The organism is Kushneria indalinina DSM 14324 (assembly GCF_003385845.1).
GTDB classification, from domain to species: Bacteria; Pseudomonadota; Gammaproteobacteria; order Pseudomonadales; family Halomonadaceae; genus Kushneria; species Kushneria indalinina.
This window is the reverse complement of sequence record NZ_QRDJ01000009.1, coordinates 171,399-285,279: the sequence shown is the minus strand read 5'-3', so window position 1 is coordinate 285,279 and position 113,881 is coordinate 171,399. Positions and strand designations below refer to the sequence as shown.

Sequence of the window (113,881 nt, the reverse complement as noted above, 5' to 3'; positions counted from 1 at the left end):
GAACATGTTCGTTAATGTGGATACCGTGCACGACAGTCCCGACTTTCCCGAGCAGGTTGATGTCGTGGTCATCGGCGGCGGCATCGTGGGCACCACCACGGCCTACGAGCTGGCCTGTCGGGGCGTGTCGGTGGCGCTGCTGGAGAAGGGGCTGATCGGCTGTGAGCAGTCGAGTCGCAACTGGGGCTGGGTGCGCCAGCAAAACCGCGACATGTTCGAGCTGCCGCTGGCGATGCACAGCCTGAACCGCTGGGAGGCGATGTCCGGCGAGATCGGGCGCGACGTGGGCTTTCGCCGCAGCGGCATCGTCTACACCACCGACAACCCCGAAAGCCTGGCCAAATGGGAGGCCTGGGGCGAGAAGGCGCGCGAGCACGGTTTTGTCAGTCAACAACTCACGGCCGAACAGGCCCATGAAAAGGCGCCCGGCACCACATCGAAATGGCTCGGCGGCGTCTTTTCTCCCACCGACGGCCACGCCGAGCCCGCCATGGCCTGTCCGGCGATTGCTTTTGGCGCCCGCGAACGCGGGGCGTATGTCCATCAAAACTGCGCCGTACGCGGGCTGGAGCTTACCGGTGGGCGCGTGGGCGGTGTGTGGACCGAGCGCGGTCTGATTCGCGCCTCAAGCGTGGTCTGTGCCGGCGGCGCCTGGAGTTCGCGCTTTTGTCGCCGCCACGGGGTCGAGCTGCCGGCGGCCAATATCATGGGCACCACGCTTCAGACCACGCCGGGTGATCAGGTCACGCCGGGCTGTCTGACCACGCCGAAAATTGCCCTGCGACGGCGCCTCGACGGGGGCTACACGCTGGCCATGCCCGGGTTTGGCCGGGTCGAGATCAGCCCGCAGGGGCTTCGCTACGCCACGAAATTCTATGGCGCCTATCGCAGCAAGCTGGCCAAGAAGCTGCAGGTGCGCATCGGGCGATCGTTTTTTCGCGGCCCCGAAGCCGCCGGCAGCTGGGAATTCGACCAGGTCTCGCCGTTTGAACAAACGCGCGTGCTGGACCCCGTGCCCGACATGGCGCAGGCGCGCGCCGCGCTGGCCGGGCTGCACGCGGAGTATCCTGCCCTCAAGGGGGTGCATATTGCCCGCGTCTGGGGCGGCATGATCGATACCACCCCGGACATGGTGCCGGTCATCTCGCCGGTCGAGGCCATCCCGGGCTTTATCGTCGCCTCGGGCTTTAGCGGCCACGGCTTCGGCATCGGCCCCGGCGGCGGGCAGCTGGCAGCGGATCTGGTCACCGGCGCCACACCCGTGGTCGACCCGACCCCCTATCATCTTGACCGGTTTGCCCGGGGCAGTCGCATCCGCCAGCCCGAGATGATGTAACCCCGTCTGCCGCAGGCTGTGCTGTGCAACCACGCAAAAAGGAGGTTTTGTACCGACAGCCCCCGGGCTTTCAGCGTCCTGCGATGGTCAGGGAGTGCTGTAATGGAGTCATGGCCCCCGGCGGGAGGCCAACGTCCACAACAATCATCGCCGTTACGGCACGACAACACAGGACGACACACCATGAGCGACATCATGCGCCCGAAGTACATTACCTTTGACTGCTACGGCACGCTGACCAACTTTCAGATGGCCACCATGACCCGGGAGATCTTTGCCGACCGCCTCCCGCAGGCCGATCAGATGGACGCCTTCGTCAAATCCTTCGGGGCTTACCGCTTTGATGAAGTGCTCGGCCCCTGGAAGCCCTATTCGCAAGTCATCTGCACGGCGCTTGAGCGCACCTGCAAGCGCTGGGGCGTCGACTACCGCGACAATGAAGGCATGCGCTACTTCGAGGCGGTACCGACCTGGGGACCCCACCCGGACGTGATCGAGGGGCTTTCAAAAATCGCCGATAAAATCCCGCTGGTGATCTACTCCAACGCCGATGACAGCCAGATCATGGACAACGTCAAAAAGCTGGAAGTGCCGTTTCACAAGGTCTTCACGGCAGAAATGTTCCAGGTCTACAAGCCGCGTCTGGCCGCCTTTGAAGCCATGATCGATACCCTGGACTGTCAGCCCGATGAGCTGTTGCACGTGTCGTCGAGCTTTCGCTACGACCTGATGTCGGCGCACTTCATGGGCATTAAAAACAAGGCGTTCGTGGCGCGCAATCATGAAGGCTTCTGTGAGGGTTACGGGGCCACCGAGATTGCCGATATTCGCGGCCTGCCGGCGCTTGTCGGCCTCTGAGCTGGTCGGTCTGTGAATCGTCACTGCGACCCCTTTTGGGAGAGCGTTCATGAAGTTCGAGTCCTACTGGCTGGATACGGCCCCGGCGTTTACCGGTGCCAGGTCCCATCCCCCCGAGGGCCACTATGATGTGGCCGTGGTCGGCGGCGGCCTGACCGGGCTGTCGGCGGCGCGCACCCTGGCCCGCGGCGGCGCCCGCGTGGCGCTTGTAGAGGCCGGCCGCGTGATCGGCGAGGCCTCCGGGCGCAACGGCGGGCAGTGCAACACCGGCGTGGCCCAGGATTACGTCGGCATGGTCGACCAGCTCGGCCGCGACCAGGCGATACTGCATTACCGCAGTTACAGCGAGGCGGTGGCCTCGATCGAGCAGGTGATCGAGGAGGAGGGGATCGAGTGTGATTACCTGCGCCGCGGCAAGCTCAAGCTGGCTGCCAAGCCCGAGCACTATGACAAGCTGGGGCGCACCTGCGAGGCGATTCGCCGCGATGTCGACCCGGATGTGGCGCTGCTCTCAAAGGAAGAGGCGCGCCGTGAGGTCGATTCGCCGGCCTTTTACGGCGGGCTCTGGCAGAAAAACGGCGGCCAGATGCACATGGGCCGCTTTGGTACCGGGCTTGCCGAGGCCGCCGTGCGTCACGGCGCCCATCTTTTTGAACACACCCCCATGACCGGCGTTGAGCGTGAAGGCGAGCGCTATCGCCTGACCACCCCGCATGGCGATTTTTACGCCAACAACGTACTGCTGGCGACCGGTGCCTCTCAGGTCGGTCCGCTGAACTGGTTTCGTCGTCGGCTGGCGCCGGTGGGCAGTTTCATCGTGGTCACCGAGCCGTTGTCCAGCGAGCAGTGCGCGCAGCTCATTCCCAACCGTCGCGCCTGCGTGACCAGCCGCATCATCGGCCACTACTTCCGCCTGACCCCGGATGACCGCCTGCTGTTTGGCGGGCGCGCCCGCTTTGCCATGTCCGGCGGCAAATCCGATGCCAAAAGCGGCGAGATTCTGCGCCGCGGCCTTCGTGACACCTTTCCGCAGCTGGCCGAGACGCCGCTGTCACACTGCTGGGGCGGGCTGGTGGACATGAGTCGCGACCGCCTGCCCCACGCCGGACGCCATGAGGGCATGTACTACGTAATGGGCTTTAGCGGCCATGGCGTGCAGATGTCGGTGCACATGGGTCGGATGCTGGCCGAGATGATGCTGGGCCAGCGCAAGGACTATCCGTGGCAAGGCGACAACTGGCCGGCCATCCCCGGCAACTTCGGCAAGCCCTGGTTTTTACCCCTGGTGGGCGGCTGGTACCGCCTGCAGGACCGGCTGCACTAGCCGGCCAATAACAAGAACAGAAACGCGACAGCCCGAGGCTGTCAGTGATGCAGCGCTGTATCCGAATGCAATAACAATTTCAGGCAGAAGGAGAAGGCTCATGACACACAATAAACGCGGTGATGACACGCTGGTCTCCCCGGAGCAGAGTCTGCAGGTCTATCGCGCCATGCAGGCCGGGCTGTCACGCCGTCAGGCACTGAAAATGCTCGGCGTGGCCGGGATTGCGGCCGCCGGCAGTGGCATGCTGCCCGGTATGTCGATGGGCTGGGCCGCAGATGCCGACGGGCAGGGTACTCCGAAACGAGGCGGTCGCATTCGCGTGGCAGCTCATTCGTCCTCATCCGCTGAATCGCTGGACCCGGCCAAGGGCTCCACAGCGATTGACTATGTGCGCGCCTACACCTTTTACAGCGGCCTGACCCAGTTCAACGAACAGCTCGAGCCGCAGCCGGCGCTGGCCGAGACATTCGAGAGCAGTGATAACGGCGGCCACTGGGTGTTTACCCTCCGACAGGGGGTGACATTCCACGATGGCAAGGCGCTCACGCCTCAGGACGTCATCTATTCGATCATGCGTCACAAGGACCCGGCTGTCGGATCCAAGGTGCTGTCGATGGTCGATCAGATCGACAGCGTCACCGCACTCGACGACCGACGCGTCGAGTTCAATCTCTCCGCACCCAATATCGAACTGCCCGCGATTCTTGCCGTCATGCACCTGGTGATCGTGCCCGATGGCACCACCGACTTTTCAAAGGGCATCGGTACCGGGCCGTTCACATGCGAGGAGTTCAGCCCCGGCGTGCGCTCGGTGGCGGTGCGTAACGAGAACTACTGGCGCGAGGGTTACCCCTATCTCGATGCCATCGAGACCGTGGGCATCAGCGACGAGTCGGCGCGCGTCAACGCGCTGCTCTCCGGCGATGTCCACATGATCAACAACCTTTCCGGGCGCAACGCCGATCGGGTCAAGCAGACCGAGGGCAGCCGGGTCAAGGCCACCAATTCGGGCAACTACACCGACCTGGTCATGCGCGTCGACCAGCAGCCCGGCAGCCGCCCCGAGTTCGTCGAGGCGATGAAATATCTCTTTGATCGCGAGCAGATCAAGCGGGTGGCCCTGCGCGGCTATGGTCAGATAGCCAACGACCAGCCGATCGCGCCGTCCTCGCCCTACTATTTCGACGGTCTGCCTCAGCGTGAATACGACCCCGAGCGGGCCGCGGCGCTGTTGAAAAAGGCCGGTGTGGCCGGTGCCCGCGTTCCGGTCGTGGTATCGCCGGCAGCCAACTACTCCGAGGAGATGGGGCAGCTGTTGCAGCAGTCGGCCGCTCAGGCCGGGCTCAATATCAATCTCAATCGGGTGCCGGGCGATGGCTACTGGTCCAACCACTGGATGAAGCACCCGCTGGGCTTTGGCAACGTTAATCCGCGACCCACCGCCAACATTCTTCTGTCGCAGTTTTTTGCCTCCAGTGCGCCCTGGAACGAGTCGGGCTGGAAAAACGAGCAGTTCGATCAACTTCTGGTGGCCTCGCGAAGCGAGGCCGATGATGCCGCCCGCCGGCAGATGTATGCCGACATGCAGACGTTGATTCACAACGAAAGCGGCATCGGCATCCCGGTTTTTTTGAGCGATGTCGAAGGCTATGACGCCCGCATCGGCGGCATGGACCGCACTGTGCCGCTGGGCAGTTTCATGGGCTACATGTTCGCCGAATACATCTGGTGGAATGCGTAACGGGCGTGTCACCCCTTCCTGTCACTGATGCCGGCCGCGGCGCGCAGGGTTGCCGAAAGGGCGCCTGCGTGCCGGTCGGCCCCCACCCCGGAGGCAAGAGATGCGCAACGCCATGCCCAAACTGGTGCTGGGACGTCTGTCCTCAAGTCTTTTGACGCTGTTTCTGGTGTCGCTGGTCATTTTTGCCATTACCTCCCTGCTGCCGGGTGACACCGCCCAGCAGATTCTGGGTCAGTTCGCCACGCCCGAGCAGGTCGCGGCCCTGCGAGAGGAGCTCGGGCTCAATCAATCGCCGCTGGTGCGCTACTGGCACTGGCTGACCGGCTTTGCCACCGGTGATCTGGGCATGTCGGCCAGCAACGGCATGCCGGTGGCGCAGTTGATGAATGATCGTCTGCCCAACTCGCTGCTGCTGGCGGCCATTACCACGGCCATTTCGGTGCCCATTGCCCTGACCATGGGGCTGGTGGCCGCCATGCGCCGCGGCGGCAACATCGACCGGGCGCTGAACGTGGTCACGCTGTCGATGGTGGCGGTGCCGGAGTTTCTGGTCGCAACGCTTGCGGTGCTGATCTTTGCCGTGCACCTGGGCTGGCTGCCGGCGCTGTCCTACGTCTCGACCGTCGAGAGCGTTGGCGATTTCGTGCGGATCTATGCCATGCCGGTGCTGACGCTGTGCTGCGTGCTGATCGCCCAGATGGCGCGCATGACCCGGGCGGCGCTGATCGACCAGCTCGACAGCGCCTATATCGAAATGGCCCGACTCAAGGGGGTCCCGCCGGTGCGGCGAGTGCTGCGTCACGCCCTGCCCAACGCGGTCGGCCCGATCGCCAACGCCGTGGCGCTGAGCCTGTCCTATCTGCTGGGCGGGGTCATCATCGTCGAGACGATTTTCAACTATCCGGGTATCGCCAGTCTGATGGTGGATGCCGTGTCCAACCGGGATCTCGCCCTGGTTCAGGCCTGCGCCATGCTCTTTTGCGGCGCCTACCTGATTCTGGTGATGGTGGCCGACTTGTGCGCGATCCTCTCCAACCCGAGGCTGCGAAACCGATGAGTGAGACCCATGCCATGCCACATCGTCGTCAAGGCGCGTCACAGCGCCGAGCATCCGCCCGGCGCATGGTCGACGGCAGCCGCCTGCCGATCTCCGCACCGGCCCGCCGCAACAAACCGCGCCTGAAACTGCTGCGCTGGATCGGGCTGACCCTGTTTGGTTTCTGGGTGCTGGTGGCGCTGTTTGGCCCCTTGCTGGCGCCCTATCCGATGGGGGCCTTCGTTGCCGATGAGATCTATGGCGGCATGAGTGCGGCCCACTGGCTGGGCACCGACTACATGGGCCGCGACATGCTCAGCCGCATGCTGACCGGGGCGCGCTATACGGTGGGACTGGCCGTTGTGGCAGCGCTTCTCTCGACGCTGGTGGGCGCGGGGTTCGGCATGCTGACCGTGCTGCTGCCGCGCTGGCTGGAAGAGGGCGTGCGCCGCATCTTCGATACCCTGATCTCCATTCCCAGCAAGATGATGGCACTGGTCATGGTGTCGGCCTTTGGCACCTCCATCCCGCTTCTGATCCTGGCCGCGGTACTGAGCTATGCCCCCGGCGCGTTTCGCATCTCGCACAGTCTGGCGACCAATCTGGCCACGCTTGAGTACGTGCAGGTGGCGAAAACCCGCGGGGAAGGGCGTTTCTACATCGCCGCCGTCGAGATCATGCCCAACATGATCCAGTCGGTGCTCACCGACATGGGCATGCGCTTTGTCTTTATCGTGCTGCTGCTCAGCGGCATGAGCTTTCTGGGGCTCGGGGTTCAGCCGCCGGCGGCGGATCTGGGCTCGCTGGTACGTGAAAACATCGGCGGGCTGAGCCAGGGGGCGCTGGCGGTGATCGCTCCGGCACTGGCCATCGGCACGCTGACCATCGGCGCCAACCTGCTGATCGACAGCCTTTCCAAAAGCCGCGACACGCAAAAGGAGTGACCATATGCTGGGTGAATCACTCACGGTGCGCGATCTCAGGATCTGCGCCACCCCGCCGGGCGGTGAGGAACGCATCATCGTCAACGACATCGGCTTTGAACTGGCGCCGGGAGAAGTGCTGGCGCTGATCGGCGAGTCGGGCTCGGGCAAGACCACGATTGCCCTGGCCATGCTCGGCTATGCCCGCAGCGGCTGTCGCATTGCCGGCGGCAGCGTGCAGCTTGGCGACACCGATATCCTGTCGCTCAACGCCACCCAGACCCGCGCTCTGCGCGGCCACCGGGTGGCCTATGTGGCCCAGAGTGCCGCGGCGGCGTTCAACCCCTCACGGACCTTGATGGATCAGGTCATCGAAGGCGCGCTGATCCATGACGTCATGAGCCGCCAGGAGGCCCGACAAAAGGCCGTGTCGCTGTTTCATGACCTGGCCCTGCCCGACCCGGAGCACATCGGCGAGCGCTACCCGCACCAGATCTCCGGCGGCCAGCTCCAGCGCGTGATGGCGGCGATGGCGCTGATCACCGATCCGGCGCTGGTCATTCTTGATGAGCCGACCACGGCACTCGATGTCACCACCCAGATCGAGGTGCTGCGCGCCTTCAAGCAGGTCATGCGCGAGCGCGGCACCACCGCCATCTATGTGTCGCATGATCTGGCCGTGGTCGCGCAGATGGCCGATCAGGTGCTGGTACTGCAAAACGGCGAAACCCAGGAGCACAACACCACCGCCCGAATTCTCGAACAGCCGGCGCATGAGTATACCCGCAGCCTTTTGGCCGCGGCCCGCCCGCAGGATCACCTCTCACCCGTTGAAGGCCGCCACGGGGGCGAGCTTCTCGATATCCACGACCTGCAGGTCGGCTACGGTTCGCGCGATGGTCAGGGCCGGCCCGAGAACGTGGTGCTCGAACACATCAATCTGCATCTGGTGCGCGGTCAGGCACTGGGGGTGATCGGCGAGTCGGGGTCGGGCAAGTCGACGCTGGCCCGCGCGGTGGCCGGGCTGGTGGCGCCGTCCCACGGGGCGGTGCAGTTCGACCGGCGCGAGCTCTCCACCACGCTGCGCGGGCGCACGCCGGATCAGTTTCGCCGCATCCAGATGGTCTTTCAAAGCGCCGACAATGCGCTCAATCCCGCCCACAGCGTGCAGCGCCTGCTCAACCGGCCGCTGGAGACCTACTTCAGCCTCAGCCGTCGCGAGCGCCGGGCCCGCGTCGAAGAGCTGATGGATCTGGTGAAGCTGCCGCGCGACCTGCTGGATCGAAAACCCGGCGAGCTTTCCGGCGGTCAGAAACAGCGCGTCAATCTGGCCCGGGCACTGGCGGCCAAACCGGATCTGATTTTGTGCGACGAGGTGACCTCGGCGCTCGATACGGTGGTCGGCGCCGCCATTCTGGAGCTGCTGGTCGAACTGCGCCGTGAGCTGGGCGTGGCCTATCTGTTTATCAGCCACGACATCTCCACCGTGCGCTCGCTGTGCGACGACGTGATGGTGCTCTATCAGGGCGAGTGCGTGGAGAGCGGGCCGTGCCAGCAGGTGCTGGAGACGCCGCGCCATGACTACACGCGCCGGCTGATCGGCTCGGTACCGGAGCTGCGTCAGGGCTGGCTTGAAAGCCGCCCGACGCGCAACGAAACGGCCGCCCCCGTGACATGAGTGATGACAACAACGCAGGAGAAAACAACATGAGCACACCGGCGCTGAACGACTCCGCGCTCTGGCAGGATGCCGGCTTTATCAACGGTCAGTGGTGTCAGGGCGATGATGGCAAAACCCTCGGTGTCATCGACCCGGCCAGCGGCGAGACACTGGCCGCGGTACCCGCCATGGGCGCTGATGAAACCCGGCGTGCCATTGAGGCCGCCGATGCCGCCTGGCCCGAATGGCGCGCCCGACCGGCGGCCGAGCGGGCCGAACTCTTGATGCGCTGGCACGATCTGATGCTCGATAACCTCGAAGATCTGGCGCTGATCATGACCCGTGAGCAGGGCAAGCCACTGGCGGAGTCCCGCGGCGAGATTCGCTACGGGGCCAGCTTTGTGAAGTGGTTTGCCGAAGAAGCCCGCCGCGCCTACGGCGAGACCATCCCGGCGCCGACGGCGGATCGGCGCATTCTGGTACTCAAGCAGCCGGTGGGCGTGTGCGGAGCGATCACGCCGTGGAACTTCCCCAACGCCATGATCACGCGCAAGTGCGCCCCGGCGCTGGCCGCGGGCTGTCCGATCGTGATCAAGCCCTCGGAGCTCACGCCGCTGTCGGCGCTGGCGCTGGCGGTGCTGGCCGAGCGCGCCGGATTCCCGCCCGGGGTGATCAACATCGTGACCGGGCTGCCCGAGGCCATCGGCGGCGAGCTGACCGCCAACCCGACGGTGCGCAAGCTCTCCTTTACCGGTTCGACCCGGGTCGGGCGGCTTTTGATGCGTCAGTGCAGCGAAGAGATCAAGCGTCTGAGCCTGGAGCTTGGCGGCAATGCGCCCCTGATCGTCTTTGATGATGCCGATCTCGAGCTGGCGGTGGCCGGCGCCATGGCGAGCAAGTTTCGCAATGCCGGTCAGACCTGCGTATGCGCCAACCGCATTCTGGTACAGGCCGGCATTCACGACCGCTTTGTCGCGCGTCTTGAAGAGGCGATGGGCGCGCTCAAGTGCGGCAACGGCTTGGATGAGGGCGTGACCATCGGGGCGTTGATCAACGATCAGGCCGTCGAGAAGGTCGCCGACCATATCGATGACGCGCTGGGTCACGGTGCGACCCTGGTATGCGGCGGCGTGCCGGAGGGTGGTCATCGACAGGTGGTGCCGACCCTTTTGACCGGCGTGACCGAGGCCATGCGCATTACCCGCGAGGAAACCTTCGGGCCGGTGGCGCCGATCATGCGCTTTGACAGCGAAGACGAGGCGCTGCGCATCGCCAACGCCACGCCGTTCGGGCTGGCGGCCTATTTCTTTACCGAAAGCATGCGCCGTGCCTGGCGGGTGGGGGAGGCGCTGGAGTTCGGCATGGTCGGGCTCAACACCGGCGCGATCTCGATGGAGGTCGCCCCCTTTGGCGGCGTCAAACAGTCGGGTCTGGGGCGCGAGGGCGCCCGCCAGGGGCTTGACGAGTACTTCGAGGAGAAAGCCTTCCACATGGGCGGGCTGGTGTAACGCTATCGATCGGCCCGGTGCCTGCCGGGCCGGTCGCGGCCTCAGTAGCCGCGCTGTCGATCCACGCGTCCGAGCATCATTTCACCACGCTGATGACGCCGCAGATTGTCCAGAAGCACCGGGAAGGCGGTCTCGGGCTGGGTCATGGCGCCGACATGGGGCGTCATGAGAATGCACGGGTTCTGCCAGAAGGGATGATCTTCTGCCGGTGGCTCCTCGCGCAGTACATCCAGCACTGCGCCGGAGAGCTGCCCTGTCGCCAGTGCTGCCGTCAGGTCGGCCTCCACCAGATGATCGCCGCGGCCCATGTTGATCAGCGCCGCACCCGGCGGCAGATGCTCAAACAATGTTTGAGCGAGCATGCCGCGGGTCTCATCGGTCAGTGGCAGCACACAGATCAGAATGTCGCATTCTCCCAGAAACGCTTTCAGTTGCTCGGCGCCGGCATAAGTGGTGATTCCGGGGAGTTCGCGCGATGTGCGCGACCAGCCGCTGACCTGAAAGCCGTATTCCTTCAGATGTTGCGCGATCGCGCCGCCGAGCTGGCCCAGCCCCAGAATGCCGAGGCGCCGTTCGCCGGCGGGCGTGATCATGTGGGCCTGCCACTGATGCTGGCGCTGCTGACGTACGTAGTCGGCCATGTGGCGATGCAGCCACAGCGTGGCAAAGGTGGCGTACTCGATCATGCCCTGTTCGATGGCGGGGTCGAGCATGCGCACCACGGGCAGTGCTTCGGGCAGTATTGATGTGTCGAACTGATCGATACCGGCGGAGGTGGCAAAGAGCACCTCGAGGTTGGGCAGCAGGGCGGCAATATCCTCCGGCGGCTGCCAGGCCAGCAGGTGGCGGATCTCATCGGGGTTGCCGATATTGGGCCACTGGCGAAACTCGATATCCGGGGCGTGCTCGGCAAACAGCGCCTGCCAGCGCCGGCCGCGCTCGGGGTCGGATTTATACAGCAGTGCCATGACAGGATGCCTCGCAGTCGTCATTGGTGGGGTCCCTATCGTGCCCCGGATCGCGGCGCACGCGATATCGTTGTGGCGCTATCGGCGGCGTAAATGGTGCGAATTGCGGGGGATTGAGCGCAGATTGCGCTGTCACTAAAGCTGCCAGTGGATCATGCCGTGCAGCCCATCGGATTCGGCGCGATCGGCGGCGACAGGGCGAAATACGCGCGTCACCTGAGGTTGCAGGCGGCGTAGGCTGGAGGGCATGACAGAGAGGCCCGCCCATGACGGGCACGCGACCGACCAGGTGAAGAGGAGCATCAAGGGATGCAGCTGACCGATTACCCGAGACTGTGCATTGCCGCACACGGCGTGTTGATGGACCGCGACAGCAGGATTGTCGAGGGGCTGTCGCCACTGCTGGCACAGATGCGCGAGCCGCCCGCGCCGGAGACGGTGCTGACCGAGTATTTTCACGCCCTGCATGCGCTGACCGATGCCGACATGAACACGGTGTCGGCCCACTGCATTGCCTACTGTGCGCTGGCCGATCGATGGGAGGTCGAGGGGGACTGGCAGGCCGGTATCGCCTTTGCCGGGACGGTGGATGCCGGCACGCTGTATGAAGATGCCCCGGGGGCGATTCATTATCTGCGCAAGTTCTATCGGCTCACCGTGGTGAGCTCGCTCAATGAGCGTGAGTTTGCCGCCCTGGACGCGCGCATCGGACTGGCCACTCATGAGCAACAGGCCTGCGGCAGTTTTGTGGCATCCAGGGCGGCCATTCATGACATCGCCAGGGATCCGGAAGTGCTCTTGCTGAGCGCCGGATCACCTCCGGTGTCGTGTCGTGCGGGTTATTGTCGCATCGTGCGCTCGATGCCTGCGCGCTCGCCTCTGAAAACGGAGACAGCGTGGCAGTTTGCGTCGTTGAGCGATTTCATTGGCGCCCACCAGCTTGCCCTGCGTCGTGAAATCCTTTAGACAGGTGAAGCGACACCCCCGCACTCTGGCAGCAGCAGGCGGGCCCGAATGCACAACAAAAAGGGCGCTTCATGGTGGGTTCCGTTCGACTCGATCGCATCGATATCAATATCCTGGTGCAGCTGCAAAACGATGGTCGCATGACCAACGTGCACCTGGCCGACGCCGTCGGCCTCTCTCCCAGCCCCTGCCTGCAGCGGGTCAAGCGTCTGGAGGCCGCCGGCTATATCACCTCGTTTCAGGCGCGCCTTGATCTGGCCAGAATGATGGAGAGCGTGACCGTCTTTACCGAGGTGACGCTGTCGGATCACCGACGTGAGGATTTTCTGCGCTTTGAGCAGAGCGTTCGCGAGATTGATGAGCTGATGGAGTGTCATCTGATCAGCGGTGGCTATGACTATCTGCTGCGCTTTATCGCGCGCAGTATTACCCACTATCAAAGCGTGATGGAGGCGCTGATCGAGCGCGAGATCGGCATTGAAAAGTACTTCAGTTACATCGTAATCAAGTCTCCCATCGTCAAGGAGCAGCTGCCGCTGCGCACGCTGCTGGGGGACGCCGCGGGCAATTCCTGAGGCCGATCATGCCGTCATTAAAAACAGGCAGACACAAAAAACCCCGGTGGCCTGCCACCGGGGTTTTGATGACGCCGAGGCGTCCTGGATAACGCAAAAACAGGATCAGCGCTTTTTGGGGTCCAGCGTGTCGTCATGATGGGCCGGGTCATCACGATGCGTGCCGTCGGTATCGTCGATATCGACTTCGTGATGGCGGACTTCGTCGCTGACGTGCTCGGTGTGCTCACCGACGTCCTTGCGAACGGCCACTTCCTCGCGCACGTGCGCTTCCTTGCTGACCACGGCTTCTTCATCGGTCTCGGTCATTTCGACCGACTTGTCGGTGAAGTCGGCATCGCTGACCGGACGGTCACCGGTGACCGGGCGGCGCTCGACGGAGACCGATTCATCACGCAGGTGTACATCTTCCTCGACCGGCGTGCTGACCACGTGACGACGTACGCGGGTGGTGCCACGCTCGACGTCACGCTTGCCGACCCGGAGCTCTTCTTCCGACAGCGGCAGTGTCTCTTCCTGATCGGTATGAGCAGTGTCGCGTTCGGCAACGCCGGTATCCGCGCCGCCGGGGGCTACGCCAGGAGCAGTGCCTGCACCCATGGCGCCGGCCGTACCTGCACCCATGGCGCCGGCCGTACCTGCACCCATGGCGCCGGCAGTGCCCGGCGTATTGTCGGGGCGATGGCCACTTTGTTCGTCGATGTCGACCGGGTCGTGGCGTTCCAGAATCTCTTCGATGCGATCGATGTCGGCGATCGGTGCGCGTACGGCGATGACGGTCGCCCCCTGTTCAACGTTGCGGTCGTAATCGCTGGTGTCTTCGTCACTCTTGCCGAACAGGCGCTGCCAGAAGCTCGGCTTTTCCTTTTCTTCATGATGCTCGTGGGACACTTCACCCTGCTGAGCATGACGATTGATGGTCTCTTCGGGAATGCCGGAATCACGCAGGTCCTGCATGGCTTCATCGGCGCGTGCTTCGGTGTCGTATACGGCAACAACGAGTTGTTCATCCATGAAATACACTCCTTTATCGTGCTTGAATCGGCCTGGGCCGGTGAAACCTACTCGGTAACGTCGTCGTCCTGACGGGTTACCACGGCGCGCTGCTCGCGCAGCGTCACCTCTTCATGCCAGGGCGTCTGATCATGAACGCGGCGCACGTGCACTTCTTCCTTCAGTCGCAGGCGCCGCTCCACCACCAGGACTTCCTCGACGACAGGAATAATGGTGGTGTCACCCTCCTGGCGCGTGTCGGGCATCTCATCGACATACTCATTGATCTCGACGTGGTCGACCTCGACACGCGCCTGCGAGAGCATCTCATCGATGCTTTCCGTGCGCTCATGCGTCTCGGTACTGACCCTGACCCTGCCGGTGGTGACCTCACGACGAGAGACATCGAGCGTTTCCTCAAGCAGGGGAAGGATCTTCTCCTTGTCGGAGGGCGCTGAATCTTTCGTCATGTGCTTTAGCTCCCGCAGGGTTCATGAAATGACAGCCACCTGTTAAGACCCGAATGATGCAGGACAAGGCAGGGACACTCTTTACTCTGGCAGGTTGGGGGCCGTTAGCGAATCCTTTCGTGTTATCTTTGGTGTGAATAAGATACATCACAGCATTTATTATGCTTTTACGACCATATGGCGTCGTTTTTGGCACTTTTCTTGTTTTGAGGTTAACGCCCGTCCATAAAAAAGGGGCGCCGCAGCGCCCCTTGAAGCCGTGAAGACCGCATTGATCACTCCGGGGTGATCTGCGCCATCACATGCCCTGCCTCGAGCGTTTCCCCCGTCTCGGCCCGAAGCGCCACCGTACCCGCAGTCTCGGCCGTGATCTGCGTTTCCATCTTCATCGCCTCCATGATGGCGATGACATCGCCCTCGTTGACCCGGGCGCCGTCCTCGACCTGCCAGGCCAGCAGCGTGCCGCTGATGGGGGCGGTGACGCTGCCCGCGTTTGCGTCAGTGGGCTCTTCAACAGCGGCGGTGGCGCCGTTCGGGGCCAGCTGCTGCAGCAGGGCCGTGGGCAGACCGACACGGTGGCGCTTGCCGTCGATGTCGATCATGGCGTGCAGCATGCCGGGCTCGGTACTCGGGCGTTGACGTGCGCCCCATTCAAGCGCATCGGCATCAAAGACGGTCTCGATCCAGCGGGTATGCACATCAAACCTTGCCTCACCGGTGAAGTCCGGGTGCGCCATGACCGCGCGGTGAAAGGGCAAAACGGAGGCCACGCCGTCAATCTCGAAGTGCTCAAGGGCCCGGCACGCCCGGGCAATGGCCTGGGCGCGCGTGGCCCCGGTGACGATCAGCTTGGCCATTAATGAGTCGAAATGGCCGGAGACGCGCCCGCCGCTTTCCACGCCGGTGTCCAGGCGCACGCCGGCGCCGGTGGGCGGTCTGAACGCCTCGACCGGGCCCGGCGTGGGGAGAAAGCCCTTGGCAGCGTCTTCGGCGTTGATGCGAAATTCGAAGCTGTGGCCGCGGGGCGCCGGCGTCTTCGTAAAGGAGAGCGGCTGGCCTTCAGCGATGCGCAGCTGCTCGATGACCAGATCCACCCCGGCCGTCTCCTCGGTGACCGGGTGTTCGACCTGCAGTCGCGTGTTGACCTCCAGAAACGAAAGGGTGTCGTCGCGCCCGAGCAGAAACTCGACCGTACCGGCGCTGACATAGCCGGCCCGGGTGCCGATATCGTGGGCGGCCTGATGGATTCTCTGGCGCTGTTCGTCGCTTAAAAACGGGGCCGGGGCCTCCTCGACGAGCTTCTGGTTGCGTCGCTGCAGCGAGCAGTCCCGGGTGCCGACCACCACCACGTTACCGTGATGATCGCCCATGATCTGGGCTTCGATATGGCGCGGCTGGTCGAGATACTGCTCGACAAAGCACTCGCCGCGGCCGAAGGCGGCCTCGGCCTCGCGCACCGCGGCGTGGTAGCTCTCGGTGACCTCATCCATGCGCCAGGCCACCCGCAGCCCGCGTCCACCGCCGCCAAACGCTGCCTTGATGGCGATCGGCAATCCCACTTCCTCGGCAAAGGCCACGACCTCCTCGGCGGTGGTGACCGGGTCTTCGGTGCCGCGGGCCAGTGGGGCGCCCACTTCGAGTGCCAGTCGCCGCGCCTGAACCTTGTCACCCAGCACGTCGATGGTGTCCGGACTCGGGCCGATCCAGGTCAGGCCCGCCTGTTGCACGGCGCGGGCGAAATCGGCGCGCTCGGAGAGAAAGCCGTAGCCCGGGTGAATGGCATCGGCGCCGGCGCGACGGGCAACGTCCAGAATCCTGTCGATCGACAGGTAGCTCTCCGCCGGGCGCTCGCCGCCCAGCGCGAAGGCCTCATCGGCCAGCTGGACATGCAGGGCGTCGAGATCGCCCTCGGCGTAGACCGCCACCGAGGTGACGCCGTAATCGCGACAGGCATGAATGATGCGCACCGCGATCTCGCCGCGGTTGGCGATCAGCACCTTTTTCAGCGGGTGCGGGGCGTTGGGAGCGTCGGGTGCGTTCATGACGTGACCTCGGTCAGGCTGTCGTCACCGGCAAGCGGTGCGAAACGGGTAATCGGATTGAAGCGAACGGTGGCGCCGGGCGGAATCTGTCCGGCCAGGTCCAGATGGTGATCGGCCACGCAGGCGATCACCGGGTAGCCCCCGGTCAGCGGATGATCGGCCAGAAACAGCACCGGCTGGCCGTTGGCCGGCACCTGCAGGGCGCCGGTGACCGTGCCTTCGCTGGGCAGCTCGCCGTGGTGTGCTCTGGCAAGCGAGTGCTCACCTTCCAGTCGAATGCCGACCCGGTCGGAGCGCGGCGTCACCTGCCAGTTTTGATCACACAAAAGGGTCAGCGCCTCGTCGGTGAACCAGTCACTGCGCGGGCCCATGACGATATCGAGCGTGACGCACTCGCCGGCGCGGGGCAGATCGAATTCGCCGGACTCACTGAGCGACAGCGCCGTGACCGCCAGTCCGGCCGGGCTCAGGGTGTCGCCGGGCTGTAACGGCGCCGGGCCGAGTTTTGCCAGCGTGTCGGTGGCGCAGCTGCCCAATACGGGTGTGACATCAAAGCCGCCGCGCAGGGCCAGATAGCCGCGCACGCCCGCCGTGGTGGTCCCCAGACGCAGCGTGTCGCCTTTGGCCAGCTCGATGGGCCACCAGAGCGCGGCGTCGCGGCGCGCGCCCTCGGCAGTGGTGATCGATACGTCGGCCTCGGCGCCGGTCACGGCCACAATGGCGGGCCGGTGGCAGACCAGCGACAGCCCGCCCTGGGCGATCTCGATGGCGGCAGCATCGGACGGGTTGCCCACGATTCGGTTGGCACTTCTCAGCGCGCCCTTGTCCATCGCGCCGGCGCCGGAGACGCCCTGGCCGGTCTGGCCGTCGCGACCGAGATCCTGAAAGAGACTCTGAAGACCGGGCTGACGAATTTCCAGACAGGGTGTGGCATCAGCCGCTGCGGGTCGGGTGGTATCGATGGGCACACTGGCGCTAACGCGCTCTGGTGAAGCGTCGCTGGCAGTAAAGCGTACCCGCATGCCGGGCTGGAGCAGTGCGGCCGGCTCGCGATGGATGTCCCACATCTCGAGCGGCGTGGTGCCGATCAGCTGCCAGCCGCCGGGGCTGTCGGTGGGGTAGATGCCGCTGAAGGTACCGGCCAGTGCCACGGAACCGGCCGGAATGCGGGTGCGCGGCGAGGTGCGCCGGGGCACGTCAAAACCCGCCCCGCCGGCCAGATAGGCAAATCCCGGCGCAAAGCCGCAAAAGGCGACCTGATACTCGTGTTTGCTGTGGCGGCGGATGACCTCATCGGTGCTCATGTCGAGATGTCGGGCCACCTCGTCGAGGTCCTCGCCGTTGTAGCACACGGGAATCTCGATCAGCTCGCCGAGCTGGTGGCCGCCGCCGCTGACCGGGCGGGCCCTGAGCGCCCGGGAAAGCTGCGCGGCGCTGATGCGGGCGGGGATGAAATGGACCAGCAGGGTGCGCGCCGCCGGGATGATGGTGGTGACGCCGTCGATCGGCTCGCGCTGGAGCTGATCGAAAAGCCCCAGCGCCTGCGACAGATCCTCGAGCTCGACCAGCAGGGTGCTCAGGTTGACGGGAAGTACTCTCACGGGAACTCCTTACCGCGTGGCAGGGCATTCATGGCAGCGCTCATGACGGCGTGCCTGCAAAGGCCTTGAGCGTCACGCCGCTCCGGGTCAGGCGAGCACGCACGGCCTCGGCCAGCGCCACGGCACCGGGGCTGTCGCCGTGGACGCAGATGGAGTCGGCATGGAGGGCGATATCATGACCGTCGATGCACTCGATTACCCCTTCATGCACCAGACGATCCATCCGCTCGGCGCACCGGTCGGCGTCATGGAGCACTGCGCCTGCTTCCCGGCGAGACACCAGGCTGCCATCGGCGTTGTAGGCACGATCAGCGAACGCCTCGGCAGCGGTATTCAGACCGGCCTCGCGTGCCCATCCCACCAGCGGGGTGCCTGCCAGCGTCATCAGCAACAGTGAGGCATCCACGTCCCGGATTGCCTCGATCACGGCCTCGGCCTGGCGCCGGTCATGGGCGATGGTGTTGTAGAGCGCGCCGTGCGGCTTGACGTAGCGCACCTGCGTGCCGGCGGCGCGGGCCAGGCCCTGGAGCGCGCCGATCTGGTAGATGACATCGGCGTACAGCTCATCACTGGCGATATCCATGTAGCGTCGACCAAAGCCCACCAGATCCGGATAGCTGACATGGGCACCCACGGTAACGCCGTGTTCGGCGGCGGCCTGCAGCGTGCGCGATATGCCGGCCGGGTCCCCGGCGTGAAAGCCGCAGGCGACGTTGGCGCTGGTGACGATGCCGAGCATGGTGGCGTCATCGCCCATGCGCCACTGACCGAAGCTTTCACCCAGATCGCTGTTTAAATCGATAGAAGACATGCAGGGCTCCCGGTTCAGGCAGAGGGTGTCAGAAAGGCAAAAATCGGACCGATGGCGTTATAGCCCATATACCAGGTCAGCGCGCAGACCACTGCGCCCGAGATCAATAGCCAGCGCGGATAGCGATGCCCGTTCATCAGATCGGCTCGCCGCCAGGCGACATAAATGAACAGCGTCAGCCCCACCGGCAGGATCAGCCCGTTGAAGCCGCCCACGAACACCAAAAGCGCCGCCGGCGGGGTACCGATCGACAGGAAGGCGATCAGCGAGAGGGCGATGAATACCAGCGTGGCGCGGTTACGTACGCCCTCGCTGATGCCGGGGCGAAACGCGCTTAAAAAGGTCATGGAGGTGTAGGCCGCACCAATGATGCTGGTAATGCCGGCGGCCCAGAGAATCAGGCCAAAGGCGCGCAGGCCCAGTTCGCCGGCGGCGGCCTGAAAGGCCTGGGCGGCCGGGTTGGCGCTCTGACTGGAAGTGTCGATGACCACGCCGCTGGCGACCACGCCCAGAATGGCCAGAAACAGGATATAGCGCATCAGCCCGGTCACCAGAATGCCGCGCAGGGCAGCCTTCGAGACGGTATCAACGTTCTCGACGCCACCCAGGCCGCGGTCCAGCAGGCGGTGGGCGCCGGCGTAGGTGATATAGCCGCCGACGGTGCCGCCGACGATGGTGGTGATGGTGGCAAAGTTGATGGTGTCGGGCATGACGGTCTGGCGCAGCGCTTCGCCCACGGGCGGGTTGGAAGCGATGGCCACAAATACGGTCATCGCCATCATCAAAACGCCCAGTACGATGATGATGCGGTCGATGGCCACGCCGGCCCGCTTTGACAAAAAGATGCCGGCGGCAATGACGGCGCTGACCAGCCCGCCCCAGGTGGTGTCCAGCCCCATCAGCGCGTTGAGCCCCAGGCCGGCGCCGGCGATGTTGCCGACGTTGAAGGTCAGTCCGCCAATGATGATCAAAACGGCCAGCAGATAACCGCTGCCGGGCAGCGCAGCGTTGGCCACCTCGGGTGCACGCATGCCGGTGACGGTCACCACCCGCCAGATGTTGAGCTGCACCACCAGATCGATGAGGATCGAGGCCAGAATGCCAAAGGCAAAGGCGGCACCCATGGTGGCGGTAAAGGTGGCCGTCTGGGTGATGAAGCCGGGGCCCACGGCCGAGGTGGCCATTAAAAAGACGGCACCGATCAGTGAGGCGCGTCGGGAGCGGGTGAACCCGACGTCAGGGGTAGCAGCTGCCATGTCATGGGCTCCGAGCAGGGAAGGGGGACAGGCACTACCAGCAATTGGCGTGCCACAATCGGTAGAGTGGCCGGTTTTTGTAGGTTTTATCGGCTTTGATTGTTCAACAATACTCGTGACGCTGGCGGGGGGATATTCGACTTGTGTTCCATTCTGGCGCACCAGGATCTCCTTTCGCCCGCTTTTGGTGCAATCGCGGTGCTTGTCGGCACAGGCCCTTATCGGGAACACTGTGGACTGTGTAAACGTCACGACCACAATGGCGCTTTAATGAAAAAGCAGGCTCTGGAAGACAGGAGCAGATCGCTGGGTGAGACCGTCACGTCCGGCATTCGACGGCTGCTGGTAGAGGGGGCGTTCGCCCCGGGGCAGCAGCTGTCGGAAATGGCGCTGTGTGAGCGGCTGGGGGTGTCACGCAATACGCTCAGGGAGGCCTTTCGCACGCTCGCCCATGAAGGGCTTGTCACGCATCAGCCCCATCGCGGCGTGTTCGTGACCCGCCCCGGTCCCGGCTCCATCGTCGAGATCTACCGGTTGCGGCGCTTTATCGAGTGTCGCGCGTTGAGTGAGGCCTGGCCCAGCCACCCGGCGGTGAAAGAGATGCGCGCGGCGGTCGAAAACGCCCGTGAGCGCCGTGAGCAGAAGGACTGGCTGGCGGTCGGCACGGCCAACATGGCCTTTCACGGTGCTATCGTGGCACTGGCGGACAGCCCGCGCCTTGACGCCTTCTTTAGCCAGATTCTGGCCGAACTGCGTCTCGCCTTCGGGTTGATGGCTGACAAGGAGTGGCTGCACGGGCCGTATGTCGAGATGAACCAGCAGGTACTGGACACCTTTGAAGGCGGCGATACCAAAGCGGCCGTGGCACTTCTGGAGCAGTACCTGGCGCAGTCCGAGCGGGTTGTGCTGGCGGCCTGGGAGCGTCAGGTGGCGTCCGGAGGATGAGAGGCCGGCGCTGAGGGCTGCCCTGTACCTGACAACACTACCAGAGCGGGGGAAATGGCATGGGTATCGTCGTATCGGGACTTTTCTTTTGACGCCGGAAGTCGATAATCACGCCATCACGTCCATTGAGAAAACGACATGAATCAGCCCCACGTTCACGGCCCGAACTGCCAGCACGACCACGATCATGAACACGTCCATGGCCCGAACTGCAGCCATGGTGTTCAAAAGCCCGCCCGCAATGCCATGAAGGATGTCGGACGCAATGACCCGTGTCCCTGTGGTAGCCAGAAGAAGTTCAAGAAGTGCCACGGCGGCTAGGCACTGTCTCGTGTCTGCCCGGCGACTTTTTAGACCGGAACCCGGTCAGAAAGCATCCACACCACTCATGAAAAAACCGGCGCCCAGGGGCGCCGGTTTCTTTTATGGCCGGGAATCAGTCAGGGATAGCCCCGAATGATTCAACCGATCAGAGCTTGCCGCTGAGGACTTCTTCCGCGGTGACCTGACGGTTTTCGACCGAGCTGGTCCACTGGCCCCAGCCTTCGGCACTGACGTTGTCGCCATTGTTGCCCAGGTTCTCGAGACGCTTCTTGTCGTCGTCGGTGAGGACCTGTTTGGCCAGCGGCTGGAGATGCTTCACATCCTGGAGGCTCATGCCGAGCTTGTCGGCCACGCGGTTGCCGTAGTCGTCATGGACCATCCAGAAGTGCCACAGCATGCGCGCCTGCACGTCGCGCTCGCAAAGACCCAGCAGCTCGACCATGTTGCCGGTCAGGTCATCGCGCTCCCAGTCCTGCATGGTGTTGTAGCGACCGCGTGCCTGCACGTAGTCGTTGCGACGCTCGATGACGCTGCGCGTCAACGCCCCGCGGACTTCCGGCGGATGGTTGGGCTCGTCGCGATCGGACTCCTGCAGGCCGTTGTGGATCGACGGCTCGAAGTTGATGTGCGGGTTCTGACCCTGAGCCACACCCTGCTCGTAGGCCATCTGACCGTCGCGCTGGTTGGTGGCAACACGCGCGTTCTTCGGCTGGTTGACCGGCAGCTGCAGGTAGTTGGGCCCGATGCGATAGCGCTGGGTATCGGAGTAGGAGAACGTACGACCGACCAGCATCTTGTCGTCGGAGAAATCCAGACCGTCGACCAGCACGCCGGTACCCATGGCGATCTGATCGTTTTCGGCAAAGAAGTTCTCGACGTTGCGGTTGAGCGTCATGACGCCGATCCTGCGCAGCGGGAACTGATCTTCCGGCCAGATCTTGGTGTCGTCCAGCGGGTCCCAGTCGAGCTCGGGATGATCGTGGTCTTCCATGATCTGAACGAAGACGTCCCACTTCGGGTAGTCGCCGCGCTCGATGGCCTCATACAGATCCTTCGATGCCGAGCCCAGATCCTGACCCTGCACCTTCGCGGCTTCAGCCGCGGTCAGGCTGGCCACGCCGCACTGCGGGTGGAAGTGGTACTTGACCAGGCAGGTCTCGCCCCGGGCGTTGACCATCTTGTAGGTGTTGACCCCGAAGCCTTCCTGATGACGATAGGAGGCCGGAATACCGCGCGGGCTGAACAGGTGCGTCAGCATGTGCATCGCTTCAGGCGTCTGGCTCATGAAGTCGAAGATGCGGTTGGGCTCCTGACGAAAGGTCACCGGGTCGGGCTTGAGCGAGTGGATCACGTCCGGGAACTTGATCGCATCACGGATAAAGAACACCGGCAGGTTGTTGCCGACCAGGTCCCAGTTGCCGTCTTCGGTATAGAACTTCACGGCAAAGCCACGCGGGTCGCGAGCGGCTTCCGAGGAGTCACGGCCACCGATGACGGTGGAAAAGCGCAGCGCCAGATCGGTTTTCTTGCCGGCATCCTGAAAGAGTTTCGCGCGGGTGTACTTTGATGCTGGCTCATCACCGATCATGCCGGTGGCTTCGAACTCACCGTAAGCGAGAAAGCCACGGGCGTGTACGACACGCTCGGGGATACGCTCACGGTCAAAATGGCTGATCTTTTCCAGAAACTGATAGTTTTCAAGCGTCGCCGGTCCGCGGCTGCCGACCGTGCGCTGGGACTGATTGTTGGTGACAGGATGACCCTGTCGATTGGTCAGTTCGTTATCTCTATCTGACATGCCTTTCTCCTCTTTTTGACATCCTGTCCGGGTCGTATCAGGCGCCGGCCACGAGCGGCCCCGGATGCGAAAGGTACCACGGTATCCTCATGGTTTAGTCCTATCGCAGAGTAGAGATCAAAACTATGACAGGTCATATGCCGTTCATGGAAAAGCAACGGTCGCCCCGCGACATTGGTGTTTCACGTGAAACATCTACGGCAGCGACAGGCCAGCACCGTAATGATGCTGAAAGTCGCAGGTCATGACACACCTTCAGGCATGAACGGCACAGGTTCGCCTGCCGAGACCGGCCTGGTGTTTCGTGAAACGGCTCCGGATTATGCCCACGACTGGCACAACGCGCCGCAACGCCAGTACATCCTGATGCTGGACGGTAGCGTGGACGTCACCGTGAGCAGTGGTGAAACAAGGCGCCTGAGCACCGGCGATATCCTGCTGTGCGAGGACACCACCGGGCGCGGCCATGTGAGCCGCGCCGTAAATGGCCAGCCGCGTCGCTCGGTGTTTGTTACGCTCGAATAGTGTGTCCGGCGTTTTACGCCCCGACCTGGAGCGTCAGCACCAGCTGGGTCAGGGCGTGAATGACCAGTCCGATCAGCCCGCCGACCAGCGTGCCGTTGATGCGGATGAATTGCAGGTCGTTGCCGACGTTCTTCTCGATCTGGGCGACGATCTCGTCACTGTCCAGGCTGTCCAGGTAGCGCTGGATATAGGCATCGACGCGCGGGCCGTTGCGTTCGACCAGCGCGGGCAGCAGCGTCACGGCCTGGTCGTTGAGCCACTCGCGTGCCGGGGCGTCCTGTTCGAGCGTGCGGGCGTAATACTCGATGAAATGCTCAATCCAGGCCCGTGACTGCGAATCACTGGCTTCCAGGTCGTGCGCCAGCCAGTCCATGAGTTCTTCCCAGACGCCGGTGACATAGTCGCTGAGACGATCATTATCGAGCAGGTCGTCGCGCAACCGGTCAAGCCGCTGTGAAAAGGTCGGGTCATGGCGAACGCGCTTGATGAAGTCGGCGAACTGTCGATCCAGATGGTGACGCAGCGGGTGGTCGGGGTCCTCGCTGACCTCACTGATCAATCGCGAAGTCTGCTCGACAACGCGCTCGTTGATCATCCAGCCGGCCAGACGGTGCATGCTGATCTCGCGCCCCATTACCCGCGGGTTGAAGAGCTTGAAGACGGTGCCGGTAATGAAATACTTGACCCGTTCCTGATTGTCTTCGACCTCCAGCCAGCGCGAAAGCCGGGCCAGTGCATCATCCAGCACCACCTGATGGCGCCCTTCGGCGGCCAGCACGTTCAGGGCGCTGCCCATCAGCCGGGCCGTATTGATGCGGCCCAGATGGTGGCGCAAAGTGCGGGTGAGAAAATCCCGCGCCGCACTCTGGCGCACCGCCGACAGCGATGTGCTCATGGCCTGGGTCAGTCGCTCGGCGACCATGGCGCGCCGCTCGGGGCGTGACAGCCAGCTCACCAGCGCGCCGGCCACGTCAAAGCGCCGGACGCTGTCGCGCACGTAGGCTTCAGACAGAAAGTTCTCGCGGATAAACCCCGACAGGCTCCTGCCCAGCCGAGCCCGGTTACGTGGAATGATCGCCGTATGGGGGATTTTCAGCCCCAGTGGATGGCGAAAGAGCGCGGTCACGGCGAACCAGTCGGCGATGCCGCCGATCATGGCCGCCTCGGCAAAGGCCGAAACGTACTCAAGCGCCGGGAAGCGGGCCTGATACCAGGCGCTGACGACGTACAACATCAGTGCGCCGATCAAACAGAGCGTGGCGATGCGGCGTCGGTTGTGGTGTGGCAGGGTCAATCGAGGGTGCTCCCTTGTGAAATGGCCTGTCGAGAGCTTAGCGCAGCGCACGCCTGTGCGTGCATCCCCCACCCATTGGTCCAGGGCGGTTGTCCCGTCTGTTTGATCCGGTCACACTTCCGGTGATCACACAACGCCTCCGGAAACAGGATGATCCCGTCGGGCTGCTGCCGGGCGCCCGGCGTTCGGAGGCGATGAATACTCTGCGCCCCTACGTTTTCAGACGACGATAGAAGAGACGGCATGACCGACATACCGGATAACCGCACAACGACCTCCTCCCCGGAAGAACCGACCCTGAATTTTCGCCTTGGCGCGCTGGGCGCTGCCATACCGCTGATCTTTTTTGTCGGCTGGGCGATTATCACCAGCGTGCTGGGGCTCTCCTCCGAAATCGGCCTGGTCATGGGCTGTCTGTTTGGTTTGACGCTGGGCCTTTTGTTTTGCAAGAGCCGCTGGGAGGCGTATGCCCAGGGGCTTTTCAGCGGCATGGCCCAGCCCATCGGGGTGGTCGCCGTGGTGGCCTGGTTCTATGCCGGCATGCTCGCCCAGGTGCTGCAGACCGGCGGTCTGGTGGAAGGTCTGGTCTGGCTGGGCGGCATTTCGGGAGCCAGTGGCGGCGCCTTTGTGGGAATCACCTTCGTGCTGGCCGCGGTGTTTTCTACCGCCGTGGGGACCGGCTATGGCACCACGGTGGCCTTTAGTACGCTGATGTACCCCGCCGGCGTGGCGCTGGGCTGTGATCCGGTGGTGCTGTTCGGCGCCATTCTGGCCGGTGCCATCTTTGGCGATAACCTCGCCCCGGTATCGGACACCACCATTGTTTCCGCCACCACCCAGGACGCGGATGTGCCGGGCGTGGTGAAAAGCCGCTTCAAGTACTCGATCATGGCGGCCGTGCCCTCACTGGTGCTGTTTGTGCTGCTGGGCAACGCCAGCAGTGACGCGACCGGCAACCAGGACGCGCTGAACGCGATGATGGAACAGACCGACCCGACCGGCCTGTTGATGCTGATTCCCTTTGCACTGGTGCTGGTGCTGGCCCTGCGCGGTCATCACCTGATCACCTCATTAACCTGGGGGATCGTGGCGGCATCCATCATGATCGTGGCGGCAGGTCTGGCCGCCCCGGGCGAGATCATGGCCTTTGATCCGGACAGCGACACCGTGGTGACCGGGGCGCTGGTGGATGGCGTCAGCGGCTACGTCAACATGGCGATTTTGATTCTTCTCATCGTTGCCACGGCGCATCTGCTCAGGCTCGGCGGCACCATGAGCGCTGTCACGAAAGCCCTGATGCGCTGGATCGGAGACTCCGTGCGCCGCGCGGAGCTTGCCATCTGGGGGATCGTGGCGCTTTTGAACTCGGCGATCACCATCAATACGGCGGCCGAGATTGCCGCAGCGCCTTTCGTGCGTGAGCTGGGCGAGAAGTACCGCATTCATCGCTATCGTCGGGCCAACATGCTCGATGCCGTGACCTCGGCGCTGGGCTATATCTTCCCGTGGGGCGCGCCGGTGCTGCTGGGCTGGGGCACGATCACGGCGATGCAGGGCCAGTATGAATGGCTGCCGGTCGTGGCACCCACCGAGGTCTTCCCGTTTGTCTTCCACGGCTGGTTTTTGCTGGTGATCATGCTGTTTGCTGCCGCCACCGGCTGGGGGCTGCGTTTTGAGACCGCCGAGGAGCTTGCACGGGCCAGAAGGACCCGGTAACGACACGGGGGAATCACGATAACGCTGGCAATCGGGGCGCAAATCCCCTATGTTGGCGCTCCTCTTCGCACGGGCAGGCCGTTGGCCTGCCTCCGTCATTTGAAATTCCCCCTGCGCTGTCACGGCGCTGTCGCTCTCGCGAAGAAGACGCCAGTATCCGATAGCGCCATGAGACAACCTGTCGATGTCATTTTCCCAACTTGGGCTGTCGCCCGAGCTTTTGCGTGCTCTTGAAGATGCTGGCTACCAGACACCTTCTCCCATTCAGTCCAAGGCCATTCCGGCGTGTCTGGAGGGTCGCGATGTGCTGGCGGCGGCCCAGACCGGTACCGGCAAGACCGCAGGCTTTACCCTGCCGATTCTGGAGCGATTGTCGCGCGAGCCTCAGGGCCACAAGCGCCCGGTGCGCGCCCTGATCCTGACCCCGACCCGCGAGCTGGCCGCCCAGATCGGGGAGTCGGTCGAGAAGTACGGCGTCCACCTCAACCCGCGTCTGAAAAGCGATGTGGTCTACGGCGGCGTCAAGGTCAATCCGCAGATCACGCGACTGCGTGACGGGGTGGATATTCTCGTCGCCTGCCCGGGCCGCCTGCTGGATCTGGTCGGTCAAAAGGCCGTACGTCTGGATCAGGTCGAGACCCTGGTGCTGGATGAAGCCGACCGCATGCTGGACATGGGCTTTATTCACGACATCAAGAAAATCCTGCGTCTGATGCCCAGACAGCGTCAGAACCTGCTGTTCTCCGCGACCTTTTCAAAAGAGATTCGCGAGCTGGCCGGGACGCTTTTGAACAACCCGGTCAGCATCGACGTGGCACCGCGCAATACGGCGGCCGAGAGCGTCGATCAGTCGGTCTACATGGTTGAAAAGCCTCAGCGCATGGCGCTTTTGACCCATCTGATCACCCATCATCAGTGGTCCCAGGCGCTGGTCTTTACGGCTACCAAGCACATGGCCAACCGGGTGACCCAGCACCTGCAAAAGGCCGGCATCACGGCGGCGGCCATTCATGGCAACAAGAGCCAGAACGCTCGTACCGCAGCGCTGTCCGGCTTCAAAAACGGGGAAGTACAGGTGATGGTGGCCACCGATGTGGCCGCGCGCGGCATCGACATCTCCGAGCTGCCCAATGTGGTCAACTTCGAGCTGCCCAAGACGCCGTCCGACTATGTCCACCGCATCGGTCGTACCGGCCGTGCCGGCGCCAGCGGGCAGGCGGTGTCGCTGGTCATGCCCGATGAGCGCGGTCAGCTCAAGCAGATCGAGAAGCTGATCGGTCGCACCATTCCGCAGGCCAGTGCCGAGGGCTTTGACTTTACGCGTGCGGTGCCGGAAACGCCGGATGAGCGGGAGCAGCGCCCGGGCGGCGGTCAGCGTCGTCAGGGCAGCGGCCAGGCGCGCAACAACGGCGGTGGCGCGCGCAACGGCGGCGGTAACGGTCGCAGTGGATCAAACAATCGCTCGCGCAGCGGTGGCAGTACCGGCAGCACTGGTAGCAACGAGCAGGCACGCCCGGCGCGTCGCCGTCGTCGCAGCAGCGGTGCCGGCTCGGCGGACAACAGCGGCAACCGCTGATCGTCCGTCATACCGCGTTCGCGATGTAAAAGACCGTCTGCTCCGGCAGGCGGTTTTTTTATGCCCACGCAGCGGTGGACGCTCCTGGTCGGCAGTGGCATTGTCGCTGACCTTCATTGAGCGACCAATAAAAGAGGCGTGAGCATGCGTGCAGAGCGGCATTCGGGAATGCTGACCCATGAGCAGCAGGCGCGGCGGGCAGCGCTGGGCAGTTTTGTCGGAGCAGTGGTCGACTGGTACGACTTTCTGCTCTACGGGATCGTGGCGGCGCTGGTCTTCAATTCGCAGTTTTTTCCCAACGTCAGCCCGGCCGCCGGCACGCTGGCGGCGCTGGCCACCTTCGGGGTGGGGTTTCTGTTTCGCCCGCTCGGCGGCATCGTGTTCGGTCATTTCGGCGATCGGCTGGGGCGCAAGCGCATGCTGGTGCTCACCGTGATGCTGATGGGGGTCTCCACGGCACTGATCGGGCTGCTGCCGACCTATGCCAGCATTGGCGTCTGGGCGCCGATACTGCTGGTCATCCTGCGCGCGCTGCAGGGCTTTGCCGTGGGCGGCGAGTGGGGCGGTGCCGCGTTGATGGCCGTCGAGAGTGCTCCACGCCACCGGCGAGCGTTTTACAGCAGTGGCGTGCAGGTGGGCTACGGTGTCGGGCTGATTCTGGCCACCGGCAGCGTGTCGCTTCTAAGCCACTATCTGGACGATGCTGCCTTTCAGAGCTGGGGCTGGCGGTTGCCGTTCGTGTTCTCGATCCTGCTGGTGGCGATTGCCTTCTGGGTGCGCGCGGGGCTTGAGGAGTCGCCCGAGTTCAAGGAGGCCGTCGAGCACAGGGCGCAGGCGCCGGCGCGCCTGCCGGTGCTCGAGGCGTTGAGCCGGCATCCGAAGGCGTTTTTACAGATCATTGCGCTGCGTCTGGCCGAGCTTTTCACGATGTATATCGTGACCACCTTTGCGTTGAGCTATTCCACCAGTCATCTGGGGCTTTCCCGCGAGCTCTTTCTCAATATCGGCCTGCTGGTCGGCGCCATCAGCTGTGTCACCATTCCGCTGTTTGCGATTCTGGCGGACAGCTTCGGCCGGCGTCGGGTGTATATGGTGGGTGCTCTTATCGGCGTGCTGTGTGCCTTTCCCTTTTTCATGGCGCTGGAGGCACGCTCGATTGTCTGGATCGTGTTCTTTGCCGTGATGCTGGCCAACATGGCGCACGATATGGTAGTCAGTGTGCAGCAGCCCATGTTTGCCGAACTGTTCGGCACGGCCTATCGCTACAGCGGCGCCGGCGTGGGCTATCAGGTGGCAAGCGTGGTGGGCGGTGGCTTTACGCCGTTCATTGCCGCGGCGCTGGTGAACATGGCGGGCGGCAGCTGGCTGCCGGTGGCGGTCTATCTGGCCTGTGGCTGTGGGCTTTCGGCGCTGGGGGTGATGAGTATTCAACGCCACCGCGCTGACCGGGAAGGATGACAGAGATGGCCGGCGGCGGGCCGGTACCTGTCATGGCGCGGGCGACAGGGGCAGGCGGTGCGACTACTCTTAAGCATTACGCAACAAAACGGCTTTTTCATCTCGCCATTTGTGGGAAACGATGTCTTTTACCGGGTCAAGCTCAATGCCACGTCGCTCCATCGCTGCCCTGCTCAAGGGACTCAAGAAGCTGCTTCACGTTGTGGCGCGCCCGGCCAAGTCGGAAAAGGTCCATGGCGGCAGGCTGATTCATACCTACCGCGGCTACGGCACCCATCGGGAAGTGTTCTTGATGGGCCGGGTCTTTCGCCAGCCCGGCTTTAATCTGGACCTCCCCGAAGGGTCATGGCGCCGTGATCTGGCTGATATCGTGCGACGTACCGTGCGCTGGGGCATCAAGTATATCGATGTCCAGATCCAGCTGGGTGATCAGACAATCACGGTGACCACCGACCGGGATGGTTATTTCAACGCCCATATTCAGCTCGAAACGCCCCTGCCGGGGGATCGCATCTGGCATGAGGCGCATCTGCGCATTCTGTCGCCAAGCAAGGATCACAAGAGTTCACGTGCCAACGACGGTGCAGGGGGTGAGGCCGTCGCGGATATCTACATTCCGCCGGCCGATATCGATTTTGCCGTCATCAGCGATATCGACGATACGGTGATGTATACCGGTGTCGCCAACAAGCTGAAGATGATGTATCACCTCTTCATTGCGCGCGCCGAGCAGCGCATGGCCTTTCCCGGCGTGGCGGCGCTCTATCGCGGGTTTCACGTCGGCGACGGTGATCAGCACTGCCAGCGTCCGCTTTTGTACGTCTCGCGGGCGCCCTGGAGCATCTATGAGATGCTGGAGGCGTTTTTCCGGCTCAATCGCATTCCGGTCGGGCCGATCCTGTTTCTGCGCGAATGGGGGCTGACGGTTCAGCATCCGCTGCCGCGCAAGGCGGAAGATCACAAGCGCGAGCTGATCGAGACCATGCTCGAGCTCTATGATCCGCTGCCCTTTGTGTTGATCGGCGACAGTGGCCAGCACGACCCCGAGGTCTATACCGATATCGTGCGTGACTATCCCGGTCGCATTCGCACGGTCTACATCCGTGATGTCAGCAACGATGCCGACCGTCAGCAGGCCATTGAGGCCCTGTCGGCCCAGATCGACAAGGAACAGAACCACGAGTGCTCGCTGGTGCTGGCCTCCGACAGTCTGACCATGGCCGAACACGCCCATGAGCACGGCTATATCTCCAGTGATGCCCTTGAGCGGGTGCGCGAGTCGCAATAGACCGGGTCGCGATAGAACAGATCGCAATAGACCAATCTGCGTTATTTCACTCGGGAAAGCCGGATGCAAAGATTGTTGGCCGGCATGTCGATAATGTCGGCCGGTACCAGCCCCGCTTCCCGGGCGGCCGGCAGCACTTCCTGTTCCAGATCCCGCACGCCCCAACGGCAATCGCGCGCCTTGAGGCTTTGATGAAAGGCGGCGTTGCTTTCGGCGTAATGCACGCCGTTGCGGCTGAACGGGCCGTATAGCAGCAGCCACCCCTGCGGGGTCAGATGCCGTGCGGCGCCGTCGAACAGATCCAGCGTGGCCTGCCATGGCGAGATATGGATCATGTTGAAGCAGAGCAGGGCATCGACGCTCTGAGCCGCCAGCGGCCAGGGGTGCTGGCCGACATCCAGTGCCAGCGGTGCATGCAGCCGGGCGTCAGGCGCCTCATGAAGGAGCACGTCTCGCCAGGCCTTGATCGAGGCCAGCGCAGCGGGGTGCGCATCGCTGGGGGTGAATTCGTGTTCGGGCATGTGGCGCGCAAAGTGCACGATGTGTTCGCCGCTGCCGCTGGCAATTTCCAGTACGCGCGAGTCCCTCACAAGATGCGCCTTCAGCACTTCCAGCAGCGGCCCCCGATTGCGCTGCGCCGCCGGGCTGTAATGGCGAGGGTCCTTTGATGCGGCGCTGATATCATCCATGGTGGTCATGTCTTCTCCTGTGGGTGAGGGCGTGATGGACAGGGTACCCGACGACGGCGGCGGACTGGGTTGAATTTGAACAACAGGCCATACTTGCACTGATGTGTCGGTTTTCTGCTATGTTAGAACGCTTTTTTGAATGGACTCAGTGAGGCGAAGCATCATGACAGTCAATACCCCTGCCAACGAACAAGAGCTTCTTGCCATGCCGGCTGAGGACTACATGAACGATGCGCAGCTGGAATATTTCCGGCAGCTGCTGCTGAAAGAGCGCAAGGAAGTTGAAGAGACGCTCGAAGAGATGCGCGGCAGCATCGGCATGGCAGAAAGCAGCGGTGATGACAGCGACCGCGCCGCCAGTGAAGAGGAGCTGCGCTATACCCTGCGTCAGGCTGATCGTGAAACGCGCCTGTGGCGCAAGATCAACGCTACGCTCGATCGCATTGATGAAGGCGATTATGGCTTTTGTGAAGAGACCGGTGAGCCCATCGGGCTCAAGCGCCTGCTGCTGCGCCCGACGGCCACGCTGACCATTGAGGCCAAGCAGCGTCAGGAGCAGCAGGAAAACCATTACGCACGTCGCCGTTAAGGATTGCCCGCTACCGATGTCGGGTTATCGCACCTGCCCAGTCTAAAAATCGCCCCCTGCCCGGGGCGATTTTTTTATCCCCCCTCACTATTTCCTGCTCGTTACTCGAACGCTTTCCCGGCGATGGCCGATAGTTTACCGGTCAGACCAATCAATGATGAAAGCTGAACCATTGATAATAAAAAGATTAAAGACTAATCATAATTAACTTTTTGGGGATTAGGTGAAAAGTACGGTACCAATCACCCAATCTGCACATATATCTTTCTAATGTAAGCGGTACTATCTCGTAAAAGAATAATGAAAAGGCATCAATACAGGGCGGGCCGACGCGATCGTTCTTTTATCCGTCCTGACGGCAGGTTGATCGGTTGAAAGTCGGTTTGATGATGATATGCACGGATGAATAGTTGCTTCTTGAGCATTTGATGCTGCCGGGGTGCAGGCATGATGGTCGTCTTTTGTCAGACACCGCTGACGAGACGCGCCGACTCATGCTGCCGCAGGTAGCTGAAAGTGGCTTTTTTCTGGCAGGGGCAGGGAGCCTGAAGAATGCCGAGAGGCATGAAGGTACTTGTATCGATCGTCATGCTGCTGCTCTGGGGCGGCCAGGCGGCGCATGCCCATGAGTCAGTGGTGCTGATCGCCAACCCATCGGCGAATCCTGGCAACATGACCCGGGAAACCGTGCGCGCCATCTTTGCCATGCGCCAGCGTACGCTGCCCAATGGCGAGGCCGCTCATGTCTTCGTGTTGCCGGACAAACACCCTTTGCATGAGCGCTTTACCAAGGAAATTCTTGGCGTTTACCCCCATCAGCTGCGCCTTTCCTGGGACCGGCTGGTGTTTTCCGGCACGGGACAGGCACCCAATGAAGTTGGTTCGATTGAAGAGATGCGACAACGTGTGGCCAGTACACCGGGCGGGCTGGGCTATCTGGAAAAAGGAGCCGTGGATGATAGCGTCAGCGTTTTCGCAGTGGAGTAATCAGCCCAGGCGTTACCTGTATATCGCAGCACTGTCGGTCGTCACGATGTCCGGCAGCGTGACGCCTGCTCATGCCGATGTTTTCGATACCGTGCAGGCCCATGGTTTTCTGAGCCAGGCGCTGATCATCAGCCGGCACAACGACTTTTTCGGTCCCAGCAGCCGGGATGCCGGCAGCCTTGAGTACACGGAAATCGGGGCCAACGTGTCCATGCGCCCGACCAATAATCTGCTGGTCTCAGCCCAGGTGCTGAGCCGTCGCGCCGGCGACGACAACAGCAGCTATGAGCCGCGTCTTGATTATGGCCTGCTGGATTATCAGTTGTTTGCCAATGACTCTCGAGTTTCCGGAATTCAGGTCGGAAGAATAAAGCATCCGTTTGGCATATATAACCAAACCAGGGATATTGCATTTACGCGCCCCAGTATATTACTTCCCCAGTCCATTTACTTTGATAGAACCAGATCTTTTGGTTTGGCATCCGATGGTGTCCTCTTCTATAACGAAGAAAGGTTAAGAAATGGTATTGTTTATTTTGCCATAGAAGGTGGGAAACCAAATTTAAATGGTGATGCAGAATCCGCTTTGAGTCTTCCCAGTAATGATCTATCGGTATCAATGAATGGAAGATTTTCCACATTAGCTCAGATTCGATACGAGCATGATGGCGGAAGAATGGTTTTTGCATTTAGTGCTGCTGATGTAAATGCAAACTTCAACTCTGGCGTCGATGAGGTTGGTGATGGAAAATTCAAATTTCAACCGATTGCCTTGTCAGCGCAATATAATAGTGCGGACTGGAGCCTGACGGCAGAGTATGCGCTTAGGAAGAGAAAAATCAGCGGGCTTGATATAGCCGATTTAAATCAAAGCGTGATTGGAGATAGCTGGTATCTACAATATGACCGCCGGTTGTTCGCGGATTGGCGTTGGTTGGTACGCTACGACGTCATGGCCAATGACTGGCATGACCGTAGCGGAAAACAATACGAAAATGATAATCGAGGTCCTGCCCACTCAAGGTTTGCCAGGGACCTGACACTGGGGCTCAAATGGCAGCCGCGGCCCAGTCTTCTGTTATCTGCTGAATATCACAATATTGATGGAACAGGCTGGATCCCGCCTTCGGATAACAAAAGTGAAGATCTCGAAAGACATTGGGATATGCTGATGTTTCAGGCTTCTTTTTTATTCTAGTTGCTGAAATATTTCAAAAGAGGCCGGATCGCAGACATGAAGCAGAAGTTTTTCAGTCTTAAATGGCGCGCCATATTTTTGACCAGTCTGGTGTTATTGGGACTGTCTTCTGTCTTTACCTTTGTCAGCCATCTTAATATGACCCGTCAGTTTCAGGTCATGCAGAACAATAACTATGAGCGACAGATCAAAGAAATTGATGTGTCGATCGAACGCGACAGCAACGACCTGCGACAACTTGCCAGTATTGTGGCCGCCTCAGAAAGCCTGGGTGATTCGCTGGTCAGCCAGAACGTCGCAGCCGGCGAAGAAGTTCTTGAATCTCAATGGCCTACCCTGCAATTGGGAAGTGGCCTTGAAGAAGTGACGGTATTCAATACCGATGGGAGCGTTTTCCTGCACATGGGGCAAGCCCAGCCGGATATTAATGACGATATTGTTGCCCGGTGGATAAAGAATGTCGGCGATAATGAAATACCTGAAAACAAGGTGTTTTGTCGCCAGTCCTGCAGGCAGTATGCCATTGTCCCCATCCTTCTGGATGGGGAAAGTGTGGGCATTGTCATGGTGGCAAGGCCGCTTGCCGATATCGCTCTTTATACATTGCAAAATGCCGGCGGCAATATCGCGCTTGTGCTGAACAACGATGAAAAAAATACGGTAGACGACCATTATCTCTTTGACTGGTCAATGACGGTGACCGCCATTACCAGAGAGCAGTCTACTCTGGCGCTTTTAAAATCAGCAGTAAACAAGTTTCCTTTTGATGATCTTTTGGGGGACCCCCGAATCATCAAACATGATGATCGCTTCTACGAGCTATTGGCCATGCCCATCGAGGCCGAAGAAGAAAGTAGCAAGGGTTATTTTATATTAACCTCGGATGTTAGTGACCAGATCAGCAATATCAACCGCACAACGAGCTATACATTGTTGATTGCACTGAGTGGATGGTTAATCGCTGAAATTTTACTTTTTGGAATCATGTGGCGTCCCATGGCGAGGCTAAGGCGTCTTACGTACCTGTTGCCAGTATTGGCTCAGGGCGGCTTTGAAAAGATTCGTCAGCATGCGAACACGAAAAATGGATTATGGCACGATGAAATCGATGTGTTGGGGCAGACGACTCAGAAACTGGCCAATCAGCTGGAAATACTCGAAGGAGAAGTCGATCTAAAGGGCAGGCAGCTGAATGAAAGGCTTGTAGAGCTCTCTCATGAAAGAGACTTCATCACCGGTCTTTTGAATACGGCCCATGTGCTTATTTTTACTCAGGACAGCGATGGGCGTATTACGCTGGTAAATCAATATGCGCTTGAAGTGCTGGGTATGGAAAAGGACCAGCTTGTCGGGCAACGATTCAGGGATATCTTTCATCATCATGCTCGAACGTTAAATCACTCGACCGGACAGCATGAAAGTGTTGTTAGAGGGGCACGACATGAAGAAAAGATCATTACCTGGGTCCACACGGCCATGGGTGGCAACGATAGAACCGCTCAACGCATCTCCGTCGGTCTTGATATCTCGGCGCGCAAGAAAGCCGAGCAGCAGCTGGAATGGCTGGCACATCGTGATCCATTAACCTCTCTTTATAACCGACGTTTTTTCCAGCAATCGCTCGAAGCTGTTATCGGACGGGGTGCTTACGGCGCCGTGCTGTATCTGGACCTTGATCAATTCAAAATGGTTAATGAGCTGGGAGGCCATCATGCCGGTGATCAGCTGTTACGTCTGGTGGCAGATGCCCTGAGTAGTGAGCTTGCCGGAGAGTGCATCGTGGCCCGCCAGGGGGGGGACGAATTTTCCATTCTTCTGGAAGCGGCTGGTGCGCAGGAGGCTGTGGGCGTCGCAGAAAAAGTTCATGAGAGGCTTGAAGGGATCCTGTTTTCGGAAGGCGGGCGTCATCATCGAGCCATGGCGAGTATCGGCATTGCACTGTATCCCGAGCATGGGGATAACGAGACGGACCTGATGGCCAGTGCTGATCTTGCCATGTACAAGGCCAAGGAAAAGAGTACGCAAAAATGGCATCTGCTTTCCTCTATACATGAATCCAGAGAACAGCTGCAGGAAAGGGCCTACTGGGTCGAGCTTATCCGTTCCTCACTGGCTGCCGACCGGTTCATGCTGATGTTTCAGCCAATTGTTCGTATCGATGACTTCAGCGTGAAACATTATGAAGTTCTGCTAAGAATGCAGGATGAGAATGGTACGCTTCATATGCCGGGTGCCTTTATACCCGTGGCAGAGCGTTTTGGATTGATTGTCGAGATAGATCGCTGGGTTGTCAGGGAGGCCATTACCTTGCTGAGCGTTTTCAAAGATAAGCAAATTAGTCTTGCTATTAATCTTTCAGGTCAATCCCTGCATGACGAATCCATTAAACACTTTCTCGAAAACGAGATAAAAAATAATGGCGTTTGCCCTTCTCGCATTATTGTCGAAATTACGGAGACAGCGGCAGTTGCCGATCTGGCTGCCGCAAGGAATGTGCTTCAGGAGATTAGTGAACTGGGCTGTCAAATAGCACTGGATGACTTTGGGGTAGGTTTCAGCAGTTTTCATTATCTCGATCAATTGCCATCAAATTATATAAAAATTGACGGGTCATTCGTTCAAAATATGTTGCGTGACGATAAGGATCGGTTGATCGTCAAATCAATTGCTGATATTGCTCATGGTTTTGGAAAGTTAGTTATTGCAGAGTTTGTCGATAATAAAGATATGCTTAGTATATTGGATTCATATGGGGTTACTTATGCGCAAGGTTATTATTTAGGGCGCCCTGAGAGAAATATAATTTCAGATGAAGTCATATGAGAGTGTTATGGATATCGTAGAAAGGTTTTTTCTTGATTTTGAAGTAAGGGTTGCATCGTCCAATGAGGACAGATTTTCTGTTTATAGTTTAAGGTATAAGGTTTTTTTACAAGAGTTGGGTTATAAGCTTTCAGAATCGTTATTAGACGGCCAGGAAAAAGATTTACATGATAATCATGCTATTCCTCTAGCTGTTATCTGCAGGCATACAGGAAGAATAGCAGGATGCACTCGAATAGTCTTACCCGTGGCGTCACGATATGAGAAACTTCCAGTAGAAGATCATTGTGGTATGAATCTCTATAATGACGAGATAGATGTTTCATCTATCTCGCGTGAAAAAATATGTGAGGTTTCTCGTATAGTTGTCGCTAATGATTTTAGAAAGTCCTCTTCCAGCACCATGACAAACAGGTTAATCACTCCAGGGTTGTATGCCTATGTGGCTGTGTTGCTCGACATACTTGATCGACCTCACATGATCTGCTTTTTAGAAACAAATTTTGCCCGTTTGTTGTCGATCATGGGTCTACAGGTCAAGAAAGTTAGTGAAGATCATGATGTTTGCGGCATTCGTGCAGCGCATTACTTAAATACACGTACTACTTTAGCCACCATGTCGCCTGCGTTCCTGGGGATCATGAGTGAGTTTAAAAAGCAGGTAAGTTATACCGCTGAAGACTTGAATAATATTGTTTTAGAAAGCATGGGTGATGAAGTGGCGCAATGATATTTGAAAGAGGCTACAGGGTAGCCTCTTTTTATAACTCTACTGATTCAAAAACAGATCCTTGTACTGATGCGGCTGTGAGCGCAGATACTGATTCGGCGCTGTCACCTGCGCGCCCAGCGCGGCGGCGGCATGCCATGGCCAACGCGGGTTATACAGCATGGTTCTGGCCAGAGCGATCGCATCGGCATCACCGGTGGCCACAATGGCTTCTGCCTGTTCCGGCTCGGTGATCATCCCCACGGCAATGGTCGGCATGGTTACGACCTCACCGATGGCGCGCGCCAGCGGCACCTGATAGCTCGGGCCGACCGGAATCTGCTGGTTTGAGGTCAGCCCGCCACTGGAGACGTGGATGAAGCAGCAGCCCCGGGCATCCAGTTCTTTCGCCAGTGCCTGGCTCTCCTCAATGCTCCAACCGCCGTCCGCCCAGTCCGTGGCGGAGATGCGTATCCCCACCGGGCGCTCCTGCGGGAAGACGTCCCGAACGCCATCAAAGATCTCGAGCGTCAGGCGCATGCGGTTTTCCAGACTGCCGCCGTACTGATCACTGCGCTGATTGGACAGCGGCGAGAGGAACTGGTGCAGCAGATAGCCGTGGGCAGCGTGAATCTCGATCGCCTCGATGCCCAGACGCGCCGAGCGCTCGGCGGCGCGCCTGAACTGCTCGCGAACCTCCTGAATCTCATCAAGGGAGAGGGCGTGCGGGGCGTTTTCTTCTTCGCTGTAGGCAACGTTTGAAGGGGCCACGGTCTGCCAGCCGCGCGGCTCGTCAGGCGCGATCTGTGCCCCGCCTTCCCACGGCACATGCGCGGAGGCCTTGCGACCGGCATGACCGAGCTGGATACCCAGTGCCATGTCCGAATTCCTGCGTACGGCGTCCAGCGTCTGCTTCAGCGCCTGTTCGTTGTCATCGTTCCAGAGCCCCAGGTCGTCAGGGCTGATACGGCCTTCCGGCGACACTGCCGTGGCTTCCAGAATCAACAGGCCGGCGCCCGAGAGCGCCAGATGGCCGAGATGGATGGTATGCCAGTCGGTGGCATTGCCGTCCTGTGCCGAGTACTGACACATCGGCGCGATCAGAATGCGATTGGGCAGTTCAAGATTGCCAAGCTTCAGGGGTTCAAAAAGACGAGGGGAGGGCATTGCGGTTTTCCTTTGAAGGTCGGGTCCAACAGATGTCATGAGTCTGGCACAGGCCAAGGCCATTAGCCCGCTATCAAAATCGATGGTGATCATCGAAAATTTTTTGCCTGTATCGGGAACTCTTCCCCATAGGACGACTCAAAGTCAGTGTTCCCTTGAATGATCCCTTGCAAGAAATATTCTTGTCGCCTGCCATCCCCTGGCAGGCTTTTTTTTGTTTGTGATTCGGGGTGGCGTCAGGCCGGCCGGGCCTACACGGGCCTACAATAGGGGCATTCGCGTCACTGGAGCCCCATTCATGATTCAGTCCTGCCTGCTGTCCGCCATCCCCTCGATTGCCCACGGTTTTGGTCATCGGCAAATGCTGACTCCCGAGGTCCTTGTCGAATTTGAAACGGCGCGGCCTTACAAACAGCAGGTGCATGGCACGCGCATTGTGACGGTTGAAACCCCCGGGCAGGCGTGCGGTCACGCCGATGGCTTTGTGACCGACCGGCCGGGCGTTCCCGTCTCTATTGTCACGGCAGACTGCCTGCCGATTCTGCTGGCCCACCGCAGCGGGCGCTATATTGGCGTCCTGCATGCCGGCTGGCGCGGGCTGATGGATGGCATCATCGAAAGGATGCTCAAGCAGATCACGGCGCTGCAGTGGGGCGAGCTGTCGCAATGGGTGGCGGTGGTGGGGCCGGCGGCCGGCGCTCATGCCTACCAGGTCAGCGAAGCGCTGATAGCGCAGTTCAGGGCCAGGCTCGACCTGCCGGAAGCGATCATGTCGCCGCGTCCGCGCCATCTGGCGCTGGGGGCCATCGCCTGTCACAAGCTGGAGTCAGCGGGCATCGGGGAGATCGCGCATATCGATCAGTGCACCATTACCACGCTGGTCGATGGGTCTGCGGGGCCGCGTGAGGGCCCTGATCCGGATGCCTATCGGTTTCAGAGCCATCGCCGTCATACGCTGACCCATCCCGACCCTGAAACCCGCCCGAAGCTGCCCAATCAGCACTCGGGGCTGGTGATTGTGCCCTGAGTCGGTGTTTCACGTGAAACAATGCCAGACGTTTTAAATCGATCTAGAACGATGAGCCGGGTGTGGTCAAAAAGGTAAGCTCTTCAGGCGTGCTGTCGCGGCCCAGAATTGCGGTGCGGATAGCGGCCAAAGCGTTCGAGAATCGCCAGGTGGCGGTGTTCCACCTCGAGGTGACGCTCAAGCCCGGGCTGATCAAACAGCCGCACGGCCTCCTGATGAATGTGCAGGGATTCGCTGTGCATCCAGGGCATATAGAGGAAAGGGCGCTGTGTCAGCGACAGCCGCTGATCACATCCCAGACGCACGGCTTCCTGCGCCAGTACCAGCGCCTGCGGGTCATGCGAGAAGGCGCGCGGGTCTCCGCGATACACGTTGCGTGAAAACTGATCGATGACGATGATCTCGGCCAGACGACCGCGGTCACTGTCGTTGACGCGATCACTGCCACGCCAACAGGCAAGCTCGTCCTGGCGGGCCGCCTCCAGCAGCGCGCCAAAGCGTTTGGCAATGGTGGCATCCAGGGCGTTATCGCGGCGAAACCACTGTTTGGGTGACAGGGTCTCGAACCAGAACGTCAGGACGTCAACAACGTCATTCTCCCGGGTCATGGCGGGTGTGGCCCCTGCCGCTCGCCAACGGCTGGCCGGTGGCCAGCGACATCATGAAACGCTTGACCGGCGTCATGCGGTCGGCACCCTTCAGGCTTCTTTCCGCCAGCGAGCGCAGCGGTGCAAAGGGCAGGGTAAAGAGGTGGTGAAGCTGCTCGACGCCGGTCAGCATGGCGGCGTTACGCGGCCATTGACGGCGCTGATAGCGGCTCAGCGCATGGCCGTTACCCGGATCACTCTCCTGCTCGAGGGCATCGGCCAGTGCCACTACATCGGCCAGCCCCAGATTGATGCCCTGACCGGCCATGGGATGAATCACATGCGCGGCATCGCCGACCAGCGCGACACGCTTGCCCGCATAGCGCTGGGCGTGCAGCCGGCGAATCGGGAAACGCCCGCGTTCGATAATGGCCTCGATGGACCCGAGCCGCGCCGGGAAGGCCTCCAGAATGGCCGCACGCAGGGCGTCATCACTCATGGTCATGCGCTTCTGGATCTGTCCCGGGCTGTCATACCAGATCAGGGAGGCCTGTCGATCATGCAGCGGCAGCAGCGCGACCGGCCCGCTGGGGGTGAAAATCTGCCAGGTGGTATGGCCCGCTGACTCGGCCAGACGCACATTGATGATCATGGCCTCCTGGGCGTAGTCGCGCTGCTGGCTGCTGATACCGGCCAGATGCCGCACGTGGGAGCTTGCGCCGTCGGCACCGATGATCAAGCGGGTGTCCAGCGCTCGACCGTCATCAAGCAGACCATCGACATGGTCGTCATGACGCTGAAGCGACGACAGCCGTGCTTCGCTGATCAGGGTGACCTGCGGCATCGCGGTCAGCGTCTGCCACAGTGCCGCGCGCAGGCGCTCGTTTTCGACAAAGACCCCGAAACGGTCCAGCTCGATGTCGTCGGCGCTGAAGCTCAGGGCACTCGGGGCGTCGCGGCTGCCAGCTTCGAGCCGACTGAAGTCGGTCAGAAAACGCGACGACAGATGAATCATGACGCCGGCGTCCTGCAGCAGCTTCATGGCAGCGCTGTTGAGCGAGGTGGTGCGCAGCTGCAGGGCGTCATCCGGCGTCTCGGGGGGGCGGTCACTGTCGAGTACCGTGACGGTGAACGTGGTACGCGTCGCCAGTCGGGCCGCCATGGCCAGTCCTGCAATGCCACCGCCAACAATGACGATGTCCGATCTGATCGTGCTGGTGTCTGTCATGGTTGCGCCACCCGTGTGAGTAATACCGCGTGAAATGAAGATTCAAGTATAAACGACGCCCGTCGCGCTCGCGTCGCCGGCACCCCGTCGTGTGCGCCGGTGCCGCAGGACGCTAGTGTCTGGAATCGGTCATGGTCGGGTCGTCCGACAGCAGTCGATTGGCAAACTCCAGCAGGGAGTCGGCAATCACGACCTCGTCGGGACGTTCAAGCTGGTCCAGATCGCCCCGGGTAATCTCTCCCTTGCCGGTCAGCACCAGCGCCGTTTTGCAGCCTGCGCTTTGCCCGGCCTGAAGATCGCGCAGGCTGTCACCGACCATCCAGGCCTCATCAAGGTGCTCAAGCTGACACAGATCACGAATCTGATACAGAAGTCCCGGCTTGGGCTTGCGGGTCTCGCTTTCGTCGTCCGGGCCATGAGGGGAGTACACGACATGAGAGATCAGGCCGCCGGCCGCCTCGACCTCGCGGTGCATCCTGTCGTGCATCGCCTCCAGGGTCGCCTCATCGAAGTAGCCGCGGGCAAGGCCGGACTGATTGGTGGCCACGGCCAGAAGCCAGCCGGCCTGATGCAGGCGGGCAATGGCTTCCAGCGCCTGGGGAAAGGCCAGCCACTGCTCCGGGCTTTTGATGAACTCGATGGAATCCTCGTTAATCACGCCATCCCGGTCGAGAATAATCAGTCCTGCGCTCATGTGGGCACTCTCTGCAATGGTCCCTGAAAAAGGGTGGGTAGATAAAAACGAGCGGTCGTTCTGTGAGGTGGCGTCATGACCTTCGACACCGTGACGACCGTCACTTCCTGGACGCCCTGCGATGACTACAGTACATTGAATCAAATTCTTTTTTCGGAGTTCACCATGAAAAAGCCCGTTTCGATGCTCGGCGCGGCCCTGATCACGGCCGGTATGCTGGCCGCCCCGATGGCCATGGCCGGCAGCCAGGGCGCCCCGCAGGGCCAGCAGCAGGCACCGGCACAGATGCAACAGCCCCAGCCCGTTGAGTCTGGCACACTGTCCGAGCAGTACAATGATGACGAGCTGCGCTCGTTTCTGGACGTCAATCGCGACATGATTCCGGTCATCCAGAATCTCTCCAGCCAGAACGTGGAAGATCAGCAGCAGGCGCAGTCGCTGATGCAGGATTTCCAGAGCAAGACGGAAGACTCCCTGCAGGAGCATGACCTGTCCGTTCAGCAGTATCAGCAGATCGGTACCGATGCCTCGCGGGACAAGGCACTGGAACAGCGTCTGATCGATATGGACCCGGAGCTCTACCAGCAGCTTCAGTCCATGCAGTCTCAGGCGCAGCAGCAGCCGGCGCAGTAATGACCGGTACTCACGCGCCGTAGTGCCTTACGGCCGTGAAGAAGGCAAAAAGCCGGCCCGCCATTTGGCGGGCCGGCTTTTTTTAAAGGCGCGATCATGTTTCAGGGAATGATGCGGTTGGCGCGCAGGGTATCCAGTGCGCGCAGCAGCGACGTGCGTGCCGCCTCGGTCTCCTGAAAGCCGGCATCATGGATCTTGTTGACGTCCGAGATGACGTCCGTTTCGGTATTGAAGATGAAGTTGCCAAAGTCCCAGCCCACCAGCTTCGAGAGATCCGGTTCGACCAGATCGTGACGGCGGGCGATATCACGCCAGAGATCGCCCTTGTCGGCCATGTGGGCAGGCAGGTCCAGCGGTACCGGCGAGGCCGTGGTCATGCCAAGGTAGTCGGCCACATCTTCCCAGAGGCGCTGCCAGCGAAACACGTCACCATTGGTCACGTTGAACGCCTCGCCACCGATGCCCTGGGTGCTGGCCGCCCAGAGACTGGCGCGCCCGAGCAGGTCGGCATCGGTAAACTGCATCAATACACGATAGGCCTGCTCGCTGCCCGGAAAGCGCAGCGGTAGCCCCAGCTCTCTCGACAGGGTGGCAAACACGCCCACCACCAGTGCGATGTTCATGGGGTTGCCGTGGACATTGCCATCAACCATGACATCCGGGCGCAGCGCCACGTAATCCCACGAGGCGTCTTTGGCACGCCGGGCCAGCTGTGCCTCCTGCGCCTGATAGAGATTGGGCGGCATGTGACCGGGGTCGCTTTCCCGGGCCGGCGTGGGCACGTCGGCGCCCAGATGAATGCCATAAATCTTGAAACCCTGATAGATCACGACCCGCTCAAGCGGCGCCCCAGCAGCCTCCAGGGCGTCCAGCAGGTTGGCCAGCATCCCGGCGTTGCGCTCGGCTTCCACCGACAGACTGTCATCCGGGGCGAGGGCCGCATAGAAAACGTGGGTTGTATCGGCCGCTTCCCGGGCAATGGCCTGCGCCGTGCCCCGGGCGTCGGTCAGATCAACCCGGACCGTGTCCATGCCGTCCACCTCGTGGCGGGCCAGTCCCTTGACGCTGGCGTCGTCGGCCTTGAGGGTTCGTGCGGCGGCGTGGCCGATAATACCGCTGGCACCGGCAATCAGGGCGTTCATGGGCAGTGTGGTCATGGTGGCTCCTGTAATGACGAATAGGGCAGGCGGCGGGATCTCCTGTCCCGGGCCGCTCATCTACCTCAAGGATAATTCGAAGGGGCGATTTCACAATAACGCCTGTCAGGAAAAGACCCTTCACCCGGTGTGACGTGAAGGTGTCTGCAGTGGGGCTACGCAAACAGATTCGCCTCATGGCGATACCCGCGCCACCAGATCACGATCCCCGCCAGGCTGATGGCGATGCCGAAGACCGCGACGCCCGTCCAGCCGGTGTGACCATACAGCCAGGCCGAGGCCAGCGAGCCGGTCGCGCCGCCCAGAAAGTAGCTCACCATGTAGGCGGCATTGAGCCGATTCCGGGCGTCGGGGTCGATGCGATAAACCATGTTGAGGTTGGTGATGTGTACCAGCTGCACGGCGATATCCAGTACCAGCACGCCGGCCACGATGGCCATCAGCGAGTGCTCGGCGCCCAGCAGTGGCAGCCAGCCCAGCAGCAGCAGGATAAGCCCTGAAGTGGTGGTCAGCCGGGCCCGGCCGCGATCCACCTGACGCCCGGCCCAGGGCGCCACCAGCGCGCCTGCCGCGCCCAGCAGCCCCAGAAGGCCGATGGTGGCATCGCTGAACCGCCAGGGCGGGGAGGAAAGCAGAAACGCCACCGGCGTCCAGAAGGCGGCAAACAGCGCAAAGGTCAGGGCGCCCAGGGCAGCGCGCAGGCGCAGCGCCGGATGGGTCGTCAAAAGGGTACCCACCGAGCGGATCAGCGCCACATAGCCAAGCCCCGCGTGAGTGGTGAGCCGGGGCAGGGCGCGCCACAGCAGCAATGTGGTGATCAGCATCAACGCCGCGGCCACCATGTAGACCAGCCGCCAGTTGCCCAGCGTCGACAAAACGCCTGCAAAGGTGCGCGCCAGCAGGATACCGATCAACAGTCCGCTCATGACCGTACCCACGGCGCGGCCGCGCTGTTCGGGGGCGGCAAGCGTGGCCGCAAAGGGCACCAGCACCTGGGCGACCACCGAGAACACCCCGGTAATGGCGGTGCCCAAAAGCAGCACGGCCAGATTGGTGGACAGCGCGCTGACCACCAGACCAAGCGTTGCCAGCAGCATCATGGTGACCACCAGCCGGCGACGCTCGATCATGTCCCCCAGCGGCACCAGTAGCAGCAACCCGGCGGCGTAACCCAGCTGTGCGGTGGTGACGATAATGCCGGCGCCCGACCAGGTCAGATCGAGCCGGGCGGCGATGGTATGCAAAAGCGGCTGGGCGTAGTAGTTGCTGGCCACCGAAATGCCGGTGGCGACGGCCATCAAAAGCAGCAGGGGGGTCGGCAGGGCCTTTGTTGTCGTATCCCGGGATGTCACGGCGAGCGCCTCTCTGGCTTGAAGCTTAAGAGGCGCAGTGTGGGCCGCTTTACGCCCGGGCGCAAAGCATCAGGACTGGCGCACGTGCTCGGGCAGCGGATAGCGACGGCTCGAGCGCCCGGCCTTGACCACCTGGCCCGGCACGTCATGGCCGACCAGCTCGGGCAGGGTGGCAGAGACGGCCAGCAGGGCATCAAGATCCACCCCGGTATCAACGCCCATCGCCTCGAACATGTGGACCATGTCCTCGGTGCAGACGTTGCCGCTGGCGCCGGGGGCGAACGGGCAGCCGCCCAGCCCGCCCAGGGCCGCGTCAAAGCGCGTCACCCCGGCCTGCCAGGCCGCCAGTACGTTGGCCAGCCCCATGCCGCGGGTGTTGTGCACGTGTAGCGTGATAGAGAGCTCGGGCCAGCGCGTGAGCACCTGCTCACAGAGTGATCCGACCTGCGCCGGGTTGGCCATGCCGGTGGTGTCGCAAAGCGAGACGCCGCGAATGCCCAGCGCCGTCAGCCGCTCGACGATGTCGATGACGCGCTCGGCAGACACCTCGCCATCAAATGGACAGCCAAAGGCGGTCGAGATCGAGGCGTTGATAAAGACCTCACGGCCACGCGCCTGCTCGATCATCGCGGGAAAGCGCGCCAGCGACTGCCAGGGCGTCATGCGCAGATTGGCCAGGCCGTGGCTGTCGCTTGCCGACATTACCAGATTGAGCTCATCGGCGCCGGCCGCCAGCGCCCGCTCGACGCCGCGCTCGTTGGGCACCAGCGCCACATAGTCCACGTTGTCATGGCGGGTAATGCCGGCCATCACCTCCCCGGCATCCGCCAGGTTGGGAATCGCTTTGGGGGAGGTGAACGAGGTGGCCTCGATTTTCGCCACGCCGGTCCCCGAGAGCGCATCAATCAGGGCGATCTTGTCGGCCGTGGGCACGAAGCGCTCTTCGATCTGCAGGCCGTCGCGCGGCGCAACCTCCTGAATGTAAACGCGCTGGTGCATGTTACTCGCCTCCTTCCCGGGGTGCCGGGGCCGGTCGGTCGATGTCATAGAGCACGCCACGCTCGAAAAGCGAGCGCTGGGTCTCGGCATCGATGCCCAGTTCGTCGAGCACGCCTTGCGTATGCTGGCCCAGTCGCGGCCCGCCGCCGTCGATGCGCCCCGGCGTGCGGCTGAGCTTGGGCATCACCCCCGGCACCTTCAGCTGTCGCCCTTCGGCGGTGATGATGGTCTGGATCATCTCGCGGGCCTGATAGTGCGGGTCACTGACGATATCGCGTGCGGTATAGGGATAGCCCGACGGCACGTGAGCCGCCTCCAGCACGTCGAGCACGTGTTCGCGGGCGTGTTCAGCGGTCCAGGCGCTGATGGCTTCATCAATGCGCTCGGCCTGACGAGCGCGGCCGTCGTTGTGGGCCAGCGCCGGGTCGTCCGCCAGATCGGGGCGGTCGATGGCCTGCATCAGGCGTCGATAAATGCTGTCGCCGTTGCCGGCAATCAGGACATGCTCCCCGTCCCGGCACGGGTAGGCATTGGATGGCGTGATGCCGGTCAGGGCGCTGCCGCTGGGTTCGCGGATCACATCGGCGCCGTCGTACTCGGGGATCAGGCTCTCCATCATGGCAAAGACCGATTCATAGAGGGCCACGTCGATGTACTGACCCTGGCCGCTTCGGTGGCGCTCCTGCAGCGCCAGCAGCGCGCCGATCACGCCATAGAGCGCCGAGAGCGAATCGCCCAGACTCACGCCGACCCGCACCGAGCGCTCGCCCGGGTGACCGGTCAGATAGCGCAGCCCGCCCATCGCTTCCCCGATCACGCCAAAGCCCGGACGGTCGCGATAGGGGCCGGTCTGGCCGTAGCCGGAGATGCGCACCATGATCAGGCCCGGGTTGGCCGCGCTCAGCGCCTCCCAGCCCAGCCCCCATTTCTCCAGCGTGCCGGGGCGAAAGTTCTCCACCACGATATCGGCTTCACCGGCCAGCCGGCGCACGATGGCCTGACCCTCCTCGCTTCTCAGATCCAGCGACAGCGAGCGCTTATTGCGGGTCTGGACGTGCCACCACAGCGAGGTGCCGTCCTCGACGATACGCCAGCGGCGCAGCGGGTCGCCGGTCTCGGGCGGCTCGATCTTGATGACATCGGCGCCGAACTCGCCGAGCAGCTTGGTGGCAAAGGGGCCGGCGATCAGCTGGCCCAGCTCCAGCACCTTCAGGCCGGCCAGGGCGGGCGTCGGTGCATCCGTGGCAGAGGGGGTGTCATGGGCTGTCATGGGGGATCCGCTTTCGGACATGGGTAGGAGCGTGAGCATGGCCGAGCCGCGGCCGGCGTCACAATTGGGGTTTGACCAAGGCAGCGTTCGCAGGCGACGAAGACAGTGTCAGACTGACGCCCTGTCTGATCGGAGTTTTCATGAAGCGTCTTGATTTTGTCACCCTGCGCCTGTTTGTGGCGATTGCCGACGAGCGAAGCCTGACGCGGGCCGCCGAACGCGAGCACCTGGCGCTGGCGGCGGTGAGCAAGCGCATCAGCGATCTGGAAGACCAGATCGGCATCTCGCTGCTCTATCGCCGCCCGCGGGGGATCGAGCTGACCCCGGCCGGGCACGCCTTTTTGCACCATGCCCGGCTGATGCTAGAGGGCCTGTCGCGTCTCGATGCTGACATGAGCGAATACAGCGTCGGCATCAAGGGCCATATTCGCCTGCACGCCAACACCTCGTCGGTGATCGAGTTTCTGCCGGACGATCTGGGCGATTTCATGGACCGTTTCCCGCAGATTCGCATCGACATGAAGGAGCGGCTGAGCCATGAAATCGTCACCGCCGTGCGTGACGGGCTGGCCGATATCGGCCTGTATGCCGGGCACGTGCCGGCCGAGGGGCTGGATGCGCGACTGTGGCGCCGCGACCGGCTGGTGCTGGTGGTGCCGCAGGGGCATCCGCTGGCCGGCGAGGCCGCGGTGGCACTCGAGCAGGCGCTCGACAACGACTTTATCGGCCTCGAGCAGGACGCCTCGCTGCAGGCGCTGTTGCAAAACGGCGCGCGGCGCTTTGACCGGCCGCTGCGCATGCGCATCCAGGTGCGCAGCTTTGAAGGCATCTGTCGCATGATCGATCGCGGCATGGGCATCGGCGTGCTGCCGTGTCGGGCGGTCAACGCCGAGCGCCATGGTCTGCGCCTGGTCGCGGTGCCGCTGACCGATGGCTGGGCACTGCGCGAGCTGCACCTGGTCATGCGTGACCACCACGCCCTGGCAGTGCCCGCCCGACAGCTGGTGGATCATCTGCTGCGCTGTGGCGCGCGCGACCGCGATGACGAGACGGCGGATCCGGCATAGACCGGGCCTGCGACCAAGGTCGTGGCGCTTCGCCACTGACGAAGTCGCGCTTGTCCAATGACCAATATCCAGTAGCTGGCGCGGCTCGCTAGAGTCCGTCATGGTCTTTGGTCCGTCGCGCTCGCGGCGGTATTTCTGCCCGGGAGAGCGTCTCATGAAACCCGCAATGTCCGAGCCCGTTCGCAAGCGCCGCGTCTGGATAGGCTTTATCGTGCTGTTTGTGCTCATCAACCCCTGGTACTTCGCCAGTGACGCCGGTTCGACCCTGGTGATGGGCATCCCGCTGTGGGCGCTGATTATCCTCGGGGCATCGCTGCTTCTGTCGATCTTCATCACCTGGACGATCAGAACCCAGTGGCAGACCGACAGCGACGAGCTCTATGGCTGTGGAAAAGAGAGCGGCGATGGCAGCAATGACCATCGCGACGCCACCCGCCGTGACGAGGAGGCGTAATCATGGAAGTGGAACTGGCGTTCAGCGGCTGGTCGGGCATCTTCGTACTCGCGCTTTACGGCGCGTTGATGCTGGGGGTGGGGGTCTTTGCCTTTCTGCGCAATCGCGGCATGCGCGAAAGCCTCGATGAGTACTATCTGGGCGGGCGCGGGCTTGGGGTCATGGTGCTGTTTTTCACCTTCTTTGCCACCCAGTACAGCGGCAACACCGTCATCGGCTACCCGCCCACCGCCTATCGCATGGGCTATCAGTATCTGGTGTCGGTGCCGTTTTTCATCATGATCATCATGGTGTATCTCTTCTTTGCCCCGCGTCTTTATGCGCTGGGGCGGCGCTTTTCGCTGTTGACGCCGGTGGACTGGATCGAGCTGCGCTTTCGCTCGAAAAGCGTCAGCATTCTGGCGGCCATTTTGATGCTCTACGGGCTTGCCAACTACCTGCTCGAGCAGTTCGTGGCGATCGGCCAGGGCGTGTCAGGGCTGACCGGCGGCACCATCCCCTACCAGGTGGGGGTGATCTTTTTCATCGTCATCATGGTGGCCTACAGCTGGCTGGGCGGCATGCGCTCGGTGGCCTATACCGACACCATCCAGGGGATCGCGCTGCTGTTCGGGGTGTTCACGCTGCTGATTGGCTCGCTGTACTACTTCGGTGGCCTGCCCTCGGCGGCGGCCAACATGCAGCTCAACGCGCCCGAGAAGCTCAATCCGCCTGACGGGGCGGGGCTGACCCGCTGGTTCAGTCTGCTGGTGCTGGTCGGCATCGGTGCGGCGATCTATCCGCATGCCGTGCAGCGCATCTTTTCGGCCAAAAGCGAGGCGACGCTCAAACGCTCGTTCATCCGCATGGCCTACATGCCGTTTCTGACCGCCGGCGTGGTGTTCATGGTCGGCATCATCGGCATCGCTGCCTTTCCGGGGCTGTCCACGGCCGAGTCCGAACAGCTGGTGGGCATGATGGCCAACGCGCTGGCCAACCAGAACGCGTTTTTCTACTGGGCGATGGTGCTGCTGTTTGGCGGGATAATCGCGGCGATCGTCTCGACCGCCGACTCGGTGCTTTTGACCTTTTCCTCGATCATCTCCAACGACCTGTACGGGCGCTATATCAAGCCTGACGCCAGCGAATACCAGAAGGTGCTGGCCGGCAAGCTGGTCGGGCTGGTGGCGGTCGCCATTTTGATCGTGATCGCCTGGTATCCGCCGGCCACGCTCTATCAGATCTTCGTGCTCAAGTTCGAGGTGCTCATCCAGGTCGGCCCGGCGCTGATTCTGGGGCTGTACTGGACGCGTCTGAACGCCCGCGCCGTCTTTGCCGGCATGCTGGCCGGTGCCGTCATGGCCGGTGTGTTCACGCTGATGGGCTATCGGCCGCTGGGCATCTACAGCGGGCTGTGGGGACTTTTGCTCAATACCACGATCTGCGTGGCCGGCACGCTGTTGACCGGGATCAACCGGGCCGACCGTGAGCACGCGCGCAAGGTAATCGGCTTCGAATACTGAGCAGCATCCAGACAGTCCATGGCGGCGTCAGCCGCATGATCGGGATGAGGAGAGGGCAATGGCACACACACTGACCCACAAGCTGATCGAGTCGCATCTGGTCTCGGGGCGCACGCAGCCGGGCGAGGAGATTGCCCTGCGCATCGACCAGGCACTGTTGCAGGATGTGCTGGGCAGCCTGGTCATGCTGGAGCTGGAGGCGATGGGCGTCGAGCGGGTGGTCACATCGCCCAGCGTGCAGTATGTCGACCACGCTCTGGTGCAGGCCGACGGGATCAACGCTGAGGCGCATCTGTTTCTGGAGCGTGCCTGTCAGCGCCTGGGCGTGATCTACAGCGGCCCCGGCAACGGCATCAGCCACCCGGTCCACATGGAGTATTTCGGCCGGCCGGGCGAGACCCTGGCCGGCTGCGACAGCCACACCACGGCGGCCGGTGCGCTGGGCATGCTGGCACTCGGCGCCGGCGGCATCGAGATCGCCCAGGCGATGGCCGGCGAGCCGCTCTATATCACCATGCCCGAAGTCATGGGCGTGTATCTGGAGGGCACGCTGCCTGACTGGGTCAGCGCCCGCGATGTGGTGCTCGAACTGCTGCGCCGCCACGGCGTGGCCGGGGCGAAAAACTGCATTCTCGAGTATTACGGCCCGGGGCTTGCCGGACTGTCGGCGATGGATCGTCACGTCATCGCCAACATGGGCACCGAGATGGGCGCCACCACGAGCGTCTTTCCCAGCGATGAGGCGGTGCGTACCTTTTTGACGGCGCGCGGGCGGCAGGCCGATTTCCGCGAGCTCAAGGCCGATGAAGGGTGCCAGTATGACCGTCATGAGCACATCGATCTGTCGAGTCTCGAGCCGCTGATCGCCCGACCCTCAAGCCCGGACAACGTGGTGCCGGTGTATGAAGCGGCTGGTGAGCCGCTCCATCAGGCCTACATCGGCTCCTCCGGTTGCCCGGGCTATCGCGACTTTGCCATTACCGCCGAGATCGTGCGCGGGCAGATGGTGGCCCCGGGCGTCTCGCTGGACATCAACCCGTCAAGTCGCCAGGTGCTGGCAACGTTGACCCGTGACGGCTATCTGGGCGATCTGATCCAGGCCGGCGCCCGGTTGCATCAGGCCGGCTGCAACGGCTGCATCGGCATGGGGCAGGCCCCGGCGGCCGGGCGCAACAGCCTGCGCACCGTGCCGCGCAACTTTCCCGGACGCTCCGGCACCCGGGAGGACAGCGTTTTCCTGTGCAGCGCCGAAACCGCCGCAGCCTCGGCGCTGGCCGGTGTCATCACCGACCCGCGCACGCTGGGGCGCCCCGCGCCGCGCATCGACGAGCCCGACGCAATGGTGGTCGACCCTCGCATGTTCGTCACGCCGCCCGACGCCAGTGGCTCACGCCCGGCCATGCTGGCCACCACCCACACCCCGGCACTGCCCGAGCTTGCGCCGCTGTCCGACCGGATCGAAGCGCCGGTGGCGCTGGTGGTAGGGGACAACATTTCCACCGACGACATCATGCCGGCCGGCAGCCGCGTGCTGCCGCTGTGGAGTGATGTGCCGGCCTCTGCCGCCTTTACCTTTGAAGCCATCGACAGCGGCTATGTCGAGCGGGCGAAGGCGAGCCCATCGGGGCACATCATTGTGGCCGGCCACAACTACGGCCAGGGGTCGAGCCGTGAAAACGCCGCGCTGGTGCCGCGCTATCTGGGCCTTGAGGCGGTGATCGCCAAAAGCTTTGCGCGCCTTCACTGGCAGAATCTGGTCAGCTTTGGCGTACTGCCGCTCACGTTGTGCGATGACAGTGATTACCCGCGGCTGGTCGACAGTGACAGTGTGATCATCGACGCCCCCGGCGAGCAGGTCGAGCGTGGGGCGGTTGTTGAGGCGCGGTTGCGCGATGGCACCACCGTTCGGCTTGCGCATCAGCTGAGTGCCCGTCAGTGCGATATTTTAAGGGCGGGCGGTGTGATCAACCATTTGAAAGCAAAGCGCTCGGAGGCGCAGGGCTGACTCCGGGAAGGGTTCAAAAGGAAAGAGACGCGGGTGTTTCACGTGAAACACCCGCGCCGGTCAGACGATATTAACCCAGGGACTTTTCCAGCACGGCAAAGCGCAGATCATCGCGTTTGGGAACGCCAAAACGCTCGTCGCCGTAGGGGAAGGGCTGGTACTCGCCGGTGCGGCGATAGCCGCGACGTTCATACCAGTCGATCAGCTCCAGACGCACGTCGATGACCGTCATGCGCAGCCGGTCAAGGCCCAGATCCTCGCGCACCACACGCTCGGCCTCGGCCAGCACCGCCTGGCCGATGCCGTGGCCCTGCAGCCAGGGCCGCACGGCAAACATGCCGAAATAGCCGGCGCCGTCCTGCTCGGCCACGTGGGCACAGGCCACCAGCTCATGGGTGCTATCCCCGGGGCGTTCAGCCACGATGACGTAACTTTTGGGGCGCTCAATATCGGTGCGCAGCACGTCGGGGGCGATGCGCTCGCCTTCGAGCAGGTCGGCCTCCGTGGTCCAGCCGCTGCGGCTGGCCTCGCCCCGGTAAGCCGAGGTCACCAGGCCCACCAGCGCCGCCACATCCGTGGATGTGGCGAGGCGAAAGCGGATGGTGCGGCTCATGACTGCCCCAGCAGGGCAATGTCGGCCACCGCCAGAAAGAGCCCCTGAAGGCCGGCCAGCAGGGCCAGACGGTTACGCCTGAGGGCCTCGTCGTCGCTCATGACCATGACCTGATCGAAAAAGGCATCGACCGGTGCCCTGAGCTCGGCCAGCGCGTCCAGGGTGCTGGCGTAGTCGCGCGCTTTGATCAGCGGGGCAGTCGCCTCGCGTTTGGCCCTGATGGCCTCATGAAGTGCCTTCTCGGCCGGCTCGGCAAGATGGGCGGGGTCGACGTCGGCCGGGATCTCACCGGACTGTTTGGCCAGAATATTGGCCACGCGCTTGTTGGCCGCCGCCAGTGCCTGGGCTTCCTCGCGATGGGTGAAGGCGTGCACCGCGCGCAGACGCCGCTCGAAATCGAACGGGTGCGTAACGGGGCGGGCGCGCACGGCCAGATAGGTCTCGGCACTCATGCCGGCTTCCAGCGCCCAGGCGCGGAAGCGATCCAGCATGTAGTCCTGAACCTCATCGACCAGCGCCGGCACCTCATCGACGCTGCCATGCTGGCCGGCAGCGATGGTCAACAGCTCGCGCAGATCGAGATCCAGCTCGGCGCCCACCATGATGCTGAGCACGCCGATCGCGGCGCGACGCAGGGCAAACGGATCCCGGGTGCCGGTGGGGCGCTGGCCGATGCCAAAGATCCCGGTCAGGGTGTCGAGGCGATCGGCAATGGCCAGTGCCTGCCCGGTCGGTGCCGAGGGAATCTCGTCACCGGCAAAGCGGGGCAGATACTGCTGATAGACGGCGCTGGCCACGGCCTCGTCTTCACCATCAAAGCGCGCATAGTAGGCGCCCATGATGCCCTGAAGTTCAGGGAACTCGAGCACCATCTCGGTGACCAGATCGCACTTGGCCAGCGCGGCAGCCCGCCCGGCCTGCTCGCTGCTGCCGCCGAGTCTGTCGGCGATGGCACGGGCGAGAACTTCCACCCGGCCACTCTTGTCGGCCAGCGTGCCCAGCTGCTGCTGAAACACCACGCTTTCAAGCGATTTGATGCGCGCGGCCAGCGGCTGTTTGCGATCGGTTTCAAAGAAAAACGCCGCATCGGCCAGGCGCGGGCGGATGACGCGCTCGTTGCCCTCGATCACCTGACGCGGGTCGCGGCTTTCGATATTGCTGACGGTGATAAAGGCCGGGATCAGGTTGTCCTGCTCGTCGAGCAGGTGGAAGTACTTTTGATTGGCCTTCATCGACGAGATCAGACACTCTGCCGGCACTTCCAGAAAGCGCTCGTCAAAGCGACCGGTCAGGGCCACCGGCCATTCCACCAGCCCGGTGACCTCGTCGAGCAGGGTGTCCTCGATCACGGCCCTGGCGCCCAGCGTGCGCGCCTGTTCGCGGACCTGCTCAACGATCAGGCTGCGCCGTTTGACCATGTCGACGATGACGTACCCCGGGTTTTCAAGCCTTTCCACATACTCATCGGCATGGGAGAGCTCGATGGGCTGGTTATAGTGAAAGCGGTGGCCGCGGGTGGTGCGACCGGACTCGAGCCCCAGCAGCTCACAGGGCACCACCTCGTCACCAAAGAGCATCACCAGCCAGTGCACCGGACGCGAGAATTCCACCCGCGAAGCGCCCCAGCGCATGCGCTTGGGGACCGGCAGGGCATCGACGGCGCGACGCACGATCTCGGGCAACAGCGCCGTGGTGGCTTCACCCGGCTGGGTATAGCGATGGCCCAGGCGCTCGCCCTTGTCGGTTTCAAGGCGCGAGAGCTCGCTCACTTCAAGGCCGAGCGAGCCGGCAAAGCCCTTCGCAGCCTTTGTCGGGTTGCCTTCCTTGTCGAAGGCGGCGGCCACGGCAGGTCCAAGGCGCTCGATCTGCTGGTCGGGCTGATATTCGGCCAGACGGGTGATGCTGACCGCCAGGCGACGCGGCGTGGCCAGCGGCAGCACTTCGCCGTACTGAACACCGGCCTCGGTCAGGCCGTTCTTGACGCCGAGGGCGAGGGCGTCGACCAGCTCGGCCAGCGCACCGGGCGGCAGCTCTTCACAACCCAGTTCGATCAGAAGTGTGCGGGTGGAAGCCATGTTGTTGGCGGCCGATGTGTTGTCAAAAGCCATCAAATCGCTTCCTTCTGACCGAGAATTTCAGCACGCACTTCAACTGATGCCAGCGGGAAGCCGGCTGCCTCGCGCGAGGCGTAATAGGCGTGGGCCACGTCGCGGGCCAGGGTGCGCACGCGCAGAATATAGCGCTGACGCTCGGTCACCGAGATGGCGTGGCGGGCATCGAGCAGGTTGAAGGTGTGCGAGGCCTTGAGCGTTTTTTCATACGCCGGCAGCGGCAGGTTGGCCTCCAGCAGCGCCTTGCAGTCGCGCTCATGGTGATCGAAGTCGGCAAACAGCGTCGCCACGTCGGCATGCTCGAAGTTATAGGTCGACTGCTCGCGCTCGTTTTGCAGATAGACGTCGCCGTAGGTGACCGTCGAGCCGTCGGGGGCGCGGGTCCAGATCAGGTCATAGACGCTGTCGACGTCCTGCAGATACATGGCGATGCGCTCAAGGCCGTAGGTCAGCTCGCCCATGACCGGGTAGCACTCGATGCCGCCGGCCTGCTGGAAGTAGGTGAACTGCGTCACTTCCATGCCGTTGAGCCAGATCTCCCAGCCCAGTCCCCAGGCGCCCAGCGTCGGCGATTCCCAGTTGTCCTCGACAAAGCGGATGTCATGGACCAGCGGATCAAGACCGAGATGCTCGAGCGAGCCCAGATAAAGGTCCTGGAAGTTCTCCGGCGACGGCTTCATCACGACCTGGAACTGGTAGTAATGCTGCAGACGGTTGGGGTTTTCCCCGTAGCGGCCGTCGGTCGGACGGCGCGAGGGCTGAACGTAGGCCGAATTCCAAGACTCCGGGCCGATGGCACGCAGGAAAGTGGCCGGGTGAAAGGTGCCGGCACCGACCTCCATGTCCAGCGGCTGCATGATCACGCAGCCCTGCTGCGCCCAGTACTGCTGCAGGGCCAGAATCAGGCCCTGAAAGGTTTTCACGTCTGGCGTTGACGCGCTCGTGGATGAAACCGTCATCGGGGAACCACCGTTGGCCCATGAATTCAATAGCCCACAAGTATACAATCAGCGCCATGCGGGTTATAGGGCTGTCTGCCCTGTGACGCCAGCGGCCTTCGGGACAGCGCTCCGAAGTCGTCGCCTCACGAACTCATTGCAGGAGTATGCTTCATGATCGTCGTTACCGGCGGCGCTGGCTTTATTGGCGCCAATCTGGTCAAGGCCCTCAATGCACGCGGCCGCGAGGATATTGTTGTCGTTGATGACATGACCGACGGCACGAAGTTTCGCAACCTGGCCGACTGCCAGATTCAGGACTATCTCGACAAGGATGACTTCCTCGAGCGGATCAAGCGCGATGCCCGGCTGCCGCGCATCGAGGCGATCTTTCATGAGGGGGCCTGCTCGGCGACCACCGAGTGGGACGGCAAGTACATGCTGGAGAACAACTTCGAGTACTCGAAGGTGCTGCTGGAGTACTGCCAGACCCATCAGATTCCGTTTCTCTACGCCTCGTCCGCGGCCACCTACGGCGGCAGCGAGGTGTTTGTCGAGGCGCGCGAGCACGAAAAGCCGCTCAACGTCTACGGCTACTCCAAGCTGCTCTTTGATCAGTACGTGCGCGCCCGCTGGGACCAGCTGACCACCCAGGTGGTGGGCTTTCGCTACTTCAACGTCTACGGCCCGCGCGAGCAGCACAAGGGCTCGATGGCAAGCGTGGCGTATCATCACTACACCCAGGTGCTGAACGGCGAGGACCCGAAGCTTTTTGGCGCTTACGATGGCTACGAGGCCGGCATGCAGAGTCGGGACTTTATCCATGTCGATGACGTGGTGGACGTGAACCTGTGGTTTCTCGACAACCCGGATAAATCCGGCATCTTCAATCTGGGCACCGGGCGCGCCGAGCCCTTCAAGACCATTGCCGAGACCGTGATCGAGATGACCGGGCAGGGCGGGATCGAGTTCATCGACTTCCCCGAGCACCTCAAGGGTCGCTATCAGAGCTATACCTGCGCCGATATCTCGCGGCTGCGCGAGGCCGGCTATGACCGCGAGTTCCGCGGTCTGGCCCAGGGCGTTCGTGACTACATGCACGCGCTGGGCGTTACCGGGAACCGCGATTCGTGAGTGATCTGTCACAACGCAGTACCCGGGGCGAGCGCATTCTGGTCGTCGGCCCGTCCTGGGTCGGCGACATGGTCATGGCGCAGAGCCTTTTCATCACGCTCAAGGCGCATGATCCGGACTGCGTGATCGACGTCATGGGGCCGAAGTGGTCGGCACCGATGCTGGAGCGCATGCCGCAGGTGCGCCGCGCCATCGTGCTGGAAACCGGCCACGGCGAGACCGGCCTGCGCACGCGCTGGCGTCTCGGGCGCTCGCTGAAGGGGGAATACGATCGCTCGATCGTACTGCCGCGCTCGCTCAAGTCCGCGCTGGCGCCGTTTTTTGCCGGCATCCCCCGGCGGATCGGGTTTACCGGTGAGCAGCGCTACGTGGTGCTCACCGAGCGTCGACGGCTCGACAAGGTGGTGCTGGATCAGACGGTCAAGCGCTTCGTGTCGCTGGGGCTGCCGGTTGAGGGCACCTCGGACGCCATCCCCGAGCCGCACCTGCAGGTGGATCGCGTACGACAGGAGGCGCTCAGGCAGGCACACGGCCTGGGGCAGCGGCTGATCGCGATGATGCCCGGCGCCGAATACGGCCCGGCCAAGCAGTGGCCGCTGGCCTATTTCCGCCAGGTGGCCGAGGCGATGATCGCGCGCGGCTATCAGGTGATCGTACTGGGCGGGCCGAAGGACCGGAACGCCGGAGAGGAGATCCGCCAGGGGCTTGAAGGGGCGATCAACCTGTGCGGTGACACCACGCTGACCGACGCCGTGGATCTGCTGGGCGCCTGTGAACAGGCGGTGAGCAACGATTCCGGGCTGATGCACGTGGCCGCCGCCGTCGGTACCCATGTGCAGGCGATCTATGGCTCCTCCACGCCCAACTACACCCCGCCCCTGACGCAGTCGCGGGATATCCACTGGCTCAATCTGTCCTGCTCGCCGTGTTTTGAGCGCACCTGCCCGCTGGGCCATACGCGCTGTCTCAACGATCTCGAGGCGTCGCAGGTGATCGCGACGATGGCCGTCGACTGACCGGCCGGCCTGCCACCAGGGCATAAAACCAGCAGGGCGTGACGGTCATCAGCGCGTGACAGCCAGCAGCCGGGCGCCCAGAGCGATAAAGACGGTGCCCATGAGGCGATCCATCCACTGCGCCAGGCGCTGACGCCGGCGCAGCCAGTCGGTCAGGCGGGAGGCGCCCAGCACGACGGCCAGCTCAATGGGAATGGCCACGGCGATGGTCAAAAGGCCCAGCAACAGCAGCTGGGCCGGTACCGGGCCGGCCTCGGGGCGCACGAACTGGGGCAGAAAGGCCATGAAGAACAGCGCCGTCTTGGGGTTGAGCAGGTCCACCAGCACGCCCTGACGAAAGGCGCGCCACGCCCCGGCAGGGCGTGCACCGGTCTCCGGCGGGCGAAACTGTTCGCCGGCGTGGCGCAGCGCCTGCACGCCGAGATAGAACAGATACAGCGTGCCCACCAGCTTGATCGCGGTAAACGCCGTGGCGGACGCCATGACGATGGCCGACAGCCCCAGCGCGGCCGCCAGCACGTGCCCCATGGCGCCGCACCAAAGTCCGGCACCGGCCGCCAGACCTTCACGCCGGCCGCCGCTGACGCTTTTGGCCATGAGATAGAGCATGTCCGGCCCCGGCGTCAGATTGATCATCAGCGCCGCGCCCAGAAAGAGCCCCCAGTAGGTAATATCCACGCCCGTCTCCCCATGATGGCCCCTGCCCGGGGCCGCACTGCGTTGGTTCGCGCCCTAGTCGTGCCGGTCGCTGTCCAGCGCCCGATCCTGCTCATGGCGATCAAGGGCCAGCTCGATCAGGCGTGTGACCAGTGCCGGATAGCTCAGCCCGCTGGCCTGCCAGAGCTTGGGGTACATGCTGATGCGGGTAAAACCGGGCAGCGTATTGACCTCGTTGATGATCACCCGGTTGTCGGGCGTTAAAAACACATCCACCCGCGCAAGGCCCGCACACTCCAGCGTTTTGAAGGCGGCCCGGGCAATACGGCGAATCTCGTCGCTGGCGGCATCACTGATCTCGGCCGGCACGGCCACGGCGGCACCGGCGTCACTGATGTACTTGGTGTCGTAGGAGTAGAAGCCGTCATCATTGATGATGATTTCGCCGCACAGGCTCGCCTCGATCTCGTCATTGCCGAGAATCGCACACTCGATCTCGCGCCCCTGGATGGCCGATTCCACCAGCACCTTGTGATCAAACGCGAGCGCCAGCGCCAGTGCCTTTCGCAGTGTCTCGGCGCTGTCCACGCGGCTGACGCCCACGGAAGAACCCTGGTTGGCCGGTTTGACGAACATTGGCGTGCCCAGCTGCTCGCGCAGGGCGTCAAAGTCGGCCTCGGCGGCGCTTTTGCGGGTGACAGTGACAAAGGGCGCCACGGCAAGGCCGGCATCACGCAGCAATCGTTTGGTGACGTCCTTGTCCATGCTCACCGCCGAGCCCAGCACGCTGCTGCCGACAAAGGGCAGATTGGCCATGCGCAAAAGGCCCTGCAGCGAGCCGTCTTCGCCGAGCGTGCCGTGCACGATGGGAAAGACCACGTCGAGCTGTTCCAGCGCCTGTTGCTGCTCGGGTTCGATCAGCTGCGCCTGGTCGCGACCGGGCATGACGGCCAGATCCCGCTTTGAATGGTGCAGCGCGATGCGGGCCGGGTCATCGGCATGGTCCAGGTAGTGATCGGCGTCATTGACGTGCCACTGGCCCTGTTTGTCGATGCCGATCAGCGTGACGTCAAAACGCTGGCGATCCAGAGCGTCGACAATATTGCGGGCGGACTGCAGCGACACTTCATGCTCGGCCGATTTGCCGCCAAAGATGACCCCAACCCTGATTTTTTCCATGACCACTCCCGATGTGCCGTCGTCTTCAATGCGCGCATGATGCCATGTTCAGGCGCCGCTGTGCGTGTTCCGCGCGTGCGAAGCACTCAGGCGGTGTCGGCCTCAAGCAGCTGCGCATAGAGGGTGCGGTAGCGACTCGCCATGGCTTCGGGGGTAAAGGCTTCAAGGCGCTGACACGCTCCGCGGGCCAGGCGCGCGCCGCGGTCGGGGTCTTCCCTGAGTGCCAGTATCGAATCGTGCAGGGCATTGGCATCGTTGGGCGGAATCAACACGCCGCTTTCCTCATCGACGACGATATCGGGAATGCCGTCCACGTTACTGGCAATGATCGGCACTTCGGCGTCCATGGCGTCCAGCAGCGTCGAGCCCAGACCCTCGTTGCGCGAGGGAAAGACAAACAGATCCATGGCGGCCAGATAATCCCCCACGTTGGACTGAAAGCCCTCCCAGATCACGTTGTCGAGGCCGTCACTTTCCTGCTTGAAGCGCTCTTCATCCTCACCGCTGCCCAGCATCAGAAACACGATGTCGGGATGCGTGTCGGCCAGCCGGCGTGCGGCCTCGATGATCAGGCTCTGTCCCTTGTGGCGATCCACCAGCGCGCCCACATGGCCGATGACATAACGCCCTTCAAAGCGATGGCGCAGCGTCTCGACCACGGTCGTATTGCGGGTGAAGTGCGACAGGGCGCTGGGAATGCGCGTGACCGGACACCAGTGACGTGCCTCGAGATGCGCCTCGATGGGCGAGGAGATCGCCACCGCAGTGGCCGCGCCGCCATAGGTCCGGCGATTGAACCACTTGTCCTTGACCGGCTGCGGTACGCGGCGGGTCAGGAGATAGGGCGTGCGCCGCAGCTTCGAATGCCACCAGGCCCAGTGAACGGCGCGGGCTTCGTGCGCGTGGACCAGATCCACCGCCGGCGTGAGCTTGTGACCGGCCCACATCTGATGGGCGCTCACAAGCTCGAGTCCTTCGATGTCGGACAGGGCGTGGCGCAGCGGGGAGTCCCGGCGACATACCAGCGTCTGGTTAATGTCGTGGGCGGCCAGCTGCTCGATGAGCAGCTGGGTCTGGCGCTCGCCGCCGCGAAAGTTGCGCGCCAGATTGACGTGACAGATATGCAAGGAATCACCCACCTGTAAGGGAATCGATGCACCAAGGGTGGCGCATGAAGGGGCCAACGGGCCAGTGATGATGCAAAAGCGGCGTCGAGGGCAGGGCTGGAGGGTCGACGCCGCACACCCGGGCTACCAGACCCGATTGAAATCCTCGCGCTCGCGCACCTGCGGGTCGCGCTGAAATTCCAGCAGCTTGGCGTACTTCAGATAGGCGTTGACGCCGGCCGACAGCGATACCGACAGCCCGTCCAGCCCCGCCATGAAGCCGCGCTGAAACAGATACTTGCGCATGAAGGCGTTGGCACCGTGAATCAACGGTGAGCAGGCGTTCACTTTCTTGCCCTTCAAATACATGATCTTGGCGGCGCGGGTGGAAAAGCGCCCGCCGGCCTTGGTGAACAGCTCGGCCAGATTGGCAAACGAGTAGTGCTCGATGTCGGCATCCAGCTCGCAAGGGGAGACGGCCTGAACGCTGGCGTGCTGACGTGTTTCCGAAAAGGCCTTGCGCTCACGGTCAAAGAGCCTGAGGCAGTAGTCGGGATACCAGCCGCAGCGCTTCACCCAGCGCGAGCCGATGAAATTGCGCCGACGCAGGGCGAAGCCGTCATGAGGGGTATCGGCAAGCGACAGGGCGTCAATAGCGGCAACGGCCTCGTCGGTGAGGCGCTCATCGGCGTCCAGCGACAGTACCCAGCGGTGCGTGGCCGCCTTCGGCCCCACGTTTTTCTGCGGGCCGTCGCCCAGATAGGGCTGCTCGATCACCCGGGCGCCAAAGGCCCGGGCCCGTTCGCAGGTATCGTCCGCCGAGCCCGAGTCCACCACGATCAGCTCATCGCACACGCGTGCCATCGAGACCAGGCAGGCCTCGATGTTCGCCGCTTCGTTAAGCGTGATCACCACACCGGTGATCGGCGCTCGTGCAGCGCTTGTGCTCATGGGCGCGCCTCGGTGTCATCGTCGGGGAGGGCGGTGGTATCACGCTCGGTCGGGTCAACGCTGTCATCAATGGCCGGGCCGCCATTCTGGTCGCGCTGGGTGGCCGCCTCGCGGGCCTCGGGCACCGGGGTGGCCGGCTCGCCCATCAGCGCCTGACGGTCAGCGTCCTGCGAGTGAAGCGCGGCGGTTTGATCGGTATCGGTGGCGATATCGATGCCCACGCTTGCCATCAACAGCACCGGCATCAAAAGGACCAGACTCCAGACCGGGAAGGGGATGCGCCGGGCGCGTGCCATGATGCGCCAGGAGAGCCACAGCTCGACCAGCGCGATCAGTACCATTCCACCGCCGGTGATGGCCCACTGAATGGTAGACAGCGTCGGTTTGTCGTCGCCTGACAGGTCCACCAGGTGGTCGCCGGTTGAGGCAAACAGCTGGGTGTCCATCCACAGCGCCCCCAGCCCCAGCGTGCCGAGCACGGCGCACGGCCAGATCAGCAGTCGGCGTTTTAAAAACAGCGACAGCAGCGCCGGCAGCAGCCAGATCGCCACGGCCAGCGTGCCAAACGCCCCCAGCCAGGCGCAGACCAGCCAGACGATGCCGAGCGCCTCCGGCGGCATGTCGATCATCGGCAGATAGCGCAGCGACAAAAGCCAGGCAAGTATCAGATTGAACAGGGCAAAAAAGGCAGTGGCGCGCAGTCGAAACCGCAGGGAATCTTCACTTGAACGAGGCATGATCTAACTCGATTGATATCCGTGGTTGATGGAGGCCATAAGCGTTGCGGCCTGACCGGGGGCGAACTTTTCCAGAGAACGTTCAAGACGTGCAAGATTGTCGGCCTGCCAACGCCCTGTGGCACACAGCCGGCAGCGATCCAGATCGATCAGCCAGGGCGTGTCCCGGTCATCGATCAGGAGGTTGCGGGCATTGAGATCGACGTGGTCAAGACCTTCGTCATGAAAGCGGCGGATCATGCGGCCACACGCGTTCAGCAGGGCCTCATGCCGGGTGGCGGCGTCGGTATCCTGAACCAGCGAGGCCAGCGGCCGTGCCCCGTCGATGCGTCGGGTAATGAGCGCGGCCTGATAGACCATGCCGGCCCGCCAGACGCAGGCGCCGATCGGTTCCGGCACCGGTAGCCCGCGCTCATGAAGGGTGGCCAGCAGGCGGCATTCGCGAAAGGCGCGGTTGCGCTCCACGCCTGTCCAGACATAATGCTCGGCGCTCAGGCGCGCAACAAGACCGCCGCGGCGATAGTGACGCAGCACCCACGTCTGATCACCGGCGTGTACGAACAGGCTTTCACCGCGCCCGGCGGCCTGACCGACGATGGCCTCGCGCGAGCGCCACCACTCGGCGGTGAAGTGTTCGGGCGCAAGCGTTGGCTGGCCGGTTTGTGGGGCCGTTTGAGCATCATATAGAATGTGCGCATTCGCTTTTCGGGACGTAATCATCCGCATGAAGCATCCTTTGCCCGCGCAACCCGCGCATATCTGTGTATTGCGGTTATCCGCACTCGGCGATGTCTGCAATCTCGTACCGACCGTTCGGGCGTTGCAGCGCCAGTGGCCCGAGGCCCGGATCACCTGGATCATCGGCCGGGCGGAGCACAGTTTACTGGCCGGCCTCTCCGGGGTCGAGTTCATGGTCTATGACAAGGCCACCGGGCTTGCCGGCATGCGCAGACTCTGGCGCGAGCTGCGCGATACCCGCTTTGACGTGCTGCTGCACATGCAGCAATCCATTCGCGCCAGCCTTCTCTCGCTGGGTTTGAAGGCCGGCGTGCGCATGGGCTATGACCGCGCCCGCGCCAAGGACTGGCAGACCTGGTTTACCAACCGCCAGCTTACGCCCCATTCGAAGGCGCACGTGCTCGAGTCGTTCATGGACTTTGCCCGTGAGCTGAACGTGAGCGATGATCGCCTCGAGTGGGATATCCCGCTGTCTGAGGCGGCCCATGAGGAGGCCCGAGGGTTTCTTGACGGCCGGCCGGCGCTGGTGATCAGCCCGTGCGCCAGCCCCAGGCTGCGCAACTTTCGCAACTGGTCGGCCGAAGGCTACGCCGCCGTGATCGATCACGCCTGGCGCCGACATGGCTTGACCACCTTTTTGACCGGTGGCACCAGCGCGCAGGAGCTCGAAATGTGCGAGCGCATCGCCGCCGGCGTCAGTGAGGCCGAGCCGGTCAATCTGCTGGGACGCACCTCGCTCAAGGGGCTTTTGGCCGTGATCGATCAGGCGCGCATGGTGATCGCGCCCGATTCCGGGCCGGTGCACATGGCCAATGCCATGAACACGCCGGTGCTGGGGCTTTTTGCTACCACCAATCCCGAGCGCGCCGCCCCCTGGTGCTGGCGCGAACACGTCGTCAACCGCTATCCCGATGCCGTGGCCACCTATCTGCACAAGTCACCGGACGAGATCGTCTGGGGCACCCGCGTACGCCATGAGGATGCGATGTCACTGATTACCTTTGATGATGTCATCAATCGGCTCGACGCTTTGCTGGCGCTGACCGCCGGTCATGACAAGGCCGCCGGGAGTGAGTCCCATGATGTTTGATCCCGCAATGCTCGGCCATGCCCGGGTCATGGTGGTCGGTGATGTGATGCTGGATCGCTACTGGCACGGGCCCACCTCGCGCATCTCGCCCGAGGCGCCGGTGCCGGTGGTACGCGTCGATGACAGCGAGGACCGCCCGGGCGGGGCGGCCAACGTGGCGCTCAACATTGCTGCGCTGGACGCGCAGGTGACGCTCTCCGGGCTGATCGGCTGCGATGGCAATGCCGCCATTCTGGACGATCTGCTGGCCCGGGCCGGGATCGCCTCGCGCTTTCAGCGCAGCGCCGAGATTCCCACCATCACCAAGCTGCGCGTAATGAGCCGCAATCAGCAGCTGATCCGACTGGATTTCGAGTCGTCGCTGGAGGGCGTCGAAACCGATGAGTTGATGAAGCAGGTCGAGACGGCGCTGAATGATACTGACCTGATGATCCTGTCGGACTACGGTAAGGGGACGCTGGCCCGGGTGCAGGCGCTGATCGAGGCCGGTCGGCAGGCCGGCAAGCGGGTCTTGATCGATCCCAAGGGCAGCGATTTTCACCGCTACCGGGGGGCGAGCATCATCACCCCCAACCTCAGCGAGTTCGAGACCGTGGTGGGGCGCTGCCACAGTGAGGAGGAGCTGACCTCGCGCGGGGAGGCGCTGCGCGCCGAACTCGACCTTGAGGCGCTGTTGATCACCCGCAGCGAGCGCGGCATGACACTGATACGTGAACACCAGCCGCCGCTGCATCTGCCGACCCGGGCCCAGGAGGTCTTCGACGTGACCGGCGCTGGGGACACGGTGATCGGCGTGCTTGGCCTGGCGCTGGCGGCCGGGCAGAGTCTGCCGGATGCCATGGCGCTGGCCAATCTGGCGGCCGGACTGGTGGTGGCCAAGCCCGGCACCGCCACGGTGTCGGTGGCAGAGATCGAGGCGGCGCTGAGCGCCGATCACGGCGTGGCGGTCGGGCACGGCGTGATCGATGCCGACACGCTGACGGCGGCTGTACGTGGCGCCCAGGTGCGCGGTGAGCGCGTGGTCATGACCAACGGCTGCTTCGATCTGCTCCATGCCGGACACGTCAGCTATCTCGAGCAGGCCCGCGCCCAGGGCGATCGGCTGATCGTGGCGGTCAATGACGATGCCTCGGTTACCCGGCTCAAGGGCGAGGGGCGCCCGGTCACGCCGCTTGAGCATCGCATGGCGGTGCTGGCCGGACTGCGCGCCGTGGACTGGGTGGTGGCCTTTGGCGAGGACACGCCGGCCGAGCTGATCGAACGCGTGCTGCCGGATGTGCTGGTCAAGGGCGGTGACTATCGCATCGAGGAGATTGCCGGTGGTGAGGCCGTCATGGCCAACGGCGGCGAGGTGCGGGTGCTGGGCTTTGAGGAAGGCCTGTCCACCACCGGCACCATCCGCGCGATCGTCTCGCGCACCAGTCGCCACAGCGAACAGGAGTAGATCGCCCCGTGGGACGACGTCTCTATTCTGCGCTTTTGTATGCGCTGTCGCCGCTGATCTGGCGTCGTCTGCGCCGCGAGCGCCTTGACGACCATCCCCGCGGGGAGCGTCTGGGGCGCATTCCGGCCTATCACGACGAGCGCGTGCTGTGGGTGCATGCGGCTTCCGTGGGCGAGGTGATCACCGCCCGGCCGCTGATCCGCTCGCTGATCGATGACTATCCCGACCACCGGGTGATCGTGACCACCATGACCGCCACCGGCGCGCGCCAGGTGCAGACGCTGTTTGGGGATCTGGTCACCCACCATTTTGTGGCGCTGGATTTTCCCGGCGCTACCCGACGCTTCGTGGCCCGTCTCGACCCTGAAATTGCCATCATCGTCGAAACCGAGATCTGGCCCAACCTGATCCACGCCTGCGCGATGGCCGGTGTGCCGGTCACCATCGTCAACGCCCGCATTACCGAACGCGGCTTTGCCCGCTATCAGCGGTTTCCGAAGCTGATGGGCGAGGCGATTCGCCGGCTGGCCTGGGTGGGTGCCAAATCCGCCGAGGATGCCAAGCGCTTTCGAACGCTTGGCGTATCGGCCCGGCGTCTCAACGTGACGGGCGCGCTCAAGTATGACCAGCACATCGATGAGGCCGTCTTCGATGCCGCCGATGCGCTGCGCGAGGTGATCGGCGATCGTCCGGTGTGGGTGGCAGGGTCGACCCACGAAGGCGAGGAGACGCAGCTTCTCCAGGCGCATGTGCGGCTGCTGGCCCGTTTCCCCGATGCCCTGCTGATGATGGTGCCGCGCCACCCCCAGCGCTTTGGCGAGGTCGCCGAGCTCTGTCTCGAGCGGGGCATGTCGGTCGTGCGGCGCAGCGAGGAGGCCAGCATCGCGCCGGGGACGCAGGTGTATCTGGGCGACACCATGGGCGAGCTGATGATGCTGTACGCCACCGGCGATGTTGCCTTTGTGGGCGGTTCGCTGGTGGATATCGGCGGGCACAATCTGCTGGAGCCGGCGGCCCTGGGTCTGCCGGTGGTCAGCGGTCCTTCGCTGTCGAGTCTGGGCGATGTGGTCACGACCCTGGATGAGGCCCATGCCCGGGTCGAGGTGGAAAGCGCCGCGATGCTGGGCGAAACGCTGGTGTCACTGATGCTTGATGAGACGCGACGGGAGACGCTGGGGCGCAATGCCCGGGCAGTGGTGGACGCCAACCGCGGCGCGCTGGGGCATACCCGGGACTATCTGGGACGTCTGATTCGAGCCCGTGAGCTGCACGAACCCTGGCCGCTGGCAGACGACCGGCAGCCGGGCAGCGGGCGCTAGTGCTGTTGTCATGAGGCCTGGCGCCAGCCGTGCTGGTACGCATGGTGATTGAGATATTCGGCCAGGCGGGCACGGATGTCGCTCATGGGGCGGCGGGGATCAATAATGGTGGTGCGACACATCAGGGTGTACTGATGGCGCTCCACGTTGAACCAGACGCTCATCAACGGCCTGACCGTTTCGCTGTGGGCCAGCTCGAAATACAGGGAGTGGTCCGCCCCCCGGACACGTACCCCTTCGATGCCCAAGGCGTCATGGGCATTCAGCAGCGCGCTGCGCAGCTGATGCAGAGAGGCCGGCGCGTGCGATCGCGCTGAAAGACCACTGCCGTGTTGCATGCTGATCCCTCCTTTTATCCTTACAAGTGCAAGATGAGACACCCGATGGGCCCAGATGGTCAGTACGGTCATGGCACGTCAATGAAGGTTCGATCAGTCGGGAACACAGGCAGCCCTGACAGCCCTTTATTGATGCAGAGTAGCCGTGGCGCGCAGATAATAGTGAGAAAGGAGGGTAATGTTCTGCAGCTAAAATGTGACCAAATATTGCTCGATGGCAATAAACCGTGAGCTACCGGTAACTCACGGCGGGCCAGAGGATCAGCGCGAAAGCGTCAGGCGTTGAACGCCATCACTGGTGCCCAGCAGCAAAAGGTCAGCACCGCGATGGGCGAACAGGCCGTTGGTGACAACACCTGCGATCTGATTGATACGCGTTTCCAGATCCCCGGCGTTATCGATGAGCTGGTCATAGAGATCGATGATCTGGTTGCCGTTGTCGGTCACCACTCCCTGGCGATAGACGGGACTGAAGCCCAGCGCGACCATCTGACGGGCGACGTAGGAGCGCGCCATGGGGATCACCTCGATGGGCAGCGGAAAGCCGCCCAGCTGGCGGACGTACTTGGAGCCGTCGGCAATGCAGATAAACTGCGAGGCACAGGCCGCCACGATCTTTTCCCGTGTCAGCGCCGCACCACCGCCCTTGATCATGGCAAAATCGCCATCAATTTCGTCGGCCCCATCGACATAAACGCTCAGCGTGCCGGTCTGATTGAGATCGAGCACCTCGATGCCAATTGCCTTCAGCCGGCGCTCGGTCTCGGTCGAGCTTGCCACGGCGCCGGCGAACTCGTCACGCAGCGGTGCCAGGGCCTCGATGAATAGGTTGACGGTCGAGCCCGACCCCACCCCCAGCACGGTATCACGGGCCAGCTTCGGCCGTATTTCCCTGACGGCTGCCTGTGCCACTGCCTTCTTGAGCTCTGACTGGTCCTGGGATGTCATGGTGTCTCCGAATCTGATGATGTTCTACAGCGGCCCATCAAGCGTATCATGGCCATTACAGTGGGCACTGTCGATCGTTGCATGTGCTGTTCCCGCCTCGCAGCCGGCATGTTTCACGTGAAACATCAGGCGCGCGTGTCATGTAACCCAGTGTCCTGCAGCGCCGCCTTCAAGTCACTGCCCAGGATATGAGAATGCTGGAAGCCTACGCCAAAAGAATCCTTCAGGCCCGCGTGTATGAAGCGGCTGTTGAAACGCCCCTTTCCGACATGCCGCAGTTGTCCCGGCGCTTTGACAATCACATTCTCCTCAAGCGCGAGGATCTGCAGCCGGTCTACTCCTTCAAGATTCGCGGCGCCTATAACTGCATGGCGCAGCTGAATGCAGAACAGCGCGCCAAGGGCGTGATTACCGCCTCGGCGGGCAACCATGCCCAGGGCGTGTCGCTGGCTGCCAAACGCATGGGCATTCACGCCACCATCGTCATGCCGCGCATTACGCCCGAGATCAAGGTGGCCGCCGTACGTGCCCGGGGCGCGAAGGTGGTGCTCAAGGGCGATGCCTTCAATGATGCGCTGACCCATGCCAAAACCCTGATGGAGGAGCACGGCTACGCCTGGATTCCGCCCTTTGATCATCCGGACGTGATTGCCGGTCAGGGCACGGTGGCCATGGAGATCCTGCGACAGCACCAGGGGCCGATCGATGCCGTTTTCGTGCCGGTCGGCGGCGGCGGTCTGCTGGCGGGCATGGCGGCCTACATCAAGTATCTGCGCCCGGACATTCGGGTGATCGGGGTCGAGCCCGAGGATGCGGCCTGTCTCAAGGCGGCCCTTGAGGCCGGCGAGCGGGTGACGCTGGATCAGGTCGGGCTGTTCGCCGAGGGCGTGGCCGTGTCCCAGATCGGCGAGGCGCCGTTCGAGATCCTGCGTCATCACGTCGATGAAGTGATCACCGTCAATACCGATGAGATGTGCGCGGCGGTCAAGGACATCTTCGAGGATACCCGCGCGGTGTCGGAGACCTCCGGGGCGCTGTCGCTGGCCGGGCTCAAGAAATATGCCCAGCGGGACGGGGTGCGCGACAAGACGCTGATCGCCATCAACTCGGGCGCCAATCTCAACTTTGATCGGCTGCAGCACATTGCCGAGCGTACCGAGCTGGGCGAGCAGCGCGAGGCGATTTTCGCCGTCACCATCCCCGAGCGTCCCGGCAGCTTCAAGGCGTTCTGCAAGGCCCTGGGCCGGCGCATGGTGACCGAGTTCAACTATCGCTACGCCGATGCCCGGCAGGCGCATATCTTCGTGGGCGTGCAGGTGCAGCCCGGCGGTGAGGATCGTCTGGACGTGGCCCGAAAGCTCGAATCGGCCGGCTACAGCGTCGAGGATCTGACCGATAACGAGCTGGCCAAGCTGCACATTCGTCATCTCGGCGGCGGTCGACCGCAGGAGCCCTTCAGCGAGCGGCTCTATCGTTTCGAGTTTCCGGAACGCCCGGGGGCGCTGATGAATTTCCTCAACCATCTGCCCGAAGGCTGGAACATCTCCCTGTTTCACTATCGCAATCACGGCGCCGCCTACGGTCGGGTACTGATCGGCATGCAGGTGCCGGAGGCCGACTGCGCCACCCTCGAGCAGCGTCTCGATGAGATCGGCTATCGCTACTGGCATGAAACCGATAACCCGGCCTATCGGCTGTTTGTGTCCTGAAACGCAACGTCCCCGGAAACGTGATGTCACACGCGACAGTGGGCGGGAATGCAACGGTATGTAATGTTGCCCCACGCAATATTGTGCTGATCCGGCGGTGCCACTATGATGGCGCCGCTGCGACCTTCCCGTGTCGTTCCCTCGTGCGTTCTTCTGTTGTGACGGAGCAGTAATGAGACGTAAACCCGATCTGGTCTTTACCCTGGTAGTCATTCTCGGTTTTGGTGTTGTCGCCACGGGCTACGCCCAGAGCGTCATGGGGTATTAGCCGTGCAGTGATCGGAGTCAGACCCACGGTTCACGCAATAAAGGCGTCGGGCGCGAGGCCGGGGCCACAGGAAGGTATAAAAAACGCATCCCGAGGGATGCGTTTTTTTATGGCCATTTTTATGGCAATACCGGCGTGCGCGACAAGGCTCTCAGGGGCTGGCATTGGCCGGCCGCAGCACCTTCTGGTCGCTGACGATCATGTCGAGGTTCACGTCCCAGGGCTGGTGCGGCAGGCGCTCGACCTGCTGACAGTGGTGCGCCACGCCGATCAGGGTCGGGCGCGGGCCATGTTCCCTGGAGGCGAAGGCGAGAGTGCGGTCGTAGAAGCCGCCGCCCATGCCCAGGCGATGCCCCTGTTCGTCAAAGCCCACCAGCGGCATCAACACGACATCCAGCGCCCAGGGCGCGAGGCGGCGAATACGCTCGCCGCTCTGGCGCAGATCGGGCTCCGTAATCCTGAAGCGATTGAGCACCATCCGGGTATCCGGGCGCCAGTGGACAAACCACAAACGGTTTTCCACCAGCGGTCGCAATACTGGCAGATAGACGCGCGTGCCGCGTTGATGCAGCCAGTCCACCAGCGGTGTCGGGTCGATTTCGCCGTTTTCCGGCAGATAGAGTGCCACGTGACGTGCCCGGCGCAGCGGTGCCAGCTGCATCAGCTGGCGTGCCAGCGACATCGATGCCAGACGCTGGGCGCGCTCATCCAGCAGGCGTCGGCGCCTGCGCAGCGTGCGTCGCAGCTGACGACGGTCATCGGAGGCAGGCAGCGGCGCCATGTCCGAGGATGCCTGACGGGGTAGTCGGGGGTGTGAAAAACGTCGCCGGGGGCGAGGGGTGCGCTGCGAAAGGGCGCCGGGTCTGCGAAGACGCGGTTGGTCCGCGGGGAGTGCGCAGCGCACTGACATGAGGGTTCTCCAGAATGCCGCTGTTGTTCTGGCCCTGAACCTACTGGTTCAAGGTGGGTGACCGCAAGTGGGCCATCAGGCTTTCCGTCGCGCGGACATGCACACAGGCCCACTTATAGTGGTCCCCTGGGTACTGCGCATAGGCTCGAGGGACTATAACAACTGGCGAACACCCCAGAGAACGCGTCAATTCTAACAGATATGCCGGGGGGCTGCGCTACCCTGTCATCCGGGCGGATGACAGAATTCGATCAGGAGGTGCGGTTGCGCTCAAGCGCCTTTTGCAGGCGCTCGTCGAGTCCGGCAAGCTTTTCTTCAAGCTCCTGACGGCGTCGGGTTTCATCGCGCAGTTCATGGGTAATGTTGAGGCCCGCCATCATGGCCACCTTGTCGATGCTGATGGTACGACCGCGGGTCTGGATGCCGGCCATGGCCTGGTCAAAATAGCGCGCCGCTTCATGCAGCGCCTGCTCTTCGCCGGGGGCGCAGCTGACAACAAAATTCTGACCCATCAGGGTGATTTCGGCGGTCTGACGAGGACCTTGCGGCATGACATCACTTCCGATATGGGCCAATCTCTGGCCGTTACGCTAAGATGGTGGGCAGCCATTCATGGTCCGCTGCCTGAGGTTCAACTCACGGGCAGGCCATGTCGCTGCGCTTGCAGCACCACTATAGAGAGACGACCGGGGGCGGTCAACGCGCGGCCCTCGGGCGAGAGTTCATGATTCCCGCTACGGGAACGGTCAGTAAAGGGATGCAGTATGCCGTCCGGTGATAACGCCCTCGATTTCGCCACCATCAGCGATATTTTCCTTGCCCATGGCAGCCTGCAGTCGCCGGCCTTCTTTGACGGCTATCTGTGCGCGCGGCTGGCGCTTGAGGATATCAGCGCCGAGGACTGGCTGGGCCAGATCTGCGCCGCGCTGGGTGTGGAAGAGCCCGCCACCCGTGAAGACGGCGAGCAGCTGCTGGCATGGCGCAAGCTTGCCAAGGAGCGCCTGGACGCCCAGGAGATGAGTTTCGAACCGCTGTTGCCCGATGAGCTGTTCTCGCTGTCAGAGCGGGCGCAGTCCCTGGCGCTGTGGTGCCAGGGCTTTCACGACGTCGTCGGCGAAGTGGATGGGGATCAGCGCAGTACGTGGTCAACGCCGCTTCAGGAAGGTGTGTCCGATATCGAGCAGCTCTCACGCATTGATGATGACATCGAGGAGAGCAGTGAAAACGAAAACGATCTGTTTGCCCTGACCGAGCACGCTCGCATGACGGCCCTGATGCTGTATGTCGAGCAGCATCCGGGGCAGCCGGACGTCGAAAAGCCGGCGCAGTCGCTTGAAGAGGGCATGAAGGAAGAAGGCCTGAGCGACCAGGGCGACGGCGAGACGCGCCATTGACATGCAGCGACCAGAACCGGTCATGCGGCGGGTGACAACATCTCGACGACGCCGGTAACGGGAGAAAAGACAGTGACACAGGCAGAGCAGGGCACCCCGGCACCCATCACGAGTGAGGCGTATCGACGGCGTCGTGAACGGCTGATGGCCCAGGTGGCGCCGGACAGCGCCATCCTCATCCCGGCCGCCACGCTTTCGGTGCGCAATCAGGACAGTGACTACCCCTTTCGCCAGGACAGCGATTTCCACTATCTCTGCGGTTTCCCCGAGCCGGACGCCTGGCTGGTGCTGTTGCCCGGCCGCGAGGCCGGTGAGAGCGTGCTGTTCTGTCAGCCGCGTGATCCGTCGGTCGAGACCTGGACGGGCAAGCGGGTCGGCCCGCGCCGGGCCGTCACGACCCATGGCGTGGATGAGGCCTGGCCGCTGGAGGCGCGCGATGAGCAGCTGCTGGATCTGCTGGAAGGGCGCAAAACGCTCTATCTGCCGCTGGATAATGACAGGGCGCTGTCACTGGCAGGCGAGATGCGCGAAGGGCTCAAGGCCCGTGCGCGGCGCGGGCCGCCGGCGCCCTCGGCCTACGCCGACATCGGCGTCATTCTGCACGAGCAGCGCCTGATCAAATCCGAAGGCGAACTGGCGCTGATGCGCCATGCCGGCGAGATTACCGCCCGGGCCCACGTTCGCGCCATGCAGAGCATACGCCCCGGCATGTTCGAGTATCAGCTGCAGGCCACGCTTGAGCACGCCTTTGTCATGGCCGGTGCCCGGGCACCGGCCTATGGCACCATCGTGGGCAGCGGCGCCAACGCCTGTATCCTGCACTACACCGAAAACGACGCGGCGATGGCCGCCGGTGATCTGGTGCTGGTCGATGCCGGCGCCGAATACGCGCTCTACGCCGGTGATATTACCCGCACCTTTCCGGTCAGCGGGCGTTTCAGCGAACCGCAGCGCCAGCTCTATGAAATCGTGCTGGGGGCGCAGCAGCGCGCCCTTCGCGCCGTGCGCCCGGGTGCCACGCTCAAGGACATTCATGAAGGCGTTGTCCGCGACCTGACGGCCGGTCTTGTGGCGCTGGGGCTGGTGGAAGGGCCGGTCGAAACGGCCGTCGAACAGGGCTATTACAAGCGCTTTTACCTGCACGGCACCTCCCACTGGCTGGGGCTCGACGTGCACGATGTCGGCGCCTATCAGTGGGAGGGCGCCTCGCGGACGCTGGCCCCCGGCATGGTGCTGACCGTCGAGCCCGGGCTCTATATTCCCGATGATCTCGACATTGCCGAGCAGTGGCGCGGCATCGGTATTCGCATTGAAGACAATGTGGTCGTCACGGCGCAGGGGTGTGACGTGCTGACCGAGGGCGTGCCCAAACGGGTTCGCGAGATCGAGGCACTGATGGCACAGGGACAGACATGAGCGAAACCCCGGTAGACATTGCCATTATCGGTGGCGGGCTGGTGGGTGCCAGCCTGGCCGTGGCGCTGGCACCGCTGATTGAACGTCATCGGCTCAGGGTGGCCGTGATCGAGGCCAGTGAGCTGGGCGCCACGGGTGCCCAGCCGAGCTTCGACGAGCGCTCCAGTGCCATCGCCTACGGCTCCAGAGCGCACTTCGAGGCGCTGGGAATCTGGTCAGAGCTGGCCACGCGCGCCGCCCCCATTCATGACATCGAGGTCAGCCAGCGCGGTGCGATGGGGCGCACGCACCTGTCGTCCAGGGATGTGGGCACGCCGTCACTGGGCTATGTTCTGCCCAACGCCTTTCTGGGCCAGGTGCTCCATGAGCGGCTTTCCCACATGTCGATCGACTGGCACTGTCCGGCCCGGGTCGAGACCATTGCCCCGGCGGTCGGCGGCCATCGACTGACGCTGGATAACGGCTGCGAGCTCCATGCCGGGCTGACCGTGCTGGCCGATGGCGGGCGCTCCGGTCTCAAGGCGTCGCTGGGGATCGATACCGACCGTCATGACTATGAGCAGCACGCCCTGATCGCCAACGTCGAGACGACGCATGAGCATCAGGGCCGGGCGTTCGAGCGCTTTACCCAGGAAGGGGCCATGGCGCTGCTGCCGTTGATGCAGCGACGCATGGCGCTGATCTGGACGCGCCCGCCGGAAAAGATCGATGCTACCCTGGCGCTGAGCGATGATGCCTTTCTACAGGCGCTGCAGTCGCACATGGGAGCGCGGCTGGGCCGCTTTCAGCGCGTGGGGACGCGCCATGTCTACCCGCTGTCGATGTCGCGCGCCCGCGAGCAGAGCCGGCCGCATCTGGCGGTGCTGGGCAACGCGGCGCATGCGATTCATCCGGTGGCCGGCCAGGGGTTCAACCTCGCGCTTCGCGGCGTAATGGATCTGAGTGCCGCCATCGAGGCGGCGCTCGAGGCCGGCCGCACGCCGGGCGAGGCGCCGACCATGGCGGATTTCGAACAGCGCCGTCAGAGTGACCGGGACCTGATCATGCAGGCCAGCGACACGCTGGTGCGTCTTTTCGGTCTGGAACTGCCCGGCATCGGCGGAGCACGGGGCGCCGCGCTGGGACTTTTCAATCTTGCCACGCCGCTCAAGCGCGCCCTGATTCGTCGCGCCATGGGCCTGGCGCGTCATTAAACGGGCCCGGTGGCGTCAATGACCGTTCAACGGAGTACTTCATGAAGCTCGACACCGCACAGTTTGACATGGCCATCGTTGGCGCCGGGCTGGTAGGGGCCACCCTGGCGCTGGCGCTGGGCCAGCAGGGCCACAGCGTGGCCCTGTTGGACGGTGGCGATCTTCAGGCGGGGTGGCAGGCTGCGCATATCGATGCGCGCGTCAGCGCCATTACGCCGGCCTCAAGACAGTTTCTGACCACCCTGGGCGTCTGGCCGGGCATTGCCTCTCGCCGTCTCAGTCCCTATGGCCGGATGGCCGTATGGGACGGGGAAGGCACCGGCCGGATCGATTTCAGCGCCGCGGAAGTCGGCTGTGAGGTGCTGGGCCATATCATCGAAAACGGCGTGGTCCGTGATGCGCTGCTGGAAGCGATAGCCGGGTGTAAGAACGTGACGCTCATGCCGCGCGCCCGGGTCACGGCGCTCTCCGAGGCCGAGCAGCAAAGGCGCTGTCTCACGCTTCAGGACGGGCGCACTCTGGCCGCCGATCTGGTCATCGGGGCCGATGGCGCCCGCTCGCAGATCCGTGAACTTGCCGGGTTGGGCCATCGTGAATATGCCACCGGCCAGCGTGCCGTGGTGGCCACGGTATGGCATGAACGCGATCATGAGGCGACGGCGCGCCAGCGTTTCATGGGGACCGGGCCGCTGGCCTTTTTGCCCCTGAGCATTGAAGGCCGGCAGAAGACCTCCTCCATTGTCTGGTCGGCCGACACGGTGCTTGCCGATGAGCTGATGGACATGACGGATGACGCCTTCATACGGGCGCTTGGATGGGGCTTCGAGCATCAGCTGGGCCGTATCGAGGGCGTCAGCCAGCGTCACGATTTTCCCCTGGTGCAGCGCCACGCCAGACGCTACGTCGATGACAGCGTGGCGCTGGTGGGCGATGCAGCGCACAACATTCATCCGCTGGCCGGGCAGGGGGTCAACCTGGGGCTGATGGATGCCGCGGTGCTGGCCGAGGAGCTGGGGCGCGCCGGACGACGCGGTGCGCCGGTGGCGGATGTGCGCATCCTGTCGCGCTATGCGCGCCGTCGCCGCGGTGACAATACGGTCATGCTGATGACCATGGATGCCTTTCGTATTGGCTTTGGCACCTCCTGGCCGCTGGTGCGCGTGCTGCGCAATCAGGGGCTGACCGCGACCGGTCGCTGGCCCTGGGCGCGACGTCTTTTGATCGAGCAGGCAATGGGACAGCGCCACGATCTGCCCGACAGCATGCGCGCGCCGACGGTTTGAGGACGTGGTAACGGCTGCCCGTCGAGCCGCATGTTTCATGTGAAACAAAAAAGGCCCGCCAATTGGCGGGCCTTTTGTTTACCTGTCGACAATACGTTACATATTGGACTGGGTATTGCTGGGCATGGTGTCGTTGTTGCTGTCGATACCACCGCCCGGAGATTCCTCCGTCGGGCTGCCGTGGCTGGTGCCCGTCGGGGTTTCGCTGGCGCCCGGCTGTGTCGACATTTCGCTGCCGGGGCGCGAAGCACCACCACTTTGTGACATGTTGCCCTGGCTGGCCTGGCCACCCTGGGACATACCGCTTTGCGAGGCGCCGCTGTTTTCAGGCGCGCCGCCGGAGGAGGAACAGCCTGCTGCCAGCATTACGGCAGCGGCCAGCGCGCCCATCGTCAATCCTTTCTTCATGTGTACTACTCCTTTTCAAGGCGGATGGCGTTATCACGTTGCCCCATCAGCGTAGACGCTTTTTATTGATCCGTGGAATCCTGCGTGTCATCGGGGTGGTCACTGTCGTCGCTGGAGGCTTCGGTGGAGGCCGAAGCCTCGTGGCGTCGCACTCCGGAGCGCTGAAACACGTTGATGCCGCGCAGCAGGTTAAGTGCCTCGCCCAGCTGATAGTCGTCGGTGGCGATGGGGGAGTCGGGCAGTGCCTCCTCATCCTGCGCCTGCTCGCCGCGGGCGTTTTGCAAATGGCCGCGCAGGTTGGCCTCGCGGATTTCAAACCCGCCCGTTTCAAGCTCCAGTCGGCCGCGCTGTACCGTCACGTCGGGGGCAATGCCCTCGGCCTGAATGGAGCGCCCGCCAGGGGTGTAGTACAGCGCGGTGGTCAGCTTGATGCCGGTATTGTCATCCATCGGCATGACCGACTGTACCGAGCCCTTGCCGAAGCTTTCGGTGCCCAGCACTACGGCGCGATGATGATCCTGCAGGGCGCCGGCCACGATCTCGGCGGCCGAGGCGCTGCCGCCGTTGATCAGAACGACCATGGGCGTCTGCGGCAGGGCCGTGTCAGCGTTCGCCTCGAACTGCATGTCCGAATCCGGCAGGCGCCCCTTCGTGTAGACCACCAGGCCGCTGTCGATGAAGAGATCGGCCACGTTGACGGCGCCATCCAGCAGCCCGCCGGGGTTGTTGCGCAGATCCAGAATCACGCCGGAAAGACCGTTGTCGCCGGCCTCCTTTTTGAGGGATTCGATCGCTTCACGGGTTTCCGTGGCCGTGTTTTCCTGAAACTGGCTGATGCGTAGATAGCCATAGCCGGGCGTGAGCATGCGTGAGCTGACGCTGGCGGCATGAATATTGTCACGCTCGAGACTGACCTCGATCGGGGCGTCCTCACCCTCGCGCAGCAGGGTCAACTCGATCTCGCTGCCGGGCTCGCCGCGCATCATGCCCACCGCTTCCTCCAGTGACATGCCGTCGGTGCTCTTGCCGTCGATCTCGATGATCAGATCCCGGGGCTGAAGGCCGGCCCTGGACGCCGGCGTATTGTCGATCGGCGAGATCACCATCAGTCGGTTATCCTCCTGGCCGACCTCGATGCCGATACCGCCGAACTCGCCTTCAGTCATCTCATGCAGGGTGCGAAAGGCATCCTCGTCGAGATAGTTCGAGTGCGGATCAAGGCCCTCCAGCATGCCGCGCATGGCGTTGCGCAGCAGCGTTTGATCATCGACATCGTCCACGTAGGCCTGCTTGATGCGCTCGAACACCTGCGCCAGCGCCTGAATGTCTTCCAGCGGCAGATTGCCCTGCGATAGCGCCTCGCTGTCTGCATCACTGGCCGCAGCATGATCGGTATCGACCGGCATGGCCGGTGCGTCTTGAGGCGCGTTTTCCGCCGGCGCCGTGTCAGTGGTCGGTTCGGCGGCGGTGGCCGGCATCGTCAGCAGCAGGGCTGATGACAGGGCAAGCGTTGAGGCGACATGGCGCAGCAGCATGCAAACTCCTTCAGCGAGGATGGGCCGGGCGCCGGGGCGCCCGATACCGTCAATGGGTGGTGCGTGTGCCGTACTAGCGTGAGGCCAGCCAGCTCTGCGGATTGATGGTCTTGCCACCGCGACGTACCTCGAAATAGAGCGCCGGGCGTGACAGGCCGCCGGTGTCCCCGACATATCCAAGGGTAGCACCGCGTTCCACCCGATCGCCTGCCGCGACGGCAAGGCGTTGCTGGTGGGCGTAGAGCGACAGTATGCCACCATGATCGATGATCACCAGATAGCCAAAGCCGCGCATCCAGTCGGCAAATACGACCTGACCGCCTGAGGCGGCATGGATCGGGGTGCCGGCGGCGGCGCTGATCAAGACGCCATTCTTGTTGAGCCCGTCACCGCTGCCATAGCTCGAGATCACCGAGCCGTTCACCGGCCATCGGGAACTGCCCGCGCTGCTGTCGGCCGTGTGGGTCACGCTCGCTCGCGCTTCGGTCTGTCGTTCGGGCGCCGGATCGGCGCTGCGGGTCGGCACGCTACGGGCGTTGTCCGGCCGGGCGCTCATCTCGTCGCTGCTCAGACCGTCATCCTGCGAAGATGTGTCCTGCCGGGACTGCGCCTGTTGTTCGGCCTCCCGGGCCCGGCGTTCGCGCGCCTGGCGCTGCTCGCGGGCGCGCGCCAGCTGCTGTTCGAGGCGGCTGACCATTTTCTCGGCCTCGGCGCGGTCGGACTGAAGCCCTTCCAGGTTGCTCTGGCCGCTTTGATAGCGTGCCTCCAGCCGTGCCAGCGCTGTTTCACGCTCCTTGCGCTGCTCATTTAGCGTTTGCTGGCGGCTTTCAAGCTCACTTTGCAGCTGCGCCAGCGTTTGCTGCTGCTCCAGCGTCTGGGCGCGGTTGTCCTGAAGCTGTTCGTTGAGCGATTCAAGACGCGCCAGTTGCTCGGCGCGCGCCTCGTTGAGGCGGTTGAGATAGTGCTGGAAGCGGTCGATCTCGCTGGGGTCCTGATGGTCGAGCAACAGCTTCAGACGCGGCTGCTCGCCCAGCTTGTAGAGCGCCCTGACCTGCTCGGCCAGCGCCTTTTGCTGCGCATCGCGCTTGAGGGTCAGGTCCTGCTGACGCTGGTCAAGGGCTTCCAGCGCCTCGGTAGTCTCGTTGCGTGCCTGCCCCAGCGTTTGCAGTCGCCGATGGGTCTCGGCCAGCGCCTTTTCGGCCTGCTCGAGCTCCTCACGGGCACTGCCGCGCTGGGCATCGGTCTTTTCCAGCTGGCGCTGGGTCTGTTGAATGTTCTGGCGAATGCTGTCCAGCTCGGCCTTTGACGTATCCAGGCTGGCGGCGCCTGCAGGCACCGCCAGGCCCAGCGTCAATGCCAGCAGCCAAAACCGGCCCGCAGGCCGGTGTCGTGGGAATGGCACCGAATGGCTCCGATTACTGATGGTCGATCAGCACGCGACCGGTCATCTCTTCCGGCTGGGTCTGTCCCATCATGGCCAAAAGCGTTGGTGCGATGTCGCACAGACGCCCGCCTTCAGAGAGCGTGGCCTTGCGCTGGCTAACATATACCAGCGGCACCTGGAAGGTGGTGTGCGCGGTCTGCGGCTTGCCGGTGTCGGGGTCCACCATCTGCTCGGCGTTGCCGTGATCGGCCGTCACCAGGCACTCGCCGCCGGCGCGCTCGATCGCCTCGACCACCCGGCCCAGGCACTCATCGACGGCCTCGATGGCCTTCGTGGCCGCGGCCAGATCACCGCTGTGGCCGACCATGTCGCCGTTGGCGTAGTTGCATATCACCAGGTCAAAGCGACCGGAGTCGATCGCCTCGACCAGCTTGTCGGTGACTTCCACCGCGCTCATTTCGGGCTTTTCGTCGTAGGTTTTCACATCCCGCGGCGAATCGACCAGGATGCGCTCTTCGCCGTCATACTCCGCCTCGCGGCCGCCGGAGAAGAAAAACGTCACGTGGGCGTATTTCTCGGTCTCGGCGATGCGCAGCTGGGTCAGCCCTTTCGATGAGACATACTCGCCCAGGGTGTTGGGCAGGTCGTTGGGCGGGAAGGCCACCGGCACGCCCAGATCATCGGAGTACTGGGTCATGGCGACAAAGTGGACCTTCGGGGTGCGATCGCGCTCGAAGCCGTCGAAACCCGGGTCAACCAGCGCGTGGGCAATCTCGCGGGCCCGGTCGGCGCGGAAGTTGGCAAACAGCACCGCATCGCCATCCTGGATGGTGACCCGGTCATCCTCACTCTCGCGCAGGCTGGTGGCGGTCACGAACTCGTCGGTTTCATCACGATCGTAGGCGGCCTGGAGGGCCTGTTCGACGTCGCTTTCAACATGTTCGCCCTCGCCGTTGACCACCACCTGCCAGGCGGCTTCGACGCGGTCCCAGCGGTTGTCGCGGTCCATGGCGAAAAAGCGCCCGACCATCGAGGCGACCCGGCCCACGCCCATCTGGCGCAGCAGGGCGTCGGCGCGCAGCAGGCTGTCCAGCGCGCTCTGCGGTGCGGTGTCACGGCCGTCGAGGAAGGCGTGGATATAGACCTTCTTCGCGCCGCGTGCCTGGGCCAGTTCGGCCAGCGCCAGCACGTGATCTTCGTGGCTGTGGACGCCGCCCGGCGAAAGCAGCCCCAGCACGTGGACGGCTTTCTCATCGTTGACGGCGGCGTCAATGGCGTCGGTCAGGGCGGTATTGTCGCCCAGTTCATTGTCACGAATGGCCTTCGAGATCCGGGTCAGGCTCTGATAGACGACACGACCGGCGCCCAGATTCATGTGGCCGACCTCGGAGTTGCCCATCTGGCCTTCGGGCAGTCCGACGTTTTCGCCGTCGGTATTGATCAGGGTGTGGGCGTAGTCTGCCTGCAGTCGATCCATGACCGGGGTGTTGGCGGCGGCCACGGCATTGTTGGCCGACTCCGGGTTGTGGCCATAGCCATCAAGAATCAGCAGGGCGACGGGACGTGGTTGCGATGTAGACATGATTTCGCCTCGGGAACACGGACATGTAAGCCCCGATACCGGGCCGGCGCTGCTGGCGTGGTCGCACGCAGCAAGGGGCGCTATCAGGGCGTCGAAGTGGTGGTCATCATAACCCAGCCGGTGCATGCCAGCATTGATCATCGGGGACGGACGACGGCCGGGTGCTTGTGTATACTGGGCGCGCGCCGGATTCCAGCTGCCGAGCGGCTTCCCCGAACTCGCAGGGTAGACCAGGCATGACCGCGCGCCGAGCCATTTTAAACAACCAGGGTCAAGATATTTCCATGATCGATCAGCTGCTGGAGTTTGCCCAGAATCACCCCTTGCTGGTAGGTGCCTTTGTTGTGGTATTGCTGGCCTGGCTGGCCTTTGAATCCAGGCGCAGTGCGACCGGCGGTGTCAGCAGCGGTGAGGCGACCAGCCTGATCAACCGCGAGGATGCCATGGTCCTTGATATCCGCGAGATCAAGGAGTTCAAGGCAGGCCATATCGCCGGTGCGGTCAACGTGCCTGCCGCCAAGCTTGATAACAACATGCAGCGTCTCGACAAGCACAAGGACAAGCCCATTATCGTGGTCGACAAGATGGGCCAGCACAGCGGCGGTGTCGTCACGAAGCTGCAAAAGGCCGGCTATAGTGGTGCGCGTCGACTCAAGGGCGGTCATTCACAGTGGGTGGCCGATGGCCTGCCCGTTGTGACACGCTGATGTAACCTCTTCAAGCGACAGTTATCTCTTGCTTCAGGCACCGTTACCTGCTTCAAGCAATAGTTATTACTTACTCACCGATCGGGAAACGAGCATGTCAGAGAACAACGCTACCAGTGAGCAGGCCAATATCCAGTTCGCGCTGCAGCGCATCTACGTCAAGGATATCTCCTTTGAGGCGCCCAACTCGCCGGCGATTTTCCAGCAGCAGTTCAAGCCGCGGGTCAAGCTCGACGTCGACAACGACCACCAGCAGATCAGTGAGGGGCTCTATGAGGTTAGCGTGCGAGTGACCGCTCACGTCTACAACGGTGAAGAAGAGACCACGGCCTTTCTCGCCGAGGTTCAGCAGGCCGGTCTGTTCGCCATTTCCGGACTCAGTGATGCCCAGCTGGACCACACCCTGGGCGCCTTCTGCCCCAACGTGCTGTTCCCCTATGCGCGCGAGTGCATCGACAACCTGGTGGGCCGTGGCACCTTCCCGGCGCTGATGCTCTCTCCGGTCAACTTCGATGCGATCTACGCCCAGCGCCAGCAGGGTGACCAGCCGGCCGATGCCTGATCGGTAACGCCTACGACAACACCATGCGAATCCATGTCCCTCTGGCGCTGTCTCCCGGCGCCACTCTTAGCCTGCCTGACGCCGCTGCCCATCATGTGGCGCGCGTCATGCGCCGTCGTGAAGGCGATACCCTGGTACTGTTTGACGGCCACGGCGTCGAAGTAAGCGCTCACATCATCGAGATGTCCCGGCGTGATGTCCGGGTCGAAATCGATGAATGCCTGGCAACACTGCCCGAGTCACCGCTTGCCGTGCATCTGGGACTGGCGGTCGGCAAGGGGGATCGCATGGATTTCGCCATTCAAAAGGCGGTGGAGCTGGGCGTGGCCGCTGTCACACCGCTCTACACCCACCATGGTGATGTTCGCCTCAAGGGCGAGCGCGCGCAGAAAAAGCGCGACCACTGGCAGGCCGTGGCGATCAGTGCCTGCGAGCAGTGCCGGCGTGCCACCGTGCCGACGATTTACCCGGCCATCGGGCTTGATGAGTGGCTGGCCGCGCGCGATGAAACACTCAGGCTGGTGCTTCACCCCTACGGGGCCGGTCCACTGCCGGAGATGGCCTCTCCCGGCAGCGCCGCGCTGCTGGTCGGCCCTGAAGGCGGCCTCAGCGAAGAGGAAGTTGCCCGGGCCCACGCGCACGGCTTTCACGCCTGGATCATCGGCCCGCGCATTCTTCGCATGGAGACGGCGCCGGTGGTGGCGCTGTCACTTTTACAGGCGCGCTACGGGGATCTCTGACCCCATCGCCTGTCCTGTCTGAACCTCCCTTTCCCGCACGCCCTGCCCGGTCGAACTATGCTTGTGGCCTGAACAGGGATTCCCTGTCGGCCGCCGATGCGCCGAGAGCATTGGACATTCGTCTTACTGACGTCTGAACTTGTGTGAATTCACGTCCTTTTTATCGCCTGTACGCCGGTCATGACCCATGACGCGGCGTGCCGGTGTTGCCATCACAGGGAGAAGTGATCATGGCCGACTATAGTGTTGCCGACATGCTGGTACGAACGCTGGCCCAGGCCGGCGTGCAGAATATCTGGGGACTGCCGGGGGACTCCCTCAACGGGCTGACCGAAAGCCTGCGCCGGCAGGAGGCCATTACCTGGCGGGGCGTGCGTCATGAAGAGGTGGCCGCACTCGCCGCCAGCGGCGAGGCCGAGGCGCGCGACGCCCTGACCGTGTGCGCCGGCTCCTGCGGGCCCGGCAATACGCATCTGATCAACGGACTTTTCGAGGCCCAGCGGGCGCAAACGCCGATGCTGGCCATTGCTGCCCAGATTCCCTCCAGTGAAGTGGGGCTGGGGTACTTTCAGGAAACCCACCCGGAGCAGCTGTTCAAGGAGTGCAGCGACTACTGCGAGCTGATCTCCAATCCTGCCCAGGCGCAGCGCGTGATCGAAACCGCCATGCGCACGGCAATTCTCGAAAAGAGCGTGGCGGTGATCGTCATCTCCGGGGATGTGGCGCTGTCGCCGGCCGTCGAGCAGAAGATGCAGTGGAGTGCGCCGGTGGCCCCGGTCTCGATGCCTCCCGAGCCCGAGCTTGACGAGCTGGCCGAGCTGCTCAACGACAGCAAACAGGTGGCAATGCTCTGCGGGGCGGGCTGTGCCGGCGCCCATGACGAGGTGATCGCGCTGGCCGAGCGGCTCAAGGCACCCATCGTGCATGCGCTGCGCGGCAAGTCATACCTTGAGTACGAGAACCCTTATGACGTGGGCATGACCGGTCTGATCGGCTTCAGCTCGGGCTATCACACCCTCAAGGAGTGTGACTTTTTAATCATGCTGGGGACCAACTTTCCCTACCGCGACTTCTTCCCCGAGCACGGGCGCATCGTGCAGATCGATCTGCGTCCCGGGCATCTGGGTCGGCGCAATACGCTGCTCAAGGGGCTGGTCGGTGATGTGAAGACAAGCCTTGAAGCGCTGTTGCCCCGTCTTGAAGAAAAGACCGATCGCAGTTTTCTCGACAAGGCTCAGGCCCACTACCAAAAGGCACGTGCGGATCTGGACGAACTGGCGGTACCGGACGCGCAGGGCAAGCCGCTGCATCCGCAGTATCTGACCGCCCGCGTCAGTGAACTGGCCGCCGAGGATGCCTGGTTTACCGCCGAAGTGGGCACGCCCACCGTCTGGGCCGCGCGCTATCTGAAGATGAACGGCCAGCGGCGTCTCACCGGCTCGTTCATGCACGGCTCGATGGCCACCGCCATGCCCCAGGCGATGGGGGCTCAGGCCGCCCAGCCCGGGCGTCAGGTGATCTCGCTGTCCGGTGACGGCGGCATCAACATGCTGATGGGCGATCTGATGACGCTGGCCGAGCAGAAACTGCCGGTCAAGGTGATCATCTACAACAACTCGACCTTTGGGTTCGTGGCGATGGAGATGAAGGCGGCCGGCTATGTCGATGAGGTGACCAATCTGCCCAGCGCCGACTATGCTCGCCTGGCCGAGGCGCTCGGCATCAAGGGGCTGACGGTCTCAAGCTCCGAGCAGCTCGATGGCGTGCTGGAGGAAGCCTTCGCTCATGACGGGCCGGTCATTGTCGATGTGAAGGTGGCCAAACAGGAGCTGTCCCTGCCGCCGACCATTGAAGCCGCCCAGGCGAAGGGCTTCAGCCTCTACATGCTGCGGGCGGTGATGAGCGGGCGCGGCGACGAGGTGATGGACCTGGCCGACACCAATCTGTTTAGCCGACTGGGGCGCAAGAAATAGTCATGCAGCGATAGTGGGTACTTGCTTACGCTCGAATGCCTCATGAGAGTGCCAGACGAAAAAAGCCCCGGCCATGCCGGGGCTTTTCGTGCGCCATGAGCGAGTTCGGATCAGCTTTTCTCGTCGATCAGCTGCTGGCGCGCCTGACGCTCCTGCTCTTCCTGATACGTCGGGAAGTCCACATAACCGCGGGCATCGCCGCCGTAGAAGGTGGACGGATCAAACTCGGCCAGCGGCCAGTCGTTTTTCATCCGCTCGACCAGGTCCGGGTTCGAGGTGTAGAGACGCCCGAAGACCGGCAGATCGATGGTGCCTTCATTGACCAGCTTCTCGGCCTCGGCCTGGTCGAGGTTACCGGCCAGCAGCAGGTTGCCGTCATAGACCTTGCGGAACCGGCGCAGATAGTCGCGCGGCATCGGCGGCATGCCCTGACCGCCCTGGTCGTGCAGGTGCACGTAGGACAGCCCGCGCTTGTTGAATTCGCGTGCCAGATGCAGATAGGTCTCGCCGTTGTCGTCGTACTCCGGCATGTCAAAGAGTGTGCCGTGCGGCGACAGGCGCACACCGACCCGGTGGGCACCGATCAGCGCGCTGACCTCATCGACGACTTCCAGCAGCAGACGGCAGCGGTTCTCCCGCGAGCCGCCGTACTGGTCATCACGGTCGTTGACGCCCGGGTTCAAGAACTGCTCGAAGAGATAGCCGTTGGCCCCGTGAATCTCGACGCCGTCAAAGCCGGCCTCGCGTGAATTGACGGCAGCCTGGGCGAAATCGCGCACGATATCGCGCACTTCACTGGTCTCGAGTCGGCGCGGCGTACTGGCATTGAGCATATCGGGCGTGCCCTGCTCGTTATAGCCAAACGCCATGCCGCCGGGCTGCTCGCTCGGGCCCACCGGTGCGCCACCGGCAATCTGGACGGTGGTATGCGACACGCGCCCGACATGCCAGATCTGGGCGAAAAAGACACCGCCGCGCTCGTGAACGGCGCGGGTGGCCTTTTTCCAGCCCTCGATCTGATCGGGGCCATAAATGCCCGGGTTATAGAGATAGCCGGTGCCCTGACGCGACACCGGGGTGCCTTCGGAGATGATCAGCCCGGCACTGGCGCGCTGGCGGTAGTAGAGCGCGCCCATTTCGGTGGGGATGTCGCCGGGCGCCCGCGAACGGGTCATGGGCGCCATGACCACGCGGTTGTCGAGATGAATGCCGGCAAGATCAAAGGGTTCAAAAATCGATGACATGAAGGTCCTCCTGGCTGAACGCCGTGATTCAGTAATGACCCGGGTTCAGTAATGATTTGGGTTCAGCGATGGCTTGTACCACGAAAGTCTAGTCGGTCAGTCGCGTTATCCTGATAGTTTCCGGCCATGCCTGCGATTGGAAAGAACAACCCGGCAAACGGGAAAGCGGCGGGGTCGGCCATGGTCGAAGGATGAGGCTTGCGTCATACTGGCGCCATGGACGGCTGCCATAACATCACACGGCCGTGTTCTGGAGTTTTAAATGAGTGAACGTGCATTGAAGATCGCGGTGGTCATGGATCCCATCGCCAACATCGCCTGGAAAAAGGACACCACACTGGCGATGCTGTGGGCGGCCAAACGGCGTGGTCACACGCTTCATTACCTTGAGCCGGGGGATCTTTACCTCAAGGACGGGCGCGCCATGGGGCGTCTGCGCGCGCTTGAGGTGTTCGAAAACGACCCCGCGCACTATTACACCCTCGGTGACGTCGAAGCCGGGCCGCTGGCGGATATGGACGTGATCCTGATGCGTCAGGACCCGCCGGTGGATGTCAATTTCACCAACGCGGTGCATCTGCTGGGCTTTGCCGAGCGCGAAGGCGTGCTGGTGGTCAATCCGACCCAGGCGCTTTTGACCTGCAACGAGAAGCTCTACGCCCAGCAGTTCCCCCAGTGTCTGGTGCCGACCGTGGTCTCCTGCAATGACGGCGTGCTGCGTGAATTTCATGCCGAACACGGCGATACCATCTTCAAGCCGCTGGATGGCATGGGCGGCACCGGTATCTTTCATATCGCCCCGGACGGTCGCAACATCGGCTCGGTCATCGAGCAGCTGACCCGGCGCGGCACCGAACAGATCATGGCGCAGCGCTATATTCCCGAGATCAGCCAGGGCGATACCCGCATCCTGCTGATCGACGGTGAGCCGGTGCCCTATGGTCTGGCGCGCATTCCCTCGGCCGGCGAGGTGCGCGGCAACCTGGCCGCCGGTGGCCGGGGCGAGGCGCGTGAGCTGACTGATCGCGACTACTGGCTGGTCGATCAGGTCAAGGACTCCATCAAGTCGCTGGGACTGATCTTTGTGGGGCTTGATGTGATCGGGGACTACGTGACCGAAATCAACGTCACCAGCCCCACCTGCGTGCGTGAAATCGATGCCCAGAAGGGCACCGATATTGCCGGCATGTTGATGGATGCCATCGAGCGACGCTTCACCTGAGTTGTTGACGTCACGCTGGCCCGCCAGTGTTACCATGCACCCATCAGCCGCTTTCGGCGGCCGGGTGTCGACAGGTAACGACACCTCATGACCCATCGATCGCGCCCCTGCCTGCCGGCGGGGGCGCCTGCTTGCGTTACTATCCGGGAGGCCCATGCAAGGCTTGCGCGATAACTTTCTCATGGCGATGCCGCATCTCGAAGACGAAAACTTTGCGGGCTCGCTGACCTATATCTGCGACCATGACGACAACGGCACACTGGGGCTCAAGCTCAACCAGCCCATGGAGCTGACGCTGGAGGCGCTGTTCGAGCAGCTCGAAATTGATGCCAGCGACTGCCCGTCACTGGAAACGCCGGTGCTCAACGGCGGCCCGGTACATCGTGAGCGCGGCTTTATTCTGCACGCCGGCAGCCCCGAACACTGGGACTCCAGCATCCGCACCGGAGAGAACCGGGCGCTCACCACGTCGATGGACATTCTGCATGCCATTGCCGCCGGCCGTGGCCCCGAGCAGTTTTTGATCTGTCTGGGCTGCGTGGGCTGGGAGCCCGACCAGCTGGCCCAGGAGATCAAGGACAACACCTGGCTGACCGTGGAGGCCAGCGACGAGGTGCTCTTTCGAACCCCGGCCCCGGCGCGTCTTGAAACCGCTGCGAGCCATCTGGGCGTTGACCTGAGCCTGCTGTCGCGTGAGGCCGGCCATGGCTGATACGCCCGGTCAGCGGCTGGTGCTGGCCTTTGACTTCGGCGTACGCCGCATTGGCGTCGCGGTGGGCAATGAGCTGCTGGGCTCGGCCTCGGCGCTGGAGGCGCTGCCGGCGCGTGACGGCATCCCCGACTGGGACGTGATCACTCGGCTGATCAAGGAGTGGCAGCCCGATATGTTCGTGGTCGGCCTGCCGCTCAACATGGACGACACCGAGTCCGAAATGAGCCTGCGCGCGCGCAAGTTCGGCAAGCGGCTGCACGGCCGTTTTGGCAAACCGCTGGAAATGTTCGATGAGCGCGGCACCACCCGCGCCGCCAAGGCCATTGCCCGCGAAGAAGGCCACAAGGGCAACTATCGCGAGCACGGCGTTGACGGCATCGCCGCCGAACTGATTCTTGCCGGCTGGTTTGAACAGCAGGCCGGCGGCACCCGGCTCGACATCCCCTCGCCCCGCTGATCACTCTTTCAGGCCCCTGGTGCTGCAGGTCCCTGGTGCTGCAGAGTCCCATTTCTATAGAGCTCTGGGGTAAGTGATGACTTACTTCAGTATCGTAAAGTCGGCATCGTCGACCCCGACCCGGCGCGGCGGCTGCCAGCCCACTTCTCGCAGATCCCGATCGAAAATCTCGTCCACCCCCATGAGCGTGGCAAAGATCGCCATGCGCACCGGAATGCCGTTGTCGGTCTGGCGAAAGATCGCCAGTCTCGGATCGCCGTTGAGATCCACGTTGAGATCGTTGGCGCCGGGTCGGCTGTCACGCGGCAGCGGATGCATCGCGATGGTATGGGGGCTGCAGCGCTGATCCAGAAAGGCGCGATCGACGCTGAAGTCGCTGGACAGACTGAAGCCTTCCACCATCTCCTGGGTAAAGCGCTCCTTTTGAATGCGCGTGGCATACACCACGTCCACGTCACTGAAATCGGCCTGCAGGGTATCGCGCTGCTGGACCCGATGGCCGGCATTCTCGGCCCGGTCGATCAGGTCAGAGGGCATCTCGAGGCCGGGGGGCGAGACCAGCGTGATCTGCATCGGCGAATAGAGCGACAATAGCTTCAACAGCGAATGCACGGTACGCCCGTACTTGAGGTCACCGGTCAGCAGCAGATGCGCGCCGGCAAGCTTCTTGTCCAGCCGCTCGAACTCCTTGTTGATGGTATAGAGATCCAGCAGCGCCTGACTGGGATGCTCGCCCGGGCCGTCACCGCCGTTGATGACCGGCACGTGGGTGGCCGCGGCAAACTCCGCCACCGAGCCCAGATCGGGGTGGCGCATGACGATGGCATCGACATAGCCGCTGATCACACGGCTGGTGTCATACAGTGATTCGCCCTTGGCCATCGAGGAGAAGGTGAAGCCGGTGGTGTCACAGACGCTGCCGCCCAGCCGGCTGAAGGCTGAGTGAAAGCTCATGCGCGTCCGGGTACTGGCCTCGAAAAAGAGATTGCCCAGCACGGCGCCTTCCAGCACCCGCGTGATCTTCTGGCGCTGGGCGATGGGCTCCATGCGGCGCGCTACATCAAAAAGGTGATCGACGTAGTCGCGGGACAAACTATCAACGGACAACAGATGGGCACTCATGGCACTCGCCTCTGGCTGGGAGGGACAAATCCACCACAGCAGGCACTGTGGGGCGCAAACGCGCGCTAGTGTAGCGCGACAGGCCCCTGCCCTTCATCGGGGACAGGCAGGGCGATGACGGCTTTTTAAGTCTGCGGATCATTCGTGGCACGACAGGATGGGCGCGGACCGACCGGCGCGATACACTGCACACGCTTTTTTCGACGCGCCATCGTCAGGACGGTTATCACCCATGCAGGTACTGCTCGAATCCATTCTTGATGAGGTGCGCCCGCTGTTGGGCCAGGGGCAGGTGGCAAACTATATCCCGGCGCTGGCAGATGTTGACCCCTGTCAGCTCGGGATTGCCATGCTGGGCACCGATGGCACGCTGTATCAGGCAGGAGACGCCGATACGCCCTTTTCGATCCAGAGCATTTCCAAGGTGTTCGGGCTGGTGCAGGCCATCTCTCATGCCGGTGAAACACTCTGGGAGCGGCTTGGGCACGAGCCGTCGGGGCAGGCCTTCAATTCGCTGGTACAGCTTGAGTTCGAGCAGGGTCGGCCACGCAACCCCTTTATCAATGCAGGCGCCCTGGTAATTGCCGATATCAACCAGTCGCGCTACGCCGCCCCGATTCTCTCCATGCGCGATCTGGTGCGGCGACTGACCGACAACCCTCATATTATCTCCGATACGGCAGTGGCCGACTCCGAGTATCAGCATCGTGCCCGCAATGCGTCCATGGCCTATCTGATGCAGTCGTTCGGGAATTTTCACAACGATGTGGAGGCGGTGCTTAAAAGCTACTTCCACCACTGTGCACTGACGGCCAGCTGTGTGGATCTGGTGCGTGGCGTCTCGTTTCTGGCCAACAATGGGCGCTGCCTGCACGGCGATGAGACCATCCTGACACCGCGCCAGACCCAGCAGGTCAACGCCATCATGGCCACCAGCGGGCTGTATGACGAGGCGGGCAACTTTGCCTACCGTGTGGGGCTGCCCGGCAAGAGCGGCGTGGGCGGCGGCATCGTAGCCGTGGTGCCGGGGCGCTACAGCCTCTGTGTGTGGTCACCGGCGCTCAACGCCAGCGGCAATTCACTGGTGGGCATGATTGTACTGGAAAGGCTCAGCGAGCATCTGGGCTGGTCGGTCTTCTCACCCATCTTGTCGTGACCCCGGTCTTGAGCTGCCTGACGCCGTCGGCCCGAATCGGTTAGCCTTGGAGGGTCCCGCGTTATCCCGTTCCCCTCCCTGTTTCTGTCGTAGACGCCGGTGTCGGCCTCTGCAGACCCCTGTTCCGTCCGATTTCTTGATCTGTCTTATCCCCTTGCTCCCTGCGCTTTCTTGAACGCTTTCCCCAGCCCTCTACGCTTTAGGAGCCAGTGTCGGTACATACCGACGCATACCCACCCCATGTTTCAAAAGGAGTTTGAGCAATGGCCAATTCGACCCAGGCACCCCAGTCACAGCCGGGTGATGAAGAGCGCATGGATCAGCAGCCCGAATATATCCGGGCCAGCTATCGGGGCACTGACAAGCTCAAGGGCAAGGTCGCGCTGATCACCGGGGGCGACAGCGGCATCGGTCGCGCGGTGGCCGTGCACTATGCACGCGAGGGCGCTGATGTTGCCATCAACTACCTGGCAGAGGACGAGGATGCCGAGGAGACCCGCGCGCTGGTCGAGGCCGAAGGGCAGCGCTGTCTCGTGATGAAGGGCGACGTGGCCGATGCCGACTTCTGCCGTGACATGATCGACAGGACCGTCAGCGAGCTAGGCGGGCTCAACATACTGGTCAACAATGCCGCCGAACAGCATGACTGGGACGACATCACCCAGATTCCCGACGAGCAGATCGAGCGCACCTTCCGTACCAACATCTTCAGTCACTTCTACACGGTCAGGCACGCGCTGGCACACATGAAGGCGGGCGACAGCATCATCGAGAGCTCCTCGGTCAACGCCTTCAAGGGCAACAACACCCTGATCGACTACACCGCGACCAAGGGCGCCATTCAGGGTTTCATGCGCTCGATGGCCATGTCGCTGGTCGGGCGCGGTATTCGCGTCAACGCTGTGGCGCCAGGCCCGGTCTGGACACCGCTGATTCCAGCCACCATGGATGAAGAGAAGGTGGAAGGCTTCGGTGGGCAGGTGCCCATGGATCGTGCCGGTCAGCCCAGCGAGATGGCACCGGCCTACGTTTATCTGGCCAGCGAAGAGTCGTCCTACATGAACGGCCAGACCATCCACCTCAACGGCGGCGTTATCCTTAATACGTAACGGTGTAAAAATTTTACGATTAAAATTACACCTTTCGCCCGTGTCACGCTCTGTGGCGCGGGTTTTTTTATGTCCTGCGTCGACTGGCTGTGGCCGGGCGAAAGCTTTTTTGTCAAAAGGAAGGGCGTACTCTGAAGGTACGCCCTGTTCTTATGAGAGATCAGTGATAGCCACAGCGTTATTTAAAACGACGGTACCGGTGGTCATCGTACCTTTTCACGTCAAAATCTCGGTATCGCCGTGTTTTTGGGGCAAACACCTGCCGAATGAGTCTTTCACTGTGCTCTGATGGCCAGAAATCGAACAGTTTTTGTTCTGATCAAATTTCAGGCACTCGTATTTTTATTAAATGCGTAAAATAATTACGTAATATTGATGAGGCTGATCGTTTCAGCTCCTATCCGGGCCTAGAGATGAAACAGCCGGCGGGTGTTGTCGCGGAGGGTGTCAGCAATATCCTGTGGCGATTCATCACGAAGTTCACACAGGCTCTGCCATATGTGTCTGATCCGCTCGGGGCGATTGGGCTCGCCCTGAAATCCCTGCACGGGCATATCCGGCGAATCGGTTTCCAGCAGCAGTGACGACAGCGGCAGACGCGCCAGGGTGCGACGGGTCTTGCTGGCGCGCTCGTAGGTCATGGTGCCGCCCACGCCGATAAAATACCCCGCCCTGATAAAGGCCTGCGCCTGCTGCTCGCTGCCGGCAAACCCGTGCACCACGCCGCACCGGGGCACATCGAGGCGTCGCAGATGCATGGCAAGCTTGTCGTGGGTGCGCCGCGAATGCAGGATCACCGGCAGGTCATGGTCGCGGGCCAGCCGCAGCTGGGCATCCAGCAAGGCCTCCTGCCGGTCGAACTGCGGGTTATCGATGAAAAGGTCCAGCCCGATTTCGCCGATGGCCACCAGCTTGTCGGGGCGCCGTTTAAGCCAGGCGTCCAGCTCTTCGAGATGCTCGTCCTTGAATTCACCGATGGCCATGGGGTGGACGCCGAGCGCGGCGTACACCGGTTCATGGCGTTCGGCCAGCGCCATGACGCCTGCAAAGCGATCTGCTGCGACGCCGACGGCAATGATTTTCTCGACGCCGGCGTCCTTCGCCCGCTGCAGGCTCTGCGTTTCGTCACCGACAAACGGGGGGAAATCGAAATGGCAGTGGGTATCCACAAATTGCGCGCTCATACCGGCGCTCCTCTCAACAATGATCATGCGGAGTGTAGCGCCCTGTAGCGAAGGGTGAATTGCAGGATAAGTGGTGGCGTCTACGCTTTAGACATTCGTCGGAATACGGCTGACGCAGGAAGCGGATGGTCGTATTCATCAATGACATTTGGCTTCAGGCCAACCAATGACAGGGAGATTGCGTCATGGCAGAACAGATTCCCCCGCAGAAGCAGGATCGCCAGCCCGGTGTTGAAGGCGAGATGACCCCGCCGGCCGAGTTCATCCGCGACAACTATCGCGGCAGCGGCAAGATGCAGGACCTGGTGGCCATCGTCACCGGTGGTGACAGCGGCATCGGTCGCGCCGCGGGGGTGCATTTTGCGCGCGAAGGCGCCGATGTGGCCGTCATGTATCTCGACGAGCATGACGATGCCGAGACCACGAAGCAGATGATCGAGGCCGAAGGCCGCCAGGCGCTGCTGATCGCCGGTGATGTGGCCGATGCCGACTTCTGCCGTAACTCGGTCCAGAAGGTCGTCGATACCTTCGGCAAGCTGGATGTGCTGGTCAACAACGCCGCACAGCAGGTGCTGCACGACCGGCCCGAGGAAACCTCGGACGAGGAGTGGCGTCGGACCTTTGACGTCAACATCCACGGCTACTTTTACATGGCCAAGGCGGCCATCCCGCATCTGCGCGAGACAAAGGGCACGGTCATCAACACGACCTCCGTCAACGCCTTTGCCGGCAACGCCAATCTGCTGGCCTACACCACCACCAAGGGCGCCAACGCCGGCTTTACCCGCGCGCTCTCCAAGATGTGCGTCGGTGACGGCATCCGCGTCAATCAGGTCGCGCCTGGCCCGATCTGGACGCCGCTGATCCCCTCCACCATGGGGCAGTATGACGAAGAGATGGTCGAGGACTTCGGCAGCCAGTCGCCCATGGGGCGCGCCGGCCAGCCCGCCGAACTCGGTCCGGCCTATGTGTACCTGGCAAGCCAAGACAGCAGCTATGTGACCGGTCAGACCATCCACGTCAACGGCGGCATGATCGTCAACGGCTGACGGGGTGCGCTCCTGCAGGGTTGGCTCCAGCCGGCCGTGCGTATCGTCAGGTATCCGGCGGCAGGCGGACAAAATGCCGACCTGTCGTCTTGCCATTTGAAAAGGAGATTTCGACCATGGCAGATCAGTTTCCGAAGCAGTCACAGGATCGCCAGCCCGGGTTCGAGCACGAGATGACGCCGCCCCCCGAGATCATTCGCGACGACTATCGCGGCAGCGGCAAACTCGAGGGCAAAAAGGCCATTATTACCGGTGGCGACAGCGGCATCGGTCGCAGCGCCGCGGTGCATTTTGCCCGTGAAGGGGCCGACGTGGCCGTGATGTATCTTGACGAGCAGCAGGACGCCGAAGAGACGAAGCGCCTGATTGAAGCTGAAGGCCGCCGGGCGCTTCTGATCAGCGGCGATGTGCGCGACAGCGCGTTCTGCCAGCAGGCCGTCGATCAGGTGCTCAAGGAATTCGGCGCGATCAACATCCTGGTCAACAATGCCGCCGCGCAGGTGGTGCGTCAGGACATTACCGAGATACCCGATGACGAGTGGCGCGAGACGTTTGACGTCAATATTCACGGCTACTTCTATATGGCCAGGGCCGTGCGGTCGCATCTCAAGGCCGGCGACACCATCATCAACACCACCTCGATCAATCCGTTCGTGGGTAACGCCATGCTGATGGCCTACACCTCGACCAAGGGCGCGATTACGGGCTTTACCCGCTCGCTGTCGGAGTCATTGATCGGTGACGGCATTCGGGTCAACGAAGTCGCCCCGGGGCCGATCTGGACGCCGATTCAGCCTTCGACCATGGGCCGTTTCGACCCGACCCTGATGCAGACCCTGGGCGAGAAGATGCCGATGGGCCGTGCCGGTCAGCCCAGCGAACTTGGGCCGGCCTACGTCTTTCTGGCCTCGAAGGACGCCTCCTATATCAGCGGCCACTCGCTGCACATCAACGGCGGCGCCATCATCAACTAGGCGATGACGGCCCTTCGATCGAATTGAAAACCGCCCCCGGCAGTGCCGGGGGCGGTTTTTTGTGCCGGGCCGGTCGAGGTCAGGGCGAGTCGTCTATCGCTGACTCGTTGGCCGCCATGCGCTGTTCATCCTCGCCCGTGGAGGGCGCCGAATCACGCGGCAGTTTGCCCATCGCCACCGCGCTGGCCGGCAGCGCCACGGTCTGCGTCTCGTCAATGTCGGTCGCTGAATCGGCTAGGCTTACCCGATAGTCGCCGCCTTCAAGTCGCCACTGATGCTCGCCGCTGTCATAGCGGGCGAACTGGCGCGGATCGATTTCGATACTCACTTCTTGGGACTGGCCGGGCGAGAGCTCAATACTCTGCCAGCCGCCCAGGCGGGCCGGTGAACCATCGGGGGCGTGGACGTAAAGCTGTGGCGTAGTGCGCCCGTTACGCTCGCCGGTATTGGTGAGCGTGAAGTGGGCGATCACTTTCTGTCCGCTGCGTTCAAGTTGCAGGTCGTGGCGCTCAAAGGTGGTGTAGGAAAGCCCGTGGCCGAAGGCGTACAGCGGCGTTTTGCCCTCGCGTTCGAACCAGCGATAGCCGACATCGGCGCCTTCGCGGTTGTAGTCGACATCGAAAAAGGCGCTGTTGCCGATGGAAAGCCCCGGCACCTGCGCTCGCGGCAGCTGCTCATCATTTTTGGGAAAGGTCACCGGCAGTCGGCCCGACGGGTTGTGCTGCCCGAAGAGCACATTGGCGATCGCCTCGCCGCCGCGCTGGCCCGGATACCAGGCCTCCATGATGGCGGCCACATCGTCGCGCCAGGGCATGGCCACCGGCCCGCCGGTTTCCAGCACCACGACCGTGCGCGGATTGGCTTTCGCCACCGCCTCGATCAGCGCGTTCTGCTCGCCTTCCAGCGCCAGGCTCTGCATGTCCATGGTCTCCGAGGTCCACTGCTGGGCAAAGACCACCGCCACGTCGCTGTCACGGGCCTGGCGCACCGCCTCGTCGATGTCATCGCCGGCGCTGAAGGTGACATTTGATTCAGGCGCGTGCAGACCGATCGCGCCCAGCGGTGAGGACTTCGGATACAGCCGCTGAGTGTTCACACCGGCGGGTGGGTTGAGATCCGGCAGGGCGTCGCCGTCCATCGGCACCACCGCGGCCGAGCCGCCGCCGGCGATCACGGCGCGGTCGGCATGGGCGCCCGTGACGCTGATGCGCTTGTCCCGCGCGCCGTCCAGCGGCAGCACCTCATCATCGTTTTTCAGCAGCACCATGGCATTTTCGGCAATGCGCTGGGCCACGTCGGCGTGGGCCTCGGTGTCGATGGGCTCACCGGCGGGCGGATGATCCACGATGCCGGCGGCGAAGGTACTGCGCAGAATGCGATAGGCCATGTCATCGATGCGCTCATGGGAGACCTCGCCGCGCTCGACCGCCTTTTCCAGCGGGGCGCCGAAATAGACCACGCCGTCGAAGTCCTCGGCTGCCGACTGCTGATCAAGGCCCGCGTTGGCCGAGGGGGCGGCGGAGTAGACCGCCCCCCAGTCCGACATCACAAAGCCCTGGTAGCCCCATTCGTCCTTGAGCACCTGATTGAGCAGGTAGTCGTTTTCACAGGCGTAGTCGCCGTTGACCCGGTTGTAGGCGCACATCGCCGCCCCCGGGTGGCTGTGCTCCAGCGCGTAGCGAAACGAGAGCAGATCGGACTCCTGCAGCGCCTGCTCATCAATGTCGGCGCTCAGCTTGTGGCGACCGGTCTCCTGGGCGTTCATCGCGAAGTGCTTGATGGTCGACATCACGTGCTGGCTTTCGATGCCGTTGATCTTGGCCGCCGCCGTCAGACCCGACAGCAGCGGGTCTTCTCCGGGCATCTCGTAGTTGCGCCCGGCACGCGGGTCGCGCACCAGGCCGGCCGTACCGCCCAGCAGCACGTTGAAGCCGTAGTGGCGCGCCTCGCGGGCGATCATCTCGCCCCCCTGATGGGATAGTTCGGGCTGCCAGGTGGCGGCCGCAGCCAGCACCGAGGGCAGCGCCGTGGCCTGACGGTCCGGGTCGATCCAGCCGGGGTTGGTCACACCGAGATCGGCATCGGTCTGCTGCTGGGCGGGGATGCCCAGCCGGCTAACGCCCGGTACGAAACCGGCCGAGCCGATGGCGCCGCGCACCTGCTTCGAGGGGTCCATGGGGGCGGCGAAATCCCCGGCCAGCAGTGACATCTTCTCGGTGGTGGTCATCTCGTTGAGCGCCGCGTGGGCGCGCTCGTCAGAGCTGAGACGCTGGTCCATCCAGGGCGCCTGCGACAGACGTTCGCTCAGGGCCTGTTCGGCCTGCGCCAGCCGGCCGGGGCGCTGATCCGGCACCGGCGGCATTTGCGTGGCCAGTGTGTGGGCGCTTACAAATGCAGCGGACAGCGTGATCAGGGGCAAAAGAAAGCGTTGGCGCATGCGTAGGGCGTCTCCAGACATCGGGGTGGCCGGCTCGCAAACGCTGTCATGGCGCGGTCACGGGACGGTCAACAAGGGGACCACCTTAGTCGTATGCCGGGTGGTTTGCTGTATCGAAACGTCAGCGTTTGCCAGCAACCATGAGCGCGTGTGACCCGCCGTCAGCGCGCGCAACCAGAGCGCCCGGGCCGCTGTAAAAACCGTGGCCCGCAATGAAGGCGGCGGGAGGGAAAATCAAAAGAAGGTGGGTTCAACCGCCGTGATGGCCAGCGTTTCATCGACCCATAGCCCCTGACGCCACTTGTCAAAGGTCAAACACGGGTGGGAGGCGCCAAAGGCGATCACATCCTCGATATGGATGTCGGCCCCCTCGGGCAGGCGCAAAAAGGTGTGCTGATCCATGATGTGAACCACCTGCCAGTCGGTAACATCGCGCACATATGCGCCGTCGCGGTACAGGCGCAGCGCCATCGGCAGATCCGGGTCGCAGGAGATATCGCGTTTGCCCATGGCCACGATCGCAAGGCCCGGTTCGGGCAGGGACTGCACCTGAGCGAAGACCTCCAGCGCCGGTTCAAGCGCGCCTTCAAGCTCGGGGCGGCGTTCACTGACCGCTTCCATCGCCTCGCGATAAAGCCGGTGGTCGTGGGCCACATAGCAGCCCGGACGCAGCACCGGGGTGTAGTGCTCGCGCAGCTCGGCCTGGTCAAAGGCCTCGGCGATCAGGTCAAACCATTTCGAACCGGAGGCCGTCACGATCGGTGCAGGGACCGCCAGTACGCCGCTGGCATGAAGGTGTTGGACGGTCTCGACCAGTCGAGTGCCGTAGGCGCACACGTCCTCCAGCGCCGCATTGCCGCCGATCATGCCCTCGTATCCCTCGATGCCGGCCAGCTTGAGTGCCGGCGATTGCTTGATGGCTTCCACCAGCGCGGCCAGCTCGTTGGCATCACGCACGCCGCAGCGCCCGCCGGTCACGCCCAGCTCGATCAGCACCTGAAGACGCTGGCTGCGACTTTCAAAGAAGTCGTTGAGCATGCGCACGTTATCGGCATGATCCACCGTGCAGTAATAGTCCAGCCCGCCCTCGATCATCTGAGAGACCAGCGCCATGTTGGCCTGACCCACCAACTGATTGGCCATGATGAGCCGACGCACGCCGTGGGCAAAGGCCGCCGCGCACTGGGTCGCCGTGGCAAGCGTGATCCCCCAGGCACCGGCCTCGATCTGGCGGGCAAACAGCGCCGGCATCATGGTGGTCTTGCCGTGCGGGGCCAGACGGGCGTGATGGTGATCGGCAAAGCGCTGCATCCAGGCGATGTTGTGCTCCAGCACCTGCTGGTGCAGCACCATCGCCGGCAGGCTCACGCCTGTCAGCAGACTGTTGCCCAGCACCGGACTGCCCTTTTGAAGGGGCTGGCCATTGGCAGGCGAGAGCGAAGAGATGGGCATGTTGTGGCGCTCCTGACGGGGTGTTGATGTTGTTGTCACCGGGAGAAACTGTCGATAAGTCTAGTGGGATCGCACGGCCGTAGCAGCTTCTGCTGGCGCATGGAGATGCCGACCGCGAAACCCTGAGGCCGATAACGGCCATGCAAAAGGGACGCCCCCGGGCATCGGGGGCGCCCCTGTTTCAGTCGATCATGTCGTCGTGACTAGATCATGCCCGCCAGGCCGCTGAGCAACTCTCTGGGTTCTTCCAGCAGCGTGGCAATGGCGTAACACGCCATGAAAGCGACGCCGTAGAACCATGCCGGATGCGTCCGACTGAAATCGGCTACCCAGGCACCGAGGCGACGAAAGGGCGTCAAAAGGGCCAGCTCGATCACGATCACGCTCAGGATACCGCCGGCAATGATGTCGGTGGCGAAGTGAAAGCCCATGTAGGCGCGCGAGAAGGACACCAGAACGGCGAACGTCATCGCAAGAATCCCCAGCGGGCGGCAAAAGCGCCAGATGACATAGCCAAGGCCGATAAACACAACGGCATGGTCACTGGGGAAAGAGGTGAGGTCGTGAAACTCGGGCGAGAGATTAAACGGCGGTGTCATGCCGAGCGCCTGATCCTGCAGCGGACGCGGGTTGGCCGGGATAAAAATCTGCATCACACGGCTGACCAGCGAAGTGACAAAGGCCGCCAGGGTGCAGATCAGAATATCGCCGCGCCGCGCGATGATTGACGGCATGCACCAGATGGCGCAGATGCCGGCCATCAGCGGCACGCCGGTAATCAGCTTCTGGTAGGAAAAGGCGTTCATCAGATAGTCCAGCAGCTCGTTTTGCTGCGCGGGCTGGTTGATGAAGTTCATGAAGGCATATTCCATCATCGTGCCTGATAACGCCATGGGGGTGAGAATCCCGAAGGCGATCAGGGCGATCACGATTCTGAGCCAGGAGGGGGAATCGGCAGGCAGGGCGCGCGGGCCACGGGCAGGATCAGTGCCAAACGTGTGTGATGTAGAAGCAGAAGTCGCGGAATTTGAAGACATTGGACTCATGAAAAGGTTTTGTTAAGAAAAATGAGTGTGGTCTTCGTAAGGCCTGTTTGCCGTGTCAAAGAGATTGTTTTTGTATCGTCGTGTGACGCCGGCGAAGCCATGCCGGATACCGCCCACAGGCGGTATCCCTGCCTATAAAACGCTGCGTTAGAGGATCAGTCGCAGCAGGCCGCCGGCCAGATCCCGCAGTTCCTCGACCAGCGTGGCGATGCCATAGCAGCCGATAAAGGCCAGCGGATAGAACCAGTGCGGATGGGTATCGCTAAAGCCGGTGATCCAGCCGCCAATGCGTTGAAACGGCGCCAGCAGGGCAATCTGGACCGTCAGAATGGCCAGTGCGCCACCGCCAATGATGTCGGTGATGAAGTGAAAGCCAAGATAGATTCGCGTAAAGCATAAAAGCCCGGCAAACAGGAAGGCGGCCAGACCCAGGCGACGATGCAGGCGCCAGATCACCCAGGCCAGACCGATATAGACCGCGCCATGATCACTGGGAAACGAGCTGAAATCGCTCAGCGTCTGGGCATCGATGCCGGTGGGCGGCGTCATGTTCAGCGCCTGATCCTGCAGCGGGCGCGGGTGCGGCGGCGTCATCTGCTGCATGATGCGACTCAGCGCCGCCGAGCCGAAGGCCGCGACGGTGCAGGTCAAAAGCTCCACGCGGCGATGCATCAGTTTTGGCATGAACCACAGCGCCCAGAAGCCCGACACCAGCACAACGCCCGAGATCAGGTTCTGATAGGAGAGTACGTTCATGATGAAATCAAACAGCGCGCTTTCACGGGCCATTTGATTGATGCCCAGCATGATCCGGTCTTCCACGGCCAGGGGCATGACGAAGGTGATCAACGTGGTCGCCAGCAGCAGCAACAGGGCGATCAGAGCGATGAGACCTTCCCGGAGAGCGGGCGTCTCACCCGTGCGGCTGGTGTTACGAAAAGGGACTGAGGACATTGTTTACCAGATTAAGTTCATTTCAATATGGCAGCAGTATGAAAGGTATGTGAACTTATTGTTGTGTTGTTGTGTGCAATGGGTGATGCCGTTTGTAAGCCGGCACGGCCCGCAGGTGGTGACCTGCAGGCCGTTAATGAACACGTTTTGTGTGTCTGAGCGCGTCAGCTGTCCTGACGACGCAGATAGTCATGCACGGCGGCAATGTCCTGCTCGCCAAGGCCGGCATCCACCGCCTCGCGCCATATTTCACTGATGCGAGAAAGCCCCGGCAGGCCGGTGTCGCCGGCGGCATCGAGTGCCAGGCGGGCATCCTTGAGCCCCCATTCGAGCGCCATCTGGGCGCTGTACTCGTCACCGCCGATCTTGTCGAGCTTGGCCTTCACGTAGGGGGCAGCCAGCGGCCCGCCGTCGAGCACCGACCAGAGTTCCTCGGTGGAGAACCCCAGCGTCTGCGCCAGACGCGCGCTTTCGGCGATGCCCTGCATCATGTGGATCAGCCAGGCGTTGACGACAAGCTTCATGCGCGACCCACGACCGGCGTCTCCCAGCCAGACCACGCGTTTGGAGATGGCATTGAACACCGCCTCGATCCCCTCGGCGGCGTTCTGGTCACCGCTGGCCAGTACCGAGATGGTGGCCTGCTCGGCCGGCGCCTTGGTGCCGGAGACCGGGGCATCAATGAAGGTGACCTCCGGGCGCGCCTGGTGGACCGCTTCGATCAGGGACTCGGTCTGCTCAACGCCGATGGTGCCCATCTGGATCACCACGCCATTGTCGGGCAGGCCTTCCAGGGCGTTGGCCTCGCCGAGCAGCACGTCACGAGTGGTCTCGAAATCCGGCAGCATGGTGATAACAAACCGTGCGCCGCTGACCGCCTCACCGGGGCTGTCGGCGTTGACCGCCCCCTGTTGGACCAGATCTTCCCCGCGCGAGTGCGTGCGGTTCCAGACCTGCACCGGGAAATCATTTTTCAAAAGGTTGGCGGCAAAGGCGTGGCCCATGGCGCCAAGGCCCAGAACGGCAACAGTGGTGTTGTGTGACATGCAGGATGCTCCATCGATCGTTTTTAACGGTAAAACCAGCGTAGACCGGCCAGGTTCAACGTGAACGTAAAACGCCCCGGCATGACCGGGGCGCGGGGTTCTCATCATGCGAGAGGTTACGGTGTCAGCACGACCTTTCGGCAGTCATCCTGCTTGGCATCAAACATGCGATAGGCTTCGGCGGCCTGATCGAGCTTCATGCGGTGGCTGATGATCGCCTCGGGCTTGAGCCTGCCCTGATCGATGGCCTCCAGCAGGGTCGGCAGATAGTCATGCACGTGGGTCTGGCCGCCCTTCATGGTCAGGCCCTTGTCGAAGAAATCGCCAATCAGGAAGCCGTTCACGGCGCCGGCATAGACGCCCGGAATGCTGATGCTGCCACCGCGGCGCACGGCGGCCATGCACTGATGCAGGACGATATCGCTGCTTTCGACCTCAAAGTTATCCATGGCCGGCAGCTGGCCGCCATGACTCTTGGCCTCGTAACCCACGGCATCAATGACGGCGTCCACGCCGCGACGGCCTTCGCTCATCTGGATGATGGCCTCGGCCACGTCGTCCACCTGGTCGAAGTTGATGGTTTCGACACCATAGGCCTTCTGCGCAAAATCAAGGCGATACTGCTGGTTGTCGATCATGACGATCTGCTCGGCGCCTTCCATGCGCGCACACGCCGCTGACATCAGGCCCACCGGGCCGGCGCCGAAGATCGCCACGCTCGAGCCCTGCTTGACGCCGGCGTTGAGCACGGCCTGATAGCCGGTCGGCAGGATGTCCGACATGAACAGCACCTGCTCGTCATCAAGGCCTTCCGGGATGGCGTAGGGGCCGGCGTTGGCCTGCGGGACGCGCACGTATTCCGCCTGGCCGCCGGGGATGCCGCCGTACATGTGTGAAAAGCCGAACAGCGCCGCTGGCGCCGGGATCGACTTCTTGTTCAGCGCCGCACCCTCATCGGGGTTGGTGGTTTCGCACGCCGCATAGAGCGAATGCTGGCAGAAAAAGCAGCTGCCGCAGGCGATCACGAATGGCACGACCACGCGATCCCCCTTTTTGACGCTGGTGACGGCGGAGCCTGCTTCTTCCACGATGCCCATGAACTCGTGACCAAAGATATCGCCAGGCTCGGTGGCCGGCATGGCGCCACGATAAAGGTGCAGATCGGAGCCGCAGATGGCGGTCGAGGTCACGCGCAGGACAATGTCGTCGTTCTGCTGGAGCGTGGGTTCGGCAACGTTTTCAACGCGAACGTCGTTACTGCCCTGATAAACCAGTGCCTTCATGAGGTCTCCTCCGTGAAATCTTCCGGTCGGTGGTGGCCGACCACTAATGTTGGCGATGGCCGACTCCCTGCCGACCCGATAGAAAGCGTAGAAAGTAAAGCGATAGGCTGCTAATGATTTATCGATACGTGATGTAAACGCCCCGGGAGGACAGGGCGTCGATTGGCGGCAACAGCGCCTGACATGACAACGGGCGCTCCCCGTGAGGAGAGCGCCCGTTGATGGCCGGTCGCGGTCTGTCTTTTGAGACTATGCCAGGGCGGCAAACACGAAAAACAGCACCGGAACGATGGCAGCGACCATCACGATCAAAAGTCTCGCATCCTTCATGACGTGGCCTCCGGCCGCTGGCGCGAGCGTGGATTACTCGCTGTCGGCCTGAGAGTAGAGCACGCGCGTGCGCAGGGTATGGTTGACCTCGCGCAGGGCATTGAGGGCCTGTTCCCCGTAGGCCTTGTCGACATCGATCACCACGTAGCCGACCTCTTCATTGGTCTGCAGAAACTGGGCGGAGATGTTGATGCCTTCGTTGCCCAGCACGCGGTTGATCTCGGAAAGTACGCCCGGCACGTTGGCGTGAATGTGCAGCAGGCGGTGCTTGTCCGGGTGCGACGGCAGGGCGACTTCGGGGAAGTTGACCGAGGTGATGGTCGTGCCGTTGTCGGAGAAGGTGATGAGCTTTTCCGAGACCTCGACGCCGATGTTTTCCTGCGCCTCGACCGTGGAGCCGCCGATGTGCGGGGTCAAAATCACGTTGTCGAACTGGCGCAGCGGCGAGACGAACTCTTCGTCGTTGCCCTTCGGCTCGACCGGGAAGACGTCGATGGCCGCGCCCAGCAGCTTGCCGGATTCCAGCACCTCGGCCAGCGCCTCGATATCCACGACCTTGCCGCGCGAGGCGTTGATCAGATAGCTGCCCTGTTTCATCAGCGAAAGCTCGTCACGACCGACCATCCAGGTGGTCGCGCGGGTTTCGGGCACGTGCAGGGTGACGATGTCGGCGCGCGCCATCAGCTCCTGAAGGCTGCCGACCTGGCGGGCGTTGCCCATGCCCAGCTTGGTGATGGTGTCGTAATAGATGACGTTGAGGCCCACCGACTCGGCCAGCACCGACAGCTGGGCGCCGATGCTGCCGTAGCCGACGATGCCCAGCGTCTTGCCGCGGGCTTCAAACGAATCGCTGGCAGATTTCAGCCAGCCACCCTGATGGGCACGGGCGTTTTTCTCGGGGATGCCGCGCAGCATCATGATGGACTCGGCCAGTACCAGTTCGGCCACCGAGCGGGTGTTGGAGTAGGGCGCATTGAAGACCGGGATACCGAGCTTGAGCGCGGCCGGCAGATCCACCTGGTTGGTACCGATGCAGAAACAGCCGATGGCGACCAGGCGCTCGGCGGCGTTCAACACACGTTCGTTCAATTGCGTGCGCGAACGAATACCGATGAAATGGGCATCACGGATCTTTTCGATCAGATCCTCTTCGCTCAACGAGGTCGTCAGCCGCTCAATGTTGCTGTAACCGGCATTTTGAAAGTTGTCCACGGCGGACTGGTGGACGCCCTCGAGCAGCAGAACCTTGATCTTGCTCTTGTCCAGAGACGTTTTAGCCATAGTGCGCATCAACCCTTTAATCGGCTGGCCTGAGGGAAAGTAGGAAGAGATAGCGGGCGCGGCCCGATCTCGGCCGAAATCAATCGGGCATCGATACGCCAGCGTGCGTGGCTGCGCTGATGGCCCGGCTCGGCGGGGCGTTTATCCTACCATGGTGGTAGGCGTGGTGCATGACTCGCCGCGGTGCCCCTCCTTGAAAGGTCTGCGTCAGCCGGATGAATCCGGTGCATGTCATGCTCCCTCGGGACTTGCTGTGATCGGCCTTGATGCGCAGCCCGGGCGGCGTCAAAAGCGCAGCGGATGTGTATACTTGCAGGCCGTCGGGGCGTTACCGTCTGCCGACACCTTGATCTCAAGCCATGTACCGGTGCTCACAGGATTACGCATGACACAACGGCCCGAGTCCGCGCCTTCAAATGATCAGGCTGCTGCGGCGTCATCGACGTCCGCGCCGCAGACCCCGTCCGACTTTGCCGGCGCCCTGTCCTCGCTTGAAGCGCTGGTCAGACGCCTTGAGTCGGGGGATCTGAGCCTTGAGGCGTCGCTTGAGGATTTCGAGCGTGGCATATCGCTGGTGCGTGACGCCCGCACACGGCTCGAGCAGGCGGAGCTGCGGGTGCAGCAGCTGCTGGAGCAGGGGGATGGGTCACTGATGTCACCCCCGCTGGACGATGAATCGCGGGAGAATAACGACGCATGATGGGTGAGACATGACTGTGGACACTGCGGGGGTGGATGTCGTCGCGTTGATGACAACGCTGCGCGACCGGATCGAGACGCAGCTGGGCGCGGTACTGGAAAACGCGGCACCCGCCCGGGCGGCCCGGCTTGAAGAGGCCATGCGCTACAGCGTGCTGGGCGGTGGCAAGCGGCTGCGCGCCATTCTGGTCTACGCCGCCGGCCAGGCACTGGCGGCCGATGATCAGGCGCTGGATGCCCCGGCCGTCGCCATCGAGCTGATTCACGCCTACTCGCTCGTTCACGACGACCTGCCCTGCATGGATGACGACGACCTGCGTCGCGGGCGCCCCACCTGCCACCGTGCCTTTGATGACGCCACGGCGCTGCTGGCCGGAGACGCCCTGCAGACGCTGGCCTTTGAAGTGCTGGCGGATACCGGTCAGCCGCGCGCCGCCGAGATGGTCGCAACGCTGGCCCGCTGCGCCGGGCGCGCCGGCATGGCCGGTGGTCAGGCGCTGGATCTGGACGCCGTGGGGCGCACGCTCGACGTCGAGGCGCTGATGGCCATACACCATCACAAGACCGGCGCCCTGATCGAGGCGGCACTGTCGCTGGGGGCGCTGGCCGCGCCCGGCGCCCAACCGGTACATCTGCAGGCGCTGAGCGAGTACGCCCGCGCCATTGGCCTTGCCTTCCAGATCCAGGACGACATCCTGGACGTGACCGGCTCGACCGAGGTGCTGGGCAAGACCCAGGGCGCCGATGCGCTGCGCGACAAGCCGACCTACCCGGCGCTGCTGGGCCTGGAAGAGGCACAACACCGGGCACGTGTCCTGCTGGATCAGGCGCTGGCGGCGCTGGCACCGCTGGGTGCGCGCGGCGAGACGCTGGCGGCGCTGGCCCGCTACATGATCGAGCGCGACCACTAGGACAAGACGCCCCCGGCCGTGCGCCGGAAAGATACCCTTTGATGTCCCGGGGCATTACAGGACCAGGGACAGGATCCTGACAGGCCATTGAGGCGCTATGAAGCTGTTTGACGATATCCCCACAAAAAGACCGGCCACGCCGCTGCTGGATCGCATCGAAGCGCCTGCCGATCTGCGCAGTCTCGATGAGCAGCAGCTCTCGCGTCTGGCCGACGAGCTCAGGGCCTATCTGCTCTACAGTGTCGGCTGCACGGGCGGTCACTTTGGCGCCGGTCTTGGTGTCATCGAGCTGACCATCGCGCTGCACCAGCAGTACAACACCCCGCACGACCGGCTGGTCTGGGACGTGGGCCATCAGACCTATCCGCACAAGATTCTGACCGGCCGGCGCGAGGCGATGGACTCCATGCGTCGCTATCAGGGGCTGGCGGCCTTCCCGCGTCGCGAGGAGTCGCCCTATGACACCTTTGGCGTGGGCCACTCCAGCACCTCCATTTCGGCAGCGCTGGGCATGGCGCTGGCGGCGCGCACCCGCGGCGACAACCGGCGCGTGTGTGCCATCATCGGCGACGGCGCCCTGACCGCCGGCATGGCGTTTGAAGCCCTCGCCCACGCCGGCCATGTCGATGCCAACATGCTGGTGGTGCTCAACGACAACGAGATGTCGATCTCGGAAAACGTCGGCGGCATGGCCACCTACCTGGCGCGCATCCTCAACAGCGGCCCCTACGTGGCTGCGCGCGAGGGCAGCAAGCGTGTGCTCTCGCATCTGCCCGGCGCACTGGATATTGCCCGGCGCACCGAGGAGCACGTCAAGGGCATGCTCACGCCGGCCACGCTCTTTGAGGAGATGGGCTTCAACTATGTCGGCCCCATCGACGGGCACGATCTGCCGCTGTTGATTCGCACCCTGCGCGAGCTGAAAAACCGCAAGGGACCGCAGTTCCTGCATATCATCACCCGCAAGGGCAAGGGCTTCGAGCCGGCCGAGGGTGACCCGATCGGCTATCACGCCATCACCAAGCTCGAAAAGGACAAGGTCGAGGCGACGCCGGTGCCTGCGCCGAAGAAGTTCAAGTTCTGCAACGTCTTCGGTCAGTGGCTGTGCGATACCGCCGAGCGGGACCCGCGTCTGATCGGCATTACGCCGGCCATGCGTGAAGGCTCCGACATGATTCGCTTCTCGAAGGAGTATCCGGAGCGCTACTACGATGTGGCGATCGCCGAGCAGCACGCGGTGACGCTGGCTGCCGGCATGGCGTGTGAAGACGTCAAGCCCGTGGTGGCGATCTACTCCACCTTCCTGCAGCGCGGCTATGATCAGCTGATCCATGACGTCGCCGTACAGGGGCTCGATGTCACCTTTGCCATCGACCGGGCCGGCCTGGTGGGTGAGGATGGTGCGACCCATCACGGCACCATGGATCTCTCCTATCTGCGCTGCGTGCCGGGCATGGTGATCATGGCGCCTTCTGATGAGCGCGAGTGCTATCGCATGCTGACCACGGCCTATCAGTACGAAGGCCCCGCAGCGGTGCGCTATCCGCGCGGTACCGGCCCGGGCGTGGCCTTCGAGCCGGGCCTTGAGCCGATCGAGATCGGGCGCGCCGATCTCCGGCGCGAGGGCCAGAAGGGCGATAACGGCGTGGTTCTGCTGGTGTTTGGCAGTCTGCTGACGCCGGCGCTCGAGGTGGCCGAGCAGCTGGATGCTACGGTCTACGACATGCGCTTTGTGAAGCCGCTGGACAGCGAAGCCGTTCTGACGGCGGCACAGGCGCACGGTCTGGTCGTGACGCTGGAAGAAAACGTGATTGCCGGCGGTGCGGGCAGTGGCGTCGGCGAGCTGCTGGCGGCATCCGATGTGCGCACCTCGCTGTTGCATCTGGGTATTCCCGACCACTTCATCGAGCACGGCACGCCAGGCGAGCTGCTGGCCGAGTGCGGGCTGGACGGCGAGGGCATCGAGACATCGATTCGCCGGCGTCTCGGTCGCTGAGTCCCTTAATCAACCGGAAATAGAACCGTCTCATGCTGATTGTTACCCTGATTGCTGCTTTCATCGGCTACCTGATTGCCCGGCTACCCGGGCTTTTGATCGGTGGCCTGCTGGGCTATGCGCTGGTGCGCTGGCTGCGCGCCAAGCTGATCGGCAAGCTGGCCGAGCGCCAGACCCGCTTTCTCTCTGCCACCTTCTCGGTCATGGGGGCCATGAGCCAGGCCAATGGCGAGGTGTCCGACCGTCAGCGCCAGAGTGCCGAGGCGGTGTTTGACCGGCTCAATCTCAACGATGCCCAGCGTGACAAGGCGCGCACCGACTTCGAGCGCGGACAAAAGGAGAGCTTTGATCTCGAGACCGAGCTTGCCGGGCTGCGCCAGATCGTCGGCGCGCAGCGCGGGCTGCTGCAGGTCTTTTTCCAGGTGCAGCTTGTGGCGCTGGCCGCCGATGGTCAGGTCGAGCAGGCCGAGCGCGACATGCTGCTGCGCGTGGCACAGGGGCTGGGCTGTTCACAGGAGGAGCTCTCGCGCCTGGAGGCGATGCTCAATGCCGCCGCCAGCGGAGGCGGGACGCAGGAGAGCGCCCAGCCGCTGGAAGAGGCCTATCAGGTACTGGGCGTATCCTCGGAGGCCACGGATGCCGAGATCAAGCGCGCCTATCGCAAACTGATGAGCCAGAACCACCCCGACAAGCTCGCCGGCAAGGGCATGCCCGACAGCATGCGGCGCATGGCCGAGCAGCGTACCAGCGAAATCAGCAACGCCTTTGAACGAATCCAGCAGGCCCGCAGCCAGGAGTGACCCTGGCCGCGTCTCGCCGGATGCCGGTATTATTGAGCGTTTTTTTGATCCCGAATGTCGCGAAAGCGCTGTTCCATCTCGCGGCGTAGCTCGCGACGTCTCAAACCTGACTCAAAGCGCTGGCGCTCAACATCCGTTGCGGGGTCAAGCTGGCGTACTTCCACCGATTTCCCGTCATCGTCGACCGCCACCATGGTGAAGTAGCAGCTGTTGGTATGGCGTACCACGCCGGCACGAATATCCTCGGCGATCACCTTGATACCGATCTCCATCGAGGAGCGTCCGGTGTAGTTGACCGAGCCCAGAAAGGTGACCAGTTCACCGACATGAATGGGCTGGCGGAACATGACCTGATCCACCGACAGCGTGACCACGTAGTGGCCGGCCCAGCGGCTGGCGCAGGCGTAGGCCACCTCATCAAGATACTTCAGCAGTGTGCCGCCGTGGACCTTGCCGGAAAAGTTGGCCATGTCCGGGGTCATCAGTACGGTCATGGTGATCTGGTGGCGCGCTGTGTCCATTCCCTCTCTCGCTTCTCGTCATGTTGTTGTGGTCAGGGCTTCGCCGCCGAGCATAACGCATCGACGCCGGGCTGCGGGCGCTATCGTCATGGCAAATTCACCCCGGGATGACTAGCATGGCGTACCGGCTGCGTATCGAGGCGCCGGACGTTATCCATTCACCAGGGGATTCCATGAAGGTTACCGAGGCAAGATTCGAGCAACCCACCGCACGCTATCTATGGCTGTATGTGCTGATTGTGTGGGTCGGGCTCAATCTGCGTCCCTCGATTGCCGCCGTGGGCCCGCTGCTTGACCGGATTCAGGAAGAGCTGTCGGTGAGCTATGCCACGGCGTCGCTTCTGACCACACTGCCGTTCGTGGCCATGGGCCTGGCCTGCTTTCAGGGCATGCAGCTGATCCGGCGCTGGAATCGTCACCGCATCGTCATGGGCTCGCTGACCCTGATCGGGCTGGCCTCGCTGGTACGACTGCTGGGGGAGAGCTTCACGCTGCTGGCGGTCTCGGCACTGGTGATCGGCGCCGGGATCGCCCTGATTCAGGCGCTGATGCCGGCCCTGATCAAGGTCACGCTGCCCAACACCGTGGAGACCGCCACCGGGCTTTATATCGGCGCGATCATCGGCGGCGGGGCGCTGGCCTCCGGCATGGCGCCCTGGTTTGCTTCCATGGGGGGCTGGCGTCTGGGGCTGGCCGGCTGGGCCGTTCTGGTGCCCGTGGCGCTGCTGCTGTGGTATCGCCATGGCGGTCAGATGCTCACGCCGGTGCCGCGCGAGCGCTCATCACGGGCCACGCCGCTGTCGCATATTCCGCGGGCCTGGACGCTGGCACTGTTTTTCGGTTTCGGTACGGCCGGCTACGCCTGTGTCATGGCGTGGCTGCCGCCGTACTATCTGGCGCTGGGCTGGAGTGCCGGTGATGCCGGGCTGCTGCTGGGCTATGTGACGCTTTTGCAGGTGATCTCAAGCGTCGGTGCGCCCTTTCTGGTCCGTTACAGTCTGGATCGGCGCCGGGCACTCTACCTGACGGTGGGCATGTCGCTGGTCGGCTTTGTCGGGCTGTGTCTCAAGCCTGACGGGGTCGCCTTTGCCATGCTCTGGGGAACGCTGCTGGGGCTGGGCATCGGCGCGCTGTTTTCGCTGTCGGTACTGGTGCCGATGGACCACCATCGTGATCCCGCCCGCGTAGGCGACCTGGCGGCCTTCGTGCAGGGCTATGGCTATCTGGTGGCGGCCGCGGCCACGCTGCTTTCCGGCATTGCCCGCGACATGCTTTCAAGCTTTACCACCGCCTGGGTGGCACTGGCGGTGCTCTTTGCCGCCATGCTGGTGATGAGCTGGCGCTTTGATCCGTACTATTATCCCCGCCATATCGACTAGCGCCCGCGTCATATCGATCGGGGCGTCATGAATCGGGGCGCCGGCCGGGCGCCCCGAGGGGCAGGGGCCGTTTCAGGGATGTTCGCGGTCGACATCGCTTGCGGATTCAAACTCGTCAAGGGCCATCATGTGGCCGAGCTTGCCGGCCTTGGTCGACAGGTACTGCTCATTGTGGGCATTAAGACCGGTCGTCAGCGGCACCCGCTCGCTGATTTCAATGCCGGCGTTTTGCAGGGCGAGGACCTTGCGCGGGTTGTTGGTCATCAGTCGCAGTCGGGTGATGCCCAGCTGCTCGAGCATCGGAATACAGATGTCGTAGCGGCGCATGTCGGCGTCAAAACCCAGCGCCTCGTTGGCCTCGACCGTATCGGCGCCATCATCCTGAAGGTGATAGGCGCGGATCTTGTTCATGAGCCCGATGCCACGACCTTCCTGGCGCAGGTACAAAAGCGCCCCACGGCCTTCCTCGGCAATGCGCTTGAGCGCGACCTGGAGCTGGTAGCCGCAGTCACAGCGCATCGAAAACAGCGCATCACCGGTCAGGCACTCGGAATGCACTCGACCGAGCACGGGTTCGCCATCGGCCACATCGCCCAGGGTGAGGACAACATGATCCTTGCCGGTCTCGTCATCTTCGAAGCCATGCATGGTAAACGTGGCCCAGGGCATGGGCAGACGAGAACTGGCGATAAATCTGATCGTCACGGTAACCTCATGAAGTGTTGGTAAGCCATTCCATGGCTTCTAAAGATTATCCTGGCAGGGCCGGGTGCATTTATCTATACGTACGCCGCGGCGCCCGGATAACGCTCGAGGCAGGAGCGTAACCCGCCATATTGCACCATGATGGACTCTCCTGCAGCCGTGCCGTCTAAGCTACAATGAGACGACACTTTTCTGCCGGATGACCTTGTCTGCATGACTCTCGAAAATGATCGCTTTTTGCGCGCGCTGGCGCGGCAGGACGTTGACCGCACCCCGGTCTGGATGATGCGCCAGGCC

101 protein-coding genes, 1 other RNA gene and 1 pseudogene (1 of these 103 running past the window's edge) are annotated in these 113,881 nt (G+C 62.8%); 55 read left to right on the top strand and 48 right to left on the bottom strand.

Annotation, left to right across the window (positions count from 1 at the left end; translation table 11 throughout):
• Positions 1-4: 4 nt before the first annotated feature.
• The 8 genes from C8D72_RS15645 to C8D72_RS15610 all read left to right on the top strand — a co-directional run bounded on the left by C8D72_RS15645 (position 5) and on the right by C8D72_RS15610 (position 10,389).
• Positions 5-1,336: an NAD(P)/FAD-dependent oxidoreductase gene (locus C8D72_RS15645; RefSeq protein ID WP_115855373.1), complete on the top strand. Its 1,332-nt coding sequence runs from the start codon at positions 5-7 to the stop codon at positions 1,334-1,336.
• Positions 1,337-1,519: 183 nt separating this feature from the next.
• The gene (locus C8D72_RS15640) at positions 1,520-2,194 is read left to right on the top strand and encodes a haloacid dehalogenase type II (protein WP_115855372.1); all 675 of its coding nucleotides are present in this window, start codon (positions 1,520-1,522) and stop codon (positions 2,192-2,194) included.
• Positions 2,195-2,243: 49 nt separating this feature from the next.
• Positions 2,244-3,518 carry an NAD(P)/FAD-dependent oxidoreductase gene (locus C8D72_RS15635; protein ID WP_115855371.1) on the top strand — a complete coding sequence of 425 codons (1,275 nt, stop codon included), beginning with the start codon at positions 2,244-2,246 and terminating at the stop codon, positions 3,516-3,518.
• A 100-nt stretch (positions 3,519-3,618) separates the two neighbouring features.
• A complete protein-coding gene (locus C8D72_RS15630; protein WP_115855370.1) occupies positions 3,619-5,262 on the top strand; it encodes an ABC transporter substrate-binding protein in 1,644 nt (547 codons plus the stop codon).
• A 100-nt stretch (positions 5,263-5,362) separates the two neighbouring features.
• The gene (locus C8D72_RS15625; RefSeq protein ID WP_115855369.1) at positions 5,363-6,319 is read left to right on the top strand and encodes an ABC transporter permease; all 957 of its coding nucleotides are present in this window, start codon (positions 5,363-5,365) and stop codon (positions 6,317-6,319) included.
• Positions 6,320-6,333: 14 nt separating this feature from the next.
• Positions 6,334-7,242, top strand: a complete 909-nt coding sequence (locus C8D72_RS15620) for an ABC transporter permease (protein ID WP_245955297.1) — start codon at positions 6,334-6,336, stop codon at positions 7,240-7,242.
• Between the two features lie 4 nt (positions 7,243-7,246).
• Positions 7,247-8,899: an ABC transporter ATP-binding protein gene (locus C8D72_RS15615; RefSeq protein ID WP_211308865.1), complete on the top strand. Its 1,653-nt coding sequence runs from the start codon at positions 7,247-7,249 to the stop codon at positions 8,897-8,899.
• A 29-nt stretch (positions 8,900-8,928) separates the two neighbouring features.
• A complete protein-coding gene (locus C8D72_RS15610; RefSeq protein WP_115855367.1) occupies positions 8,929-10,389 on the top strand; it encodes an NAD-dependent succinate-semialdehyde dehydrogenase in 1,461 nt (486 codons plus the stop codon).
• A 41-nt stretch (positions 10,390-10,430) separates the two neighbouring features.
• Here the strand turns inward: C8D72_RS15610 and C8D72_RS15605 are convergent, their stop codons facing one another.
• Entirely contained in the window at positions 10,431-11,381 is a 951-nt protein-coding gene (locus C8D72_RS15605) for a 2-hydroxyacid dehydrogenase (protein WP_245955296.1), read from the bottom strand.
• 285 nt (positions 11,382-11,666) lie between these two features.
• Between C8D72_RS15605 and C8D72_RS15600 the strand changes: the two genes are divergently transcribed.
• Positions 11,667-12,323, top strand: a complete 657-nt coding sequence (locus tag C8D72_RS15600; RefSeq protein ID WP_115855365.1) for a hypothetical protein — start codon at positions 11,667-11,669, stop codon at positions 12,321-12,323.
• 71 nt (positions 12,324-12,394) lie between these two features.
• On the top strand, positions 12,395-12,898 hold the full coding sequence (locus tag C8D72_RS15595; protein WP_115855364.1) for an Lrp/AsnC family transcriptional regulator: 504 nt from the start codon (positions 12,395-12,397) through the stop codon (positions 12,896-12,898).
• Positions 12,899-13,003: 105 nt separating this feature from the next.
• On the opposite strand, the gene C8D72_RS15590 is transcribed toward C8D72_RS15595, so the two are convergent.
• The 6 genes from C8D72_RS15590 to C8D72_RS15565 all read right to left on the bottom strand — a co-directional run bounded on the left by C8D72_RS15590 (position 13,004) and on the right by C8D72_RS15565 (position 20,071).
• Positions 13,004-13,912, bottom strand: a complete 909-nt coding sequence (locus tag C8D72_RS15590; protein ID WP_115855363.1) for a YsnF/AvaK domain-containing protein — start codon at positions 13,910-13,912, stop codon at positions 13,004-13,006.
• Positions 13,913-13,959: 47 nt separating this feature from the next.
• Positions 13,960-14,361 (bottom strand): DUF2382 domain-containing protein, encoded by a 402-nt coding sequence (locus tag C8D72_RS15585; protein WP_115855362.1) that lies wholly within the window; start codon positions 14,359-14,361, stop codon positions 13,960-13,962.
• 275 nt (positions 14,362-14,636) lie between these two features.
• On the bottom strand, positions 14,637-16,403 hold the full coding sequence (locus C8D72_RS15580) for an acetyl/propionyl/methylcrotonyl-CoA carboxylase subunit alpha (RefSeq protein ID WP_211308864.1): 1,767 nt from the start codon (positions 16,401-16,403) through the stop codon (positions 14,637-14,639).
• Positions 16,400-18,004: a 5-oxoprolinase subunit B/C family protein gene (locus tag C8D72_RS15575; protein ID WP_115855361.1), complete on the bottom strand. Its 1,605-nt coding sequence runs from the start codon at positions 18,002-18,004 to the stop codon at positions 16,400-16,402. The genes C8D72_RS15580 and C8D72_RS15575 overlap by 4 nt, the downstream gene beginning before the upstream one ends.
• Before the next feature lie 40 nt (positions 18,005-18,044).
• Positions 18,045-18,815, bottom strand: a complete 771-nt coding sequence (locus C8D72_RS15570) for a LamB/YcsF family protein (RefSeq protein WP_115855360.1) — start codon at positions 18,813-18,815, stop codon at positions 18,045-18,047.
• Between the two features lie 14 nt (positions 18,816-18,829).
• The gene (locus C8D72_RS15565) at positions 18,830-20,071 is read right to left on the bottom strand and encodes an NRAMP family divalent metal transporter (protein WP_115855359.1); all 1,242 of its coding nucleotides are present in this window, start codon (positions 20,069-20,071) and stop codon (positions 18,830-18,832) included.
• A 270-nt stretch (positions 20,072-20,341) separates the two neighbouring features.
• Here C8D72_RS15565 and C8D72_RS15560 point away from each other — a divergent pair, with 270 nt between their 5' ends.
• Both C8D72_RS15560 and C8D72_RS17805 read left to right on the top strand, forming a co-directional pair.
• Entirely contained in the window at positions 20,342-21,016 is a 675-nt protein-coding gene (locus C8D72_RS15560; RefSeq protein ID WP_115855358.1) for a GntR family transcriptional regulator, read from the top strand.
• Positions 21,017-21,154: 138 nt separating this feature from the next.
• Positions 21,155-21,337 (top strand): SEC-C metal-binding domain-containing protein, encoded by a 183-nt coding sequence (locus C8D72_RS17805; protein ID WP_115855357.1) that lies wholly within the window; start codon positions 21,155-21,157, stop codon positions 21,335-21,337.
• A 148-nt stretch (positions 21,338-21,485) separates the two neighbouring features.
• On the opposite strand, the gene C8D72_RS15550 is transcribed toward C8D72_RS17805, so the two are convergent.
• Complete coding sequence (locus C8D72_RS15550; RefSeq protein ID WP_115855356.1) at positions 21,486-23,138, bottom strand: catalase; 1,653 nt, start codon at positions 23,136-23,138, stop codon at positions 21,486-21,488.
• Positions 23,139-23,399: 261 nt separating this feature from the next.
• Here C8D72_RS15550 and C8D72_RS15545 point away from each other — a divergent pair, with 261 nt between their 5' ends.
• Positions 23,400-23,663: a cupin domain-containing protein gene (locus tag C8D72_RS15545; RefSeq protein WP_115855355.1), complete on the top strand. Its 264-nt coding sequence runs from the start codon at positions 23,400-23,402 to the stop codon at positions 23,661-23,663.
• A 13-nt stretch (positions 23,664-23,676) separates the two neighbouring features.
• On the opposite strand, the gene C8D72_RS15540 is transcribed toward C8D72_RS15545, so the two are convergent.
• Positions 23,677-24,957 carry a DUF445 domain-containing protein gene (locus tag C8D72_RS15540; RefSeq protein ID WP_115855354.1) on the bottom strand — a complete coding sequence of 427 codons (1,281 nt, stop codon included), beginning with the start codon at positions 24,955-24,957 and terminating at the stop codon, positions 23,677-23,679.
• 243 nt (positions 24,958-25,200) lie between these two features.
• Between C8D72_RS15540 and C8D72_RS15535 the strand changes: the two genes are divergently transcribed.
• From C8D72_RS15535 to C8D72_RS15520, 4 genes are all read left to right on the top strand, one after another.
• Entirely contained in the window at positions 25,201-26,673 is a 1,473-nt protein-coding gene (locus tag C8D72_RS15535) for a Na+/H+ antiporter NhaC family protein (protein ID WP_115855353.1), read from the top strand.
• A gap of 184 nt (positions 26,674-26,857) precedes the next feature.
• Positions 26,858-28,249, top strand: a complete 1,392-nt coding sequence (locus C8D72_RS15530; protein ID WP_115855352.1) for a DEAD/DEAH box helicase — start codon at positions 26,858-26,860, stop codon at positions 28,247-28,249.
• Between the two features lie 144 nt (positions 28,250-28,393).
• A complete protein-coding gene (gene shiA, locus C8D72_RS15525) occupies positions 28,394-29,707 on the top strand; it encodes a shikimate transporter (RefSeq protein ID WP_115855351.1) in 1,314 nt (437 codons plus the stop codon).
• Between the two features lie 145 nt (positions 29,708-29,852).
• Positions 29,853-30,995: an App1 family protein phosphatidate phosphatase gene (locus tag C8D72_RS15520; RefSeq protein ID WP_115855350.1), complete on the top strand. Its 1,143-nt coding sequence runs from the start codon at positions 29,853-29,855 to the stop codon at positions 30,993-30,995.
• A 41-nt stretch (positions 30,996-31,036) separates the two neighbouring features.
• On the opposite strand, the gene C8D72_RS15515 is transcribed toward C8D72_RS15520, so the two are convergent.
• Positions 31,037-31,693 carry a DUF938 domain-containing protein gene (locus C8D72_RS15515; protein ID WP_245955295.1) on the bottom strand — a complete coding sequence of 219 codons (657 nt, stop codon included), beginning with the start codon at positions 31,691-31,693 and terminating at the stop codon, positions 31,037-31,039.
• 154 nt (positions 31,694-31,847) lie between these two features.
• On the opposite strand from C8D72_RS15515, the gene dksA reads away from it, so the two are divergent.
• The 5 genes from dksA (at position 31,848) to C8D72_RS15490 (ending at position 38,011) form a co-directional block, all read left to right on the top strand.
• Positions 31,848-32,273 carry an RNA polymerase-binding protein DksA gene (gene dksA, locus C8D72_RS15510; protein WP_115855349.1) on the top strand — a complete coding sequence of 142 codons (426 nt, stop codon included), beginning with the start codon at positions 31,848-31,850 and terminating at the stop codon, positions 32,271-32,273.
• 564 nt (positions 32,274-32,837) lie between these two features.
• The gene (locus C8D72_RS15505) at positions 32,838-33,260 is read left to right on the top strand and encodes a hypothetical protein (RefSeq protein ID WP_245955294.1); all 423 of its coding nucleotides are present in this window, start codon (positions 32,838-32,840) and stop codon (positions 33,258-33,260) included.
• Complete coding sequence (locus C8D72_RS15500; RefSeq protein ID WP_245955293.1) at positions 33,229-34,458, top strand: porin family protein; 1,230 nt, start codon at positions 33,229-33,231, stop codon at positions 34,456-34,458. The genes C8D72_RS15505 and C8D72_RS15500 overlap by 32 nt, the downstream gene beginning before the upstream one ends.
• A gap of 36 nt (positions 34,459-34,494) precedes the next feature.
• On the top strand, positions 34,495-37,281 hold the full coding sequence (locus C8D72_RS15495; protein WP_115855348.1) for a bifunctional diguanylate cyclase/phosphodiesterase: 2,787 nt from the start codon (positions 34,495-34,497) through the stop codon (positions 37,279-37,281).
• A gap of 7 nt (positions 37,282-37,288) precedes the next feature.
• Positions 37,289-38,011 (top strand): GNAT family N-acyltransferase, encoded by a 723-nt coding sequence (locus C8D72_RS15490; RefSeq protein ID WP_170140624.1) that lies wholly within the window; start codon positions 37,289-37,291, stop codon positions 38,009-38,011.
• Positions 38,012-38,050: 39 nt separating this feature from the next.
• Here the strand turns inward: C8D72_RS15490 and C8D72_RS15485 are convergent, their stop codons facing one another.
• Positions 38,051-39,157 carry an NADH:flavin oxidoreductase/NADH oxidase gene (locus C8D72_RS15485; protein WP_115855346.1) on the bottom strand — a complete coding sequence of 369 codons (1,107 nt, stop codon included), beginning with the start codon at positions 39,155-39,157 and terminating at the stop codon, positions 38,051-38,053.
• 298 nt (positions 39,158-39,455) lie between these two features.
• On the opposite strand from C8D72_RS15485, the gene C8D72_RS15480 reads away from it, so the two are divergent.
• The gene (locus C8D72_RS15480) at positions 39,456-40,184 is read left to right on the top strand and encodes a purine nucleoside phosphorylase YfiH/LACC1 family protein (RefSeq protein WP_115855345.1); all 729 of its coding nucleotides are present in this window, start codon (positions 39,456-39,458) and stop codon (positions 40,182-40,184) included.
• Between the two features lie 43 nt (positions 40,185-40,227).
• Here C8D72_RS15480 and C8D72_RS15475 read toward each other — a convergent pair.
• From C8D72_RS15475 to gmhB, 3 genes and pseudogenes are all read right to left on the bottom strand, one after another.
• Positions 40,228-40,792 (bottom strand): annotated as a pseudogene (locus C8D72_RS15475) (DUF924 family protein).
• On the bottom strand, positions 40,776-41,999 hold the full coding sequence (locus C8D72_RS15470) for an FAD-dependent oxidoreductase (protein ID WP_115855344.1): 1,224 nt from the start codon (positions 41,997-41,999) through the stop codon (positions 40,776-40,778). The pseudogene C8D72_RS15475 and the gene C8D72_RS15470 overlap by 17 nt, the downstream one beginning before the upstream one ends.
• 112 nt (positions 42,000-42,111) lie before the next feature.
• Positions 42,112-42,693 carry a D-glycero-beta-D-manno-heptose 1,7-bisphosphate 7-phosphatase gene (gene gmhB / locus C8D72_RS15465; protein ID WP_115855343.1) on the bottom strand — a complete coding sequence of 194 codons (582 nt, stop codon included), beginning with the start codon at positions 42,691-42,693 and terminating at the stop codon, positions 42,112-42,114.
• A 75-nt stretch (positions 42,694-42,768) separates the two neighbouring features.
• Here gmhB and C8D72_RS15460 point away from each other — a divergent pair, with 75 nt between their 5' ends.
• Positions 42,769-43,326, top strand: coding sequence for a DUF4168 domain-containing protein (locus C8D72_RS15460; RefSeq protein WP_115855342.1), 558 nt, complete (start codon positions 42,769-42,771; stop codon positions 43,324-43,326).
• A 101-nt stretch (positions 43,327-43,427) separates the two neighbouring features.
• On the opposite strand, the gene C8D72_RS15455 is transcribed toward C8D72_RS15460, so the two are convergent.
• The 4 genes from C8D72_RS15455 to C8D72_RS15440 all read right to left on the bottom strand — a co-directional run bounded on the left by C8D72_RS15455 (position 43,428) and on the right by C8D72_RS15440 (position 48,104).
• A complete protein-coding gene (locus C8D72_RS15455) occupies positions 43,428-44,483 on the bottom strand; it encodes an SDR family oxidoreductase (RefSeq protein ID WP_115855341.1) in 1,056 nt (351 codons plus the stop codon).
• A gap of 155 nt (positions 44,484-44,638) precedes the next feature.
• Positions 44,639-45,835, bottom strand: coding sequence for an MFS transporter (locus C8D72_RS15450; protein ID WP_245955292.1), 1,197 nt, complete (start codon positions 45,833-45,835; stop codon positions 44,639-44,641).
• 69 nt (positions 45,836-45,904) lie between these two features.
• Entirely contained in the window at positions 45,905-46,834 is a 930-nt protein-coding gene (locus C8D72_RS15445) for a hydroxymethylglutaryl-CoA lyase (RefSeq protein ID WP_115855339.1), read from the bottom strand.
• A gap of 1 nt (position 46,835) precedes the next feature.
• Positions 46,836-48,104: a CaiB/BaiF CoA transferase family protein gene (locus C8D72_RS15440; RefSeq protein WP_115855338.1), complete on the bottom strand. Its 1,269-nt coding sequence runs from the start codon at positions 48,102-48,104 to the stop codon at positions 46,836-46,838.
• Between the two features lie 140 nt (positions 48,105-48,244).
• Here C8D72_RS15440 and C8D72_RS15435 point away from each other — a divergent pair, with 140 nt between their 5' ends.
• The 4 genes from C8D72_RS15435 (at position 48,245) to C8D72_RS15420 (ending at position 53,132) form a co-directional block, all read left to right on the top strand.
• Positions 48,245-49,171 (top strand): LysR family transcriptional regulator, encoded by a 927-nt coding sequence (locus C8D72_RS15435; RefSeq protein WP_115855434.1) that lies wholly within the window; start codon positions 48,245-48,247, stop codon positions 49,169-49,171.
• Between the two features lie 154 nt (positions 49,172-49,325).
• Positions 49,326-49,625: a hypothetical protein gene (locus tag C8D72_RS15430; RefSeq protein WP_211308863.1), complete on the top strand. Its 300-nt coding sequence runs from the start codon at positions 49,326-49,328 to the stop codon at positions 49,623-49,625.
• A 2-nt stretch (positions 49,626-49,627) separates the two neighbouring features.
• Positions 49,628-51,127 carry a sodium:solute symporter family protein gene (locus tag C8D72_RS15425; protein ID WP_115855337.1) on the top strand — a complete coding sequence of 500 codons (1,500 nt, stop codon included), beginning with the start codon at positions 49,628-49,630 and terminating at the stop codon, positions 51,125-51,127.
• Positions 51,128-51,185: 58 nt separating this feature from the next.
• Positions 51,186-53,132 (top strand): aconitate hydratase, encoded by a 1,947-nt coding sequence (locus C8D72_RS15420; RefSeq protein ID WP_115855336.1) that lies wholly within the window; start codon positions 51,186-51,188, stop codon positions 53,130-53,132.
• A 70-nt stretch (positions 53,133-53,202) separates the two neighbouring features.
• Here C8D72_RS15420 and C8D72_RS15415 read toward each other — a convergent pair whose 3' ends face one another.
• Genes C8D72_RS15415 through glyQ form a run of 3 tightly spaced genes read right to left on the bottom strand, consistent with a single transcriptional unit; the run spans position 53,203 to position 56,815 of the window.
• Positions 53,203-53,745: a GNAT family N-acetyltransferase gene (locus C8D72_RS15415; RefSeq protein WP_115855335.1), complete on the bottom strand. Its 543-nt coding sequence runs from the start codon at positions 53,743-53,745 to the stop codon at positions 53,203-53,205.
• On the bottom strand, positions 53,742-55,853 hold the full coding sequence (glyS, locus tag C8D72_RS15410; RefSeq protein ID WP_115855334.1) for a glycine--tRNA ligase subunit beta: 2,112 nt from the start codon (positions 55,851-55,853) through the stop codon (positions 53,742-53,744). The genes C8D72_RS15415 and glyS overlap by 4 nt, the downstream gene beginning before the upstream one ends.
• Positions 55,853-56,815 (bottom strand): glycine--tRNA ligase subunit alpha, encoded by a 963-nt coding sequence (glyQ, locus tag C8D72_RS15405; RefSeq protein WP_115855333.1) that lies wholly within the window; start codon positions 56,813-56,815, stop codon positions 55,853-55,855. Before glyQ ends, glyS begins: the two co-directional genes overlap by 1 nt.
• A 153-nt stretch (positions 56,816-56,968) precedes the next feature.
• Between glyQ and rfaD the strand changes: the two genes are divergently transcribed.
• Positions 56,969-57,928 carry an ADP-glyceromanno-heptose 6-epimerase gene (rfaD, locus tag C8D72_RS15400; protein WP_115855332.1) on the top strand — a complete coding sequence of 320 codons (960 nt, stop codon included), beginning with the start codon at positions 56,969-56,971 and terminating at the stop codon, positions 57,926-57,928.
• 5 nt (positions 57,929-57,933) lie between these two features.
• Positions 57,934-58,944 (top strand): lipopolysaccharide heptosyltransferase II, encoded by a 1,011-nt coding sequence (gene waaF, locus C8D72_RS15395; protein ID WP_115855433.1) that lies wholly within the window; start codon positions 57,934-57,936, stop codon positions 58,942-58,944.
• A 48-nt stretch (positions 58,945-58,992) separates the two neighbouring features.
• Here waaF and C8D72_RS15390 read toward each other — a convergent pair whose 3' ends face one another.
• The 6 genes from C8D72_RS15390 to C8D72_RS15365 form a co-directional block, all read right to left on the bottom strand.
• Positions 58,993-59,622 carry a LysE family translocator gene (locus tag C8D72_RS15390; RefSeq protein WP_170140623.1) on the bottom strand — a complete coding sequence of 210 codons (630 nt, stop codon included), beginning with the start codon at positions 59,620-59,622 and terminating at the stop codon, positions 58,993-58,995.
• 54 nt (positions 59,623-59,676) lie between these two features.
• Entirely contained in the window at positions 59,677-60,780 is a 1,104-nt protein-coding gene (ddlA, locus tag C8D72_RS15385; protein ID WP_115855331.1) for a D-alanine--D-alanine ligase, read from the bottom strand.
• An 86-nt stretch (positions 60,781-60,866) separates the two neighbouring features.
• Positions 60,867-61,907, bottom strand: a complete 1,041-nt coding sequence (locus C8D72_RS15380) for a glycosyltransferase family 4 protein (RefSeq protein ID WP_115855330.1) — start codon at positions 61,905-61,907, stop codon at positions 60,867-60,869.
• A 123-nt stretch (positions 61,908-62,030) separates the two neighbouring features.
• Positions 62,031-62,837, bottom strand: a complete 807-nt coding sequence (locus tag C8D72_RS15375; RefSeq protein WP_115855329.1) for a glycosyltransferase family 2 protein — start codon at positions 62,835-62,837, stop codon at positions 62,031-62,033.
• Entirely contained in the window at positions 62,834-63,574 is a 741-nt protein-coding gene (locus C8D72_RS15370; protein WP_115855328.1) for a DUF3413 domain-containing protein, read from the bottom strand. The genes C8D72_RS15375 and C8D72_RS15370 overlap by 4 nt, the downstream gene beginning before the upstream one ends.
• Positions 63,575-63,577: 3 nt before the next feature.
• Positions 63,578-64,300 carry a 3-deoxy-D-manno-octulosonic acid kinase gene (locus C8D72_RS15365; protein ID WP_115855327.1) on the bottom strand — a complete coding sequence of 241 codons (723 nt, stop codon included), beginning with the start codon at positions 64,298-64,300 and terminating at the stop codon, positions 63,578-63,580.
• Between C8D72_RS15365 and C8D72_RS15360 the strand changes: the two genes are divergently transcribed.
• From C8D72_RS15360 to waaA, 3 genes are read left to right on the top strand one after another with little or no spacing between them, the layout of a single operon-like run.
• Positions 64,299-65,402, top strand: coding sequence for a glycosyltransferase family 9 protein (locus C8D72_RS15360; RefSeq protein ID WP_115855326.1), 1,104 nt, complete (start codon positions 64,299-64,301; stop codon positions 65,400-65,402). The genes C8D72_RS15365 and C8D72_RS15360 overlap by 2 nt on opposite strands.
• Entirely contained in the window at positions 65,392-66,846 is a 1,455-nt protein-coding gene (gene hldE / locus C8D72_RS15355) for a bifunctional D-glycero-beta-D-manno-heptose-7-phosphate kinase/D-glycero-beta-D-manno-heptose 1-phosphate adenylyltransferase HldE (protein WP_115855325.1), read from the top strand. The genes C8D72_RS15360 and hldE overlap by 11 nt, the downstream gene beginning before the upstream one ends.
• Before the next feature lie 8 nt (positions 66,847-66,854).
• On the top strand, positions 66,855-68,165 hold the full coding sequence (waaA, locus tag C8D72_RS15350; protein WP_115855324.1) for a lipid IV(A) 3-deoxy-D-manno-octulosonic acid transferase: 1,311 nt from the start codon (positions 66,855-66,857) through the stop codon (positions 68,163-68,165).
• Positions 68,166-68,173: 8 nt separating this feature from the next.
• Here the strand turns inward: waaA and C8D72_RS15345 are convergent, their stop codons facing one another.
• Both C8D72_RS15345 and rpiA read right to left on the bottom strand, forming a co-directional pair.
• Positions 68,174-68,503: a hypothetical protein gene (locus tag C8D72_RS15345; protein ID WP_115855323.1), complete on the bottom strand. Its 330-nt coding sequence runs from the start codon at positions 68,501-68,503 to the stop codon at positions 68,174-68,176.
• A 261-nt stretch (positions 68,504-68,764) separates the two neighbouring features.
• Positions 68,765-69,451, bottom strand: a complete 687-nt coding sequence (gene rpiA / locus C8D72_RS15340; protein WP_115855322.1) for a ribose-5-phosphate isomerase RpiA — start codon at positions 69,449-69,451, stop codon at positions 68,765-68,767.
• A gap of 155 nt (positions 69,452-69,606) precedes the next feature.
• Between rpiA and ilvA the strand changes: the two genes are divergently transcribed.
• The gene (gene ilvA / locus C8D72_RS15335) at positions 69,607-71,160 is read left to right on the top strand and encodes a threonine ammonia-lyase, biosynthetic (RefSeq protein WP_281271631.1); all 1,554 of its coding nucleotides are present in this window, start codon (positions 69,607-69,609) and stop codon (positions 71,158-71,160) included.
• 419 nt (positions 71,161-71,579) lie between these two features.
• Here the strand turns inward: ilvA and C8D72_RS15330 are convergent, their stop codons facing one another.
• From C8D72_RS15330 to C8D72_RS15320, 3 genes are all read right to left on the bottom strand, one after another.
• Positions 71,580-72,209, bottom strand: a complete 630-nt coding sequence (locus C8D72_RS15330; protein ID WP_115855320.1) for a 5-formyltetrahydrofolate cyclo-ligase — start codon at positions 72,207-72,209, stop codon at positions 71,580-71,582.
• Positions 72,210-72,340: 131 nt separating this feature from the next.
• A non-coding RNA gene (ssrS, locus tag C8D72_RS15325) (6S RNA) lies at positions 72,341-72,522 on the bottom strand.
• Between the two features lie 67 nt (positions 72,523-72,589).
• Positions 72,590-72,889 (bottom strand): cell division protein ZapA, encoded by a 300-nt coding sequence (locus C8D72_RS15320; protein ID WP_115855431.1) that lies wholly within the window; start codon positions 72,887-72,889, stop codon positions 72,590-72,592.
• A 213-nt stretch (positions 72,890-73,102) separates the two neighbouring features.
• Between C8D72_RS15320 and C8D72_RS15315 the strand changes: the two genes are divergently transcribed.
• From C8D72_RS15315 to C8D72_RS15300, 4 genes are all read left to right on the top strand, one after another.
• Complete coding sequence (locus C8D72_RS15315; RefSeq protein WP_115855319.1) at positions 73,103-73,732, top strand: UPF0149 family protein; 630 nt, start codon at positions 73,103-73,105, stop codon at positions 73,730-73,732.
• A gap of 72 nt (positions 73,733-73,804) precedes the next feature.
• Positions 73,805-75,148 carry a Xaa-Pro aminopeptidase gene (gene pepP / locus C8D72_RS15310; RefSeq protein WP_245955290.1) on the top strand — a complete coding sequence of 448 codons (1,344 nt, stop codon included), beginning with the start codon at positions 73,805-73,807 and terminating at the stop codon, positions 75,146-75,148.
• Positions 75,145-76,341 carry a 2-octaprenyl-6-methoxyphenyl hydroxylase gene (gene ubiH / locus C8D72_RS15305; RefSeq protein ID WP_115855318.1) on the top strand — a complete coding sequence of 399 codons (1,197 nt, stop codon included), beginning with the start codon at positions 75,145-75,147 and terminating at the stop codon, positions 76,339-76,341. The genes pepP and ubiH overlap by 4 nt, the downstream gene beginning before the upstream one ends.
• Positions 76,342-76,382: 41 nt before the next feature.
• Entirely contained in the window at positions 76,383-77,624 is a 1,242-nt protein-coding gene (locus C8D72_RS15300; protein WP_115855317.1) for a UbiH/UbiF/VisC/COQ6 family ubiquinone biosynthesis hydroxylase, read from the top strand.
• A 96-nt stretch (positions 77,625-77,720) separates the two neighbouring features.
• Here the strand turns inward: C8D72_RS15300 and C8D72_RS15295 are convergent, their stop codons facing one another.
• The 4 genes from C8D72_RS15295 to gpmI form a co-directional block, all read right to left on the bottom strand.
• A complete protein-coding gene (locus tag C8D72_RS15295) occupies positions 77,721-78,032 on the bottom strand; it encodes a hypothetical protein (protein WP_147301552.1) in 312 nt (103 codons plus the stop codon).
• A gap of 62 nt (positions 78,033-78,094) precedes the next feature.
• A complete protein-coding gene (locus C8D72_RS15290; protein WP_425453299.1) occupies positions 78,095-79,438 on the bottom strand; it encodes a S41 family peptidase in 1,344 nt (447 codons plus the stop codon).
• Positions 79,439-79,640: 202 nt separating this feature from the next.
• Positions 79,641-80,969: a murein hydrolase activator EnvC family protein gene (locus C8D72_RS15285; RefSeq protein WP_147301551.1), complete on the bottom strand. Its 1,329-nt coding sequence runs from the start codon at positions 80,967-80,969 to the stop codon at positions 79,641-79,643.
• Positions 80,970-80,982: 13 nt separating this feature from the next.
• Positions 80,983-82,533: a 2,3-bisphosphoglycerate-independent phosphoglycerate mutase gene (gene gpmI, locus C8D72_RS15280; RefSeq protein WP_115855314.1), complete on the bottom strand. Its 1,551-nt coding sequence runs from the start codon at positions 82,531-82,533 to the stop codon at positions 80,983-80,985.
• 284 nt (positions 82,534-82,817) lie between these two features.
• Between gpmI and C8D72_RS15275 the strand changes: the two genes are divergently transcribed.
• The 4 genes from C8D72_RS15275 to poxB all read left to right on the top strand — a co-directional run bounded on the left by C8D72_RS15275 (position 82,818) and on the right by poxB (position 86,515).
• A complete protein-coding gene (locus C8D72_RS15275) occupies positions 82,818-83,240 on the top strand; it encodes a rhodanese-like domain-containing protein (RefSeq protein ID WP_115855428.1) in 423 nt (140 codons plus the stop codon).
• 94 nt (positions 83,241-83,334) lie between these two features.
• On the top strand, positions 83,335-83,802 hold the full coding sequence (gene secB / locus C8D72_RS15270; RefSeq protein WP_115855313.1) for a protein-export chaperone SecB: 468 nt from the start codon (positions 83,335-83,337) through the stop codon (positions 83,800-83,802).
• Between the two features lie 23 nt (positions 83,803-83,825).
• On the top strand, positions 83,826-84,542 hold the full coding sequence (locus C8D72_RS15265; RefSeq protein ID WP_115855312.1) for a 16S rRNA (uracil(1498)-N(3))-methyltransferase: 717 nt from the start codon (positions 83,826-83,828) through the stop codon (positions 84,540-84,542).
• A 230-nt stretch (positions 84,543-84,772) separates the two neighbouring features.
• Entirely contained in the window at positions 84,773-86,515 is a 1,743-nt protein-coding gene (gene poxB / locus C8D72_RS15260) for a ubiquinone-dependent pyruvate dehydrogenase (protein WP_115855311.1), read from the top strand.
• Positions 86,516-86,625: 110 nt separating this feature from the next.
• On the opposite strand, the gene C8D72_RS15255 is transcribed toward poxB, so the two are convergent.
• The gene (locus C8D72_RS15255; protein WP_115855310.1) at positions 86,626-87,759 is read right to left on the bottom strand and encodes an alkene reductase; all 1,134 of its coding nucleotides are present in this window, start codon (positions 87,757-87,759) and stop codon (positions 86,626-86,628) included.
• Between the two features lie 262 nt (positions 87,760-88,021).
• Between C8D72_RS15255 and gshB the strand changes: the two genes are divergently transcribed.
• From gshB to ruvX, 3 genes are all read left to right on the top strand, one after another.
• Positions 88,022-88,981 carry a glutathione synthase gene (gshB, locus tag C8D72_RS15250; RefSeq protein ID WP_115855309.1) on the top strand — a complete coding sequence of 320 codons (960 nt, stop codon included), beginning with the start codon at positions 88,022-88,024 and terminating at the stop codon, positions 88,979-88,981.
• A gap of 154 nt (positions 88,982-89,135) precedes the next feature.
• Positions 89,136-89,693, top strand: a complete 558-nt coding sequence (locus C8D72_RS15245) for a YqgE/AlgH family protein (RefSeq protein WP_115855308.1) — start codon at positions 89,136-89,138, stop codon at positions 89,691-89,693.
• Positions 89,686-90,150 (top strand): Holliday junction resolvase RuvX, encoded by a 465-nt coding sequence (ruvX, locus tag C8D72_RS15240; RefSeq protein WP_115855307.1) that lies wholly within the window; start codon positions 89,686-89,688, stop codon positions 90,148-90,150. The genes C8D72_RS15245 and ruvX overlap by 8 nt, the downstream gene beginning before the upstream one ends.
• Before the next feature lie 81 nt (positions 90,151-90,231).
• On the opposite strand, the gene pyrB is transcribed toward ruvX, so the two are convergent.
• Positions 90,232-91,272, bottom strand: a complete 1,041-nt coding sequence (pyrB, locus tag C8D72_RS15235; RefSeq protein WP_115855306.1) for an aspartate carbamoyltransferase — start codon at positions 91,270-91,272, stop codon at positions 90,232-90,234.
• A gap of 232 nt (positions 91,273-91,504) precedes the next feature.
• Between pyrB and glsB the strand changes: the two genes are divergently transcribed.
• Both glsB and C8D72_RS15225 read left to right on the top strand, forming a co-directional pair.
• A complete protein-coding gene (gene glsB, locus C8D72_RS15230; RefSeq protein ID WP_115855305.1) occupies positions 91,505-92,428 on the top strand; it encodes a glutaminase B in 924 nt (307 codons plus the stop codon).
• A 263-nt stretch (positions 92,429-92,691) separates the two neighbouring features.
• On the top strand, positions 92,692-93,537 hold the full coding sequence (locus C8D72_RS15225) for an SDR family oxidoreductase (protein WP_115855304.1): 846 nt from the start codon (positions 92,692-92,694) through the stop codon (positions 93,535-93,537).
• A gap of 407 nt (positions 93,538-93,944) precedes the next feature.
• Here the strand turns inward: C8D72_RS15225 and C8D72_RS15220 are convergent, their stop codons facing one another.
• Positions 93,945-94,721, bottom strand: a complete 777-nt coding sequence (locus C8D72_RS15220) for a TatD family hydrolase (RefSeq protein WP_115855303.1) — start codon at positions 94,719-94,721, stop codon at positions 93,945-93,947.
• Positions 94,722-94,906: 185 nt separating this feature from the next.
• On the opposite strand from C8D72_RS15220, the gene C8D72_RS15215 reads away from it, so the two are divergent.
• The gene (locus C8D72_RS15215; protein WP_115855302.1) at positions 94,907-95,770 is read left to right on the top strand and encodes an SDR family oxidoreductase; all 864 of its coding nucleotides are present in this window, start codon (positions 94,907-94,909) and stop codon (positions 95,768-95,770) included.
• 116 nt (positions 95,771-95,886) lie between these two features.
• Complete coding sequence (locus C8D72_RS15210) at positions 95,887-96,744, top strand: SDR family oxidoreductase (RefSeq protein ID WP_115855301.1); 858 nt, start codon at positions 95,887-95,889, stop codon at positions 96,742-96,744.
• Positions 96,745-96,823: 79 nt separating this feature from the next.
• Here C8D72_RS15210 and C8D72_RS15205 read toward each other — a convergent pair whose 3' ends face one another.
• From C8D72_RS15205 to serA, 7 genes are all read right to left on the bottom strand, one after another.
• Positions 96,824-99,181 carry a glycoside hydrolase family 3 C-terminal domain-containing protein gene (locus tag C8D72_RS15205; RefSeq protein ID WP_170140622.1) on the bottom strand — a complete coding sequence of 786 codons (2,358 nt, stop codon included), beginning with the start codon at positions 99,179-99,181 and terminating at the stop codon, positions 96,824-96,826.
• Between the two features lie 234 nt (positions 99,182-99,415).
• On the bottom strand, positions 99,416-100,633 hold the full coding sequence (locus C8D72_RS15200; RefSeq protein ID WP_115855300.1) for an amino acid deaminase: 1,218 nt from the start codon (positions 100,631-100,633) through the stop codon (positions 99,416-99,418).
• 203 nt (positions 100,634-100,836) lie between these two features.
• Complete coding sequence (locus C8D72_RS15195; RefSeq protein ID WP_170140621.1) at positions 100,837-101,670, bottom strand: phosphatase PAP2 family protein; 834 nt, start codon at positions 101,668-101,670, stop codon at positions 100,837-100,839.
• 156 nt (positions 101,671-101,826) lie between these two features.
• Positions 101,827-102,633, bottom strand: a complete 807-nt coding sequence (locus C8D72_RS15190; protein ID WP_115855298.1) for a phosphatase PAP2 family protein — start codon at positions 102,631-102,633, stop codon at positions 101,827-101,829.
• A gap of 164 nt (positions 102,634-102,797) precedes the next feature.
• A complete protein-coding gene (locus C8D72_RS15185; RefSeq protein ID WP_115855297.1) occupies positions 102,798-103,679 on the bottom strand; it encodes an NAD(P)-dependent oxidoreductase in 882 nt (293 codons plus the stop codon).
• Positions 103,680-103,795: 116 nt separating this feature from the next.
• On the bottom strand, positions 103,796-104,962 hold the full coding sequence (locus tag C8D72_RS15180) for a zinc-dependent alcohol dehydrogenase (protein WP_115855296.1): 1,167 nt from the start codon (positions 104,960-104,962) through the stop codon (positions 103,796-103,798).
• Positions 104,963-105,325: 363 nt separating this feature from the next.
• Positions 105,326-106,573 carry a phosphoglycerate dehydrogenase gene (gene serA / locus C8D72_RS15175; RefSeq protein ID WP_115855295.1) on the bottom strand — a complete coding sequence of 416 codons (1,248 nt, stop codon included), beginning with the start codon at positions 106,571-106,573 and terminating at the stop codon, positions 105,326-105,328.
• Between the two features lie 385 nt (positions 106,574-106,958).
• Between serA and C8D72_RS15170 the strand changes: the two genes are divergently transcribed.
• From C8D72_RS15170 to djlA, 4 genes are all read left to right on the top strand, one after another.
• Positions 106,959-107,273 (top strand): exodeoxyribonuclease VII small subunit, encoded by a 315-nt coding sequence (locus C8D72_RS15170; protein WP_115855294.1) that lies wholly within the window; start codon positions 106,959-106,961, stop codon positions 107,271-107,273.
• A 10-nt stretch (positions 107,274-107,283) separates the two neighbouring features.
• On the top strand, positions 107,284-108,183 hold the full coding sequence (locus C8D72_RS15165; RefSeq protein WP_115855293.1) for a polyprenyl synthetase family protein: 900 nt from the start codon (positions 107,284-107,286) through the stop codon (positions 108,181-108,183).
• 97 nt (positions 108,184-108,280) lie between these two features.
• A complete protein-coding gene (gene dxs / locus C8D72_RS15160; RefSeq protein WP_115855292.1) occupies positions 108,281-110,179 on the top strand; it encodes a 1-deoxy-D-xylulose-5-phosphate synthase in 1,899 nt (632 codons plus the stop codon).
• A gap of 32 nt (positions 110,180-110,211) precedes the next feature.
• Positions 110,212-110,979, top strand: a complete 768-nt coding sequence (gene djlA, locus C8D72_RS15155) for a co-chaperone DjlA (RefSeq protein ID WP_115855291.1) — start codon at positions 110,212-110,214, stop codon at positions 110,977-110,979.
• A 29-nt stretch (positions 110,980-111,008) separates the two neighbouring features.
• Here the strand turns inward: djlA and C8D72_RS15150 are convergent, their stop codons facing one another.
• A complete protein-coding gene (locus tag C8D72_RS15150) occupies positions 111,009-111,500 on the bottom strand; it encodes an acyl-CoA thioesterase (RefSeq protein WP_115855290.1) in 492 nt (163 codons plus the stop codon).
• A 116-nt stretch (positions 111,501-111,616) separates the two neighbouring features.
• On the opposite strand from C8D72_RS15150, the gene C8D72_RS15145 reads away from it, so the two are divergent.
• Positions 111,617-112,879: an MFS transporter gene (locus C8D72_RS15145; protein ID WP_211308862.1), complete on the top strand. Its 1,263-nt coding sequence runs from the start codon at positions 111,617-111,619 to the stop codon at positions 112,877-112,879.
• 72 nt (positions 112,880-112,951) lie between these two features.
• On the opposite strand, the gene ribA is transcribed toward C8D72_RS15145, so the two are convergent.
• Positions 112,952-113,584, bottom strand: coding sequence for a GTP cyclohydrolase II (ribA, locus tag C8D72_RS15140; RefSeq protein WP_115855288.1), 633 nt, complete (start codon positions 113,582-113,584; stop codon positions 112,952-112,954).
• 213 nt (positions 113,585-113,797) lie between these two features.
• On the opposite strand from ribA, the gene hemE reads away from it, so the two are divergent.
• On the top strand, positions 113,798-113,881 hold the 5' portion of the coding sequence (gene hemE, locus C8D72_RS15135) for a uroporphyrinogen decarboxylase (RefSeq protein WP_115855287.1). 981 nt of this gene lie beyond the right edge of the window; 84 of the gene's 1,065 nt are visible here — the first part of the coding sequence; its start codon is at positions 113,798-113,800; the stop codon falls past the right edge of the window.

Excerpts from the sequence above, each read along its gene's own strand:
- C8D72_RS15480 (WP_115855345.1), top strand. The coding sequence starts at position 39,456 with ATGATTCAGTCCTGCCTGCTGTCCGCCATCCCCTCGATTGCCCACGGT.
- C8D72_RS15365 (WP_115855327.1), bottom strand. The coding sequence starts at position 64,300 with ATGCGGATGATTACGTCCCGAAAAGCGAATGCGCACATTCTATATGAT.
- C8D72_RS15300 (WP_115855317.1), top strand. The coding sequence starts at position 76,383 with ATGAAGCTCGACACCGCACAGTTTGACATGGCCATCGTTGGCGCCGGG.
- shiA (WP_115855351.1), top strand. The coding sequence starts at position 28,394 with ATGCGTGCAGAGCGGCATTCGGGAATGCTGACCCATGAGCAGCAGGCG.
- C8D72_RS15445 (WP_115855339.1), bottom strand. The coding sequence starts at position 46,834 with ATGCACCAGCGCGTTTACATTCAGGAGGTTGCGCCGCGCGACGGCCTG.
- C8D72_RS15150 (WP_115855290.1), bottom strand. The coding sequence starts at position 111,500 with ATGGACACAGCGCGCCACCAGATCACCATGACCGTACTGATGACCCCG.
- C8D72_RS15420 (WP_115855336.1), top strand. The coding sequence starts at position 51,186 with ATGGCACACACACTGACCCACAAGCTGATCGAGTCGCATCTGGTCTCG.
- C8D72_RS15645 (WP_115855373.1), top strand. The coding sequence starts at position 5 with ATGTTCGTTAATGTGGATACCGTGCACGACAGTCCCGACTTTCCCGAG.
- C8D72_RS15485 (WP_115855346.1), bottom strand. The coding sequence starts at position 39,157 with ATGCCCTCCCCTCGTCTTTTTGAACCCCTGAAGCTTGGCAATCTTGAA.
- C8D72_RS15620 (WP_245955297.1), top strand. The coding sequence starts at position 6,334 with ATGCCACATCGTCGTCAAGGCGCGTCACAGCGCCGAGCATCCGCCCGG.
- C8D72_RS15545 (WP_115855355.1), top strand. The coding sequence starts at position 23,400 with ATGAACGGCACAGGTTCGCCTGCCGAGACCGGCCTGGTGTTTCGTGAA.
- secB (WP_115855313.1), top strand. The coding sequence starts at position 83,335 with ATGTCAGAGAACAACGCTACCAGTGAGCAGGCCAATATCCAGTTCGCG.
- C8D72_RS15315 (WP_115855319.1), top strand. The coding sequence starts at position 73,103 with ATGCCGTCCGGTGATAACGCCCTCGATTTCGCCACCATCAGCGATATT.
- C8D72_RS15360 (WP_115855326.1), top strand. The coding sequence starts at position 64,299 with ATGAAGCATCCTTTGCCCGCGCAACCCGCGCATATCTGTGTATTGCGG.
- rfaD (WP_115855332.1), top strand. The coding sequence starts at position 56,969 with ATGATCGTCGTTACCGGCGGCGCTGGCTTTATTGGCGCCAATCTGGTC.
- gpmI (WP_115855314.1), bottom strand. The coding sequence starts at position 82,533 with ATGTCTACATCGCAACCACGTCCCGTCGCCCTGCTGATTCTTGATGGC.
- C8D72_RS15245 (WP_115855308.1), top strand. The coding sequence starts at position 89,136 with ATGCAAGGCTTGCGCGATAACTTTCTCATGGCGATGCCGCATCTCGAA.
- C8D72_RS15440 (WP_115855338.1), bottom strand. The coding sequence starts at position 48,104 with ATGACAGCCCATGACACCCCCTCTGCCACGGATGCACCGACGCCCGCC.
- C8D72_RS15425 (WP_115855337.1), top strand. The coding sequence starts at position 49,628 with ATGGAAGTGGAACTGGCGTTCAGCGGCTGGTCGGGCATCTTCGTACTC.
- glyQ (WP_115855333.1), bottom strand. The coding sequence starts at position 56,815 with ATGACGGTTTCATCCACGAGCGCGTCAACGCCAGACGTGAAAACCTTT.
- poxB (WP_115855311.1), top strand. The coding sequence starts at position 84,773 with ATGGCCGACTATAGTGTTGCCGACATGCTGGTACGAACGCTGGCCCAG.
- ruvX (WP_115855307.1), top strand. The coding sequence starts at position 89,686 with ATGGCTGATACGCCCGGTCAGCGGCTGGTGCTGGCCTTTGACTTCGGC.
- dxs (WP_115855292.1), top strand. The coding sequence starts at position 108,281 with ATGAAGCTGTTTGACGATATCCCCACAAAAAGACCGGCCACGCCGCTG.
- C8D72_RS15295 (WP_147301552.1), bottom strand. The coding sequence starts at position 78,032 with ATGAAGAAAGGATTGACGATGGGCGCGCTGGCCGCTGCCGTAATGCTG.
- C8D72_RS15515 (WP_245955295.1), bottom strand. The coding sequence starts at position 31,693 with ATGACCACCATGGATGATATCAGCGCCGCATCAAAGGACCCTCGCCAT.
- C8D72_RS15495 (WP_115855348.1), top strand. The coding sequence starts at position 34,495 with ATGAAGCAGAAGTTTTTCAGTCTTAAATGGCGCGCCATATTTTTGACC.
- gshB (WP_115855309.1), top strand. The coding sequence starts at position 88,022 with ATGAGTGAACGTGCATTGAAGATCGCGGTGGTCATGGATCCCATCGCC.
- C8D72_RS15330 (WP_115855320.1), bottom strand. The coding sequence starts at position 72,209 with ATGGCGCCGCTGCCTGCCTCCGATGACCGTCGTCAGCTGCGACGCACG.
- C8D72_RS15460 (WP_115855342.1), top strand. The coding sequence starts at position 42,769 with ATGACCTTCGACACCGTGACGACCGTCACTTCCTGGACGCCCTGCGAT.
- C8D72_RS15455 (WP_115855341.1), bottom strand. The coding sequence starts at position 44,483 with ATGACCACACTGCCCATGAACGCCCTGATTGCCGGTGCCAGCGGTATT.
- C8D72_RS15625 (WP_115855369.1), top strand. The coding sequence starts at position 5,363 with ATGCGCAACGCCATGCCCAAACTGGTGCTGGGACGTCTGTCCTCAAGT.
- C8D72_RS15200 (WP_115855300.1), bottom strand. The coding sequence starts at position 100,633 with ATGCCCATCTCTTCGCTCTCGCCTGCCAATGGCCAGCCCCTTCAAAAG.
- C8D72_RS15470 (WP_115855344.1), bottom strand. The coding sequence starts at position 41,999 with ATGACAGACACCAGCACGATCAGATCGGACATCGTCATTGTTGGCGGT.
- glsB (WP_115855305.1), top strand. The coding sequence starts at position 91,505 with ATGCAGGTACTGCTCGAATCCATTCTTGATGAGGTGCGCCCGCTGTTG.
- C8D72_RS15600 (WP_115855365.1), top strand. The coding sequence starts at position 11,667 with ATGCAGCTGACCGATTACCCGAGACTGTGCATTGCCGCACACGGCGTG.
- C8D72_RS15435 (WP_115855434.1), top strand. The coding sequence starts at position 48,245 with ATGAAGCGTCTTGATTTTGTCACCCTGCGCCTGTTTGTGGCGATTGCC.
- C8D72_RS15215 (WP_115855302.1), top strand. The coding sequence starts at position 94,907 with ATGGCAGAACAGATTCCCCCGCAGAAGCAGGATCGCCAGCCCGGTGTT.
- C8D72_RS15590 (WP_115855363.1), bottom strand. The coding sequence starts at position 13,912 with ATGGATGAACAACTCGTTGTTGCCGTATACGACACCGAAGCACGCGCC.
- C8D72_RS15490 (WP_170140624.1), top strand. The coding sequence starts at position 37,289 with ATGGATATCGTAGAAAGGTTTTTTCTTGATTTTGAAGTAAGGGTTGCA.
- C8D72_RS15320 (WP_115855431.1), bottom strand. The coding sequence starts at position 72,889 with ATGCCGCAAGGTCCTCGTCAGACCGCCGAAATCACCCTGATGGGTCAG.
- C8D72_RS15165 (WP_115855293.1), top strand. The coding sequence starts at position 107,284 with ATGACTGTGGACACTGCGGGGGTGGATGTCGTCGCGTTGATGACAACG.
- C8D72_RS15635 (WP_115855371.1), top strand. The coding sequence starts at position 2,244 with ATGAAGTTCGAGTCCTACTGGCTGGATACGGCCCCGGCGTTTACCGGT.
- C8D72_RS15585 (WP_115855362.1), bottom strand. The coding sequence starts at position 14,361 with ATGACGAAAGATTCAGCGCCCTCCGACAAGGAGAAGATCCTTCCCCTG.
- C8D72_RS15610 (WP_115855367.1), top strand. The coding sequence starts at position 8,929 with ATGAGCACACCGGCGCTGAACGACTCCGCGCTCTGGCAGGATGCCGGC.
- C8D72_RS15640 (WP_115855372.1), top strand. The coding sequence starts at position 1,520 with ATGAGCGACATCATGCGCCCGAAGTACATTACCTTTGACTGCTACGGC.
- C8D72_RS15570 (WP_115855360.1), bottom strand. The coding sequence starts at position 18,815 with ATGTCTTCTATCGATTTAAACAGCGATCTGGGTGAAAGCTTCGGTCAG.
- C8D72_RS15415 (WP_115855335.1), bottom strand. The coding sequence starts at position 53,745 with ATGAGCCGCACCATCCGCTTTCGCCTCGCCACATCCACGGATGTGGCG.
- C8D72_RS15195 (WP_170140621.1), bottom strand. The coding sequence starts at position 101,670 with ATGTCTTCAAATTCCGCGACTTCTGCTTCTACATCACACACGTTTGGC.
- ubiH (WP_115855318.1), top strand. The coding sequence starts at position 75,145 with ATGAGCGAAACCCCGGTAGACATTGCCATTATCGGTGGCGGGCTGGTG.
- C8D72_RS15550 (WP_115855356.1), bottom strand. The coding sequence starts at position 23,138 with ATGTCAGATAGAGATAACGAACTGACCAATCGACAGGGTCATCCTGTC.
- gmhB (WP_115855343.1), bottom strand. The coding sequence starts at position 42,693 with ATGAGCGCAGGACTGATTATTCTCGACCGGGATGGCGTGATTAACGAG.
- C8D72_RS15220 (WP_115855303.1), bottom strand. The coding sequence starts at position 94,721 with ATGAGCGCGCAATTTGTGGATACCCACTGCCATTTCGATTTCCCCCCG.
- rpiA (WP_115855322.1), bottom strand. The coding sequence starts at position 69,451 with ATGACATCCCAGGACCAGTCAGAGCTCAAGAAGGCAGTGGCACAGGCA.
- C8D72_RS15190 (WP_115855298.1), bottom strand. The coding sequence starts at position 102,633 with ATGTCCTCAGTCCCTTTTCGTAACACCAGCCGCACGGGTGAGACGCCC.
- C8D72_RS15205 (WP_170140622.1), bottom strand. The coding sequence starts at position 99,181 with ATGCGCCAACGCTTTCTTTTGCCCCTGATCACGCTGTCCGCTGCATTT.
- C8D72_RS15265 (WP_115855312.1), top strand. The coding sequence starts at position 83,826 with ATGCGAATCCATGTCCCTCTGGCGCTGTCTCCCGGCGCCACTCTTAGC.
- C8D72_RS15345 (WP_115855323.1), bottom strand. The coding sequence starts at position 68,503 with ATGCAACACGGCAGTGGTCTTTCAGCGCGATCGCACGCGCCGGCCTCT.
- C8D72_RS15595 (WP_115855364.1), top strand. The coding sequence starts at position 12,395 with ATGGTGGGTTCCGTTCGACTCGATCGCATCGATATCAATATCCTGGTG.
- C8D72_RS15275 (WP_115855428.1), top strand. The coding sequence starts at position 82,818 with ATGATCGATCAGCTGCTGGAGTTTGCCCAGAATCACCCCTTGCTGGTA.
- C8D72_RS15145 (WP_211308862.1), top strand. The coding sequence starts at position 111,617 with ATGGCGTACCGGCTGCGTATCGAGGCGCCGGACGTTATCCATTCACCA.
- C8D72_RS15520 (WP_115855350.1), top strand. The coding sequence starts at position 29,853 with ATGCCACGTCGCTCCATCGCTGCCCTGCTCAAGGGACTCAAGAAGCTG.
- C8D72_RS15430 (WP_211308863.1), top strand. The coding sequence starts at position 49,326 with ATGAAACCCGCAATGTCCGAGCCCGTTCGCAAGCGCCGCGTCTGGATA.
- C8D72_RS15225 (WP_115855304.1), top strand. The coding sequence starts at position 92,692 with ATGGCCAATTCGACCCAGGCACCCCAGTCACAGCCGGGTGATGAAGAG.
- C8D72_RS15180 (WP_115855296.1), bottom strand. The coding sequence starts at position 104,962 with ATGAAGGCACTGGTTTATCAGGGCAGTAACGACGTTCGCGTTGAAAAC.
- C8D72_RS15210 (WP_115855301.1), top strand. The coding sequence starts at position 95,887 with ATGGCAGATCAGTTTCCGAAGCAGTCACAGGATCGCCAGCCCGGGTTC.
- C8D72_RS15530 (WP_115855352.1), top strand. The coding sequence starts at position 26,858 with ATGTCATTTTCCCAACTTGGGCTGTCGCCCGAGCTTTTGCGTGCTCTT.
- C8D72_RS15255 (WP_115855310.1), bottom strand. The coding sequence starts at position 87,759 with ATGTCATCGATTTTTGAACCCTTTGATCTTGCCGGCATTCATCTCGAC.
- C8D72_RS17805 (WP_115855357.1), top strand. The coding sequence starts at position 21,155 with ATGAATCAGCCCCACGTTCACGGCCCGAACTGCCAGCACGACCACGAT.
- C8D72_RS15370 (WP_115855328.1), bottom strand. The coding sequence starts at position 63,574 with ATGCCTCGTTCAAGTGAAGATTCCCTGCGGTTTCGACTGCGCGCCACT.
- dksA (WP_115855349.1), top strand. The coding sequence starts at position 31,848 with ATGACAGTCAATACCCCTGCCAACGAACAAGAGCTTCTTGCCATGCCG.
- C8D72_RS15605 (WP_245955296.1), bottom strand. The coding sequence starts at position 11,381 with ATGACGACTGCGAGGCATCCTGTCATGGCACTGCTGTATAAATCCGAC.
- hldE (WP_115855325.1), top strand. The coding sequence starts at position 65,392 with ATGATGTTTGATCCCGCAATGCTCGGCCATGCCCGGGTCATGGTGGTC.
- glyS (WP_115855334.1), bottom strand. The coding sequence starts at position 55,853 with ATGGCTTTTGACAACACATCGGCCGCCAACAACATGGCTTCCACCCGC.
- C8D72_RS15630 (WP_115855370.1), top strand. The coding sequence starts at position 3,619 with ATGACACACAATAAACGCGGTGATGACACGCTGGTCTCCCCGGAGCAG.
- pyrB (WP_115855306.1), bottom strand. The coding sequence starts at position 91,272 with ATGAGTGCCCATCTGTTGTCCGTTGATAGTTTGTCCCGCGACTACGTC.
- C8D72_RS15505 (WP_245955294.1), top strand. The coding sequence starts at position 32,838 with ATGAAGGTACTTGTATCGATCGTCATGCTGCTGCTCTGGGGCGGCCAG.
- serA (WP_115855295.1), bottom strand. The coding sequence starts at position 106,573 with ATGGCTAAAACGTCTCTGGACAAGAGCAAGATCAAGGTTCTGCTGCTC.
- C8D72_RS15500 (WP_245955293.1), top strand. The coding sequence starts at position 33,229 with ATGATAGCGTCAGCGTTTTCGCAGTGGAGTAATCAGCCCAGGCGTTAC.
- ddlA (WP_115855331.1), bottom strand. The coding sequence starts at position 60,780 with ATGGAAAAAATCAGGGTTGGGGTCATCTTTGGCGGCAAATCGGCCGAG.
- C8D72_RS15580 (WP_211308864.1), bottom strand. The coding sequence starts at position 16,403 with ATGAACGCACCCGACGCTCCCAACGCCCCGCACCCGCTGAAAAAGGTG.
- C8D72_RS15615 (WP_211308865.1), top strand. The coding sequence starts at position 7,247 with ATGCTGGGTGAATCACTCACGGTGCGCGATCTCAGGATCTGCGCCACC.
- C8D72_RS15565 (WP_115855359.1), bottom strand. The coding sequence starts at position 20,071 with ATGGCAGCTGCTACCCCTGACGTCGGGTTCACCCGCTCCCGACGCGCC.
- C8D72_RS15185 (WP_115855297.1), bottom strand. The coding sequence starts at position 103,679 with ATGTCACACAACACCACTGTTGCCGTTCTGGGCCTTGGCGCCATGGGC.
- C8D72_RS15560 (WP_115855358.1), top strand. The coding sequence starts at position 20,342 with ATGAAAAAGCAGGCTCTGGAAGACAGGAGCAGATCGCTGGGTGAGACC.
- C8D72_RS15375 (WP_115855329.1), bottom strand. The coding sequence starts at position 62,837 with ATGAGCACAAGCGCTGCACGAGCGCCGATCACCGGTGTGGTGATCACG.
- djlA (WP_115855291.1), top strand. The coding sequence starts at position 110,212 with ATGCTGATTGTTACCCTGATTGCTGCTTTCATCGGCTACCTGATTGCC.
- C8D72_RS15535 (WP_115855353.1), top strand. The coding sequence starts at position 25,201 with ATGACCGACATACCGGATAACCGCACAACGACCTCCTCCCCGGAAGAA.
- C8D72_RS15290 (WP_425453299.1), bottom strand. The coding sequence starts at position 79,438 with ATGCCGGTCGATACCGATCATGCTGCGGCCAGTGATGCAGACAGCGAG.
- C8D72_RS15170 (WP_115855294.1), top strand. The coding sequence starts at position 106,959 with ATGACACAACGGCCCGAGTCCGCGCCTTCAAATGATCAGGCTGCTGCG.